General features: G+C 72.6%; 103 protein-coding genes, 1 tRNA gene and 1 pseudogene (2 of these 105 cut by a window edge). 56 read left to right on the top strand and 49 right to left on the bottom strand.

What is annotated here, in order from left to right:
* Positions 1-775, top strand: the 3' portion of a protein-coding gene (locus U5C87_RS02640; protein WP_330475092.1) for an MFS transporter. It extends 773 nt beyond the left edge of the window; the window shows 775 of its 1548 coding nt (coding positions 774-1548); its start codon lies off the left edge, out of view; its stop codon occupies positions 773-775.
* A gap of 69 nt (positions 776-844) precedes the next feature.
* Positions 845-1381, top strand: a complete 537-nt coding sequence (locus U5C87_RS02635; RefSeq protein ID WP_330475091.1) for a DUF4395 domain-containing protein — start codon at positions 845-847, stop codon at positions 1379-1381.
* Between the two features lie 13 nt (positions 1382-1394).
* Here the strand turns inward: U5C87_RS02635 and U5C87_RS02630 are convergent, their stop codons facing one another.
* The gene (locus tag U5C87_RS02630; RefSeq protein WP_330475090.1) at positions 1395-2381 is read right to left on the bottom strand and encodes an LLM class F420-dependent oxidoreductase; all 987 of its coding nucleotides are present in this window, start codon (positions 2379-2381) and stop codon (positions 1395-1397) included.
* Positions 2382-2464: 83 nt separating this feature from the next.
* Positions 2465-3193 (bottom strand): MBL fold metallo-hydrolase, encoded by a 729-nt coding sequence (locus tag U5C87_RS02625; RefSeq protein WP_330475089.1) that lies wholly within the window; start codon positions 3191-3193, stop codon positions 2465-2467.
* Between the two features lie 150 nt (positions 3194-3343).
* Here U5C87_RS02625 and U5C87_RS02620 point away from each other — a divergent pair, with 150 nt between their 5' ends.
* Positions 3344-3892: a type 1 glutamine amidotransferase domain-containing protein gene (locus tag U5C87_RS02620; RefSeq protein WP_330475088.1), complete on the top strand. Its 549-nt coding sequence runs from the start codon at positions 3344-3346 to the stop codon at positions 3890-3892.
* A 12-nt stretch (positions 3893-3904) separates the two neighbouring features.
* Here U5C87_RS02620 and U5C87_RS02615 read toward each other — a convergent pair whose 3' ends face one another.
* Complete coding sequence (locus tag U5C87_RS02615; protein ID WP_330475087.1) at positions 3905-5509, bottom strand: LLM class flavin-dependent oxidoreductase; 1605 nt, start codon at positions 5507-5509, stop codon at positions 3905-3907.
* On the opposite strand from U5C87_RS02615, the pseudogene U5C87_RS02610 reads away from it, so the two are divergent.
* Both U5C87_RS02610 and U5C87_RS02605 read left to right on the top strand, forming a co-directional pair.
* Positions 5508-6862 (top strand): annotated as a pseudogene (locus tag U5C87_RS02610) (M20/M25/M40 family metallo-hydrolase). The gene U5C87_RS02615 and the pseudogene U5C87_RS02610 overlap by 2 nt on opposite strands.
* Positions 6863-6895: 33 nt before the next feature.
* Entirely contained in the window at positions 6896-8350 is a 1455-nt protein-coding gene (locus U5C87_RS02605) for an MFS transporter (RefSeq protein ID WP_330475085.1), read from the top strand.
* A gap of 4 nt (positions 8351-8354) precedes the next feature.
* Here U5C87_RS02605 and U5C87_RS02600 read toward each other — a convergent pair whose 3' ends face one another.
* Entirely contained in the window at positions 8355-9605 is a 1251-nt protein-coding gene (locus U5C87_RS02600; RefSeq protein ID WP_330475084.1) for a DUF2786 domain-containing protein, read from the bottom strand.
* A 716-nt stretch (positions 9606-10321) separates the two neighbouring features.
* Here U5C87_RS02600 and U5C87_RS02595 point away from each other — a divergent pair.
* Positions 10322-11026 carry an SPFH domain-containing protein gene (locus U5C87_RS02595; protein ID WP_330475083.1) on the top strand — a complete coding sequence of 235 codons (705 nt, stop codon included), beginning with the start codon at positions 10322-10324 and terminating at the stop codon, positions 11024-11026.
* A 53-nt stretch (positions 11027-11079) separates the two neighbouring features.
* On the opposite strand, the gene U5C87_RS02590 is transcribed toward U5C87_RS02595, so the two are convergent.
* Together U5C87_RS02590 and U5C87_RS02585 are read right to left on the bottom strand one after the other, a co-directional pair.
* Positions 11080-11520: a nuclear transport factor 2 family protein gene (locus U5C87_RS02590; RefSeq protein ID WP_330475082.1), complete on the bottom strand. Its 441-nt coding sequence runs from the start codon at positions 11518-11520 to the stop codon at positions 11080-11082.
* A 44-nt stretch (positions 11521-11564) separates the two neighbouring features.
* The gene (locus tag U5C87_RS02585; protein ID WP_330475081.1) at positions 11565-13226 is read right to left on the bottom strand and encodes an HNH endonuclease signature motif containing protein; all 1662 of its coding nucleotides are present in this window, start codon (positions 13224-13226) and stop codon (positions 11565-11567) included.
* Between the two features lie 80 nt (positions 13227-13306).
* Here U5C87_RS02585 and U5C87_RS02580 point away from each other — a divergent pair, with 80 nt between their 5' ends.
* From U5C87_RS02580 to U5C87_RS02570, 3 genes are all read left to right on the top strand, one after another.
* Positions 13307-14266, top strand: a complete 960-nt coding sequence (locus tag U5C87_RS02580; protein ID WP_330474992.1) for an IS1595 family transposase — start codon at positions 13307-13309, stop codon at positions 14264-14266.
* 156 nt (positions 14267-14422) lie between these two features.
* Positions 14423-15157: an alpha/beta hydrolase gene (locus U5C87_RS02575; protein WP_330475080.1), complete on the top strand. Its 735-nt coding sequence runs from the start codon at positions 14423-14425 to the stop codon at positions 15155-15157.
* Positions 15154-16407: an ATP-grasp domain-containing protein gene (locus tag U5C87_RS02570; protein ID WP_330475079.1), complete on the top strand. Its 1254-nt coding sequence runs from the start codon at positions 15154-15156 to the stop codon at positions 16405-16407. Before U5C87_RS02575 ends, U5C87_RS02570 begins: the two co-directional genes overlap by 4 nt.
* On the opposite strand, the gene U5C87_RS02565 is transcribed toward U5C87_RS02570, so the two are convergent.
* A complete protein-coding gene (locus tag U5C87_RS02565) occupies positions 16400-16666 on the bottom strand; it encodes a hypothetical protein (RefSeq protein ID WP_330475078.1) in 267 nt (88 codons plus the stop codon). The genes U5C87_RS02570 and U5C87_RS02565 overlap by 8 nt on opposite strands.
* Positions 16667-16907: 241 nt before the next feature.
* Between U5C87_RS02565 and U5C87_RS02560 the strand changes: the two genes are divergently transcribed.
* Positions 16908-17393 (top strand): DUF5994 family protein, encoded by a 486-nt coding sequence (locus U5C87_RS02560; RefSeq protein WP_330475077.1) that lies wholly within the window; start codon positions 16908-16910, stop codon positions 17391-17393.
* A gap of 31 nt (positions 17394-17424) precedes the next feature.
* Here U5C87_RS02560 and U5C87_RS02555 read toward each other — a convergent pair whose 3' ends face one another.
* Positions 17425-18066, bottom strand: coding sequence for a DUF1345 domain-containing protein (locus tag U5C87_RS02555; RefSeq protein WP_330475076.1), 642 nt, complete (start codon positions 18064-18066; stop codon positions 17425-17427).
* Between the two features lie 152 nt (positions 18067-18218).
* Here U5C87_RS02555 and U5C87_RS02550 point away from each other — a divergent pair, with 152 nt between their 5' ends.
* Genes U5C87_RS02550 through U5C87_RS02540 form a run of 3 tightly spaced genes read left to right on the top strand, consistent with a single transcriptional unit; the run spans position 18219 to position 20681 of the window.
* Positions 18219-19217 (top strand): diacylglycerol/lipid kinase family protein, encoded by a 999-nt coding sequence (locus U5C87_RS02550; RefSeq protein ID WP_330475075.1) that lies wholly within the window; start codon positions 18219-18221, stop codon positions 19215-19217.
* Positions 19218-19230: 13 nt separating this feature from the next.
* Positions 19231-19953 carry a phosphatase PAP2 family protein gene (locus U5C87_RS02545; RefSeq protein WP_330475074.1) on the top strand — a complete coding sequence of 241 codons (723 nt, stop codon included), beginning with the start codon at positions 19231-19233 and terminating at the stop codon, positions 19951-19953.
* Entirely contained in the window at positions 19950-20681 is a 732-nt protein-coding gene (locus U5C87_RS02540) for a phosphatase PAP2 family protein (RefSeq protein ID WP_330475073.1), read from the top strand. Before U5C87_RS02545 ends, U5C87_RS02540 begins: the two co-directional genes overlap by 4 nt.
* Positions 20682-20768: 87 nt before the next feature.
* Here the strand turns inward: U5C87_RS02540 and U5C87_RS02535 are convergent, their stop codons facing one another.
* From U5C87_RS02535 to U5C87_RS02515, 5 genes are all read right to left on the bottom strand, one after another.
* Positions 20769-21554 (bottom strand): DUF1206 domain-containing protein, encoded by a 786-nt coding sequence (locus U5C87_RS02535; protein WP_330475072.1) that lies wholly within the window; start codon positions 21552-21554, stop codon positions 20769-20771.
* A 121-nt stretch (positions 21555-21675) separates the two neighbouring features.
* Complete coding sequence (locus tag U5C87_RS02530; RefSeq protein ID WP_330475071.1) at positions 21676-22518, bottom strand: acyl-CoA thioester hydrolase/BAAT C-terminal domain-containing protein; 843 nt, start codon at positions 22516-22518, stop codon at positions 21676-21678.
* A 2-nt stretch (positions 22519-22520) separates the two neighbouring features.
* Complete coding sequence (locus U5C87_RS02525; RefSeq protein ID WP_330475070.1) at positions 22521-25067, bottom strand: DEAD/DEAH box helicase; 2547 nt, start codon at positions 25065-25067, stop codon at positions 22521-22523.
* 44 nt (positions 25068-25111) lie between these two features.
* Positions 25112-25495, bottom strand: coding sequence for a hypothetical protein (locus tag U5C87_RS02520; protein WP_330475069.1), 384 nt, complete (start codon positions 25493-25495; stop codon positions 25112-25114).
* Positions 25492-25959 carry an MFS transporter gene (locus tag U5C87_RS02515; protein ID WP_330475068.1) on the bottom strand — a complete coding sequence of 156 codons (468 nt, stop codon included), beginning with the start codon at positions 25957-25959 and terminating at the stop codon, positions 25492-25494. Before U5C87_RS02515 ends, U5C87_RS02520 begins: the two co-directional genes overlap by 4 nt.
* 60 nt (positions 25960-26019) lie before the next feature.
* Between U5C87_RS02515 and U5C87_RS02510 the strand changes: the two genes are divergently transcribed.
* Entirely contained in the window at positions 26020-26817 is a 798-nt protein-coding gene (locus tag U5C87_RS02510; protein ID WP_330475067.1) for an IclR family transcriptional regulator, read from the top strand.
* Here U5C87_RS02510 and U5C87_RS02505 read toward each other — a convergent pair.
* A complete protein-coding gene (locus U5C87_RS02505) occupies positions 26794-27861 on the bottom strand; it encodes an FUSC family protein (RefSeq protein ID WP_330475066.1) in 1068 nt (355 codons plus the stop codon). The genes U5C87_RS02510 and U5C87_RS02505 overlap by 24 nt on opposite strands.
* 132 nt (positions 27862-27993) lie before the next feature.
* Between U5C87_RS02505 and fdh the strand changes: the two genes are divergently transcribed.
* From fdh to U5C87_RS02485, 4 genes are read left to right on the top strand one after another with little or no spacing between them, the layout of a single operon-like run.
* Positions 27994-31320 (top strand): formate dehydrogenase, encoded by a 3327-nt coding sequence (gene fdh, locus U5C87_RS02500; protein WP_330475065.1) that lies wholly within the window; start codon positions 27994-27996, stop codon positions 31318-31320.
* A gap of 2 nt (positions 31321-31322) precedes the next feature.
* Positions 31323-32462 carry a 4Fe-4S dicluster domain-containing protein gene (locus tag U5C87_RS02495; RefSeq protein ID WP_330475064.1) on the top strand — a complete coding sequence of 380 codons (1140 nt, stop codon included), beginning with the start codon at positions 31323-31325 and terminating at the stop codon, positions 32460-32462.
* Entirely contained in the window at positions 32459-33568 is a 1110-nt protein-coding gene (gene nrfD, locus U5C87_RS02490; RefSeq protein WP_330475063.1) for an NrfD/PsrC family molybdoenzyme membrane anchor subunit, read from the top strand. Before U5C87_RS02495 ends, nrfD begins: the two co-directional genes overlap by 4 nt.
* Positions 33569-33602: 34 nt before the next feature.
* Positions 33603-34913 carry an L-lactate MFS transporter gene (locus U5C87_RS02485; protein ID WP_330475062.1) on the top strand — a complete coding sequence of 437 codons (1311 nt, stop codon included), beginning with the start codon at positions 33603-33605 and terminating at the stop codon, positions 34911-34913.
* 8 nt (positions 34914-34921) lie between these two features.
* Here the strand turns inward: U5C87_RS02485 and U5C87_RS02480 are convergent, their stop codons facing one another.
* Complete coding sequence (locus U5C87_RS02480) at positions 34922-35320, bottom strand: rhodanese-like domain-containing protein (RefSeq protein ID WP_330475061.1); 399 nt, start codon at positions 35318-35320, stop codon at positions 34922-34924.
* On the bottom strand, positions 35317-36327 hold the full coding sequence (gene selD / locus U5C87_RS02475) for a selenide, water dikinase SelD (RefSeq protein WP_330475060.1): 1011 nt from the start codon (positions 36325-36327) through the stop codon (positions 35317-35319). The genes U5C87_RS02480 and selD overlap by 4 nt, the downstream gene beginning before the upstream one ends.
* Positions 36328-36412: 85 nt before the next feature.
* Between selD and U5C87_RS02470 the strand changes: the two genes are divergently transcribed.
* The 6 genes from U5C87_RS02470 to U5C87_RS02445 all read left to right on the top strand — a co-directional run bounded on the left by U5C87_RS02470 (position 36413) and on the right by U5C87_RS02445 (position 47608).
* Positions 36413-36508 (top strand) — tRNA-Sec (locus U5C87_RS02470).
* A 25-nt stretch (positions 36509-36533) separates the two neighbouring features.
* Positions 36534-37847, top strand: coding sequence for an L-seryl-tRNA(Sec) selenium transferase (selA, locus tag U5C87_RS02465; RefSeq protein ID WP_330475059.1), 1314 nt, complete (start codon positions 36534-36536; stop codon positions 37845-37847).
* A 3-nt stretch (positions 37848-37850) separates the two neighbouring features.
* Entirely contained in the window at positions 37851-39662 is a 1812-nt protein-coding gene (selB, locus tag U5C87_RS02460; RefSeq protein WP_330475058.1) for a selenocysteine-specific translation elongation factor, read from the top strand.
* A 113-nt stretch (positions 39663-39775) separates the two neighbouring features.
* Entirely contained in the window at positions 39776-40225 is a 450-nt protein-coding gene (locus U5C87_RS02455; protein ID WP_330475057.1) for a universal stress protein, read from the top strand.
* A gap of 139 nt (positions 40226-40364) precedes the next feature.
* Positions 40365-45296 (top strand): ATP-dependent helicase, encoded by a 4932-nt coding sequence (locus U5C87_RS02450; protein ID WP_330475056.1) that lies wholly within the window; start codon positions 40365-40367, stop codon positions 45294-45296.
* A gap of 209 nt (positions 45297-45505) precedes the next feature.
* On the top strand, positions 45506-47608 hold the full coding sequence (locus tag U5C87_RS02445) for a multicopper oxidase family protein (RefSeq protein WP_330475055.1): 2103 nt from the start codon (positions 45506-45508) through the stop codon (positions 47606-47608).
* Here U5C87_RS02445 and U5C87_RS02440 read toward each other — a convergent pair.
* The 4 genes from U5C87_RS02440 to U5C87_RS02425 all read right to left on the bottom strand — a co-directional run bounded on the left by U5C87_RS02440 (position 47600) and on the right by U5C87_RS02425 (position 51716).
* A complete protein-coding gene (locus tag U5C87_RS02440) occupies positions 47600-48484 on the bottom strand; it encodes a hypothetical protein (protein WP_330475054.1) in 885 nt (294 codons plus the stop codon). The two genes, U5C87_RS02445 and U5C87_RS02440, sit on opposite strands and share 9 nt — an antisense overlap.
* A 73-nt stretch (positions 48485-48557) precedes the next feature.
* Positions 48558-49826 carry an extracellular catalytic domain type 1 short-chain-length polyhydroxyalkanoate depolymerase gene (locus tag U5C87_RS02435; protein WP_330475053.1) on the bottom strand — a complete coding sequence of 423 codons (1269 nt, stop codon included), beginning with the start codon at positions 49824-49826 and terminating at the stop codon, positions 48558-48560.
* Positions 49827-50193: 367 nt separating this feature from the next.
* The gene (locus U5C87_RS02430; RefSeq protein ID WP_330475052.1) at positions 50194-50964 is read right to left on the bottom strand and encodes a hypothetical protein; all 771 of its coding nucleotides are present in this window, start codon (positions 50962-50964) and stop codon (positions 50194-50196) included.
* Positions 50961-51716 carry a glycosyltransferase family A protein gene (locus tag U5C87_RS02425; protein WP_330475051.1) on the bottom strand — a complete coding sequence of 252 codons (756 nt, stop codon included), beginning with the start codon at positions 51714-51716 and terminating at the stop codon, positions 50961-50963. The genes U5C87_RS02430 and U5C87_RS02425 overlap by 4 nt, the downstream gene beginning before the upstream one ends.
* A gap of 82 nt (positions 51717-51798) precedes the next feature.
* On the opposite strand from U5C87_RS02425, the gene U5C87_RS02420 reads away from it, so the two are divergent.
* The 4 genes from U5C87_RS02420 to U5C87_RS02405 all read left to right on the top strand — a co-directional run bounded on the left by U5C87_RS02420 (position 51799) and on the right by U5C87_RS02405 (position 54167).
* Positions 51799-52668, top strand: a complete 870-nt coding sequence (locus U5C87_RS02420; RefSeq protein ID WP_330475050.1) for an Fpg/Nei family DNA glycosylase — start codon at positions 51799-51801, stop codon at positions 52666-52668.
* A gap of 67 nt (positions 52669-52735) precedes the next feature.
* The gene (locus U5C87_RS02415) at positions 52736-53161 is read left to right on the top strand and encodes a VOC family protein (RefSeq protein ID WP_330475049.1); all 426 of its coding nucleotides are present in this window, start codon (positions 52736-52738) and stop codon (positions 53159-53161) included.
* Between the two features lie 105 nt (positions 53162-53266).
* Positions 53267-53479, top strand: a complete 213-nt coding sequence (locus tag U5C87_RS02410; RefSeq protein WP_330475048.1) for a PF20097 family protein — start codon at positions 53267-53269, stop codon at positions 53477-53479.
* A 94-nt stretch (positions 53480-53573) separates the two neighbouring features.
* Positions 53574-54167: a YdeI/OmpD-associated family protein gene (locus U5C87_RS02405; protein ID WP_330475047.1), complete on the top strand. Its 594-nt coding sequence runs from the start codon at positions 53574-53576 to the stop codon at positions 54165-54167.
* Positions 54168-54216: 49 nt separating this feature from the next.
* On the opposite strand, the gene U5C87_RS02400 is transcribed toward U5C87_RS02405, so the two are convergent.
* From U5C87_RS02400 to U5C87_RS02375, 6 genes are all read right to left on the bottom strand, one after another.
* A complete protein-coding gene (locus U5C87_RS02400; RefSeq protein WP_330475046.1) occupies positions 54217-55143 on the bottom strand; it encodes a carbohydrate kinase family protein in 927 nt (308 codons plus the stop codon).
* A 16-nt stretch (positions 55144-55159) separates the two neighbouring features.
* Complete coding sequence (locus tag U5C87_RS02395; RefSeq protein ID WP_330475045.1) at positions 55160-56413, bottom strand: hypothetical protein; 1254 nt, start codon at positions 56411-56413, stop codon at positions 55160-55162.
* 76 nt (positions 56414-56489) lie between these two features.
* Positions 56490-57680 (bottom strand): SGNH/GDSL hydrolase family protein, encoded by a 1191-nt coding sequence (locus tag U5C87_RS02390; RefSeq protein ID WP_330475044.1) that lies wholly within the window; start codon positions 57678-57680, stop codon positions 56490-56492.
* A complete protein-coding gene (locus U5C87_RS02385) occupies positions 57677-58246 on the bottom strand; it encodes a TetR/AcrR family transcriptional regulator (protein WP_330475043.1) in 570 nt (189 codons plus the stop codon). Before U5C87_RS02385 ends, U5C87_RS02390 begins: the two co-directional genes overlap by 4 nt.
* An 86-nt stretch (positions 58247-58332) precedes the next feature.
* Positions 58333-60057: a glycerol-3-phosphate dehydrogenase/oxidase gene (locus U5C87_RS02380; protein WP_330475042.1), complete on the bottom strand. Its 1725-nt coding sequence runs from the start codon at positions 60055-60057 to the stop codon at positions 58333-58335.
* 35 nt (positions 60058-60092) lie between these two features.
* On the bottom strand, positions 60093-60776 hold the full coding sequence (locus U5C87_RS02375) for a hypothetical protein (protein WP_330475041.1): 684 nt from the start codon (positions 60774-60776) through the stop codon (positions 60093-60095).
* Positions 60777-60879: 103 nt separating this feature from the next.
* On the opposite strand from U5C87_RS02375, the gene glpK reads away from it, so the two are divergent.
* Positions 60880-62406: a glycerol kinase GlpK gene (gene glpK, locus U5C87_RS02370; protein ID WP_330475040.1), complete on the top strand. Its 1527-nt coding sequence runs from the start codon at positions 60880-60882 to the stop codon at positions 62404-62406.
* Between the two features lie 13 nt (positions 62407-62419).
* Here the strand turns inward: glpK and U5C87_RS02365 are convergent, their stop codons facing one another.
* Positions 62420-62923 (bottom strand): MarR family winged helix-turn-helix transcriptional regulator, encoded by a 504-nt coding sequence (locus U5C87_RS02365; protein WP_330475039.1) that lies wholly within the window; start codon positions 62921-62923, stop codon positions 62420-62422.
* A 90-nt stretch (positions 62924-63013) separates the two neighbouring features.
* Between U5C87_RS02365 and U5C87_RS02360 the strand changes: the two genes are divergently transcribed.
* Positions 63014-64285: an MFS transporter gene (locus U5C87_RS02360; RefSeq protein ID WP_330475038.1), complete on the top strand. Its 1272-nt coding sequence runs from the start codon at positions 63014-63016 to the stop codon at positions 64283-64285.
* On the opposite strand, the gene tpx is transcribed toward U5C87_RS02360, so the two are convergent.
* On the bottom strand, positions 64255-64749 hold the full coding sequence (tpx, locus tag U5C87_RS02355) for a thiol peroxidase (protein WP_330475037.1): 495 nt from the start codon (positions 64747-64749) through the stop codon (positions 64255-64257). The two genes, U5C87_RS02360 and tpx, sit on opposite strands and share 31 nt — an antisense overlap.
* Before the next feature lie 53 nt (positions 64750-64802).
* Between tpx and U5C87_RS02350 the strand changes: the two genes are divergently transcribed.
* The 5 genes from U5C87_RS02350 to U5C87_RS02330 all read left to right on the top strand — a co-directional run bounded on the left by U5C87_RS02350 (position 64803) and on the right by U5C87_RS02330 (position 70008).
* Positions 64803-65495, top strand: coding sequence for a ceramidase domain-containing protein (locus U5C87_RS02350; protein WP_330475036.1), 693 nt, complete (start codon positions 64803-64805; stop codon positions 65493-65495).
* Positions 65492-65893 (top strand): ankyrin repeat domain-containing protein, encoded by a 402-nt coding sequence (locus U5C87_RS02345; RefSeq protein ID WP_330475035.1) that lies wholly within the window; start codon positions 65492-65494, stop codon positions 65891-65893. The genes U5C87_RS02350 and U5C87_RS02345 overlap by 4 nt, the downstream gene beginning before the upstream one ends.
* A gap of 2 nt (positions 65894-65895) precedes the next feature.
* On the top strand, positions 65896-66162 hold the full coding sequence (locus U5C87_RS02340; protein WP_330475034.1) for a hypothetical protein: 267 nt from the start codon (positions 65896-65898) through the stop codon (positions 66160-66162).
* A 73-nt stretch (positions 66163-66235) separates the two neighbouring features.
* Positions 66236-69085, top strand: coding sequence for an alpha/beta fold hydrolase (locus U5C87_RS02335; protein WP_330475033.1), 2850 nt, complete (start codon positions 66236-66238; stop codon positions 69083-69085).
* A complete protein-coding gene (locus U5C87_RS02330) occupies positions 69082-70008 on the top strand; it encodes an ABC transporter permease (protein ID WP_330475032.1) in 927 nt (308 codons plus the stop codon). Before U5C87_RS02335 ends, U5C87_RS02330 begins: the two co-directional genes overlap by 4 nt.
* A 46-nt stretch (positions 70009-70054) precedes the next feature.
* Here U5C87_RS02330 and U5C87_RS02325 read toward each other — a convergent pair whose 3' ends face one another.
* The 3 genes from U5C87_RS02325 to U5C87_RS02315 form a co-directional block, all read right to left on the bottom strand.
* Positions 70055-70927, bottom strand: coding sequence for an LLM class F420-dependent oxidoreductase (locus U5C87_RS02325; RefSeq protein ID WP_330475031.1), 873 nt, complete (start codon positions 70925-70927; stop codon positions 70055-70057).
* 29 nt (positions 70928-70956) lie between these two features.
* Entirely contained in the window at positions 70957-72024 is a 1068-nt protein-coding gene (locus tag U5C87_RS02320; RefSeq protein ID WP_330475030.1) for an alpha/beta fold hydrolase, read from the bottom strand.
* 89 nt (positions 72025-72113) lie between these two features.
* The gene (locus tag U5C87_RS02315) at positions 72114-72647 is read right to left on the bottom strand and encodes a phosphoribosyltransferase (RefSeq protein WP_330475029.1); all 534 of its coding nucleotides are present in this window, start codon (positions 72645-72647) and stop codon (positions 72114-72116) included.
* A 144-nt stretch (positions 72648-72791) separates the two neighbouring features.
* On the opposite strand from U5C87_RS02315, the gene U5C87_RS02310 reads away from it, so the two are divergent.
* Positions 72792-73937, top strand: a complete 1146-nt coding sequence (locus U5C87_RS02310; protein WP_443082121.1) for an aminotransferase class I/II-fold pyridoxal phosphate-dependent enzyme — start codon at positions 72792-72794, stop codon at positions 73935-73937.
* A gap of 78 nt (positions 73938-74015) precedes the next feature.
* On the opposite strand, the gene U5C87_RS02305 is transcribed toward U5C87_RS02310, so the two are convergent.
* Complete coding sequence (locus U5C87_RS02305) at positions 74016-74366, bottom strand: hypothetical protein (RefSeq protein WP_330475027.1); 351 nt, start codon at positions 74364-74366, stop codon at positions 74016-74018.
* 225 nt (positions 74367-74591) lie between these two features.
* On the opposite strand from U5C87_RS02305, the gene U5C87_RS02300 reads away from it, so the two are divergent.
* The gene (locus U5C87_RS02300; protein WP_330475026.1) at positions 74592-75290 is read left to right on the top strand and encodes a DUF5995 family protein; all 699 of its coding nucleotides are present in this window, start codon (positions 74592-74594) and stop codon (positions 75288-75290) included.
* A gap of 51 nt (positions 75291-75341) precedes the next feature.
* Here U5C87_RS02300 and U5C87_RS02295 read toward each other — a convergent pair whose 3' ends face one another.
* Positions 75342-76655 (bottom strand): MFS transporter, encoded by a 1314-nt coding sequence (locus U5C87_RS02295; protein WP_330475025.1) that lies wholly within the window; start codon positions 76653-76655, stop codon positions 75342-75344.
* A gap of 134 nt (positions 76656-76789) precedes the next feature.
* Here U5C87_RS02295 and U5C87_RS02290 point away from each other — a divergent pair, with 134 nt between their 5' ends.
* A complete protein-coding gene (locus U5C87_RS02290) occupies positions 76790-77302 on the top strand; it encodes a MarR family winged helix-turn-helix transcriptional regulator (RefSeq protein WP_030201563.1) in 513 nt (170 codons plus the stop codon).
* Between the two features lie 25 nt (positions 77303-77327).
* Here U5C87_RS02290 and U5C87_RS02285 read toward each other — a convergent pair whose 3' ends face one another.
* A complete protein-coding gene (locus U5C87_RS02285; protein WP_330475024.1) occupies positions 77328-78242 on the bottom strand; it encodes a hypothetical protein in 915 nt (304 codons plus the stop codon).
* Positions 78239-78796 (bottom strand): SigE family RNA polymerase sigma factor, encoded by a 558-nt coding sequence (locus tag U5C87_RS02280; protein ID WP_330475023.1) that lies wholly within the window; start codon positions 78794-78796, stop codon positions 78239-78241. Before U5C87_RS02280 ends, U5C87_RS02285 begins: the two co-directional genes overlap by 4 nt.
* A gap of 194 nt (positions 78797-78990) precedes the next feature.
* Between U5C87_RS02280 and U5C87_RS02275 the strand changes: the two genes are divergently transcribed.
* From U5C87_RS02275 to U5C87_RS02260, 4 genes are all read left to right on the top strand, one after another.
* Positions 78991-79854, top strand: coding sequence for an SDR family oxidoreductase (locus U5C87_RS02275; protein WP_330475022.1), 864 nt, complete (start codon positions 78991-78993; stop codon positions 79852-79854).
* A 10-nt stretch (positions 79855-79864) separates the two neighbouring features.
* Complete coding sequence (bluB, locus tag U5C87_RS02270; RefSeq protein ID WP_330475021.1) at positions 79865-81535, top strand: 5,6-dimethylbenzimidazole synthase; 1671 nt, start codon at positions 79865-79867, stop codon at positions 81533-81535.
* A 78-nt stretch (positions 81536-81613) separates the two neighbouring features.
* Positions 81614-83158, top strand: coding sequence for a peptide MFS transporter (locus U5C87_RS02265; protein WP_330475020.1), 1545 nt, complete (start codon positions 81614-81616; stop codon positions 83156-83158).
* Between the two features lies 1 nt (position 83159).
* Positions 83160-83675: a gamma carbonic anhydrase family protein gene (locus tag U5C87_RS02260; protein ID WP_330475019.1), complete on the top strand. Its 516-nt coding sequence runs from the start codon at positions 83160-83162 to the stop codon at positions 83673-83675.
* A 147-nt stretch (positions 83676-83822) separates the two neighbouring features.
* On the opposite strand, the gene U5C87_RS02255 is transcribed toward U5C87_RS02260, so the two are convergent.
* Positions 83823-84596: a sulfite exporter TauE/SafE family protein gene (locus U5C87_RS02255; RefSeq protein WP_330475018.1), complete on the bottom strand. Its 774-nt coding sequence runs from the start codon at positions 84594-84596 to the stop codon at positions 83823-83825.
* Positions 84593-85291: a FadR/GntR family transcriptional regulator gene (locus U5C87_RS02250; protein WP_330475017.1), complete on the bottom strand. Its 699-nt coding sequence runs from the start codon at positions 85289-85291 to the stop codon at positions 84593-84595. Before U5C87_RS02250 ends, U5C87_RS02255 begins: the two co-directional genes overlap by 4 nt.
* Positions 85292-85410: 119 nt before the next feature.
* Here U5C87_RS02250 and U5C87_RS02245 point away from each other — a divergent pair, with 119 nt between their 5' ends.
* Genes U5C87_RS02245 through U5C87_RS02235 form a run of 3 tightly spaced genes read left to right on the top strand, consistent with a single transcriptional unit; the run spans position 85411 to position 89406 of the window.
* A complete protein-coding gene (locus tag U5C87_RS02245) occupies positions 85411-86742 on the top strand; it encodes an SLC13 family permease (RefSeq protein WP_030201598.1) in 1332 nt (443 codons plus the stop codon).
* A gap of 4 nt (positions 86743-86746) precedes the next feature.
* Positions 86747-87955, top strand: coding sequence for a CaiB/BaiF CoA transferase family protein (locus tag U5C87_RS02240; RefSeq protein ID WP_330475016.1), 1209 nt, complete (start codon positions 86747-86749; stop codon positions 87953-87955).
* Positions 87955-89406 carry a carboxyl transferase domain-containing protein gene (locus U5C87_RS02235; RefSeq protein ID WP_330475015.1) on the top strand — a complete coding sequence of 484 codons (1452 nt, stop codon included), beginning with the start codon at positions 87955-87957 and terminating at the stop codon, positions 89404-89406. The genes U5C87_RS02240 and U5C87_RS02235 overlap by 1 nt, the downstream gene beginning before the upstream one ends.
* Positions 89407-89421: 15 nt before the next feature.
* Here the strand turns inward: U5C87_RS02235 and U5C87_RS02230 are convergent, their stop codons facing one another.
* Positions 89422-90264: a helix-turn-helix domain-containing protein gene (locus U5C87_RS02230; protein WP_330475014.1), complete on the bottom strand. Its 843-nt coding sequence runs from the start codon at positions 90262-90264 to the stop codon at positions 89422-89424.
* Between the two features lie 51 nt (positions 90265-90315).
* Between U5C87_RS02230 and U5C87_RS02225 the strand changes: the two genes are divergently transcribed.
* On the top strand, positions 90316-90900 hold the full coding sequence (locus tag U5C87_RS02225; protein ID WP_030201611.1) for a TIGR03086 family metal-binding protein: 585 nt from the start codon (positions 90316-90318) through the stop codon (positions 90898-90900).
* 4 nt (positions 90901-90904) lie between these two features.
* Here U5C87_RS02225 and U5C87_RS02220 read toward each other — a convergent pair whose 3' ends face one another.
* Together U5C87_RS02220 and U5C87_RS02215 are read right to left on the bottom strand one after the other, a co-directional pair.
* Positions 90905-91603 (bottom strand): response regulator, encoded by a 699-nt coding sequence (locus U5C87_RS02220; RefSeq protein WP_330475013.1) that lies wholly within the window; start codon positions 91601-91603, stop codon positions 90905-90907.
* Positions 91596-93236 carry a sensor histidine kinase gene (locus U5C87_RS02215; RefSeq protein WP_330475012.1) on the bottom strand — a complete coding sequence of 547 codons (1641 nt, stop codon included), beginning with the start codon at positions 93234-93236 and terminating at the stop codon, positions 91596-91598. The genes U5C87_RS02220 and U5C87_RS02215 overlap by 8 nt, the downstream gene beginning before the upstream one ends.
* Positions 93237-93359: 123 nt before the next feature.
* Here U5C87_RS02215 and U5C87_RS02210 point away from each other — a divergent pair, with 123 nt between their 5' ends.
* Positions 93360-94766, top strand: a complete 1407-nt coding sequence (locus tag U5C87_RS02210; RefSeq protein ID WP_330475011.1) for a cation:dicarboxylate symporter family transporter — start codon at positions 93360-93362, stop codon at positions 94764-94766.
* Positions 94767-95038: 272 nt separating this feature from the next.
* A complete protein-coding gene (locus U5C87_RS02205) occupies positions 95039-96874 on the top strand; it encodes a BCCT family transporter (RefSeq protein WP_330475010.1) in 1836 nt (611 codons plus the stop codon).
* 49 nt (positions 96875-96923) lie between these two features.
* Here U5C87_RS02205 and U5C87_RS02200 read toward each other — a convergent pair whose 3' ends face one another.
* A complete protein-coding gene (locus U5C87_RS02200; protein WP_330475009.1) occupies positions 96924-97568 on the bottom strand; it encodes a response regulator transcription factor in 645 nt (214 codons plus the stop codon).
* On the bottom strand, positions 97561-98754 hold the full coding sequence (locus tag U5C87_RS02195) for a sensor histidine kinase (protein WP_330475008.1): 1194 nt from the start codon (positions 98752-98754) through the stop codon (positions 97561-97563). Before U5C87_RS02195 ends, U5C87_RS02200 begins: the two co-directional genes overlap by 8 nt.
* Positions 98755-98891: 137 nt before the next feature.
* On the opposite strand from U5C87_RS02195, the gene U5C87_RS02190 reads away from it, so the two are divergent.
* Entirely contained in the window at positions 98892-99848 is a 957-nt protein-coding gene (locus U5C87_RS02190) for a gluconolaconase (protein WP_330475007.1), read from the top strand.
* A 179-nt stretch (positions 99849-100027) separates the two neighbouring features.
* Positions 100028-101155: an ankyrin repeat domain-containing protein gene (locus tag U5C87_RS02185; RefSeq protein WP_330475006.1), complete on the top strand. Its 1128-nt coding sequence runs from the start codon at positions 100028-100030 to the stop codon at positions 101153-101155.
* 18 nt (positions 101156-101173) lie between these two features.
* Here the strand turns inward: U5C87_RS02185 and U5C87_RS02180 are convergent, their stop codons facing one another.
* Genes U5C87_RS02180 through U5C87_RS02170 form a run of 3 tightly spaced genes read right to left on the bottom strand, consistent with a single transcriptional unit; the run spans position 101174 to position 103166 of the window.
* Positions 101174-101890, bottom strand: coding sequence for a hypothetical protein (locus U5C87_RS02180; RefSeq protein ID WP_330475005.1), 717 nt, complete (start codon positions 101888-101890; stop codon positions 101174-101176).
* Positions 101883-102470: a DinB family protein gene (locus U5C87_RS02175; protein ID WP_330475004.1), complete on the bottom strand. Its 588-nt coding sequence runs from the start codon at positions 102468-102470 to the stop codon at positions 101883-101885. Before U5C87_RS02175 ends, U5C87_RS02180 begins: the two co-directional genes overlap by 8 nt.
* 48 nt (positions 102471-102518) lie before the next feature.
* Complete coding sequence (locus U5C87_RS02170; protein ID WP_330475003.1) at positions 102519-103166, bottom strand: class I SAM-dependent methyltransferase; 648 nt, start codon at positions 103164-103166, stop codon at positions 102519-102521.
* Between the two features lie 245 nt (positions 103167-103411).
* Between U5C87_RS02170 and U5C87_RS02165 the strand changes: the two genes are divergently transcribed.
* Entirely contained in the window at positions 103412-103867 is a 456-nt protein-coding gene (locus tag U5C87_RS02165; protein WP_330475002.1) for a hypothetical protein, read from the top strand.
* A 98-nt stretch (positions 103868-103965) separates the two neighbouring features.
* Here U5C87_RS02165 and U5C87_RS02160 read toward each other — a convergent pair whose 3' ends face one another.
* The 3 genes from U5C87_RS02160 to U5C87_RS02150 all read right to left on the bottom strand — a co-directional run bounded on the left by U5C87_RS02160 (position 103966) and on the right by U5C87_RS02150 (position 107914).
* Positions 103966-105447 carry a PH domain-containing protein gene (locus U5C87_RS02160; RefSeq protein ID WP_330475001.1) on the bottom strand — a complete coding sequence of 494 codons (1482 nt, stop codon included), beginning with the start codon at positions 105445-105447 and terminating at the stop codon, positions 103966-103968.
* Positions 105444-105962: a PH domain-containing protein gene (locus tag U5C87_RS02155; RefSeq protein WP_330475000.1), complete on the bottom strand. Its 519-nt coding sequence runs from the start codon at positions 105960-105962 to the stop codon at positions 105444-105446. The genes U5C87_RS02160 and U5C87_RS02155 overlap by 4 nt, the downstream gene beginning before the upstream one ends.
* Positions 105963-106045: 83 nt before the next feature.
* Positions 106046-107914, bottom strand: coding sequence for an ABC transporter ATP-binding protein (locus U5C87_RS02150; RefSeq protein WP_330474999.1), 1869 nt, complete (start codon positions 107912-107914; stop codon positions 106046-106048).
* Positions 107915-108018: 104 nt separating this feature from the next.
* Here U5C87_RS02150 and U5C87_RS02145 point away from each other — a divergent pair, with 104 nt between their 5' ends.
* Genes U5C87_RS02145 through U5C87_RS02125 form a run of 5 tightly spaced genes read left to right on the top strand, consistent with a single transcriptional unit; the run spans position 108019 to position 112272 of the window.
* Complete coding sequence (locus tag U5C87_RS02145) at positions 108019-108465, top strand: MarR family winged helix-turn-helix transcriptional regulator (protein ID WP_330474998.1); 447 nt, start codon at positions 108019-108021, stop codon at positions 108463-108465.
* A 1-nt stretch (position 108466) separates the two neighbouring features.
* Complete coding sequence (locus U5C87_RS02140) at positions 108467-109396, top strand: hypothetical protein (protein ID WP_330474997.1); 930 nt, start codon at positions 108467-108469, stop codon at positions 109394-109396.
* A gap of 2 nt (positions 109397-109398) precedes the next feature.
* Positions 109399-109941 (top strand): 2'-5' RNA ligase family protein, encoded by a 543-nt coding sequence (locus tag U5C87_RS02135; RefSeq protein ID WP_330474996.1) that lies wholly within the window; start codon positions 109399-109401, stop codon positions 109939-109941.
* Positions 109938-110972, top strand: coding sequence for an LLM class flavin-dependent oxidoreductase (locus tag U5C87_RS02130; protein WP_030201670.1), 1035 nt, complete (start codon positions 109938-109940; stop codon positions 110970-110972). Before U5C87_RS02135 ends, U5C87_RS02130 begins: the two co-directional genes overlap by 4 nt.
* 1 nt (position 110973) lies before the next feature.
* Positions 110974-112272, top strand: a complete 1299-nt coding sequence (locus tag U5C87_RS02125) for a glycosyltransferase (protein ID WP_330474995.1) — start codon at positions 110974-110976, stop codon at positions 112270-112272.
* Here U5C87_RS02125 and U5C87_RS02120 read toward each other — a convergent pair.
* Positions 112269-112444: the final stretch of an NADPH-dependent 2,4-dienoyl-CoA reductase gene (locus U5C87_RS02120; RefSeq protein ID WP_330474994.1), read on the bottom strand. It continues 1846 nt past the right edge of the window; the window shows 176 of its 2022 coding nt (coding positions 1847-2022); the start codon falls outside the window, past its right edge — the gene reads right to left on this strand; it ends in the stop codon at positions 112269-112271. The two genes, U5C87_RS02125 and U5C87_RS02120, sit on opposite strands and share 4 nt — an antisense overlap.

Here is a 112444-nt window from a genome sequence, read left to right as displayed (position 1 = left end):
CATCGCCTTCGTCCGCCGCCAGCGCAGCATCGCCAACCCCCTCGTCGACCTGGCGCTCTTCCGCAGCCGTGCCTTCTCGACCGCGCTCGCCGTGATGCTCGTGGGAGGGGTCGTCATGGCGGGGGTGTCGTTCCTCAGTTCCCAGTGGCTCCAGCTCGTCGCGGGCCTCGACCCCCTCGGCGCCGGCCTGTGGATGCTCCCGGCCAACGTGGCCCTGCTCGTCGGGTCGGCGTCGTCGGCGCGGATCGCGCAGCGACTCGGCACCGGACGCACCATGGCGACGGGCCTGCTCGTCTGCGCGGCCGGACTCGTGCTCTACACGCAGGTCGGCCCGGCTCAGGGTCTCGGACTGCTCGTCCTCGGGATGTGCCTGACGTCCTTCGGGATCATGCTCCCGTCGACGTTGACGATGGGAGTCATGATGCAGTCCGCGCCGCCGGAGCGCGCCGGCTCGGTCGCGTCGATGTCCGAGACGTCGGGGGAGTTCGGGATCGCCGTCGGCATCGCCGGTCTCGGGTCGCTGGCGACGTTCGTCTACCGGGGGCAGCTGGGGCCGTATGCCGCCGCCCACGCCGGGGACGCCACGACCGCTGCGCTCGACTCCCTCGCCGGCGCCGTCCGCGCGGCGACGTCCCTGCCGGCAGCGGCAGGGCACGACCTCGTGACCGCCGCGCAGGCCGCGTTCACGACGAGCCTCGGCGTCGTGGCGGCCGTCGGCGCCGGACTCTTCGTGGTGTGCGCGGCCGTGGCGGTGCGGGTGCTCCGTGCCCGCTGAGGGGGCGGGACTGCGTCACATGGCGAGACGACTTGCATAACCAGACCTTATGCCGTCAATAATGTGTGGATGAGTTCCTCGCGCTTCCCCGCTGTCGTCGACGACGTGACCGTCCGGCTCATCGCGGCCGTCGTCCTCGTCGTCGGTGTCATCGCCCTCGCGACCTCGCAGTGGTGGCTCTATGCCGTCCTCGCCGTCGACTTCACCCTGCGGGCAGCGCTCGGACCCTCGGCCAGCCCGGTGGCCCGGCTCGTGCAGCGGTGGATCCGACCCTCCGTCTCCGCGGCCAAGCGACCCACGGCCGGCCCGCCCAAGCGGTTCGCGGCGACCATCGGGGCGGTCATGACGGTCGCCGCGACCGTGCTCTGGGTGCTCAGCCTCGTGACGGGGTCGACCGGCGCGATCGTCGCCGTGGTCGTCATCGGCGCCGTCATGGTGGTCTTCCCGGCGCTCGAGTCGGTCTTCGGCATCTGTGTCGGCTGCATCGCCTTCTCCGGCCTCATGCGCCTCGGCGTCATCCCCGAGGAGGTCTGCCTCGAGTGCGCGGACATCACGAAGCGCCGCGAGCGGATCCTCGCCGAGCGTGCGGAGCGCCAAGCCGCCTGAGACGCGAGCGGCCTCAGCCGGCGGCGGCGCGCAGCTTCTGCAGCAGGGGGCCGGCTGCCTCGTCGAGGAAGCGCTCCTGGGCGTCCCCGCCGACCTGCACGAGGGCGATGTCGGTGAAGCCGGCCTCCCAGTAGGCGCGCACGGCCTCGACGATCCTGTCGAGGTCGGGGCCGCACGGGATCGACTCGGCGACGTCCTCGGGACGCACGAACTGCGTCGCGCCGGAGAACCCGGCGGGCGTCGGCAGGTCGGAGTTGACCTTCCAGCCGCCGGCGAACCAGCGGAACTGCTCGTGGGCCCGCTCGACGGCGGCCTTCTCGTCGGGGTCCCAGCAGATCGGGATCTGGCCGATGGCGCGCGCCCCCGCGCCGATGCGCTCGGCGCCCTCGGTGCGGTTCCACGTGTCGACGAGCTCGGCCTCCGGCTGCACGGCGATCATGTGGTCGGCCAGCGGCGCGAGCCGCTCGATCGACAGGTCGCCGCTCACCGCGACCGCAACCGGCACGAGGATGTCGGGCAGGTCCCAGACGCGGGCGGAGTCGACGTCGAAGTACTCGCCGTGGTGCGTCACGAGCTCGCCGGAGTGGAGCTTGCGGATGATCTCGATGGCCTCGACGAGCATCTCCTGACGCGTCACGACGCCCGGCCACCCCTGGCCGACGACGTGCTCGTTGAGGCTCTCGCCGCTGCCGAGGCCGAGGGTGAAGCGCCCGTCGGCGAGCAGCTGCATCGTCGCGGCCTTCTGCGCGATGACGGCGGGGTGGTAGCGCATCGTCGGGCACGTCACGTAGGTCATGAACTCGACGCGCTCGGTGGCCTGGGCGACGGCGCCGAGCACCGACCACGCGTACGGGGCGTGGCCCTGCTCGGTGAGCCAGGGGGAGTAGTGGTCGCTCGAGACCTCGAAGTCGAAGCCTGCCGCCTCGGCTCCCACGGCCCACCGGACGAGGTCCTTGGGGCCGCTCTGCTCGGTCATCAGGGTGTATCCGAAGTTCGTCACACCTGCCCCTTACCCACTCCGCAGCACGCGGTGTCCAAGGTCTGTCCACAGTTGTGGATGAGCCTGTGGACCAGTCTCGCGCGTCAGCCGTCCGCTGTCGCGCGGTGCGCGGAGAGGAAGCGGCGGATCGCCTCACGCGGCCGGTCGCGCAACTCGGTGCCGTGGGTGAAGGCGGCGACGTCGTAGTCGAGCTCGCCGAGCTCGTGCGCCGTGCGCTGCGTCATCCGGAAGTCGGTGCAGAACGCCTTGACGGGCCAGCGCAGCCCCATGACGTTGAAGATCGCGTCTCCCGTGATGAGCGTGCGCGACTCCTCGTGGAGCAGCGACACGTGCCCGGGGGAGTGGCCCGGCGTGTGCACGACGCGCAGGCCGCCCGCGACGGGCAGCACCTCGCCGTCGACCATCTCGCGCTCCACCGTCAGCGGCTCGAAGTCGCGGCCCGGTCGGGAGAAGCGGTCGAAGAGGCGTCCCAGCAGGACGCTGCGGTCGCGCGGTGGCGAGGACCCCTCCATGGCGTATGCCGCGTCGTCGTGGTGGATCGTGAAGCCGCGGCCCGTCTCGCGAGCCACGTGCGCCGCCCCGCCGGCGTGGTCGGGGTGCGCGTGGGTGAGCACCAACCGGGTGACGTCGGACGGCCCGGCCCCGATGGCGCCCAGGGCCGCGATGACCTTGGGCCCCGAGCTCGAGAGGCCCATGTCGACGAGCGTCACCTGACCGTCGTCGTCGCGCAGGATGAAGCCGTTGACGAGGTCGCGCACGAGGGGGATGCGCCAGACGTTCGGCGCGAGCGGAACCACGAGGTCCTTGGCCATGCGCCGACAGTAGCCGCGACCGGCGTCACGTGCCCGGGCTGTCGAACCTCGGTGACACTCGCCGGTCGGGCGGGTAGGAGCCGAAGGTGGCGGTCGACGCCACAGCACCACCGAACGCCCCGCTCGTCGGGGCGAGCAAAGGAGGGCCACATGGCCAAGCGAGTCGCATTCCTCGTCGCGAGCGAGGGCATCGAGCAGGTCGAGCTGACCGAGCCGTGGAAGGCCGTCACCGACGCCGGGCACGAGGCCGTCGTCGTCAGCCCCGAGTCCGGCGAGGTGCAGATGTTCAACCACCTCGACAAGGGCGACACGAAGAAGGTCGACGTCACCGTCGCCGACGCGAAGGTCGAGGACTTCGACGCGCTCGTGCTGCCGGGCGGCGTCGCCAACCCCGACGCCCTGCGCACGGACGAGGCCGCTGTCGCCCTCGTGCGCGAGTTCGTCGCGTCGGGCCGGCCCGTGGCTGCGATCTGCCACGCACCCTGGACCCTCATCGAGGCGGACGTGCTCAAGGGTCGTCGGCTCGCCTCGTGGCCCAGCCTGCAGACCGACATCCGCAACGCGGGCGGCGAGTGGGTCGACGAGTCGCTCGTCGTCGACGGCAACCTCATCACGAGCCGCAACCCCGACGACCTGCCGGACTTCTGCGGTGCCGTCGTCGAGGCGCTCGAGCACGGGGCGGCCGCCAACCCGGCCTGAACCGCTTGTCGCTCAGCCGAACCCGTGCCTGGCCAGTGGGTGCAGCAGCTCGCGCTCCTCGTACGCCAGGTGTGACAGCAGGGTGTCGGTGAGCAGGTCGAGGGCGCGCTGGATCTCCTCCAGCGCGCCCTCGCCCGTCTGCCCGTAGCCGTCGGTGCCGACGAGCCCGACGAGGGCGTCGTCGACCTGCTCGAGCACGTCGGCGATGACGTGGTGCTCCTCCTCGAGCCGGTCGATGACGGCCCCGAGGTCGGGCTGGGCGGTGCGGAGGTGGACGAAGATGCTGCGGTCCTCGAGCGTGTGGTGCCCCGTGACGAGCCGGCAGTACGTCTCGCAGTAGGCGCCGAGCGTCCAGTTGTTCTGCCGCATCGCCATCGTGTTGATGACCGAGCGCGCCGCGCCCGTCGACAGGGCCCCGCGTCGCACCTGCCCGACGATGTCGCGCAGCTGGGCGAGCTCCCCGCGGAGGTGGTCGTGCACGTCGACGAGGTGCTGGGGCGCCGCCTGTTCGGCAGGTGAGTATGCCGCGTCGTTCGGCTTCGCGGTCACCGGACGGTCGTCCTCGCGCCAGGGCAGCGATGCGCTGAGGCGGGTGCCGTCGTCGGGCGTCGGACGGACCGTGAGCGGGGAGCTGTCGACGGGCGCGGGCGTAGCGGCGGCGGGTGGCTCGGCACCGCTGGCACCGCCGGCGCGGCCGGCGCGGCCGGCGCGGCCGGCGCGTCCGGACCGTTCGGCGTCGACGAGGTCACGCACGGCTGGGGCGACCTCCGCGGCATACCGGCGCAGCACGTCGGGGTCGTCGGTGCCGAGGACGTAGGTGCTCATGCCCTCGGTGAGGGTGAGCTCGGCGAGCTGCTCAGCCCAGTCGTCGGCCGTGCCGCGCAGGAAGCCGCGGCCCGTGCCGAACTGGCCGAAGACGTTGTACATCCGCCGGATCGACTGCGGCCCGCGACCGGCCCGGTCGGCCGCCTCGTCGATGACGGTGTTCATCCCGGCGAGGGCGTCGGGGTCGGCGTAGCCCAGGCTCGGCAGCCACCCGTCGGCGAGCCGGGCAGTGACGCGCAGCATCCGCGGCTTGTAGGCGCCGAGCCAGATCTCGACCCGGTGCACGGGGAAGGGACCGGCGTGCATGCCGGCGACCGCGTAGTGCTCGCCCCGGACGGTCACCGACCGGGCGCCGGGGTCGTCGGGGTCCTGGCCCCAGACGCCGCGGATGACGCGGATCGCCTCGACGAGCGCGTCGACCGCCTCCTTCGGCGAGCGGCGCTCGCCGCCGGCCGCGACGATGGCGTCCCAGAAGGCCCCGGTCCCCAGCCCGAGCTCGGCGCGGCCGCCGCTGATGATGTCGAGCGTCGCGACCTGCTTGGCGAGCCCGACCGGCGGCCGCAGCGGCAGGTTGGCGACGTTGGCCGCGACGCGGATCGCGCTGGTGCGGGCGGCGACCGCCGTGAGCAGCGTCGACGTGTCGAGGTGCTTGGCGTTGTAGGGATGGTCCTGGACGGTGAAGAGGTCGAGCCCCACGACGTCCGCGAGCTGTGCCAGCTCGAGCGTCTCGTGCACCCGTGACGCGTCGGGGCTCGCGAACACCCCGAACTGCAGCTCGTGCCCGTAGTCCATGCGGTCAGCGTGGCATACGCTCCGGGCCATGAACGGGGACGACGCCGCCGTCGAGGCGCTACGGGCACTGATCCGCATCCCCACGGTCTCCGACTGGGACCCCACCAAGGAGGACCGGTCGGCGTTCGAGGTGCTCCTCGCCGAGCTGCGCGAGCGCTTCCCCCGGCTGCACGCCGCGTGCGAGGTCGAGCGGATCAGCGGCGACGCCCTGCTCGTCCGGTGGCCCGGCCGCACGCGTGAGGACCCGGTCGTCCTCATGGCGCACCTCGACGTCGTGCCGGTCGACGACCCGTCGGCGTGGACGCACCCGCCGTTCGCTGCGGAGCTCGCCGACGGGCACGTCTGGGGCCGTGGGGCGCTCGACTGCAAGGGCTCGCTCGTCGCGACCTGCCAGGCGGTCGAGGACCTCGTGGCCGAGGGAGTGACGCCGGGCGGGACGTGTGGCTCTCGTTCGGCTGCAACGAGGAGGTGTCGGGGCGCGCCGCCAAGGACGCCGTCTCGATCCTGCGCGAGCGCGGCGTCGAGCCGTGGTTCGTCATCGACGAGGGCGGCGCCATCGTCCAGGGAGCCCTGCCCGGCGTCGACGCACCGATGGCCGTCATCGGTGTCTCCGAGAAGGGCACCGTCGACGTCGAGCTCACCGCGCGCGGGGACGGCGGCCACGCCTCGGCGCCCCGCCGGATGGGCGCCACGACCCGGCTCGCGAGGGCGATCCTGCGCCTGGAGCGCAAGCCCTTCCCGAGCCACCTGCCGGACGCCACCGTCGACATGCTCGAGCGTGCCGGCGCCCACGCGCGCATGCCGTATGCCGCGGTCTTCGGTCACGCACGCCGGCTGCGCCCCGTGCTCTCCCGGGTCCTCCCGCGGCTCGGCCACGAGACGGCCGCGCTGACGAGGACGACCGTCGCGGTCACCCAGCTCTCGGGGTCGCCGGGGGCGAACGTCATCGCCGCGACGGCCCGGGCCCACGTCAACATGCGCGTCATGGTGGGGGAGACGGTCGACGGGGCGATCGAGCGGATCCGCAGCACGGTCAAGGACCCCCACGTGGAGGTGTCGTTGGTCAGCGGCGACGAACCGAGCCCGGTGTCGCCGACGGACGACGCGGCATACGCCCTCCTCGAGTCGACGCTGGCGGACGTGTTCCCGGGGACGGTCGCCGTGCCCTACGTCATGCTCGCGGCCACGGACTCACGGCACTTCCACCGCGTGTGGCCGCGGGTCTACCGCTTCACGCCGTTCCGGATGACCGATGCCCAGCGCGCGTCGATCCACGGCGTCGACGAGCGCATCGGCGTCGACGACCTGCGGGACGGCGTCGCGTGGTACCGCCGTCTCATCGAACAGCTCTGACACCCAGCACCACTCCGCGAGAACAGGATCCGCATGTCAGACAGCACGGCCGTCTCCGACGCCGCCCGGGCCGTGGCCCGCAGCCCGATCACCAAGGTCGTCGGCTTCCTCATCTGCGTCGAGCTCGCGAGCGGGGTGCTGCAGGGCTACTACACGCCGATCTTCACCGACATCGCGCGGCACCTGTCGATCAAGGACGCCGACGTCAACTGGTTCGAGGCCGCGCAGCTCATCGTGTCGGCGCTCGTCGTGCCGCTGCTCGCCCGGCTCGGTGACCTCATCGGCCACCGCAAGGTGCTGCTGCTGTCGACGGTCGTCACCGCGCTCGCGTCGTGGGGCGTGGCGTTCGCGCCGAGCTTCGGGCTGTTCCTCGTCGCATGGGCGGTCCAGGGCTTCTACGTCGTGTGGCTGCCGATGGAGGTGGCGATCATCCACCGCCGGACCGGGGGAGCGGAACGGCGCGTGCGCGGTGCCGCCGGCCTGCTTGTCGCGGGACTCGAGCTGGGCGTCATCGCGGGAGCGCTGACGAGCGGTGCGCTCGCCGAGTCGCTCGGCATGACAGCGCTGCTCGCGCTGCCGGCGGTCGTCGTGACGCTCGCGCTCGTCGCGATCTGGTTCGGGATCGAGGAGTCGCCGGTGCTGGCCCACGGGTCGGTCGACTGGCGCGGCTTCTGGCTCGTCACGGCCGCGCTCGGCCTCGTCATGGGCGGCCTCGTCATGCTGCGGGTCCTCGGCCCGGGCAGCCCGTGGCCGTGGGTGCTCGTCGTGGCCGGCCTCGCGGCGTTCGTGCCGTTCGCCCGGGTCGAGCTGGCCCACCCGGAGCCGCTCGTCGACCTTCGGGTCCTCGGCGCCCGTGGCCAGTGGCCCGTGCAGGCGACGGCGTTCCTCTTCGGGGTGTCGGTGCTCGGGGCGCAGATCCCGCTGTCGACGTTCGCGCGCACCGACCCGGCCGTCACGGGCTACGGCCTCGGGGCCTCCGCCGGCAAGGTCTCGATCATCATCGGCGGCTACGTGCTCTCGCTCGCCGTCGGGGCGCTGCTGCTCCACCTGCTCGCGCACCGCACCGGCACGCGGGTGGCGATGGTCATGGCGGCGGTGCTCGTCGCCGTGGGCTACCTGCTCTTCCTGCCCTTCCACGACACGCTCGCCCAGACGATGACGAACATGGTCATCGCCGGTCTGGGCTCGGGCGCGCTCGTGGCGGGTCTGCCGACCGCGGCGGCGGCCCAGGCGCCGCCGACCCACACCGGCCTGACGACGGGCATGACCAACACGACCAAGACCATCGGTGGCGCCTTCGCCTCGAGCGTCTTCGCCATCGCGCTCGCCTCGACGGGGACGGTGGACGCCGAGGCCACGGCTCACGCGTCGCTGTCCGGCTACCTCACCGTGTGGGCGATCTGTGGCGTCACGGCCCTCGTCGCCGCGGTCTTCCTCGCCGTGGTCCGGGTCCCGACCCCGGCCGACGCGCCCGTGCCGGTGGTGTGACGGGTCAGGCCTGCACCCCTCGAGCCGTGCCGAGGTGCGCCCGGTCGGCGGCCGACCGGCCGTGGTGCCAGCCCTCGGCGTCGCGCGCCGCACTGACCCTCGCCTGACGGACCTCCGGGAACCAGGAGTCCAGCTGCTCGTCGACCTGCTCCGCGCGGGCGGCGAGCAGCGGCACCAGCTCACGACCTCCTGTGCCCTCCGCCACGGCGGTCTCCTCCTCGTGGGCCGTTGCCTCGTGCAGCCGCTCGCCGATGCGATCGGCGAACGCGGAGAGGAAGGACTGCCGGAACGACCGGGTGCGGCTGCCACCGTGCTGGTCGCTGCGCGACCCGGCAGCGGCCAGCGTGCGCGTGGCCTGGACGAGCAGCGAGGTGAAGAGCAGCTCGACCGACTCGAGGTCAGCCTCGAAGCCGACGACGGTGGCGAAGCCCAGCTCGCGCGACCACACCATCCGGCACCGGTTGGCCGAGGCGACGGCCTGCAGCAGGACGGCTTTGGGTCCCTCGTAGGGGTTGTCGACGCCGATGCGCCGGCCCTGGGGGCCGGTCCCGCCGTGGCCGTCTCGGGAGTCGCGGGACAGCAGGGCGGCATCGATGCTGTGCCGCGCCATGAGCGCCTGTGCTCCGGCCGTGAAGGTCTCGGCCTCGGCCTCGAAGGTCGTCGACTCGGCCTTGGCGAGCAGCATGCGGACGCGGCTGAGGATGCGCTCGTCGGCAGGGGGTGTCTGATCACCGCCTCCGGTCTGCGACGTGCCTGCCTCGGGCAGAGCCTGACCCGGCAGCGGTGTCAGCACCTCGAGCCGCGGCAGTCGGGCCAGCAGGTGGAGCACGGTCACCGACCGCGAGACGAGCGTGAACCAGTCCGTGCCGCCGGCGCGCAGCGCGTCCATCCAGGTGACCGAGCGAGAACGGGGTGAGCCATCGCTGAGCTCGCGCAGCTGCGCGACCCAGAGCCGGTCGATCGTCGCCGGTGCGTACTGGGCGAGCTCGTCGGTCATGACGTGCACGGCGATCTGTTGCTCCGGTGGGCCGAGACGCCGGCCGACGATGCGGTGGACGTCGGCGGGCTGCCAGCCGAGCTCCCAGGCGTGCGTCGCCGCGCGGGTCATCGCGTCGAGCAGGGACAGCACGGCGACGTGGTGCGTGCTCGGCGAGGCGCACATGGCCGCGACGCCGGCGACGACGTCGTCGAGCGAGTGCGCGTCTGCCCGGTCGAGGGCCGCGAAAGCCTCACCCAGCAGGTCACGCAGGACCACGCGCACCTGCTCGTCGGCAGGCAGGCCATGGTTCGTCGTGGCATCCGGTCGGTCGTCCGTGGACGCGGCGGAGGCATCTCCGAAGGACGGTGCGCTGCGGCCTTGGCGCGCACCGCCGTGAGCGCCGGCCGCTCCCGGGGTGCCCTGCGCACCCCGCCGCCTGCTGCGACTCGCCTTGCCCATGTGACCTCCTCGCGATGTCGTCCTCATGCTGTCACCCGGCCCACCGGTGATCCGCACCGCGGCAGGTGCCTGTGGACGACAGGGAGACCGGACGGAGGGGTGTGGACGGCTTGCGTGACGGACGGGTGCCGGAGTGTCTGACCTGCGGGCGGGCAAAACCATTGGCGCCCAGTCCCGCCGGCGCGTCATCCTTGGACCGCACGGGGCGGGCAAGCAGCCGAGGTGGCGTGCCACCGGAGGTCCTGCGCGTCGGACCCGCCCACGGATGCAGCGCTCTGTACAAGCGCCCACTCCAGGTAACGGTGCCCAGCACCAGAGGTTCGAATCCTCAGGGTGTCGTCGACCGTGTCCCGACGGGTGTCGCCCTGCGGGCCGGGACTCGAGCCCGGCCCCCGCGGCACGCGCTGCACGGCCGACGGCACCCGCTCGTGTCTGCGTCACCGCTCGTCAGTGCCCTGCCCGACGAAGCCTGTCCCACGAAGCCCGTCCCACCAAGCCCGTCCAACCGAACGACCCTGAAGGAGGTCGCCCGAATGTCCCTGATCCGCTTCACGATCCAGCCGCGCCACTGCGCGTTGCGCTACCGCCACGGCGTCCTCGAGCAGGTCCTTCCGGCTGGGCGGCACCGCCGTCGTGCCGGGCAGCGGCTCGTGGTCCTCGACCTGCGCGAGCGCCTGACCCAGGTCTCGCCCCAGGAGGTCCTGACGTCTGACGGTGTCTCGGTCCGCGTGTCCGCCGTCGTGCGGTGGGCAGTGGCCGACCCGGTGGCCTTCGTGGAGGTCTCCGAGGAGCCCGCTGCCACCGTCTACCTCGCGGCCCAGGTCGCCCTCCGTGACGCGCTCGCGACGTTGACGGCCGAGGAGCTCGTCGGTCGCGGTGCCGCCCTGCCGACTGCGCGCATCACGGCCGCCACGGCGGAGGTCGCGCGACGGGTCGGAGCCGATGTGACCGAGGTCGTCGTCAAGGACGTCATCGTGCCGGTGGAGCTGCGTTCTGCAGCGGCCGAGCTGGCCACGGCCCGGCGTCGGGGCGAGGCGCAGCTCGAGGCGGCCCGTGCCGAGACGGCCGCCCTGCGCTCGCTCGCGAACGGCGCCAAGCTGCTCGATGCGCACCCCGCGCTCGCCCGGCTGCGACTGGTGCAGGCGGCTCCGCCCGGCACGCGCATCGTCCTCGGGGTGTCGGACGCCGTGTCCGACGCGGTGGTCGTCGACGCGGTCGCGGACCGGCCGACCGACTAGCGCCCGACGAGCGCGACGAAATCTGCCCGCTTTCTGGGTCCGAACGCCCGGGCTCAGAAGGCGGGCAGCTCGCCCTCGCCCGGGGTGACGCGTCGCTCGGACTCCTCGATGGCCACGTCGTTGATGCTCGCCTCGCGGCGGCGCATGTAGCCGAGGTCGTCGAACTCCCAGAGCTCGTTGCCGTAGGACCGCCACCACTGCCCGGAGGCGTCGCGCGACTCGTACTGGAAGCGGACGGCGATGTGGTTGTCGGTGAAGGCCCACAGGTTCTTGCGCAGGCGGTAGTCCAGCTCGCGCTCCCACTTGCGGGTCAGGAACTCGACGACCGCGGCCCGCCCGACGACGTGCTCGCCCCGGTTGCGCCACTCGGTGTCCTCCGAGTACGCCCCGGCGACGCGCTCCGGGTCGCGGGTGTTCCAAGCGTCCTCGGCTGCCTGCACCTTGCGGCGCGCGGACTCCTCGGTGAACGGCGGGAGGGGAGGTCGTGGATCCATCGTCGGCTCCTCGGGGCGCTGCGGCAGTCAGCTCAGAGTACGGCTCAGAACGGAGGCGGTGGCACGTCGACCGGAGAACCGTCGGACGTCGCGGACGTCGCGGACGTCGCAGGCGTCGTGGGACGCGTGGCTGTCGCAGGCGGGTCAACTCCCTCACGCCAGTCCTTCGGGTGGGTGACGTAGGTGCGCCCGGTGAGGGTCGTCCACTCCAGACCCCCGTCGCCGACCGGTGTCGAGGTCCAGATGCCGTCGGTCTTGAGGTTGTGGTGCAGCCGGTGCTTGGAGCGGAGGTTGCCGACCGACGTCTCACCTCGGGGCCACGGTGTCTCGTGGTCGAGGTCGCAGCGGGTCGCGACCACCTCGCAGCCCGGTCCGCGACACCGGCCGTCGACGGCCTGCACGTGCTCGACCATCGCCGCGGTCGGCCGGTAGGCGCGCGTGGGTCGGCTCAGTGCCTCGCCGGTGCGCAGGTCGACCGGCAGGGTGCGCCAGACCGACCCGGGACGCGTCATGATCTCGCGGGCGTGAGCGGCGGTGACCCAGCCGTGGCCGGGGAGCTCGCACGCGGCGTCGGACGACCCTGTCGCGACCTCGAAGGGGACGATGAGCCAGACCAGGGCGGCCGGCTGACCCTTCGCCGATGGGCCCGGGACGGGCGGCTCGGAACGAGCGTGGGCGGCGCTCGCGGCCGCAGAGGTAGCGGTGCCAGACGTTGGGGGCGTACCGCTGCGCCGCTCGGGTGCGGGCGCCCCGTTCGCTGGCGCGGAGCTCCCGCCGTCCGGGCCGTCCGGGCCGTCCGGGCCGTCCGGGCCTTCCGGGCTGCTGCCCGCGCCGCTGGCTGGGCTGTTGGTCGGGCTGCTGGTCGGGCCACCCCTCGGGGTGTCGGTCGATGGGTGCGCCTCGATGCCGGCCTGCAGGACGTCGAGGTGGCTGCGCAGGAGTGCCTCGGTGGCGAGGTCGCAGCGGAGCTGGTCGAGCGTGCGGGGGTCCCCGGCGCCGCGGGCCGCCCGGGCCTCGGTGTCGAGGCGCTCCATGACCGCGGCGATCGCGTCGGCGTCGGTGAAGAGGGTGAGGCAGCCCATGCCGTCGGCGGTGAGACGGCCGAACACGCCTCGTCGCGACCGGGCGTGCGCCCGCCGCTCGTCGGACCCGCGCCCGTCGACCGAGGCGATCGCTCGACGCAGCCGCGTCACGAACGTGCGCTGCGCCACCGGCTGCCCGTCGCGGGACGGCGCGAGCACGGCCTCCTCGACGGCGGCCACGTCGGCGTCGGACAGCGCTGCCGTCTCCGAGGCGACCTGCAGCGCCCGGTGCAGCGACGTGGCGCCGGACCGCAGGGCGTCCAGCACCCTCCGGTGCCGGCGTGGGGCCGTCGCGAGCGACATACGCCGCGACACCTCGCCCAGACCGACCCCGGTCGCGAGTGCGATCTCCTCGGACGCGACCCGGTCGGCGGACGCGTGCAGCGACCCGCGGCTCAGCGCTAGCGTCTCTAGCTGCTGGGACTCGATCGTGTGGAGCCCGCCGTAGGCCGCGAGCAGCCGCGCCTCGACGCGCGCCTTCTCCCGCTCGAGCGAGGCGATGGTGCGCATCATCCGCTCGCCCATTGCCGTCAGGCTGCCCTGGACGTCGGCCATGGCCGCGCTGCGCACCTGGTCGTCCTCGACGGCGAGCAGGCCCGAGCGGGTGGATGCGACGTACGGCACGGCACCTCTCCTCTCGCCTCGGGACTCCTCAATTAGAACATGTGTTCTGCATATCTGCTTAGGTGAAGTAGCATCTGTGGATGACCACGAATCCGGTTCGGGGAGTGGACTACCCGGCGACGTACCAGCAGCTGCTGGAGTGGTTCCCGGACAACCAGTCGTGCCTGGACTACCTCGCGGGCCTGCGGTGGCCGGACGGGTTCATCTGCCCCAAGTGTGGGGCGCGGGAGTTCTGGCGCACCGGGGCCGGGTTGTGGATGTGCCGCTCGTGCGGGCGGCGCACGTCGGTGACTGCCGGCACGATCTTCGACCGGACCCGGACGCCGCTGTCGACCTGGTTCGCCGCGATCTGGTTCCTGACCTCGCAGAAGAACGGCATGTCAGCCCTCGGGCTGCAACGCGTCCTCGGGTTCGGCTCCTACGAGACCGCGTGGGCCTGGATGCACAAGCTGCGCCGGGCCATGGTCCGCCCCGAACGCGACAAGCTGTCCGGGATCGTCGAGCTCGACGAGACGATGATCGGCGGTGTCACCGCGAACAGTCATGGCGGCTACGGCGACAAGGTCGCCGTCATGATCGCCATAGAGCACAACGAAACCCGCCGCCTGGGCCGGGTCCGGCTCGCTGTCGCCGACCACCCCGGAACGTCCCAGCTCGTCGACTTCGCCACCACCGTCATCGAGCCCGGATCCACGGTCCGCACCGACGGAGCCCGCACCCTGCGCCGGCTCGCCGACCTCGGCTACACCCACGAGTTCACCCTCGGCTACTCCGCCCCCGACAAGGCCAGCGTCCTGCCTGGCGTGCACCTGGTCGCCTCACTGCTCAAGCGCTGGCTCATCGGCACCCTGCACTTCCGCGTCGAGGAGCAGCACCTGCCCTACTACCTCGACGAGTACACCTTCCGCTTCAACCGGCGGAACGCGAAGTCCCGCGGCCTGCTCTTCTACCCTCTGCTCGAGCAGGCCGTCGACACCGACCCCCACCGACTCAAGGACCTCCTCAAGCCCACAGAAACCGGCCTACCGGACTTCACCTAAGCAGATATGCAGAACATGTGTTCGAACATGGATCAAGAGATGCAGCCCATCTGTGGACAACGAATTCGCTTCGCGCACAGCCACATCCGCCACCCGACCAGCTGTCGACAGAGCGTCCGTCGTGCTCCTGTCACTGGCCGCGCATAGGGTCTGGACATGGCGCGGACGAGGATCACGGTCACCGGCACGCCGGTCGGCGACGTCGAGCTCTCCGTCGTCTCACCGGTGGGCACCCGGCGTGCTCATCCGCTGCCGCTCCTCGTCGCGCACGACGGCCCGGAGTACTCCCGCCGGGCACACCTGCTCTCGCGCCTGCGCACCGCGACGGCCGAAGGCAGGGTCCCGCCCACCCGGGTCGTCCTGCTCGAGCCCGGCCCCCGTAACGAGCGCTATGCCGCCAACCCCGACTGGGCCGACACGCTCGCCGAGCACGTGCTCCCGACGGTGCACACGGCATACGCCCTCGACGGCAGGCCGACCCTCATGGGAGCGAGCCTCGGAGCGCTCGCGTCGCTCCAGGCCGAGTGGCGACACCCGGGGACCTTCGGCGCGCTCTTCCTGCAGTCCGGATCGTTCTTCCGCAAGCGCGTCGACGACGAGGAGGACTTCGAGTTCTGGCACCGCGTCACCGGCTTCGTCAGCAGCGTCCGGCGCGTCCGGCGACCGCGCACCGACGCCCGCGTCGTGCTCACCTGCGGCCTCGACGAGGGCAACCTGACCAACAACCGGCAGATGGCGCAGACCCTCGCCGCGAGCGGTCACGACGTGTCGTTCGCCGAGCTGCCGGGCCGGCACGACTGGCGCTCCTGGGAGTCGGCCTTCGACCCGTTCCTGTTGACACTGCTGCAAGGATCGGGGTCACCCGGATCGTCGAGCAGGAGAGGCACATGACGCAGACGCGCAACCACCTGATCGGGCTGCTGCTGGGGGCCGAGGAGGACTGGCCCACCGCCTTCGAGGCGCTCCTCGCGCTCGTCGGTCCGATCACGACCGACGACGGCGTCACCCACGAGCTGACGAGCGAGCGGCTCACCATCGAGCCGTTCGACCTGCGCCAGCCGGTGCGCACCGAGCTCGTCATCGACCGCCTCGCCCACTGGTACTACCACCCGCGCGAGTGGCTCAAGAAGGCCGCGCTGATGAACGACACCTACCTGCTCAACAGCCCGTTCACCTTCCAGTCGATGGAGAAGCACAGCGCCTACGTCGCGCTGATGCGCCTGGGCCTCAAGGTCCCCGCGACGTGGCTCGTGCCCTACAAGAACCCTGTCGACAACGTGCGCTGGGCCTACACGAGCGCGAAGTACAACCGGCCCTTCGACCTCAAGGCCATCGCCAACGAGCTCGGCTACCCGATGTACATGAAGCCCTTCGACGGCGGCGGTTGGCGCGGCGTCTCGCGGATCGACGACGAGAAGGACCTCGTCAAGGCCTACGACGAGTCCGGCGAGATGCTCATGCACCTTCAGTCGACCGTCGAGTACGACCACTTCGCGCGTGCCCTGTCGATCGGTCCCGAGACGATGGTCATGGACTTCCGTCCCGAGCAGCCGATGCACAACCGGTATGCCGTGAGCTACGACTTCCTGCAGCCCTCCGCGGGCAAGCAGACCGCCGCGATCAGCCGCATCGTCAACGCGATGTTCGGCTGGGAGTTCAACTCGTGCGAGATGCTCGTCAAGGGTGACGACGTCTATCCCATCGACTACGCCAACGCCTGTCCTGACGTCGCCGTCACCTCGCTGCACTACTACTTCCCGTGGGCCATCAAGGCGCTCGTGCGCTGGTCGGCCTTCTGCCTCGTCACGGGCCGCAAGGGTCCGATGGACCTCGAGATGCGCCGCTACTTCGACGTGGCCGACCGCGACGACCTGGACGACGAGCAGAAGCTCGACGCCTATCTCGCCATCGCCGACGAGTACTTCGACACGGCCGCCTACTGGGCGTGGTGCGACCGCCACCTCTCGCACCTCGACGCGGCCGTCCTCGAGTGGGTGCAGTCCGACGCCTTCGACAGCCTGCTGCGCTCGACCGTCGTCACGACCTACCCCGCGCACGAGCGCGACAGGTTCATGGCGCACTTCGGCGGCCTCATCGGCCTGTGGGTCAAGGACGAGAAGTCGCGTCTCGCGGCTACCTGAACCGGCTCCCGGCGCGGATGCCTCGTTGGAGGCGCAGGTCGTCGCGCAGCGTCGGTGGCATGGGTAGCCTGCGCCTGACGAGCTCGGCGGCGTAGACCTCCAACGCGTCGAGCAGCACGCCGCGAGCGGACACCAGCAGGGCGGGGTCGACCTTGCCCGTCCTCAGGGACTCCACGTCATCGCGCACGGTGCGAACGGCCACCATCAGGTCCTCGAGCCGCGAGCCGGGTGGGGGCAGAGGCGTCAGGTCGCCGGGCATCTCCGACTCCGATCTGCCGGCGCACCGTGCGTCAACCTCGCTCCGAACCCTACGCCTGTCCGGAGTGGGCCGTCGGCGACGAACGGGGCGTACGGTGACGAGGAGACGTGACGGTCCGGCCAGGGCCGTCGGCGTCGGCAGACAGCAGAGGCCCGATCCTTGCGCGGTGTCGGTCCCAGCGGCGGGAAGTGACGAGGGAACCGCGGTCCACCCGTCACGCCATCGCTCCCGAGGAGCCGCTGTGAACGCCCTGCCCCGCCCCCAACCCCACGCCACGCCCTCTCCCGCCACCCCGGCAGACCCTGCAGACCCTGCAACCGGGCGCGCCCCTGTTCACCCGTCCGTCGACGCCTCGCCGACGGAGACGTCCACGCCTCCCAGTCGCCTCGCGCTGTCCCGGAGGCTCGGGGTCGAGGCGTCCGACGGGGTGTGGTGGCCGCGCACCGCTGACCTCCGGACCGAGGTGCCGCTGCTCGACGTCGCGATCCAGGAACGCGTGCACGCGCGCATCGCGCGGATCGGCTACGAGCGCGGCCCCTGGGACGACGCTCCCGGCCGGATCCAGACGTCTCTGGGCATCACGCACCTCGGCTGGTTCGAGCACAGCCGGTACCCCGACCACGTCATCCTCTCGCTCAGCAACTACCAGCGTCTGGTCCTCATGGTCCTGCCGCCGGGGGCCGATGAGGACGCCGCCCTCGCCAGGCTCGACGCGGCATCCGCGTAGGGCGCGGGGTTCGCGGACCGCGGTGGTCGCGTCAGCTGCCGCCGGAGCCGCCGATGCCGGCCACGAGGTTGATCGTCGACGCGATGACGATCGTGCCGTAGAGGTAGGCGAGCAGCGTGTGGCCGAGCACGACGCGGCGGATGTCGGACGTGCGCAGCGCCGTGTCCGACACCTGGTAGGCCATGCCGAGGTTGAAGGAGAAGTAGGCGAAGTCCGAGAACGTCGGGTCCTCGTCCTGGTTGAAGTCGATCGGCGGCTCCGGGCTCGCGTAGTAGACGCGGGCGTAGCGCAGCACGTAGACGGTGTGGACGCAGAGCCAGCCGACCGCCACCGCGCCGACCCCGACGAGGGCGTCGATGACCTGCGCAAGACCCTTGGACTGTCCGCCGACGAGGAGCACGCCCACGCCGGCCAGGCTGGCGAGGCCGACGAGGATGACGACGACGTCGTACCAGGCGGCGTCCCCGTCGCGGCCCTCGACGCGCGCGCGGGTCGAGGGGGCGTCGTGACCGAGGATGTGCACGAGCAGCGGCACGGCGAAGGCGAGCCCGCCGGCGACGAAGCCGGTGAGCAGGTGGGTCAGCAGCTCGCCCGCGGGGCCGAGCGGCACGAAGAGGCCGACGACGACCCCGACGAGAAGTGCGACGCCGAGGCGGCGGCGGATGGTGGCCACGTCCGGGAGGCTACCGCCGCAGGGGCCGCAGCGGCTGGACGCCGGCTGGGGATGCGCTGGTGGTCGGCTGGGTGCGCCGGACGGGTATGTCACCGGTCGGCCGAGCTCTGACGGCCGCCTCCCCTCCTGCCCAGAGCCCTAGGATCCCCACCATGCCTGACACCCCCAGCGCTCGTCGCAGCCTCACCGTCGTCTACAACCCGGTCAAGGTCGACGATCTCGCCGCGACCAAGGAGCTCGTCGCCAAGGCCGCGGCGCAGCACGGCTGGGAGGACCCGTCCTGGATCGAGACCACCGAGGACGAGACCGGCGAGAAGCAGGGCCGTGAGGCCGTACGTGCCGGCGCCGATGTCGTCGCCTCGCTCGGTGGTGACGGCACGGTCCGTGCCGTTGCCTCGGCCCTCGTGGGCACCGACGTCGCGCTGGGCCTGCTGCCCGGCGGCACCGGCAACCTGCTCGCCCGCAACCTCGGCCTGCCCGTCGACTCCCTCGAGAAGGCCGTCGAGGCCGTGCTCGCGGGCCAGGACCGCCGCATCGACGTCGGTCTGATGCGCGTGTCCGACAAGCCGATCCGTCCGCGCGAGAGCCACGGCACCCACGACGGCGGTTCGCAGGTCGACGACGACGAGGAGGTCTTCCTCGTCATGGCCGGTCTCGGTCTCGACGGCCAGGTGATGGCCGGCACCAACGAGAAGGTCAAGGCCGTCGTCGGTTGGGTCGCCTACGTCTTCAGCTTCTTCCGCCACCTCTTCAGCCGCGGCTTCCGGGTCGAGGTGAGCTCCAGCGGCGGCGAGGGCATCGTCGAGAAGGCGGGCAACACGGTCAACCGGCACGCCCGCACCGTCGTCGTGGGCAACTGCGGCACGCTCCAGGGCGGCATCGAGCTGATGCCCGACGCCAAGATCGACGACGGCCTCCTCGACACCGTCGTCGTCGCCCCCAAGGGCGCCCTCGGCTGGCTCTCCGTCGTCTCCGACGTCGTCACCCGGCACCGCGCAGGCCACCGTCGGCTCGATCGCCTCCGCGCCCGCGAGTTCACCGTGACGGCCGGCCGCCCGGTCGAGGCCGAGATCGACGGCGACCCCATCGGTGAGCACGTCGCGCTCGGCATCCGGGTGCTGCCCGACTCGCTGGTGGTCCGCGTTGGCTGACCGACGACGAGGCGTGATCCGGCCCGCGGGCCGGGGCCGCCGCCTGCTCAAGGCCGTCGGGTACGGGCTCCTCTTCGCCGTCCCCGTCACCGTCCTCGCGTTCGTCGTGCGCGAGAAGTTCCTGCCCGTCATCGAGCTCGACGAGCGGCTCATCATCGCCGCCACCGACATCACCCGCGACAACCCGTGGCTGAAGTCGACCCTGCTCGTGTGGCAGGAGATCACGCAGCCCAAGTGGGTCTACATCGTCGCCTCGGCGGTCTGCCTCGTGCTGTGGCGCCGCCACCGCGAGCTCGCGACGCGCTGCCTCTGGGCCTTCATCACCCTGATGGTGTCGTGGAACCTCCAGCTCGTCCTCAAGGAGATCGTGCGCCGTGCGCGCCCGGTCGTCAGTGACCCGGTCTCGCACGCGCCGGGCTACAGCTTCCCGTCGGGGCACGTCGCCTGCGCGGCCGCGATCGCGACGATCATGGCGCTGCTGCTCTGGCCGGTGCTCACCCCGGTGGCCCGCCGGTGGCTGGTCGGCGGCCTCACGGCATACGTCCTCCTCACCGCGGTCGACCGGGTCTTCCTCGGCGTGCACTACCCCTCAGACGTCCTCGCCGGGATCATCTTCGGCGCCGGACTCGGCACGGCGTCCTACGTCGGCTACCTCGGGTGGAACCCTCACAGCCCGGACGACTCCCCTCCGCCGGAGGGGGCCGCCGGGCCCGAGTCATCGAAAGGCAGCACGTGAACCACACCTTCGTCCACCGCTACGAGATCGACCCATCACGACCAACGGTCGGGTCGGCGCTGCGTGACTTCGCACTGCGTGTCCTCGCGCCCGCAGTGATCCTGTTCGGCGCGATCGTCGGTCTCGGCTTCCTCATCATGGGCCCGCTCGGCGGACTCCCCGCGGAGGAGGACATCAGCAAGTCCGTCGCCGCCGGCCGCACGTCGCTCATGAACTCGATCACGGCCGTGTGGTCCCACATCGGCAACACCGAGATCATCATCGGGGTCTGCGTCATCGCCGTGGCCCTCATCTGGTGGCGCACCAAGCAGTGGTGGTATGCCGTCATCCCCGCCATCGCGATCGCCATGCAGGCCAGCGTCTTCGTGGCCGCCACGACCATCGCCGACCGCAAGCGACCGACGGTCCCGCACCTCGACCCCGCGCCGCCGACGTCGAGCTACCCCAGCGGTCACATGGGTGCCGCGACCGCGCTCTACCTGACCTTCGCGCTCATGGCGCAGCGCATCGAGACGGTGTGGCTGCGCCGGCTCGTCACCGTGGTCTGCGCCGTCATCCCGCTGCTCGTCGGCTACGCCCGCCTCTACCGCGGCATGCACCACCTCGTCGACATCCTCGTCGGGCTCGTCAACGGCGTCGTGTGCGCGCTGCTCGCCTGGAACTACCTGCGGCGCAAGGCCGCGAGTGGTCGCGTCACGGGTGCGGCCCGCGAGGCCGTGTCGCGCTGACCGGACACACACGAACGGCCGGGAACCCTTGGGGTTCCCGGCCGTTCGTGTGAGAGTCGCGAGGTGTCGAGCGGTGACGAGCAGTTGTCAGACGTCGGCGTGACGTGCCCGACCGAAGGAGTAGACGCCGTAGGCGATGAGGCCGAGAGCGACGAGCCCGAGCAGGACCGGGCCGCCGGGGGCGCCGAGCAGGTTGTGCAGGGCTCCGTCGAGGCCGCGGGCCTCGCTCGGCTTGTGGCGCACGGCGGCGAGGACGAAGAGGCCGCCGACGATGACCAGGGCGATGCCCTTCGCGATGTAGCCGACCCGGCCGGCCTTGACGATCCACTCGCCGGGGTGGGTCTCGAGGTCCTCGAGGAACTTCTTCTTCCAGCCCTTGACGACGTGGTAGACGCCGACGCCGATGACGACGAGACCGACGAGGGCGACGAGCCACTGGCCGGCCGGCTGCTTCATGAGGCTGGCCGTGAAGTCGGTGGTCTGGCTCTTGCTCGACGAGCCCTTGCCGCTCGCGAACTTGAACGCGGTCCACGACAGGACGAGGTAGACGACCGCCTTGGCGGCGGCCTTGAGCCGGTCGCTCGTCTCCCAGCCGCCCGAGATCGCCTCCGTGACCTGCCACAGCGCGAGCCCGAGCCAGGCGACGACGGCGACCCAGAGCATGAAGAGCCCGAAGCCGTTGTCGGCCATGGAGCCCAACGCGCCGGACTGGTCGGCGCTCTTGCCCTTCGACCCGAAGGCGAGCTGGAGGGCGATGACGCCGATGACGATGTGGAGCACGCCGTTGACGGCGTAGCCGACGCGCGCGGCGGTCTCGAGGGCGGGATGGTCACCCGCGCGCCGTGATGCGTCCTTGACGTCCGTGGTGTCCATGCATGTGTCCTGTCGGTTAGAGGGGTCCCCGATGGGCCACTCGGGAACATACCCGCGCGGGGCCCTCCCGTAGCGCGTTGGCAGCCGCGACTCAGCGGGACTCAGCGGGACTCAGCGGGACTCAGCGCAGGTCGAGCACGCGCCGGATCTCGGGCCAAGCCCGCTCGCCGAGGGCGCGGTCGGCTGCCTCGGTGCCGCCACGGGCCATGGTCTGCCCACCGGACGCGGCGGGCTCCCCGGGCAGGATGACCCGGTGGCCAGCCTCCGGGTGGGTGACGAGCGTCGTCGGCAGGTCGAGGGCAGCCCTTCGCGCCTGGACGGCGCGGGCGAAGGCCAGCGACGGCCACACCCGGTCGTCGCCTCCCGCGACGAGGAGCACGTCGCCGAAGAAGCGCTCGACGGGGATCGTCGCGGAGCTCACGCGGTCGGCGTGCGTGCGCAGGCTCTGCGCATAGACGGGGGCGTATGCCGGGGGCTCCCCGGGTGCCACCGCGTCGTCGTCGTAGGGCACGAAGGGGACGGGCTCGCCGCCCCGGCTCCACGACGAGTGCTGCGGTCGCAGCTCGCCGTCCGGTCCCGCGCCGACGTTGGCCCAGGCGACGTGGCTCGGCGCGAGCGCGACGACGGCGTCGACGGCGGGGTCGCCCACGGCATACAGCAGGAAGGCCTCGGCCGTCTTCGAGGAGCCCACGAGCACGACGCGGTCGCAGCGCTCGGCGAGCGACGCCACGGCGGGCGCGAAGGCCTCGAGGGGGTACTCCCAGATGCCGGCCGGCTGGCCGGGACCGCCGAACCAGCGGTAGGTCAGGGCGGCCGAGACCCCGGCGCCGGCCAGCAGGCGCGCGCGGTCGCGCTCGACCCGGCCGCTCGAGCCGGACAGCACGAGGACGCCGGTGCCGTTGCCGCCGTCCTCGGGCTCGACGAGCACGCCGTCGTGCTCGCGTGGCGTCTCACGCAGTCCCACGCTCAGCCACCCAGCCTCTCGAAGCCGGTGACCGTGAGCACGGCGGCGCCGACGTCGTCGCTCGCCTCGAGGTCGACGACGGCCGTGATGCCCCAGTCCTTGTCCTCGTCGGGGTCCACGACGACCTGGCGCAGGCGCCACTCACCCGGCACCTTGTCGACCTGGAGCAGCGCGGGTGAGCGGGCTCCCTGGTCGGTCGCGATGGCGTCGTGGTCGTCGTAGTAGGCCCCGAGCGCGTCGTTCCACGCCTGGGCGTCCATGACGACCTTCTGCGGTGGGTCGGTCAGCTCGGCGACGCGGGCCTCGAGCTCGCCGAGCGCCTCCCACTCGTCGCGCGAGGCCAGCTCGACCCGGTGGAACATCGCGTTGCGGATCATCACGGTGAAGGCCCGCTCGTTGGCCGTGATCGGTCGTGCGGGCGGGGCGACGTCGGTCTGCGCGAGCACGGTGTCGCTCGGGTTGACGAGGTCCTCCCACTCGTCGAGCAGGCTGGAGTCGGTCTGGCGCACCAGCTCGCCCAGCCACTCGATGATGTCCTCGAGCTCCTCGGTGCGGTGGCTCTCGGGCACGGTGCGGCGGAGCGCGCGGTAAGCGTCGGTGAGGTAGCGCAGGACGAGGCCCTCCGAGCGGGACAGGCCGTAGTAGGAGACGAACTCGTTGAACGTCATGCCGCGCTCGTACATCTCGCGCACGACCGACTTCGGCGACAGGGCGTCCTGCGAGATCCACGGGTGGCTCTGGCGGTAGGCCGCGAGCGTCACCTCGAGCATGTCGGCGAGCGGCTTGGGCCAGGTGACCTCCTCGAGCCGCTCCATGCGCTCCTCGTACTCGATGCCGTCGAGCTTCATCGCGGCGACGGCCTCGCCGCGGGCCTTGAACTCCTGGGCCCAGAGCACCTGGCGCGGGTTCTCGAGGATCGCCTCGATGACCGAGACGAGGTCCTTGGCATAGGTGTCGCTCTCGGGGTCGAGCGTGTCCATGACGGCGAGCGCGAACGGCGCGAGCGGCTGGTTGAGGGCGAAGTCTCGCTGCAGGTCGATCGTCAGGGCGTGCCGGCGGCCGGACTCCTCGGCCGTGGCGAGGCGCTCGACGACACCCGAGGTGAGCAGCTCCTTGGCGAGCACGAGGGCGTGCCGCTGAAGGCGTCGCTGGTCCTTGGGCTCGTGGTGGTTGTCCGAGAGCAGCCGGTGCGCGTGGGCGATCGGGTTGCCCTCTCGGGCAAGGAGGTTGACTAGCATCGAGTGCGAGACCTTGAGGCGCGGCTGGAGCGGCTCGGGCTCGGCGGCGATGAGCCGCTCGAACGTCTCCTCCGACCAGTTGACGAAGCCGTCGGGGGCCTTCTTGCGCTGGATCTTCTTCTGCTTCTTGGGGTCGTCGCCGGCCTTTTCGACGGCGCGGAGGTTGTCGATGACGTGCTCGGGCGCCTGGGCGACGACCCAGCCGCGGGCGTCGAAGCCGGCGCGGCCGGCACGTCCGACGATCTGGTGGAACTCGCGCGCCTTGAGCGTGCGCTGCTTCGTCCCGTCGAACTTCGTCAGGCCGGTGAGCAGCACGGTGCGGATCGGCACGTTGATGCCGACGCCGAGGGTGTCGGTGCCGCAGATGACCTTGAGCAGGCCGTCCTGGGCGAGCTGCTCGACGAGACGGCGGTACTTCGGCAGCATGCCGGCGTGGTGCACGCCGATGCCGTGCCGCACGAGCCGCGACAGGGTGCGCCCGAAGCCGGCCCCGAAGCGGAAGCCGCCGATGCGCGTGGCGATGGCCTCGCGCTCCTCACGGGTCGTGATCTTGACGGCCATGAGGCTCTGCGCGCGCTCGAGCGCGGCCGCCTGCGTGAAGTGGACGACGTAGACGGGCGCGCGGTCCTTCTCGAGGAGCTCCTCGATGGTCTCGTGGAGGGGGGTGACGGCATACGAGAACTCGAGGGGGACGGGGCGCTCGGTGCCGGTGATGACGGCGGTCGAGCGGCCGGTGCGCCGGGTCAGGTCGTCCTTGAACATCGTGACGTCGCCGAGCGTGGCCGACATGAGCACGAACTGTGCCTGCGGCAGCTCGAGGATCGGCACCTGCCACGCCCAGCCGCGGTCGGGCTCGGAGTAGAAGTGGAACTCGTCCATGACGACGAGGCCGATGTCGGCCGAGCTGCCTTCTCGCAGAGCGAGGTTCGCGAGGATCTCGGCAGTGCAGCAGATGATCGGCGCGTCCGCGTTGACCGACGCGTCGCCGGTGATCATGCCGACGTTGTCGGCACCGAACTGCTCGCACAGCGCGAAGAACTTCTCGGAGACGAGGGCCTTGATCGGCGCGGTGTAGAAGCTGACGCGGTCGTCGGCGAGGGCCGTGAGGTGCGCGGCGGTGGCGACGAGGGACTTCCCCGACCCGGTCGGCGTCGACAGGATGAGGTTGCTGCCGCTCAGGATCTCGAGGAACGCCTCCTCCTGGTGGGGGTAGAGCGTCAGCCCCCGCTCGGTCGTCCACTCGGTGAAGACCTCGTAGAGGCCGTCGGGATCGGGATCCCGCGGGATGCGCTCGCTGAGGTTCTTCGTCACCTCGTGAGTATGCCGTCCGGGGGCCTGTCGCTCCCAACCGCCGGTCAGGCGGGGGCGAACATCGCGGGCTCCTTGTCGGGCGTCAGGGCGGTCGGCCCGTAGAGCCAGTCGACGAAGGAGTAGTCGTGGACGTCGCGGGAGCGCATGACCTCGTTGCGCCACAGCCGCTCGTCCCCGACGTGGTGCCAGAGCTCGCCCCAGGCGCGCGCGGTCGTCAGGACGCGGCGGCAGTGCTCGGGGCGGACGGCCTCGTAGGCCGCGAGGGCAGCGTCCCAGTCGAGGGCGTCGGCGCCCGTGCCCGCCACGAGTTGCGCGGCTACGTGCTCCGACAGGACGTAGGCGTCCTCGATCGCCATGACGGCCCCCTGCGCGAGGTACTGCAGCGGCGCGTGCGCCGAGTCGCCGGAGAGCGCGATGCGGCCCGTCACCCACGTCGGGATGGGCTCGCGGTCGAACATCCGCCACCAGCGGTCGCGCCACATGAGCGGCAGCCCGGCCCGGACCTCCTCGCACGTGTCGGCGAAGGCGTGGTCGAGCTCGTCCGGCGTGCCCCAGTCCTCCTCGCCCGCGCCGTGAAGGCCGAGAACCACAGGGTGGCCCAGAGGATCGTGCGGCGGCGGCCGAGCCGGTCCGAGAGCAGGCCCGCACCGAGCGCGCCGACGAGCATGCCGGCGAAGGCGAGGCTGCCGATGAAGCCGGCGGTGGTGGGGGTGAGGTCCCAGCCCTTCTCCTTGAGGAGGCGGGGGAGGGTCGTCCCGTAGACGATGAGGTCGTAGCCGTCGAAGACGACGATGAGCCAGCAGAGGAGCGTCACGAGCCACGCGGGCCGGTTCGCGCTGCCGGTGGCGCGGTCGGCCAGGGGCCGGTTCTGGGTGGGGGGCGTCGTTGCCATGGGGACGACTGTGAACTAGGTTCGCCATGACGGAATAGAAGATTCTGCTATGAGGAACCAATGGCCCAGGATCGCGCCCTGAAGAACCGCCCGCAGTACGCCCTGACGAGCGTCGACCACGCCCTGCGGCTCGCCGTGATGCTGCAGGTAGAGGGCCCGCTCAGCGTCTCCGACGCCGCCGAGCGTCTCGGTGTGGCCCGCTCGACCGCGCACCGGCTGCTGACGATGCTCGTCTACCGCGACTTCGCGCGGCAGGGCGACGACCGCCGGTACCACGCCGGCCCGGTCATCTCGCTGACCGCGGACGCCCAGTCCCGCACCGCCCTGCTGCGCACCATCGCCATGCCGCACCTCCACGCTCTCGTCGGGCGGCTCGGTGAATCGGCCAACCTGCTCGTCCTCGCCGGCGACTACGCCCGCTTCATCGGCTCGGTCGAGAGCACGCAGGCGCTGCGCGTCGGCAACCGCGAGGGCATGGTCTTCCCCGCGCACCTGACCTCAGGGGGCAAGCTCATGCTCGCCGACCTCACCGTCGACGAGCGGGCCGAGCTGTATGCCGTGGAGCGCTGGCGAGGTCGGTCGGACGAGCGTCCCGACGTGGGCGCGCTCGAGCGCGAGCTCGACGTCGTCCGCGAGCGCGGCTTCGCGATCAACAAGGACCGCACCGAGAGCGGCGTGACGGCGGTCGGGCGCGGCGTGCGCGTCGGTGACCGCGTCGGGGCGGCGGTCACCGTCTCGATGCCGACGGTGCGCGTCGACGAGTCACGCCTCGTCGACGTCGTCACCGCGCTCGCCCTGACGGCCCGCGACATCGAGCACGACCTGCACGCGGCCCTACGCGTCGAGCTCGGGGTCTAGCTCGGGCTCCAACCGGTCGGGGACCGCGAGCAGCACGACCGCGCCCACGACGGCGCCGAGGACCGTCTCGAGCAAGCGGTCGCGCAGCAGCGGGCCGATGGGGGCCTCGTGGGCGAGCTGACCCATGAGCAGGGCCAGCGGCGTGATGAAGAGCAGGGCCACGGCGTAGTTGCGGCCGACGAACAGCTCGGTGAGCACCTGGAGCGCGACGATGACCAGGACCGCGGCGACGCCCTGCGGGTGCCACGGCAGGACGAGCGCCGCGACGCCGAGGCCGAGCAGCGTGCCGACGACGCGCTGCACGCCCCGGGTGAGCCGGGAGAGCAGGTCGGGACCCGACAGCACGACCACCGCGGCGACCATGGCCCAGTACGGGTGCTGCCAGTCCAGGGCGGTGGCGATCCCGCCCGCGACCGTGAGCGCCAGGACGTGGCGCACGAGGTGGGTCACGGCGCCGCGGGGCGCGAGCGCGTCACGGAAGCGCGGCGCCGGGAGCAGTGGGGGAGACCACGACGCCGGCTCGCGGAGCACGCCGAGCTGCGCGACGAGCATCGAGAAGAGCGCGCTGGCGGCCGCGATCGCCGCCGCCACGGGCACGGTGGCCGCGGTGGCCGGCACGACGGCCGACACGGCGAAGCCGAAGACGAGGAAGAGTGGTCCCGGCGGGTGCCAGCCGTACGCATCCGACGTCAGCGACCCGCCGGCGGCGAGGAGCGCCCCCACGGGGACGACGATCCAGCGCGAGTCGGGCAGCAGAGAGACCACAACGCCGAGCGTCACTGCGAGAGTGAGGAACCCACCGGCGACGGCCTGCATGCCGGTCCGCTCGGCTCGCGCGTGGTTGCGGCCGTAGAGCGAGGTGAAGGCGCCGAAGGCCGCGTAGGCGGTCCACTCCTCGCGACCCAGCAGGACGAGGACGAGGAGCGGCACGAGCACCGAGACACCCGCGCGCATCGCGACCCGGTGCGATCCACGGTGGGGACCGAGGGCGACGAGACGCCGCACGAAGGGCGTGGCGGGACTGCGCGGTTCGGGGTCGCTCATCGGACCGCCGAGTCTATCGACGGCTAGGGTGCCGGCCGTCTCGCGATCCGCCGAAGTGGGTAATGCTTCTGTGGCGGCTCCCAGACAGACGTGTTGTCATGGTGCGGTCGCCCAGTCCAGAGAGGTGCAGCGGTGGATCCCAAGAAGACGTTCTTGTCCTGGCCGGTCGTCCGGCAGGTGCGCTCGGGTGACTTCCTCGGTCGCGGACCGGCGGTCACGTCCGCCCACACACGCGAGCTGACGCCGCGCACCGCGACGGCCGACAAGGTCGTCCAGAGCGTGTGCCCCTACTGCGCCGTCGGCTGTGGCCAGCGCGTCTTCGTCAAGGACGGCCGCGTCGTCCAGATCGAGGGCGACCCGGACTCGCCGGTGTCGCGAGGGCGTCTGTGCCCCAAGGGGTCCGCGAGCGAGCAGCTCGTCAACAACCCGGGCCGGCAGCGCAAGGCGCTCTACCGCCGACCCGGAGGCACGGACTGGGAGTCCATCGAGCTCTCGACGGCTGTCGAGATGGTGGCGCAGCGCTTCGTCGAGTCGCGCCGCCGCACGTGGCAGGACCACGACGAGCACGGGCGCCCGCTGCGGCGCACCATGGGGATCGCCTCGTTGGGCGGAGCGACGCTCGACAACGAGGAGAACTACCTCATCAAGAAGCTCTTCACCGCCGCCGGCGCCATCCAGATCGAGAACCAAGCCCGTATTTGACACAGCTCCACGGTCCCCAGTCTGGGGTCCTCGTTCGGGCGCGGCGGCGCCACGCAGTACGTGCAGGACCTGTCCAACGCCGACTGCATCGTCATCCAGGGATCGAACATGGCCGAGTGCCATCCGGTCGCCTACCAGTGGGTGACGGAGGCTCGGCTCAAGGGTGCCCGGGTCATCCACGTCGACCCGCGCTTCACGCGTACGTCGGCCACGGCCGACAAGCACATCCCGATCCGGGCCGGCAGCGACGTCGTGCTGCTCGGCGCGCTCATCAAGTACATCCTCGACAACGAGCTGTACTTCAAGGAGTACGTCGTCGCGTACACCAACGCGGCCACCATCGTCAGCGACAAGTTCCAGGACACCGAGGACCTCGACGGCCTCTTCTCCGGCTACGACGACGAGAAGGGGAGCTACGCCCAGGACACGTGGGCCTACGCGAGCAGCGACGGTGAGGACGACGAGACGCCGGGCACCATCGGGGGCCCTGCGGCCGGACACGAGCACGGTGAGACGAAGTCGGACCGTGCCGCGGGCGACGAGCACGGGTCCGGTGGTCCCGCCCTCGAGCACGCCCGGGTCCTTCGTGACGAGACGCTCCAGGACCCCAACACCGTCTTCCAGATCCTCAAGAAGCACTACGCCCGCTACACCCCGGAGATGGTGGCCGACACGTGCGGCATCGCCGTCGACGACTTCGAGTACCTCGCGCGGTCGGTCACCGAGAACAGTGGGCGCGAGCGCACCACGGCGTTCGTGTATGCCGTCGGCTGGACCCAGCACACGCTGGGCGCCCAGTTCATCCGCACCGCCGCCATCGTGCAGCTGCTCCTCGGCAACATGGGCCGACCGGGTGGCGGCATCATGGCGCTGCGCGGTCACGCGAGCATCCAGGGCTCCACCGACATCCCGACGCTCTACAACATCCTGCCGGGCTACCTCGCGATGCCCGTCGCGGGCCTGCACGACACGTGGGACGAGTACCTCGGGGCGATCGGCAACAAGGAGCAGAAGGGCTTCTGGGCCAACGCCGACACGTATGCCGTGAGCCTGCTCAAGGCGTGGTGGGGCAAGGCGGCGACGGCCGAGAACGACTGGTGCTTCGACTACCTCCCGCGGTTGAGCGGTGCGCACGGCACCTACCAGACGACGATGGCGATGCTCGACGACCAGGTGGAGGGCTACTTCCTGCTCGGGCAGAACCCGGCCGTCGGCTCGGCACACGGCCGCATGCAGCGCCAGGCCATGTCGCACCTGAAGTGGCTCGTCGTGCGCGACTTCAACATGATCGAGTCCGCGACGTTCTGGAAGGACGGGCCCGAGATCGCCTCCGGCGAGCTGAAGACGGAGGACATCGAGACCGAGGTCTTCTTCCTCCCCGCGGCCGCGCACACCGAGAAGAGCGGGTCGTTCACCCAGACGCAGCGGATGCTCCAGTGGCACCACCAGGCGGTCGAGCCTGAGGGCGACTGCCAGAGCGAGCTGCAGTTCTTCCACGAGCTTGGCCGCCGGGTGCGCGAGCTGCTCGCCGACTCGACCGATGAGCGGGACCGTCCGCTGCTCGACCTGACGTGGGACTACCCCACCGACGAGCACGGTGAGCCCGACGCCGAGGCGGTGCTCGCCGAGGTCAACGGCCGTCACCTGACGGGCGACAAGGCGGGACAGCCGCTCTCGTCCTACACCGAGATGAAGGCGGACGGGTCCACCGACGGCGGTTGCTGGATCTACACCGGTGTCTACGCCGACGGTGTCAACCACGCGGCCGCGCGCAAGCCCGGCCGCGAGCAGGACCTGACCGCCCTCGACTGGGGCTGGGCCTGGCCGGCCAACCGCCGCATCCTCTACAACCGCGCCTCGGCAGACCCCGAGGGCAACCCGTGGAGCGAGCGCAAGCGCTACGTGTGGTGGGACGCCGAGTCCGGCAGGTGGACCGGGCACGACGTGCCGGACTTCGTGGCCGACAAGGCGCCGAGCTACCGGCCCGAGCCGGGCACGGGCGGACCCGCAGGTCTCGCCGGGGACGACCCGTTCGTCATGCAGGCCGACGGCAAGGGCTGGCTCTTCGCGCCCAAGGGCATGCTCGACGGGCCCCTGCCGACGCACTACGAGCCGCAGGAGTCCCCGGTCAGCAACCCGCTCTACGCCCAGCAGTCCAACCCTGCCCGCAAGGTGTTCCCGCGCAAGGACAACCTGTGGAGCCCCTCGGGCGACGCGCCGGGCGCCGACGTCTACCCGTACGTCTTCACGACCTACCGCCTGACCGAGCACCACACGGCCGGTGGCATGAGCCGGTGGCTGCCCTACCTCTCGGAGCTCCAGCCGGAGTTCTTCTGCGAGGTGTCGCCGGAGCTCGCGGCCGAGCGTGGCCTCGAGAACGGCGGGTGGGCGACCATCGTGTCGGCCCGAGCCGCGATCGAGGCCCGCGTCATGGTGACCGAGCGCATGACGCCCCTGACCATCAGGGGCCGCACGATCCACCAGATCGGGCTGCCCTACCACTGGGGCGTCGGCGGCGACGCGATCGTCAGCGGTGACGCCGCCAACGACCTGCTCGGTGTCGCGCTCGACCCCAACGTCCAGATCCAGGAGAGCAAGGCGGGCTCGTGCGACATCGTGCCCGGCCGCCGACCCGCGGGTGACGAGCTGCTGCGGCTCGTCGCCGAGTACCAGTCGCGGTCCGGCAGCACGGTCATGACGAGCAACGAGCTGCGCACCGGTCACCCGGAGTCCACCCCCGACACGAGAGGAGGCTGACGATGGGCTTCTGGCGCAACCAGCTCTCCGGCCCCACCGACCCGGCGGCCGACGCCGCGTGGGAGACGAGCGAACCCCGCAAGGGCTTCTTCACCGACACCTCGATCTGCATCGGGTGCAAGGCGTGCGAGGTGGCCTGCAAGGAGTGGAACGGTGTCCCCGAGGACGGCCTCGACCTGCTGAGCCAGTCCTACGACAACACGGGCGCCCTCGGGGCCAGCACGTGGCGGCACGTCGCCTTCGTCGAGCAGACGAGCGACCGCATCGAGCAGGCCCGCGAGTCGGGACGCAAGCTCGTCTCCCTCGGTATGCCCTCGGTGCGCTCGGGCGAGGAGCCCGCCCTCGCCGGTGGCGGGGGCACGGCGACCGCGACGCTCACGGCTCCCGGTGAGCTGCGCCAGGGCGCGGCAGCCGGCCCCGGCCCCACGGACACCGCGGTGCCCGACGTGCGTTGGCTCATGGCCTCCGACGTGTGCAAGCACTGCACCCACGCCGCGTGCCTCGACGTGTGCCCCACCGGGGCCCTCTTCCGCACCGAGTTCGGCACCGTCGTCGTGCAGGACGACGTGTGCAACGGCTGCGGCTATTGCGTGGCCGCCTGCCCGTTCGGCGTCATCGAGCGCCGGAGCGGCAACGAGGGCCACGAGAAGGGCCCGCAGTCCCACGGCATCAGCATCAAGGGCGCCGGCGGCGCCGGAGACACGGCCAAGGGCTCGCACCAGAACCAGCCGGCGCACGCCTCGAGCAACGGCGAGGTCAAGAACGTCGGCATCGCCCAGAAGTGCACGCTCTGCTACGACCGCCTCGGCGCAGGGCAGACGCCCGCCTGCGCCCAGGCCTGCCCGACGACCTCCATCAAGTTCGGCGACCTCGACGAGATGCGGGCCACGGCCCGCGCCCGCGTCGCCCAGCTGCACGAGCTCGGCTACCCGGAGGCCCGCCTCTACGGCGTCGACGAGCACGACGGCGTCGGGGGCACCGGCTCGACGTTCCTGCTGCTCGACGAGCCCGAGGTCTACGGCCTGCCGCCGGACCCCCGGGTGACGACCGCCGACCTGCCCGACATGTTCCGCAAGGCCGGCTACGCGGGGCTGACGATGCTCGCCATGGCCGCGGCCGCCTTCGTGGGGAGACGCAAGTGACGACCAACCCCTTCGACGCCGACCGCCCGCCGGAGCGGACGCGCCGTCGCGGCAACGGTGGCGGGGGTGGCGGCGGTCGCAACGGCGGCAAGCGTCGTGACGAGTCGATCATGGTCCCCGACGTCAGCTTCGACAGCTACTACGGGCGCCACATCGTCAAGCCCGCGCCGTGGGAGAAGGAGGTGGCGGCATACCTCTTCCTCGGTGGCATCGCCGCGGGCTCCGCGCTGCTCGGCGCTGGTGGTGCGGCCCGTGGCTACCCGGCCCTGCAGCGCGCCGGGCGCATCGGTGCCGTCGCGGGCGCGGCCCTCGGTGGTGCCGCGCTGGCCAAGGACCTCGGCAAGCCCAGCCGCGCCCTCAACATGATGCGTACCGTCAAGCTGACGTCGCCGATGTCGGTCGGCTCGTGGATCCTCACAGCCTTCGGCAGCTTCGCCGGTGCGGCCCTCGTCTCCGAGGTCGCGCGCCCGGTCATCGAGCGCCGTTCTCGCGGGGCGCGATCCGGCGGCGCGGTCGCCCTGGTCGCCAAGGCGCTCAAGCTCGCCGACGGGCCCGCCACGGTGGGGTCCGCGTTCTTCGCCCCGCCGCTGGCCGCCTACACCGCGGTGCTCCTCGCCGACACGGCCACCCCGACGTGGCACGAGTCCTACCGCGAGCTGCCGTTCGTCTTCGTCAGCTCGGCCAACCTCGCGGCCTCGGGGCTCGCCTTGGTCACCGTCCCGACGCGCGAGAACGGCCCGGCCCGCAAGCTCGCCGCCGTCAGCGCGCTGGCCGAGCTCGTCGCCTTCGAGCGCATGCAGGACAAGCTCGGGCCCACGCTCTCGGAGCCGCTGCGCACCGGCAAGGCCGGTCGACTGCTCAAGGCCAGCCGGGCCCTCACGGTCGGGGGAGCCCTCGGTGCCGTCGCGCTCGGTGGCAACCGGGTCACGGCCGCGCTCAGCGGGGCGGCCCTCATGGCCGCCTCGGTGTGCACCCGCTTCGGCGTCTTCGAGGCCGGGATGGTCTCGGCGATCGACCCGAAGTACACCGTCGAGCCCCAGCGCGAGCGGCTCGAGAAGCGCCGTGCGGCCGGCGTCGTCGACGACTCGATCACCACGGCGCGATGACGCGCCGCGCCACCAGGACGAGAAGGGGAGCCTCATGAGCACCAGTGCGGTTCGGAACGACAGCACCGCCGCACCCGGCGGCAACCGCTGGGTCATCCTCGTGTGCGCGGTACTCGTGCAGCTCGCCATCGGCTCCGTCTACGCGTGGAGCGTCTTCGCCAAGGCGCTGCAGAGCGACGCCGCCTTCGGATGGTCGAAGTCGAAGGCCGCGGTGCCCTTCAGCGTCGTCATCGGGATGATCTTCGTCGGCAGCTACGTCGGTGGCCGGCTCCAGGACGCCCGAGGCCCCCGGGTCGTCGCCATGACGGGCGGCGTCATCTACGCCGTCGGTGTCATCCTCGCGTCCTTCGCCCAGTCGGCCGACTCCTTCTGGCTGCTCGTCCTCGGGTACGGCGTCATCGGCGGCTTCGGCCTCGGCATGGTCTACATCGTCCCGATCGCCATGCTGCAGAAGTGGTTTCCCGACAAGCCGGGCCTCATCACCGGCCTCGCCGTGGCAGGCTTCGGGTTCGGCGCGGTGGTCACGGCACCGGTGGGGCAAGCCCTCATCGACCAGTCACCGAGCGTGCCCACCAAGGCGTTCCTGTGGCTGGGGATCGGCTACCTCGTCATCCTGCTCGTCTGCACCTCGGTCTTCCGCAACCCCGCGGTCCTGCCCGACGTGACGGGGGCGACCAGCAAGGACGCAGCGAGGGTCGAGAACGGCTCGGGCCCGCGCGACTTCACCCCGAGCGAGGCGATGCACACCAAGCAGTGGTACCTCCTCACCGCCATCCTGACGATGAGTGTCACGGCCGGCATCTCGCTCATCGCCGTCGCCGCTGGCACGGCCACCGACGTAGCCGGCTACTCGACCGCCGCAGCCGCCGCGCTCGTGGGCGTGCTCGGCCTCTTCAACGGTGCCGGCCGCATCTTCTGGGGCTGGATCTCCGACATGATCGGCAAGATGCCGGCGTTCCTCGGCATCCTCGGCATCCAGGGCATCTGTCTCCTGCTCATCCCGCACGCGAGCAGCACGGCCCTCTTCGCGGTGCTCGCGGCGCTCGTCTACCTCTGCTACGGCGGGGCGTTCGGCACGATGCCGTCCACCGCAGGCACGTTCTTCGGGGTGAAGAACGTCGGCGCCATCTACGGGCTGATGCTCATCGGCTGGAGCATCGGCGGTGTCGTGGGTCCGCTGCTCATCGCGTCGCTCATCGGGAGCGAGAAGGCCTACAACCTCGGCTTCACCGTCATCGGCGTCATCACGCTCGTCGCGCTCGTCCTGCCGCTCGTGACCAAGAAGCCGCGACACGAGCCGGCGCCGGTCGAGGACCGCCACGGGACTGGCACGAGCCGCCGGTAGAACGGCCGTCACTCACGCACATCGGCAGGCCCGGGTGCCAGGGGTAGCCCTGCGGCTGCCCAGGCCTCGACCCCGCCGATGACGTCGGTGGCCCGAGCGAGTCCGACCTCGTGCAGCGAGGCGGCGGCGAGCGAGCTGCTGTAGCCCTGCCGGCAGATCACGATGACGCGCAGGTCGTCGCGGTCCGCCTCCGGGATCCGGGCCGGGCTCGTGGGGTCGAGCCGCCACTCGAGGACCGTGCGGTCGATGACGAGCGCGCCGGGCAGCTCACCCTGTCGGGCCCGCTGCGGCGGCGTGCGGGTGTCGACGAGCAGGGCCCCTGACTCGACCTCGCGCCACGCCTGCTCGGGCGACAGCCGCTGCAGGCCCGAGCGGGCCCGCGCCAGCACGTCGTCGACTCGGCTCATCGCACCTGCAGGACGTGCTCGCCGCGGGGGAGGAGCTCGCCGATGACCGTGCCGCCGGGCACCTCGCCGACGACGAGCAGGCCGCCGCTCGTCTGCGCGTCGGCGAGCAGCAGCAGCTCGTCGTGGTCGACGGTGGCCTCGAGGTGCGGGCTCACCCAGTCGAGGTTGCGCTGGCTGCCGCCGGGCACGAAACCGGCTGCGAGCGAGGCCCGCGCCCCGTCGAGGTAGGGGACCGCTGCGGAGTCGACGACGGCGGTCACGCCCGACGCCCGCGCCAGCTTGTAGAGGTGGCCGAGCAGCCCGAAGCCGGTGACGTCGGTGGCGGCCCGGATGCCGCGCTCGAGGGCGTCCCGGCACGCGACGTCGTTGAGCGCAGCCATCGAGGCGACGGCCTCGGGGAAGACCTCGCCGGTCGCCTTGTGCCGGTTGTTGAGCACCCCGACGCCCAGCGGCTTGGTCAGGCTGAGTGGCAGACCCGCCCGGCCGGCGTCGTTGCGCAGCAGGCGGTCCGGGTCCGCGACGCCGGTGACGGCCATGCCGTACTTCGGTTCGGGGTCGTCGATGCTGTGGCCACCGGCGACGGGGCACGCGGCGAGCCGAGCGACGTCGAGACCGCCGCGCAGCACCTCGGCCGCGAGCTCGCGGGGGAGCACGTCACGGGGCCACCCGAGCAGGTTGACGGCGAGCACGGGACGCCCGCCCATGGCATAGATGTCGGAGAGGGCGTTCGCCGCGGCGATGCGTCCCCAGTCGTAGGCGTCGTCGACGACGGGCGTGAAGAAGTCGGCCGTCGCGAGCACCGCCAGGCCGTCGGTGATGCGCACGGCTGCCGCGTCGTCGCCGTCGTCGAGCCCGACGAGCAGACTCGCGTCGGCGATCCCGGTCAGCCCGCTCACCATCTCCTCGAGCTCGCCCGGGGGGATCTTGCACGCGCAGCCGCCGCCGTGGGCGAACTGCGTCAGTCTCACCCGGGTCCCGTCGTGCACCTTGTCCACGCTCGCCGTCATACCCACACCGTAGGTCGCCGTATGCCGTGTGCCCCGTCGAGGGGCCGCCCCTCGGGATGCGGGCGGGATGGGTACGGTGGCCCGTGGAGGTGTCTGGGCACCTGGTGGTCCCCCCGGTCTTCAACACCGGTGAGACCGAGCATCTCGGTCTGGCGGGTTCGATTCCCGTCCACCTCCGCCAACGTCCTGCAGGAGAGGAGCCGCGTGTGGCGCAGTCGGACCCGCGTCGTGCGGTCCCACGCACCGACGTGCTGATGGGCCACCCCGACCTCGTCGCCGCCGTGGCCCGGCACGGTGCAGCCACGGTCAAGGAGGCGGTGCGCTCGGCACAGTCCCTGGCCCGCTCCGGAGAGATCGCGCCGGACGACGTGCTCGCGGCGGCGCGCGCAGCGCTCCCGTCCCGCAGCACGACCCTCCGGCCGCTCCTCAACGCCACCGGCGTCGTCGTGCACACCAACATCGGCCGGGCACCGTTGTCGGACGCCGCGGTCGACGCGGTCGTGGCGGCAGCGGCCTACGTCGACGTCGAGTACGACACGGCCACCGGAGCGCGCGCCCGGCGCGGACGCGGGACCCTCGAGGCCCTGCGGGCGGCGGTCCCCGCGGCCGGTGACGCCCTCGTCGTCAACAACGGTGCGGCCGCGCTCGTCCTCGCCACCACCGCCCTCGCCGCCGGCCGGGAAATCCTCGTCAGCCGGGGCGAGATGGTCGAGATCGGCGACGGCTTCCGCCTGCCCGACCTCATCGCCTCGACGGGCGCGCGGCTCCGCGAGGTCGGCACGACCAACCGCACCCGGCTCGCCGACTACGCCGACGCGCTCGGACCCGAGACCGGCTGCATCCTCAAGGTGCACCCGAGCAACTTCCGCGTCGAGGGCTTCACGAGCGCCGCGTCGGTGCGCGAGCTCGGGACACTGGGCGCGCCGCTCGTCGTCGACATCGGCAGCGGGCTGCTCCACCGCGACGACCTCCTGCCCGACGAGCCCGACGCGACGACGGCGCTCACCGACGGCGCCACGATCGTCACGGCGAGCGGCGACAAGCTGCTCGGCGGCCCACAGGCCGGAATCGTCCTCGGCGAGGCCGCCATGGTCGAGCGGCTGCGGCGCCACCCGCTCGCGCGGGCGCTGCGCGTCGACAAGCTGACCCTGGCCGCCCTCGAGGCGACCCTGCGCGGACCGGTGCCGCCGGTCACCGACTACCTCCACGTCGACCGCGACCGGCTGCGGGCCCGCACCGAGCGGCTGGCCGTCGCCGTGTCGCGCGAGGTCGTCGCCGTCGAGGGACGCGTCGGTGGCGGAGGGGCGCCGGGGCTGCCGCTGCCCGGCTGGGCCGTCGCGCTTCCGGAGGACTGCGCCAAGCACCTCCGGCGGGGTGAGCCCGGCGTGGTGGCCCGCGTCGAGCGGGGCCGCTGCCTCGTCGACCTGCGCTGCGTGCCGCCGGAGCGGGACGCCGACGTCGAGCGCGCGATCCTCGCGGTTCTCGCCGGTCTCACCGTCGACCGGCCGAGCGGCGACTGACCCGTGCACGTCATCGCGACCGCCGGCCACGTCGACCACGGCAAGTCCACACTGGTGCGGGCCCTGACCGGGATCGAGCCCGACCGCTGGGCCGAGGAGCGCCGTCGTGGCATGACGATCGACCTCGGCTACGCGTGGACGACCCTCGCGTCCGGCGCTGACGTCGCCTTCGTCGACGTGCCCGGGCACCAGCGCTTCATCGGCAACATGCTCGCCGGGCTGGGCCCCGCGCCCGCCGTCATGCTCGTCGTCGCTGCCGACGAGGGCTGGCGCCCCCAGTCGTCTGAGCACCTCGCGGCCGTGCACGCGCTCGGCATCTCGCGCGGGCTCGTCGTCGTGACGCGCAGCGACCTCGCCGACCCCGGTCCCGCGATGGCGGAGGCGCTCGACCACGTCGGCCGCACCAGCCTCGCCGGCAGTGCGGCGCTCGCGGTTTCGGCGCGCACCGGCGAGGGGCTCGACGCCCTCCGCGGCGCCCTCGACGACCTCGTCGGTGCGCTCCCCGCCCCCGACCGGGACGGCCGCACGCGCCTCTGGGTCGACCGGTCGTTCTCGGTCCGCGGCAGCGGCACCGTCGCCACCGGCACCCTCGGGGCCGGGACCGTCCGGGTCGGCGACGAGCTCCTCGTGCACCGCGCGAACGGCGCCTCCCACACCGTCACGGTGCGCGGGCTGCAGAGCCTCGGCCGGACCCACGACGAGGTGCCCGCCGTGGCCCGCGTCGCGGTCAACCTGCGCGGCATCGGGGTCGACGACGTCGCGCGCGGCGACGTGCTGCTGACGCCACGGGTCTGGCACGTCACGACGTCGCTCGACGTGCGGCTCGTCGGGGCGGAGGCGTCGGAGCCCGGTGGCGTCGCCGCCGAGCGGCTCCCGAACCGCCTCATGGTCCACGTCGGCACGCTCGCCCTCGAGGCGCGGGTGCGCCCCCTCGGACCGGGCGCGGTGAGGCTGCTCCTGCCGTCGGGGCTGCCCCTCGTCGGCGGCGACCGGGTCGTCCTGCGCGACCCGGGCTCGCGACACGTCGTCGGCGCGGTCGTCGTCGACGCCGACCCCCCGAGGCTCGACCGGCGGGGCGCCGCAGCGCGACGGGCAGAGGTCGTCCGGGGCCTGGACGGCGCGCCGGACCTCGCCCGTGAGGTCGCCCGCCGCGGCTGGATGAGGCAGGCCGATGCCGGCTCGCTCGGCATCACCGTGCCGGCCGGCGAGCGGCCGGCCGAGACCGTCGCGCGCCGGGGTGCCTGGCTCGTCGACGACGCCGCCTGGCAGGACGCAGCCGAGCGGCTGCGCGCCGCGGTCCAGCGCCGGGCCGACACCACGCCGATCGACCCCGTGCTCGCCCTCGAGGCCGCGCGCGCGGCTGCGGGAGCACCCGACCGTACCCTCGTCGCCGACCTCGCCGTGGCCGCGGGTCTCGAGGTGCGCGACGGCCGCGTCGGGCTGCCCGGGCGCACCGCAGCCCTCTCGGCCCCCGCCGACGCCGCTCTCGGCCGGATCGAGGAACGCCTGCGGCAGCGCCCCTTCACGGCCCCGGAGCAGCACGAGCTCGACGCTGCCGGGCTCGGGCCGCGCGAGCTGGCCGCCGCCGAGGGCACTGGCCGCATCCTGCGCCTGCCCGGCGACGTGGTGCTGCTCCCCAACGCCCCGGCACTCGCGATGCGCGAGCTCGCGGCGCTCCCGCAGCCGTTCACGACGAGCGACGCCCGCCAGGCGCTCGACAGCACGCGCCGCATCGTCATCCCGCTGCTCGAGCACCTCGACCGCCGCGGATGGACGCGACGTCTCGACGGCTCGCACCGCGAGGTCGCCCGCTGAGCCACACGGCATACGCCCTCGTATGCCGTGTCGCGGACATGCGGGACCAAAGGCCCTGCCCGTGACGCCCGCCCCACGACAGGCTGGGGTGACAGAGGGAGAGGTGGAAGGCCATGGGTGGGGTCGCGGGCGAGGAGCGCGCGGCACCGGGACGCATCGTCGTGGGGGTCGACGGCTCCGGGTCGTCGAAGCAGGCGTTGCGCTGGGCCGCGCGGCTCGCCGCGGCCGACGGGAGCCACATCGAGGCGGTCACGGCGTGGGACTACCCGCAGTCCTTCAACGCGCCGGTGGACGTCAGCTGGCGTCCTGACGTGGACGCCGACACCGTGCTGAGGGAGACGCTGGACGAGGTGTTCGGCGACGACCGGCCGGAGGGGCTCCAGCCGGAGGTGGTGCACGGCTCCGCCCGGACCGTGCTCATCGAGGCCAGCCGGGGCGCCTCGCTCCTCGTGGTGGGCAGTCGCGGGCACGGCGGTTTCGCCGGGCTGCTGCTCGGGTCGGTGAGCTCGGCGTGCTCGGAGCACGCGCACTGCCCCGTGCTCGTCTTCCACGACCGCGACTGACGCCGTCCCGGGCAGGGCGGGGAGGGCCTGCCCGGGACGACGCCGGCGGACGCTGCTGGGGACGTCGCTAGTGACCTCGCCGGGGACGTCGCTGTGGCCTCACTGGGGGATGTCGGTGCGGGATGGCAGGCTGACCTCGATGGCGAAGGGCAAGCGGGCCGACGTGCTCGACCGATTCTCTCCGGCGACCGCCGAGTGGTTCCGGAGCAGCTTCAGCGCGCCCACCACCGCCCAGGCAGGCGCCTGGGACGCGATCAGCTCCGGCCACCACACCGTCGTCGTCGCGCCCACCGGCTCGGGCAAGACGCTCTCGGCCTTCCTCTGGGCCATCGACCGGATGGCGAGCGAGCCGGTGCCCGAGGAGCGGCTCGAGCGGTGCCGCGTGCTCTACATCTCGCCGATGAAGGCGCTCGCGGTCGACGTCGAGCGCAACCTGCGCGCCCCGCTCGTCGGCATCGGCCACGCCGCCACCCGGCTCGAGCTGCCGCCCCCCGACATCAGCGTCAGCGTCCGCTCGGGCGACACCCCGGCCAACGAGCGCCGCGCCTTCGCCCGCACGCCCACCGACATCCTCATCACGACGCCCGAGTCGCTCTTCCTCATGCTCACCTCGTCGGTGCGCGAGGCGCTCAAGGGCGTCGAGACCGTCATCCTCGACGAGGTCCACGCCGTCGCCGGCACCAAGCGCGGCGCACACCTCGCGCTCAGCCTCGAGCGGCTCGACGCCCTGCTGCCCAAGCCCGCCCAGCGCGTCGGACTGTCGGCGACCGTGCGCCCGGTCGAGGAGGTCGCGCGCTACCTCGCCGGCGGCCGTCCGGTCGAGATCGTGCAGCCCGAGTCGACCAAGCAGTGGGACCTCGACGTCGTCGTGCCCGTCCCCGACATGGGCGAGCTCGGCAGCGCGCCGGCCGAGATCTCGCCGGGGGTGCCCGACCTGTCGGGCCCCGCAGCGGGGCAGGCGCCGCAGGCGAGCATCTGGCCGCACGTCGAGGAGCGCATCGTCGACCTCATCGCCGACCACCGCTCGACCCTCGTCTTCGCCAACTCGCGCCGTCTCGCCGAGCGGCTGACCTCGCGGCTCAACGAGATCTGGGAGGAGCGGCTCGCCGAGGAGGAGGGGCTGCCCGTCCCCAGTCTCGCTGCCCTCTCGACCCAGCCACCCGCGCAGGTCATGGCGCAGGCCGGGTCCTCGCGCGGCGCGCCGGCCGTGCTCGCCCGTGCCCACCACGGCTCGGTCAGCAAGGAGCACCGCGCCACCATCGAGGAGGACCTCAAGGCCGGGCGACTGCCCGCCGTCGTCGCGACGAGCAGCCTCGAGCTCGGCATCGACATGGGCGCCGTCGACCTCGTCATCCAGGTCGAGAGCCCGCCGTCGGTCGCGAGCGGTCTCCAGCGCGTCGGCCGCGCCGGCCACCAGGTCGGGGCCGTCAGCCAGGGCGTGCTCTTCCCCAAGTTCCGCGGCGACCTCGTGCAGACCGCCGTCGTCGTCGAGCGCATGCGCGCCGGGGCCATCGAGTCCCTCCGCATCCCCGCCAACCCCGTCGACGTGCTGGCCCAGCAGGTCGTCGCCATGTGCGCGATGGACGACTGGTCCGTCGCCGACGTCGAGGCTCTCGTGCACCGGTCGGCGAGCTTCGCCTCGCTGCCGCGCTCGGTCCTCGAGGCCACCCTCGACATGCTCGCGGGCCGCTACCCGTCCGACGAGTTCGCCGAGCTGCGCCCCCGCATCGTCTGGGACCGCGTCACCGACACGCTCTCCGGCCGCCGTGGCGCCCAGCGCCTCGCCGTGACGAGCGGCGGCACCATCCCCGACCGGGGGCTGTATGCCGTGTTCCTCGCCTCCGGTGAGGGGCCCGGTCGCCGGGTCGGTGAGCTCGACGAGGAGATGGTGTACGAGTCACGCGTCGGCGACGTCTTCACCCTCGGCACGTCGACGTGGCGCATCGAGGACATCACCCACGACCGCGTGCTCGTCACCCCGGCGCCGGGGCAGGCGGGCAAGCTGCCGTTCTGGAAGGGCGACCAGCAGGGGCGCCCCGCCGAGCTCGGTCGTGCCCTCGGCGGGTTCGTCCGCGAGATCGTCGGCCTGACCCCCGAACGGGCCCGGGCCCGGGTCACCGCGGCCGGCCTCGACGAGTGGGCCGCCGACAACCTCATCAGCTACCTCACCGAGCAGAAGGAGGCGACCCGGCACGTCCCCGACGACCGCACCATCGTCGTCGAGCGCTTCCGCGACGAGATCGGTGACTGGCGCGTGGCCGTCCTCTCGCCCTTCGGTGGCCAGGTGCACGCGCCGTGGGCGCTCTGCGTCGCGGCCCGCATGCGCGAGCGGTTCGGCATCGACGTCCAGGCCATGCACGGCGACGACGGCATCGTCTTCCGCCTGCCCGACCTCGAGTTCGAGGACGGTGCGGCCATCGGCCAGCAGCTCGTCGAGCTCGTCACCCTCGAGCCCGAGGAGGTCAGCGAGCTCGTCACCCAGGAGATCGGCGGATCCGCCCTGTTCGCAGCGCGGTTCAGGGAGTGCGCGGCCCGGGCCCTGCTGCTGCCGCGCCGCCGGCCCGACAAGCGCCAGCCGCTCTGGCAGCAGCGCCAGCGCGCCGCGCAGCTGCTCGAGGTCGCCAGCCAGTACCCGTCGTTCCCGATCGTCCTCGAGGCCGTGCGCGAGTGCGTCCAGGACGTCTTCGACGTGCCGGGCCTCGTCGAGCTCATGGGCGACATCCGCTCACGTGCCGTCAAGGTCGTCGACGTCGAGTCGAGCCAGCCGAGCCCCTTCGCCAAGTCCCTCGTCTTCGGCTACGTCGCGCAGTACCTCTACGAGGGCGACTCGCCGCTCGCCGAGCGTCGGGCCGCCGCCCTCGCGCTCGACCCGTCGCTGCTGTCCGAGCTGCTCGGCCAGGGTGAGGCGCTCGCGCTGCGCGACCTGCTCGACCCCGAGGCCGTGGCCCGCACCGAGGCCGAGCTGCAGCGGCTGACGCCCGAGCGCGGGGCGCGTGACGCCGAGGACGTCGCCGACCTGCTGCGCGTGCTCGGCCCGCTCTCGGTGCGTGACGTCGTGGCCCGCGCGGCCGAGGGCTTCGAGCCGGCGGCCGTCGAGACCGCTTTGAAGGAGCTCGAGGCCGCACGCCGGGTCATCGCCGTGCGCGTCGGGGGCGAGGACCGCTGGGCCGCCATCGAGGACGCCGCCCGCCTGCGCGACGCGCTCGGCACGTCGCTGCCCGTCGGGGTGCCGCAGGCCTTCCTCGAGCCGGTGCCCGACCCGCTCGCCGACCTCGTCGCGCGCTTCGCCCGCACGCACGGGCCGTTCGCGGTGCAGACCGTCGCCGCGTGGTGGGGCCTCGGTCCCGCCGTCGTCCACGACGCCCTGCGCCGGCTCGTGTCGTCCGGGCGGGTCGTCGAGGGCGAGCTGCTGCCCACCGAGAACGGCGGCGGCCACGGTCCCGAGTTCTGCGACGCGGAGGTGCTGCGCCTGCTGCGACGCCGCTCGCTCGCCGCGCTGCGCCACGAGGTCGAGCCCGTCGACCAGGCCGACCTCGCGCGCTTCCTGCCGCAGTGGCAGGGCGTCGGTGGCGGCCTGCGCGGACGCGAGGGCCTGCTCCGCGCGGTCGAGCAGCTGACCGGAGCCGAGGTTCCGGCGAGCGCGCTCGAGTCGCTCGTCCTGCCCGCGCGCGTCGCCGACTACCGCCCCGCGCTGCTCGACGAGGTGATGAGCTCGGGCGAGGTGGTCTGGCGCGGCCACGGCTCGCTGCCCGGTGACGACGGCTGGGTCAGCCTGCACCTCGCCGACGCCGCGCACCTGACGCTCACCCCGCCCGAGGTCGTGGAGCTGACCGACGACGAGCAGGCCGTGCTCGACGCGCTCGAGGGTGGGGGCGCCTACTTCTTCCGCGCCCTCTCGACCCGGGTGGGCCTCGGCGACAGCGAGCTCAACGACGCCCTGTGGTCGCTGCTGTGGTCGGGCCGCATCACCAACGACACCATCGCGCCGCTGCGGGCGCTGCTCGCCGGCGGCCGCACCGCGCACAAGCGCACGACGAGCGGTCCTCGCTCGACGAGGTATGCCGGCCGGCGCGGTTCGCTCGGCCGCTTCGGCTCCCTGCGTGGCCCCCTCGCCGGCACGAGCCCCACCCAGGTCGAGGCGGCCGAGGAGGCCGCCACCGGCAAGGCGCTCGCCGCCGGACGGGCCGTCGGGTCCGGACCCTCGACCGGGGTCGGACGATGGACCGCGCTCCCGCCCGCCGAGACCGACCCGACGGTGCGCGCCGTCACCAATGCCGAGCTGCTCCTCGATCGCTACGGCGTGCTGACCCGCGGGTCGGTCGTCACCGAGGACGTGCCCGGTGGCTTCGCCGCCGTCTACCGCGTGCTCGCCGCCGCCGAGGAGGCCGGCAAGGTGCGCCGCGGTTACTTCGTCGAGGGGCTGGGCGCCTCGCAGTTCGCCTCGACCGGCGCCGTCGACCGGCTGCGGTCGATGTCACGCCTCCCGGGTGGCGACGACGCCGGAGCCGGCGGGCGGCGCGTCGATGCCGCCGACGGCGACGAGTGGCTGGCGCCCTCGCCCTCCGGCGGTCCGGGGCAAGGCGGTCCCGGGCGAGGCGGCCAGCGAGGCCGCGAACGCACAGGACCTCCCGCGCTGGTGCTCGCCGCCAGCGACCCCGCCAACCCCTATGGCGCCTCCATCGGCTGGCCCGAGCGGGGACTCACCGACGCGGCCGCCGACGAGCCGGCTGCGGCCAAGGACGGCGACGACGATGCAGCCCCCAGGGCCGCGCGCCGCAAGGGCCACCAGCCGGGCCGCAAGGCCGGAGCGCTCGTCGTCCTCGTCGACGGAGAGCTCGTGCTCTACGTCGAGCGGGGTGGCAAGACGATGCTCTGCTGGTCCGACGACCCCGAGCGCCTGCAGGCCGCGGCCGATGCCCTGGCTCTCGCCGTCCGCGAGGGCGCCCTCGGCCGGCTCACCGTCGAGAAGGCGGACGGCGCCTCGGTGCTCGGCTCGGACCACCCGCTCGTGCAGGCGCTGTCTCAGGCGGGCTTCCACATGACCCCACGCGGGCTGCGACTGCGCCGCTGACCCGCCGCCCGCGGCCGCCCCAAAAAGCACGAATCATGTTGACAATGTGGCGAATTAGGGGCAACGCAAGCATCGGCTGAGCTCGCAGCAGTCGCCCATTCTTCGCTCAGGAACTCGCTCGCGGTGTCACTCTGGCAGGAGGAGCAAGAGGCAGAAGGCGTGAGCGGGGGTGCGCCGACAGCCAGTGGTGACGAGGCTGGGTGGTGGCCATGAGCAGGGATCGTGGTGGCGTTGAGGGCCGGCCGCTGAGCCGGCGGACCTTCATCAGGGCAGCGGGTGTGGCCGGCGCAGGTTTCGTGCTCTACGCCTACGCGCCGGGTGGCGCGACGCGGGCGGTGGCCGCCATCCCGGGTGGCACCCTCGATCCTCTGGCGGTGCCGAAGTTCGTGACGCCGATGCTCGTGCCGCCGGTGATGCCGCGCGCCGGCACCATCAGGCGCAAGGGCGGCAAGCCGGTCGACTACTACGAGATCTCGGTCCGGCAGCTGTCTCAACAGATCCTGCCCGTGGGGCTGCCTGCCACGACGGTGTGGGGCTACGGCGCCGTACAGTCAGCGAGCAGGCGTGGGCTGCGGGTGCACCACGCGCCCTCGCTCACGATCGAGGCGAGATGGAAGCGCCCGGTGCGGGTGAAGTGGGTCAACGACCTGGTGGACCGCTCCGGGAACTACCTGCCTCACCTGCTGCCCGTCGACCCGACGCTGCACTGGGCCAACCCCCCGGGCGGTGATGACGGGCGGGACAGCCGGCCCACCTTCGCAGCCACTCCGGACGCCTACACCGGGCCCGTGCCTCTGGTGACACACGTGCACGGCGCCGTCGGCGTCGGTGACGAGAGCGACGGCTACGCCGAGGCGTGGTTCCTCCCGGCGGCGAGGAACGTTCCGCCGGGCTACGCGACCGAGGGCACGTGGCACTCGTTCTTCAGGGGGAAGGCCTCCAGCGCCCTCGGCCTCGAGTGGGGTCCTGGTTTCGTCACCTTCGAGTATCCGAACGACCAGCGGGCGTCGACGCTCTGGTACCACGACCACACCCTCGGGATGACCCGTCTCAACGTGTATGCGGGGCCTGCTGGCTTCTTCCTCGTCAGAGGAGGTCCCCAGGGGGACCGGGCGATTCGTGACAGCCGTTCGGGAGAGATGGCCGTGCTGCCCGGACCGGCACCGAAGGAGGGGGACACGTTCCCGTCCCGCAAGACCTACTTCGAGCTCCCGATCGTGATCCAGGACCGTGCCTTCAACGAGGACGGCTCGCTCTTCTACCCCAACAGCCGTGAGTTCTTCGACGGCGCCACGGCGCAGAACCCGGGCTTCGTACCGGCCACGGACCTCTCGCCGATCTGGAACCCCGAGTTCTTCGGCAACGCGATCATGGTGAACGGCAACACGTGGCCCTTCCAGGTGGTCCAGCAGCGTCGGTACCGGCTGCGCCTGCTCAACGGCTGCCAAGCCCGCTTCCTCGTCCTCGACTTCAGCCGGATCCCGGGAGCGCAGGTCTGGGCGATCGGCAACGAGGGCGGCTTCCTGGCCGCGCCGGTGGACCTCACGGCGACCAACGGCAGCCGGCTCCTCATGGCTCCTGCCGAGCGCGCAGACCTGGTCGTCGACTTCACGAACGTCCCCGAGGGCAGCTACGTCCTCGGCAACGAGGGACCCGACGAGCCCTTCGGTGGTGGCGAGCCCGGTTCGGACTTCGAGGGCGCCGACCCGCGCACCACGGGGCAGGTGCTGCAGTTCCGCGTCGTCGCTCCGGTCTCCCCGGACCCCTCGACGCCGCCGCAGTTCCTCGTCCTCCCGCCGCCGCCGAGTCTGCCCGCTCGGACGCGGACCAGACGGCTGGCGCTCATCGAGATGATGTCGTCGGCCTGGGACGGCCCGGCCGAGGCGATGCTCGGCGAGCTCGATGCGGACGGCCACCCCGTGCACCGGATGTGGATGGACGAGGTCACCGAGAACCCCTCGGTCGGCGACACGGAGGTGTGGGAGGTCTACAACTTCACTGCTGACGCCCACCCGATCCACATCCATGAGACGACGTTCCAAGTCGCCGACCGTCAGGCCCTGGTCACCAACGAGGACGGCGAGGCGGAGGCCCCGGCGCGTCTCGCCGGGGAGCCGCGGCCTCCGGAGGGGTGGGAGACCGGCTACAAGGACACCGTGATCGCCTATCCCGGCGAAGTCACCAGGGTGCGTGCCCGCTTCACGAGGGCCGGCCAGTACACGTGGCACTGCCACATCGTCGAGCACGAGGACAACGAGATGATGCGGCCCTACCGGATCGGCCCCGCACAAGCCGGGCAGCCGTCAGGCTGACCCGAACGCGTCGCCGTCGGTCATCGTCACGGCGCTGGGCGTCGACGGTCCCCACTCGAGGGACGCGCGCGTGCCGAGGTGCTCCCGCAGGGCCGGCTGCACGGCATACCACCCGATGAGGTCCGCGAGCGCGTCCGGGCGCAGCCAGAGGTAGGCGACGGGCACCGGCACCCGCCCCGGGAGCGGCTGGTCGGTCACGTCGAGCGGCACGTCCACGGGGAAGCTGCGCTCCTCGGAAGCGCCGGCCAGGCCGTGCGCGAGGTCGTCGGGCCGGCCTCGCAGGGCCTGCCACGGCACGCGCGCAGTCCGGACGCCCCACCGCAGCTCGACGGCCGCCGGGGTGAGGTAGACGCCTCCGGCCGCGACCCGACTGAGCACGAAGGGCGCAAGCCTCGAGCACGACACGAGCGCGAGCAGTCCGAAGAGGCTGGCGACCCACGGCACCGACGCCGTGACCACGACCATGAGGACGCACCAGGCCGGGGCGACGAGGGCGAGCGCGAACGGCGTCACGAGCGACGCGCGGGATCGCAGCACCGCGGTGGCCGCGACCCCGGACGGCGCATCGGCGACGACGAGTCGCCCGGGGCGACGCGTGCTCCACCACCACCGCGACACCGCCTCGAGCACCCACGCGACCGCCCCGGCCACGGTCATCCCGAACGCGCCGACGACGAGCGCGCGCAGCCAGAGTGGCTCGCCCTCGGACACCAGGAGCACGACGACGAGGACCCCGGTGAACGCCGCGAGCAGGACGAGCTCGACGAGCAGGAGGACGAGGTAGGTGCCCGCCCGCTCCCGGTCGAGCATCCGGCGGATGATGACCGGGCCGTTGCGGGCGCCCCACGCACCGGCCGAGGCGTAGCCGCCGATCATGGCGCCAGGGCGTGGGCGGTGCGCATCCCGCGATGCTAGCCGCGCGCACGCCCCGGACGGATCGGTCGGTGGGTCAGCACTTCTCCCAGTAGCCGGGCGAGGACTGCTTGAGCGTCGCGGTGTAGAAGGTGTTGTAGAGCCCGAGGTTCTGGTTGGAGCCGAGGGCGTACGCGTAGCCGCCCGACTGGTAGGCGCGGCCGGCCACGACGTGGGCGTAGTTGCTCGACGTGATGCAGGTCGGTGCCGTCGTCGTGGTGGTCGTCGTCGGCGAGGAGGTGGTCGAGGTCGTCGACGTGGTGGGCGGGGGCGTCGACGTCGTCGTGGTGGGAGGCGGCGTGTCGCCCCCGTCCAGGCCGAAGAACTGGACGTCGTAGTAGGCCGCGCACACGGTGTCGATGAAGTAGGCGCCGGCCGTGCCGCACTGGTTCGAGGCCGTGCCCGGGTCGACGGCGGTGCCGTGCCCCATCCCGGCGATCTTCGTCAGCCGCACCTGGCCGCCGTAGTCCTCCCAGGTGACGCCGGATGCGATGGTGCCCGTCGAGGTCGGGGTCTGCGACACGCCGTCGACGTTCGTGAACTGATCGCGCAGCTCGACGCCGTTCATCGGCGCGACCGTCGTGTCGGACTGGCCCTGCCAGATGGCCACCTTCGGTCGGGGACCCGAGTAGCCGGCATACGCCCCCCGCACGAGGTCACCCCACGCCGAGGGGGTCTTGTCGACGCCAGGGTTCATGCACGAGAAGGCGGCGGTGCTCGACGTGGCACAGCGGTAGGGCAGGCCCGCGTTGATCGAGCCACCGGCGAACGTGTCGGGGTAGGTGGCGAGCATGACGCCCGTCATGGCCGCGCCGGCGGACAGGCCGCTGACGTAGACGCGGCGGGCGTCGCTGCCGTAGTTCGTCGTCGCGTAGTCGACCATCTGGGCGATGCTCGCGGCCTCGCCCTGGCCGCGGGCGGTGTCGCCGGGCTCGAACCAGTTGAAGCACTTGCTCGAGTTGTTGCCGCTGCTCTGCTGGGCGAGGACGAGCGCGAAGCCGTGCCGGTCGGCGAACGTGCGCCAGCCCGAGTTCGTGAAGTACGTCGTCGCGTCCTGCGTGCAGCCGTGCAGCAGGACGACGACCGGTGCGCCAGAAGGCAGCCCGTCGGGACGGTAGCCGTACATCGCCAGCGCGCCGGGGTTGCTGCCGAAGCTCGTGACCTGCTGGAGGGTCGCGGCCTGCGCGGGTGGCGGCGCGGTCACGAGGAACGCGGTCGCCGCGGCGAGCGCCAGGGCCAGCACCATGCCGACCGCGCGGGCCGCCCTCGCGGGCACGGCCAGGGTGAGTGTGCGGGTGGACGTCATCGTCGCCTCCGGTCCTGGGCAACGCCGTCCGTGCCCGTTTCGTCACGATTGCACCGGTCGGCCGCCCGGGGCGTGGGTGCTCCCGCCAGCGCCTCGACGCGACGGTGGTGCGCGGGGCCATTGCGCCGGCGCGCGATCGGGTCAGAGGCGCTCGGCGTTGGCGCTCGGCGTCACGGCGCCGCGCGTGTCGAGGAAGCGTCGGGAGCGGGCGGCGAGCGCGTCGACGTCGTAGCCCCGGTGGCGCTGCAGCAGCACGACGATGTCGGCGCCGGCGACGGCGGCCTCGAGGTCCGGGACGGCGGTGGCGGACGAGCTGGGTCGCGGCCTCCAGCCGCTGGGACCGCAGGAGCCGGTAGGGGACCATCGTTCAGAGGTCCGGGTCGACCTCGGCGCGGGTGCGGGCGGCCTCGGCGCGAAGCACCCGGGACGCGCGGCGCACCGCGTGGGCGTCGGTGAGCGACCCGCGCAGCTGGCTCGCCGCGGTGCGCATGACGAGCGCGGCGACCTCGTGAGCGCCGACGGTGGGGGAGTCGTCGCCCCACGTGCGCAGCAGGGTGGTGCCGGCGCGGTCGAGGACGACCCGCGTGCCCGGCTCGGCCAGTAGCGCGTGCGCCTTGGTGTCGACGCGGGCGAAGGCCGGGGCGCCGAGTCGGGCCGGGAGCAGCTCCGGGAGTGCACGGCGTCCGACGCGCAGGCCCTCCTGCGACACGCGCAGCGCGACCCGGCGGTGCCGGGGGGCGCCGGCGGCGACGCGCGACTCGATCCACCCGATCGACGTCGGCAGCAGCTCGACGCGGTGCGTCTCCGTGAGCTTGCGCAGCTGGTGCTGGAGCCGTCCGCGATAGTGCAGGACGCGTATGCCGTGTCCGTTGCGGGCGAGGAAGGCGAGCATGCGTGCGTGCTCGTTCACCGACCCGGCACTGCCCGCCACGACGACGAGGGCCCGGGGCCCCGACGGCGGGCCGTGGAAGAGCGCGAACCCCTCCGCGGCCCCGCTGAGCCCCGTCGTGGTCAGGGAGGTGACGCCCGCCACGTGGGCCGCGCGCAGCACGGACTCGACGTGGTCGCGTCCGCGCGGGTGGTGGTCGGCGAGGCGCCGCAGGTCCTCGACCTCCGCGGCGACGAGGGCGTTCGTCACGGCGCTGCGGTCGGCGGGTCGGCCTGCGTCCCGACGGTGAGGGCGGTGAGGACGGCGAGGCGGGATTGGACGGCGTGGTCGCCGTCGGCGTCAGGGTGTCCGGGCTGCGGGAGGTCGTGGCCGGTCGCGAGCGGGCCGGGCGTCAGGTCCAGCCCGGCGAACTGGAGGTCGAAGCGGCTGAAGAGATGGCCGTGCAGGACGGTGTCCTCTGCGCCGCAGACCCCCTCGACGAACGGGGTGTCCACGAGCCACCGGGTCGGGTAGAGCCGGCTGCCCCGACCCCGCAGGGCCGCGGCGGCCAGGTGGGGGCGCACGTGCGCGGTCGCGGGCGTGGGGACGGGCGGGTGGACAGGCGCTGGGACGGCCACGGCGCGGGTGTCGGCGGCGGGCGCGGTGGCCACGGCGACGCGCTCGGGGTGGCGGACGGCATACAACGCCTCGAGGTGCTGGGGAGCAAGGGTCTGCGCCGCGTCGACTAACGTCGTCCACGCGGCCCGGGCGAGTGAGACGCCGACGTTGCGGGCGGCGGCGGACGACGCGGCGACGGCGTCCACGAGCTCGACCTCGTGGCCGGCCAGGGGGCCGCGGCAGGCCCGCTCGACGGCGTCCCGGGCGGCATCACCCGGCCCGTGGACCACGACGACGACCTCGAAGCGATCGGCCGGGAGGGTCTGGGCAGCCAGCGACCCGAGGCACGCGGCCACGCGGTCGCTGGAGCCGGGAACGGACACCACGACAGTCAGGTCACGCACCCGGCGAAGGTAGCCGGGGCATGTGAATAGGCTGGACGGACGCGCACCCGCGCAGGTGAACGACCGGTGATCAGGAGGTGGCGTGCCCGAGGGAGACACCGTGTGGCGCACCGCCACCCGGCTCAACGAGGCGCTCGCCGGACGCGAGATCGTCGAGTCCGACCTGCGCTGGCCCGACATCTCCACCGTCGACCTCACGGGGCGCACGACGCTCGAGGTCGTGAGCCGGGGCAAGCACGTGCTGCACCGGGTCGAGGGCGGCCTGACGCTGCACTCGCACCTGCGCATGGAGGGCCAGTGGCGTGTTGAGGCGACGGAGGGCCTGGCGCCGCGCTGGCGTCGCAACCCGCAGCTGCGGGCGCTCGTGGGTGCTGCCGACTGGACGGCGCTCGGGCTGCGGCTCGGCATGCTCGACCTCGTGCCCACCGCCCGCGAGAGCGACGTCGTGGGACACCTCGGGCCCGACGTGCTCGGCCCCGACTGGGACCTCGACCGCGCCGTCGACAACGTCGCGGGCAGCCACGTCCCGATCGGGCAGGCCCTGCTCGACCAGCGCAACCTCGCCGGCGTCGGCACGATGTGGTGCGCCGAGACCCTCTTTCTCGAGCGGGTGCCGCCGTGGACGCCGGCGGACGAGCTGGGGCGCGAGCGGGTCGAGCGGGTCGTCGCCCGGGCCCACCGCCTCATCGACAACGGACGGCGCAATGCGGTCCAGTCGAGCACCGGCAGCTACCGCCTCGACGAGGCGCACTACGTCCACGCCCGCAGTGGCCGGCCGTGCCGACGCTGCGGCACCACGGTGCGGGTGGCGATGATCGGCGAGCCGACGCGTGAGCGCACGATGTTCTACTGCCCGGGCTGCCAGGGCGGGCTCGGACCCACCGACGACGGGCGGCCGCAGGCGCCGCTGGGGTCCAACCGCGGAGCCGCCCGCTCCAGACGCTCGTACTGAAAGGGCTGTGCCTGTCGGTGGAGCGTCCTACCGTGAAGGATCCGTTTCATCCGAGAGGAGCACCGCGATGACAACCCGGCTCAACCCCTACATCAGCTTCAAGGACGACGCCCGTGCGGCGATGGAGTTCTACCAGTCGGTCTTCGGCGGGGAGCTCAACGTCTCGACCTTCGGTGAGTACGGCCAGTCCGGCCCGGGCTCCGACGGCGTCATGCACGCGCAGCTCGAGACCCCGAGCGGCTACACGATCATGGCCTCCGACACCCCGCCCGGGATGACGCACCAGGAGGGCTCGAGCATCACCGTGAGCCTCAGCGGCGACGACAGCGACGAGCTGCGCCGCTACTGGGACGGTCTCGCCGACGGCGGCACGGTCTCGGTGCCCCTCGAGAAGCAGATGTGGGGCGACGAGTTCGGCCAGCTGACCGACCGTTTCGGCATCGGCTGGCTCGTCAACATCGCCGGCGACCACTCCGCGGACGCCGCCGGCTGACATCGGCGAGGCGCCTGCGCCGTCGGTGGCACGAGGGTTACGGTCGTGCCCCGATGGCACGGCGCTGACGCCGAGGTCACCTCCGGGTCCGAAAGGATGTGCCACATGACAGCGCCCACGGCCTGTCCCTGCTGCGGTCACGGCGAGCTCACCTCCGGTGTCATCGTCGGGCGGTCACCAGGCGTGAAGTTCAAGGCCAGCCAGGGTTTTGCCGGCGACCTCACGGGAATCCTGCTGACGGACGGGTTCTTCAACCACCAGGCCTCGGCGCTTCGTTGCGAAGCTTGTGGCGCTGTCGTGGTGCTGCCCCGCTCCTGACGCCGAGACGAGTCGGGCTCGCATCCGGTCCGGAGCGATCGGGGCATGGGGCAGAACGGGCGGTCCTGACGGTGGGCGGTGGCACGATGGCCGCATGTCGGACGAGCAGGCACCTGAGGAGCTGGCCGGTCAGCCGGTCATCTCGTTCGCCAGCGTGCCCGACTGCGAGGCGTGGTTCGCCGAGCACCACGCCGACCACCGCGGCATCTGGCTCAAGATCGGGAGGAAGGGCGTGGCGCAGACCGTCACCTACCCCGAGGCTCTCGACGTCGCGCTCTGCCACGGCTGGATCGACGGGCAGAAGCGGGGCTACGACGAGACCCACTGGCTGCAGCGCTTCACCCCGCGCGGACCGCGGAGCACGTGGTCCCAGACCAACCGGGACAAGGTCGAGGCGCTGACCGAGGCCGGTCGCATGCGCCCGGCGGGGCAGGCCCAGGTCGATGCTGCCAAGGCCGACGGCCGCTGGGCGGCGGCCTATGCCGGCCAGAAGGCCGCGACCGTCCCCGACGACCTGGCTGCGGCGCTCGCGGCCGATCCGGAGGCCCAGGCGTTCTTCGAGACGCTCAGCGGCGCCAACCGCTTCGCCATCCTCTACCGCGTCCAGGAGGCGAAGAAGCCCGAGACCCGGGCCGCGCGCATCGCGAAGTTCGTGGACATGTGCCACGACCACGAGACCCTCCACTGACGGGGTGAGCCGCCGCGGCGACCTCGCGGTGGGGTCGCGACGGAGAAGGTCAGGACGTGGCTGAGCCGGAGAGCCTGTCCAGCTGACGGGCCAGCTCGTCCGCGTCGATCGGGCTCGTGTGCGTGCCGGCCACCCCGCATGCCCAGGCGCCGGCCACCGCACCGCTCCGTGCGGCTGCGTGGGCGTCGCCGCCGGCCAGCCAGGAGTGCAGGAAGCCCGACACGTAGGCGTCGCCCGCGCCGTTCGAGTCGACGACCGGTCGGCCCGGGATGTCGATGGCCGGCACCGCGAACGACCCGCCGTTGCGCACCGTGACCCGGCTGCCCTGCGCGCCGTCCATGACGATGACGAGCCGGGCCCGGCCCTGGTCGAGCACGTCGGCGACGACGTCGCCCTCGATCCCCGTCAGGCGCGAGCCCGACACGAAGACCAGGTCGGCGGCATACGCGAACGGCCGGTGGTGCGGGTTGCGCCCGTCCCAGTCGTGCAGGTCGGTCGAGGTCGTGACCCCGGCCGCGGCGGCGTCCTCGAGCGCGGCCACGGTCCACGGCATGATCGAGGCGTGCACGTGCCGCGTGTGCGCGAGCGGTCCGCGCCAGAGTGCCGGGTCGGGTGCCAGGTCGTAGGGGTGGCGCGCGTCGTAGAACGACAGCCGTCGCCCGGTGGCGTCCACGAGGTTCACCGCCCGGCGCGTGCCGCTCTCGTGGACGACGTGGTCGAAGGCGAGGCCCTCGTCCGCGAAGCGGTCGAGAAGCATCCGGCCCTCGTGGTCGTCGCCGATGACGTCGACGAGACGCGTGGCGAGGCCGAGGCGGTGGCAGCCGAGCGCGACCCCGCTGCCGGTGTGCCCGACGACCGTGTCGATCGGCGGGACGCCGTACGAGTCCGCCGGGGGAACGGGCAGCGTCTCGACGCGCACGATGGTGTCGACGCCGGCGCCGCCGACGACGAGGACGTCAGTGGTCTGCGGTGTCACCGGGCCATTCTGCACGTCAGGGACGGGTGACGCTGAGCAGCCCGAGGCACATCTCGTCGGTCGTCCCCTCACCCCACACGACGTAGCGCTCGGGCAGCCCCTTGAGGTCCGGCAGCTTGTCGCGCCAGGCCTGGTCGTGGGTGCAGCTGACCTTGATCGAGTCCCCCGGGCGGATGGCTGTGGCCGGGATCGGGACCGAACCCTGGTTGTCGAAGTCCCAGACCTTGATGTCGAGCAGCGTCCTGGCCTTGGGTGTGCCGGGGTCGAGCTCGATGCGCAGCGACGATCCGAGCAGGTGCATGTGCCCCGCGACGGCGCGGATCGTGGCCGGCGCGTCGACCTTGCGGGTGCACGACTGGGTCGGTCCCGGCGTCGGGATGACCGTGCCGTTGCAGACGAGGAGCAGCCCGTTGACGATGGGCCGTGACATCGGGCCGAAGCGCTCGGTGACGTCGGCGACGGCTGCGGAGCGGTCACACAACGGCCCGGACTTGCGTGCGCGACAAGGCAGCTCGACCGGAGCCGGGTAGAGCATGGTCTCGAGCGGCTTGAGCTTCGTCGACGACGAAAGGCGGAGCTTGACCGACGTGCGGTCGGGCGTCGTGCCGTGTCGGAGGTTGTAGTGCACCTGCATGACGAGCAGGGAGCCGCGCTGCAGGGGGATGCCGACGTCGGAGGGCAGCACGTTCTCCCGGCCGCCGGGCGCCCAGGCCCCGACCCACGGTGCATCGTCGAGGCTGGCCCCTCGCGAGCCCAGCCCGGTGCCGCCGAAGCAGGTCCAGCCGTTGCCGCCGCTCTCGGCGTCCTTCGCCCGGGCCGCCGCCGCGGCCGACGGAGGCACCCGGAAGAGGATGACGTGGTGCACCTCCTGCGGCTGCCCCGGAGCGATGTCGAAGCCGGTGACGAAGGCGTCGCGCGCGAGCTTCGGGTCGAGGACGAAGCAGCGGTAGTCGTCGGTGCCGGTCGTCGGCGCCTTGGGGGTGTAGGCGACCGGAGAGGTCACCGTGCGGATCGTCTCGCCGCCGCGCAGCGCCGCCGGCTGGGCCGGGACGACGGGCTTCGCGCCGTGGCCGGACGCGGTGGCGTCCGTGTGCCCGGCGGACCCGGTGGATGCGGTGGGCTCGGTGGCTCCCGTCGTCGCAGCGTGGCCGGCCGCGTGGCCCTCGAGCCGCGCCTGTGCCGTCGGGTTGGGCGTGCCGCAGCCGGCCGCCAGCAGCGCGAACGCTGCCAGCGCGGCGGCGACCGCGGGCACACCGCGTCGGGTCCTCATCCCGTCAGTGTAGGAACGTCGGTGCGAAGAGGAGCCGTTGTCGAGCCTTGGCCTGTAGCGCAGTGGACCTGCGGCGTCAGGACCGGTCGGCGAACGGTCCTGCGGGTGCGAAGGCATGGGCGGCGAAGCGATCGCCCACGAGCCGGTGCGTGGCGTCGTCGGGGTGCAGCCCGTCGGGCAGGGGCAGCCGGATGGCGTCGTCGGCGCCGTACAACGACAGCCCGTCGAGCAGGTGCAGGTGGGGATCAGTGGCGGACCGCTGCGCCACGACCCTGGCCATCTCCTCGCGGACCACGCCCAGCGTGAGCCGGCCGGCCGCGACGTCTGCCGGGTCTCCGGTGGCCCGGAAGCCCAGACGACCCTCGGCCAGGGCCTCGAGGTCGAAGGCCCCGGGGCCCGGAGTGTCCTCGTGGATCGCGCAGTGCAGGGGAGTGACGACGAGCAGGGGGATGTCGGGGTGTCCGTCGCGCACCGTGTCGAGCAGCCCGTGGAGTGCCGGGCCGAACGCCCGGCGACGCATGAGGTCGGCGTTGACGACGTTGATGCCCATCTTGATGCTGAGCAGGTCGGCCGACGTATCGCGGAGCACCCGACCCACCGCAGGGTCGAGCAGCGCGCTCCCGGCCAGGCCGAGGTTGACGAGGTCCACGCCGCCGAGGCGCGCCGCGAGGGCGGGCCACGTCGAGGTCGGGCGATCGGCACCGGAGCCCTGGCTGATCGAGCTGCCGTGGTGGACCCACGTGCGGCGGCCCCGGTCGCCGAGGGCCTCGACGGGAGCGTCGGTCCGCAGGTCGACGAGCTCGGTCGTCTCGAGGTGGGGGAGCCACAGCTCCACGTTCTTGTCGCGGGGGTCCAGCCCCTCGAAGCGCACCGTCGCGACCGGCCCGCGAGTGGTCTCGCTCGTGCCGGTCGCGAGGTCGATGGTGATCGTGTCGCCCTCGGTGACGCGGGCCTGGTCGACGAGGCGGCCGTCGACGATGAGGTCGAGCACGCCGTCGGGCCGCGGCGGCAGGCCGGGATAGAGGCGCTTGGTGGCCAGGACGTCGAGCTCGATCACCGTCGCGGTGCTGCGGAACGCGATCCTCGCCCCGGACGGCTGTCCCTCGGCCATGAGGAGCTGGGGGTCGGGGACCTGGGCACGCGCCCACGCGGGCAGTCGGTGCGGGACCAGACCGCGGGCGCTGGGCTCGAGCTCGGCGACGCCGCGGACGATCTCGGGCGACAGGGGGACCGACTGCAGTGGCGGCTGTGGCATGGCCTGGGTCATGGGGTGCTCCAGTGGTCGAGGAGGTGGTGCAGGCCGTCCAGGATGCGAGTCCAGGACGCCTGCGAGTCGGGGGTGCTGTGGGCGAAGCCACCGCTGAGCTCGAGGGTGGTGAAGCCGTGGAAGACGGTGCCGAGCAGGCGCACGGCGTGCGTCTCGTCGTCCGCCGAGAGCCGGTAGCCGCGCAGGACGGCGCGGGCGAGCTGGGCGTGACGCGGCCCGGCGCTCGCGGCAGCCGTCTGCGCGTCGAGGCGCAGCCGCGTCGCGTCGTAGCGCCCTGGATGCTCCGCGGCATACCCCCGGTAGGTGTCGCCGAGGGCGACGAGGGCCTCGTGCCCGCTGCGTCCCGCCACCGCGTCCGAGCCCCGGTCCGCGAGCTCGGCGAGGGCCAGCAGGGCCACTCGCTTCCGCAGGTCGTCGGTGCCGTCGACGTGCGAGTAGAGGCTGGCCGTGCGGACGCCAAGCCGACGTGCCAGCTCCGAGGCGGTCAGCCCGGCGAAGCCGATCTCGTCGGCCAGGTCCGCACCGGCGAGCACGACCTTCTCGGTCGTCAGGCCGGCGCGGGGCACGTCTGCTGCTCGCGATGGTTCGTCATGCCCCGAACCATCGCATCCCTAAATCCTTTAGGCAAATCCCATATGCATGTAGCCAGCGATTACGAGCCCTCGGGCGCCCGGCTCACCGGGATGCGGCGCGCGTCCGGCGCGCTGAGGCGCTCGGCGTTGGCCTCGGAGTCGGCGAGCTCCTTCTGCGACTCGAGCTCCGCCTCGACCCGCGCGAGGTAGCCCGACACCTCGGCCTCGATGCGCTCCGCGTCCCAGCCGAGCACGGGCGCGACGATCTCGGCGACCGCGCGGGCGCTCTCGACCCCGCGGCTCGGGGTCTCGATGGAGATGCGGGTGCGGCGGGCGAGCACGTCGTCGAGGTGCAGCGCTCCCTCGTGCGTCGCGGCATACAACGCCTCGACCCGGAGGTACTCCTCGGCGCCCGGGAGCGGCTCGAAGAGGGAGCGGTCGTCGGCGGCGAGCGCGAACAGCTCGTGGACGAGGGAGCCGTAGCGCTCGAGCAGGTGCGTGATGCGCCAGACGGGCAGCTCCTGGTGCCGGGCGAGCCGGTCGATCTGGTTGACGAGCGCGACGTAGCCCTCGGCGCCCGAGAGCGGGATGAACTCGGTGACGCTGTCGGAGACGTCGCCGCCGATGTCCTCGCGGGCGGCGTCGACGGCGTCGGCCGCCATGACGCGGTAGGTCGTGTACTTGCCGCCGGCGATGGAGATGAGCCCCGGCTGCGGGCGCGCGACGGCGTGCTCGCGCGAGAGCTGGCTCGTGTCCTCGCTCTCGCCGGAGAGAAGGGGGCGCAGGCCGGCGTAGACGCCCTGGATGTCGTCATGGGTCAGCGCCACCTTGAGCACGGTGTTGATGTGCTCGAGGATGTAGTCGATGTCGGCGCGGGTCGCCGCCGGGTGCGCGAGGTCGAGCTCCCAGTCGGTGTCGGTCGTGCCGATGATCCAGTGCGTGCCCCACGGGATGACGAAGAGCACGGACTTCTCGGTGCGCAGGATGAGGCCGGTTTCGGAGTTGATCCGGTCGCGGGCCACGACGATGTGCACGCCCTTGCTCGCGCGCACGTGGAAGCGGCCGCGGCCGCCGGCCATCGTCTGGATGTCGTCGGTCCACACGCCGGTGCAGTTGATGACGACCGAGGCGCGCACCTCGGTGCGCTCGCCGGTCTCGACGTCCTCGACGAGCGCACCCACGACGCGCTCGCCCGCGCGGAGCAGCTCGACGACGCGGGCCGAGTTCACGACCGTGGCGCCGTATGCCGCCGCGGTGCGGACCGTGGTCAGCGTGTGCCGGGCGTCGTCCGCCTGGGCGTCGTAGTAGAGCAGCCCACCGGTCAGTGCCTCGCGCTTGAGCGCGGGGGCGAGCTTGAGCGCGCCGGTGCGGGTCAGCTGCTTGTGCCGAGGGACCGAGCGCGCCCCGCCCATCGAGTCGTAGAGCGTCAGGCCGGCCGTGACGTAGGGGCGCTCCCAGCCGCGGCTGGTCAGCGGGTAGAGGAACGAGACGGGCTTGACCAGGTGCGGGGCGATGCGGCTCAGCATGAGCTCGCGCTCCTTGAGCGCCTCGCGCACGAGGTCGAAGTTCATCTGCTCGAGGTAGCGCAGGCCGCCGTGGAAGAGCTTCGACGAGCGCGACGACGTGCCGGACGCGAAGTCCCGCTGCTCGACGAGGGCCGTCGACAGGCCGCGCGTCGCCGCGTCGAGGGCGACGCCGCCGCCGGTCACCCCGCCGCCGATGACGAGCACGTCGAAGTGCTTGGTGCCGAGGCGCTTCCACGCCTGCTCGCGGTAGTCCGTGTCCACGCGCACTGGGCTCGTCATCGGTGTCCCTTCACGTCGCTGCAGAGAGGGCCACTCTATCGAGCCGCACCCGAAGGCCGTATGCCGTAGTACCGGGTGCGGCGGCGCCGGGATCCTTCCCGGGGCGCGACCGCCACGACGAAGTCCGAGCCCCCCGTCTGCATGGTCAGCCGGATGTCCCGCGGGACCGGGAGGAGTCGCGCGGCGTCCTCGTCGCGGTAGAGCACGGTCGTCTGGAGCCGGTGGCCCAGCTCCCTCTCGTCGTCCTTCGACAGGGGCGCGAGCCGCTCCCGGACCGTCGCGGCGGCGCTCCGAAGGCTCTCGGGCGTCACCTGGGGACCTCCGACGAGCACGACGGTGTCGACGTGCTCGTGCGCCTCGCCCGAGGTGATCGCGGTGTCGCGCCGCAGCCAGGTCGTGGAGTCGCCGGACTCGCGGACGAGGCCGCTGGGCACCTGCGCGGTGACCCAGCCCCGCTCGAGGTAGGCGGCATGGATCCATCGCAGGCGCACCCGCTCGTGGAGCAGCCCCACCGCGATGACGGCCAGACCGACCATCCCCCAGGCGACGAGGCTCGGCCACATCGTGGGCAGCTCCCGCTGGAACAGCACGATCACGGCGACGAGCACGAGGACGAAGAGGATGCCGCCGCCGAAGTGGCGCAGCCCTCTCGGCGGCACGACCCGGGCGGCGAACCCACGCCTCGAGGCCAGCTCTGCCTGCAGCTCTTCGATGGTCACGGCGCAACGCTAGTCAGCGGGAGCGGCGACCCGCGGACGGCCCCCGGGCCGGGCCAGTGCCGGGACCCGTGACGACCACGCACCCCGACGGTACGGTCTGGTCATGCCGACGGAGCAGCGCAGCCATGTCGTGTCGATCGACCAGGGGACCACGAGCACTCGGGCCATGGTGTTCGACCGCCGGGGGCGCGTCGTCGCCGTCGACCAGCAGGAGCACCGGCAGATCTTCCCGCGGGCCGGCTGGGTCGAGCACGACCCGATGGAGATCTGGGAGAACACCCGCCTCGTCGTCGGTGGCGCCCTCGGCAAGGCCAACCTCAACGCCACCCACATCGCCGCGGTCGGCATCACCAACCAGCGCGAGACGACCGTCGTGTGGGACCGCGCGACCGGCCGACCCGTCCACAACGCCATCGTCTGGCAGGACACCCGCACGCAGGCGATCTGCGACGAGCTGGCCCGCGACGGTGGCACCGACCGCTTCAAGGCCGTGACGGGCCTGCCGCTCGCGACGTACTTCGCCGGCCCCAAGGCGCGCTGGATCCTCGACCACGTCGACGGTGCCCGCGCGCGGGCCGAGGCGGGGGAGCTGCTCTTCGGCACCATGGACACGTGGCTGCTGTGGAACCTCACCGGCGGCGCGGACGACGGCGGCATCCACGTCACCGACGTCACCAACGCCTCACGCACCCTGCTCATGGACCTGCGCACGCTCGACTGGGATGCCTCGTGCGCCGAGGCGGTCGGCGTTCCGCTCGCGATGCTCCCTGAGATCCGGTCGTCCTCCGAGGTCTATGGCACGTGCAAGCCGGGCATCCTCATCGACGTCCCGGTCGCCGGCATCCTCGGCGACCAGCAGGCGGCGACCTTCGGCCAGGCCTGCCTCGACGTCGGCACCGCCAAGAACACCTACGGCACCGGCAACTTCATGCTCCTCAACACCGGCGAGGAGATCGTCGCCTCGACGCACGGGCTGCTGACGACGGTCTGCTACCAGCTCGGTGACGCCAAGCCGGTCTACGCCCTCGAGGGCTCGATCGCCGTCACCGGCTCGCTCGTCCAGTGGCTGCGCGACAACCTCGGTCTCATCCAGGACGCCAAGGAGGTCGAGACCCTCGCCGCCGGCGTCGAGGACAACGGCGGCGCCTACTTCGTGCCGGCCTTCTCCGGCCTCTTCGCACCGCACTGGCGCCCGGATGCGCGCGGCGCCCTCGTCGGTCTGACGCGCTTCGTCAACAAGGGCCACATCGCACGAGCGGCCTTGGAGGCCACGGCCTTCCAGACGCGCGAGGTGCTCGAGGCGATGAACGCCGACTCGGGTGTCCCTCTTACCGAGCTGCGGGTCGACGGCGGCATGGTCGTCAACGAGACCCTCATGCAGTTCCAGGCCGACCTGCTCGGGGTCGACGTCGTGCGGCCGGTCGTGGCCGAGACCACCGCCCTCGGGGCCGCGTATGCCGCGGGGCTGGCTGTGGGCTACTGGCGCAGCACCGACGAGATCCGGGAGAACTGGGGCGAGGACCGGCGCTGGTCGCCGCAGCTCGACGTGGCGGAGCGCGAGCGGCTCTTCCGCACGTGGAAGAAGGCCGTCCAGCGCACCCTCGACTGGGTCGACGAGGACACCCCCTGAGGCGCGGAGCCGCTCAGTCGCCCTCGAGGTGCAGCACGACCTTGCGCAGGAGCCCGTTGAGGGTCGCCAGCTCCTTGGCGCTGAGACCGGAGAGGGCGGCCTTCTCGCGCGCCATGCCCGCCTCGATCCCCTTCTCCCACAGAGCCCTTCCGGACTGCGTGGGTCGGATGAGGATGCGGCGGCGGTCGATGGGGTCGACCTCGCGCGTCGCGTGACCGCGCTGGACGAGGCGGTCGAGGCGTGAGGTCATCGCAGCCCGGGTGACGCCGCACGCGTCGGCGAGCTGCGCCGGCGTCGCCTCCTCGGGGTACGGCTGGATCATCAGCGCGTGGAGCGTGCGGTAGTCCTCGATCGTGTCGTCGGTGCCGGCATAGCTGGCGTGGTCGTCGGCCTTGAGCCGCTTCGTGATCGCCTGCATGCGCGTGACGGCGCCCTCGACCTCGGGGTCCATGTCCTCGAGCAGGCCGCTCCAGCGAGCGACGTGCCGGTCGACCGAGTCCTGCCGCGCTCTCGCCATGCCCCCAGTCTCGCAGAGGCCCTGACGTCCTGCGCCATCTCTCTGACTATTCGTTGACAGATAGTCAGATGTCTAATTAATCTCGAGGGCATGACCTTCCGCGACCTCCTCGGCATCCGCGACGTCCGGCTCCTGCTCGTCGGTCAGGGGCTGTCGTGGGTCGGCGACGCCTTCAACCCCATCGCCCTGTCGGTGGCGGTCGTCCTGTGCGGCGGGGGCGCGGCAGAGCTCGGCGTCATCCTGGCCAGCGGCGTCGTCGCGCGGCTGCTCTGCAGCCTCGTCGGCGGCGTGTGGGCCGACCGGGTCACGCCGCACCGCATCATGGTCGCCGCCGACCTCGCCCGGGCGGCCTCGGTCGGCGGCACGGCGGTCGCCTTCGCCGCCCTCGGCGAGCCGCCGGTCGCGCTGCTCGCAGCCCTCGCGGCGGTCACCGCCGGGGCGGGTGCCTTCTTCTTCCCCGCCTTCGTCTCGCTCCGGCCGCTCATCGTGCCGACCGCGGGACTGCAGACCGCGAACGCCGCCATCAGCTTCCTGCAGTCGGGCGCCCAGCTCGCGGGCCCGGTCCTCGCGGGGCTCGTCGTCGCAGCCTTCGGTCCGGTGCCGGGCTTCACCGTCAATGCGCTGACCTTCGCGTGGTCAGCCGTCTGCGTCGCGCGGCTGCGGGCCCGCGCCGGCCACGTCCCGGCGCGCACGAGCCTGCTCTCCGAGGTGCGCGAGGGCCTGGTCGAGATCCGCAGCCGGGACTGGCTCTGGACGAGTCTCGTGTCGGCGGCGATGTTCCACGTCGCGAGCGGCGTCTTCATCGTGCTCGTCGAGGTGACGACGGTGCGCGACCTCGGCGGCGCCCACGCGCTCGGGCTCGTCACCGCGGCGCTGGGACTCGGCGGCCTCGTCGGCGGCCTCGTCGCGATGCGACTGCAGCCGCGCCGGATGCTGCTCTGGGCGTTCGTCGCCCTCGGCCTCTTCCCGCTCTTCCCGCTCGGGTTCGCCTGGCCCGGTGGACTCCTCGCGATCCTGGCGCTCGCCCTCGTCGCCCAGGCGGGGCTGCTCTACTTCGACGTCGGCTGGCAGACCGCGATCCAGCAGGGCGTCCCGCACGACCGGCTGGCCCGCGTCGCCTCGTGGGACGTGCTCATCTCGTTCGTCGCCCTGCCCGTCGGCAACGTGCTCGCCGGACCGCTGAGCGAGCACGTCACGACGGACGTCCTCATGGCGGGGATCGCCGTCTGGATGCTGGTCGCGGGGTGCTGCCCGCTCCTCGTGCGGAGCGTTCGCGGTTTCGTCCGTGACGGCGGCGCTCCGGCCGTCACGGACGAGACCGCAGGGACCGGTCAGCCCAGCGCGGCGATCGCGGCGTCGTAGTCCGGCTCCTGGCCGATGGCCGGGACGAGCTCGGTGTGCACGACGGTGCCGTCGGCCTCCACGACGACGACCGCGCGGGCGAGCAGCCCGGCGAAGCCGCCGTCCTCCATCCGCACGCCGTAGTCGTAGCCGAAGCCGGACCGGAACGAGGACGCCGCGACGACGTTCTCGATGCCCTCGGCACCGCAGAAGCGGTTCAGGGCGAAGGGCAGGTCGGCCGAGACGCAGACGACGGTCGCGTTGTCGAGGCCGGCGGCGATCTCGTTGAAGCGGCGCACGCTCGTCGCGCAGACGCCGGTGTCGACGCTGGGGAAGATGTTGAGGACCACGCGCTTGCCCGAGGGCAGCGTGACGTCGTCGCGCAGGTTCGTGCCGGTCAGCGTGTATGCCGGGGCGGGCGTGCCCACGGCCGGCAGCTCGCCGACGGTGTGGACGGGGGTGTCTCCGAGAGAGGTGGTGGCCATGGAGGTATCTAACACGGGTGCCCTGCACGGCACCGAGGGCCTACCGTCGCGGCATGCCCGCTGACGGCGCGACCTGCCTGACGACCCGCTGCTTCTGCGAGCTCGTGCGCCCCGAGGGGATCGCGCAGCCCGCGAACGCGTGGTCGTCGCTCGCCTTCGTCGTGGCCGGTCTGGCGGCGCTCGTGCTCCTGCGCCCGGCCACGCGACCCGAGCGCGTGCTCGTGCCGCTCCTCGCCGTCGCCCTGGCCGCGGTCGGCGTCGGCAGCTTCGCCTTCCACGCGACCCTGACGCTGTGGGGCCAGTTCGTCGACGTCCTGCCCATGTATGCCGTGGGCTGCGTCCTGCTCGCGGGCGCGCTCGTGCGCCTCGGCCGGGTGACACCCCGCCGCGCCGCCGCTGGTGGGGTCGCCCTGCTCGTCGTGCTCACCGTGCTGCTCTGGGTCTGGCCCGAGTCGCGCCGCGTCCTCTTCGCCGCCGTCCTGCTGCCCGGCATCGTCCTCGAGCTCGTCCATGCGGGGCGCGCGGGTCGTGCGGGTCGTGCGCGTGGTGCGGGAGGAGGCGCACGCTGGCTGCACGTCGGGCTGGGACTGCTCGTCACGGCATACCTGCTGTGGGTGCTCGACCAGACGGGACTGTGGTGCGACCCGGGGAGCCCGCTCCAGGGGCACGCGGCGTGGCACGTGCTCGGCGCCCTCGCCGGGTGGTGCCTGGCCCGGCACTGGGCGGGCCGTAGGTTGGTGCCATGACCGAGCCGCCGCCCACGCCGGAGCAGCTGGAGCAGCACGCGCGGATCGTCTCGGTCGCGATGGACCTGGCGCGCGACGGCAGCACGGCCGAGCTCGCCGAGTTCCTCGACCACGGCTACCCCGTCGACCTGCCCGACCCGGCGGGCAACACGCTGCTCATGCTCGCGGCCTACCACGGGCACCTCGACACGGTCAGGTCGCTCGTCGGGCGCGGCGCCGACGTCGACCGGCGCAACGACCGCGACCAGTCTCCCGTCGCGGGCGCCATGTTCAAGGGCGAGGACGAGGTGGTGCGGGCGCTCGTCGCGGCCGGCGCCGACCTCGACGCCGGCTCGCCCACGGCCCGGGAGACGGCCCGCATCTTCGGGCAGCAGCACCTCATCGACGGACAGGAGTGACCATGGCCGACTCGCGCCAGCCCCAGCGCCCGCAGGACACCGGAGCGGGATCACGCTTCGTCATCAACCTCGTCGGCGTCATCGGCCTCCTCTTCGGCGTGCTGCCGATCGTGCGCTACCTGCTCGACCTGTCGCTGTTCGAGTTCACCGTGGCGCCCTACGAGTGGCTGCGGCTCGAGGGGGCGGCGCGCTTCCTCCCGCCCGCCATGGTGCTCGTCGTGTGCATCGTCGTCGCCTACCTCCTCGAGAAGCGCCTCGCCCGCGACTGACCCCGTCCCGCGGCCGGGCCAAGGCTGGACGGACGATGACCGTCCGGGGACCAGCCCGTGATGTGATGTGGGCATGTCGGTCCGGGCCTCCCTCCTCGCCGCGCTCGTCGTCGGTTCGAGCCTGACGATGGCGGCCGCCCCGGCGGCCCACGCAGCCGCGTCCGCGGAACCCGTGACGCCGCAGGCGATCTCGGTGCCGGTCGGCGCCGAGCCCGACGGCACTGCGGTGCGCCTCGACGTCTCGGTGTGGCCGCAGGCGAGCGGCAAGCACCCGGTCGTCCTGCTGGCCCACGGCTTCGGGGGCACCAAGGACTCGGTCACGAGCCAGGCCAACGACCTGCACGACCGTGGCTACGTCGTCATCGCCTGGAGCGCCCGCGGTCACGGCCAGTCCGGCGGTCGCATCCACCTCAACGACCCGGCCTACGAGATCGCCGACGCCAGAACGCTGCTCGACCTCGCGGCCAAGCGGTCCGACGTCGAGCTCGACGCCCCGGGAGACCCTCGGGCCGGTGTCATGGGCGCCTCCTACGGCGGCGCGCTCGGCCTCATGCTGGCCGGGGCCGACCGCAGGGTGGACGGCGTCGTCTCGGCCATCACGTGGAACGACCTCGCCGACGCCTTCTTCCCGCAGGCCGCCGTCACGAGGCCGGCGACGACCGCGGCCGGCCGGTCCCCGATCGACGTCGCCGGGCCGTTCAAGCAGGTCTGGGCCACGAACTTCTTCCTCTCCGCCCTGCGCGGCGGCGGTCAGGGCGTCCAGGGCGCACAGGGTGCCCAGTCCGGCGGCGCCGCAGCCGGCGCCGCCCGCTGCGGCCGCTTCGACCCGACGATCTGCCGCCTCTTCGTGCAGGCCTCCGAGACCGGCACCGCCTCGCCTCAGCTGACCGCCCTGCTGCGGGCGCACAGCCCCAAGCCGACGATGAACGCCGTCACCGCGCCGACCTTCATCGTCCAGGGCGTCGGCGACTCCCTCTTCGGTCTCGACCAGGCCGACGCCAACGTGTCGGCGCTCGCTGCCAGCAGGACGCCGTATGCCGTCCGGTGGAGCGACGGCGGCCACGATGCAGCGAGCACGCACGAGACGGAGGAGCTCGACGCCTCCTACACGTGGCTCGACCACTACGTCCGCGACAAGCCGTCGGCGAGCCGGAGCCAGTCCGCCCTGCCCACGGCGGCCTTCACCTACAGCACCCCAGCCGGTCGCGCAGGTCAGCCGACGACGCTCCACACGCTCACGGCATACCCCGGCCTCTCGGGAGCGCCGCTCCAGACGCGTCAGCTGCCGCTGTCGACGACCTCGGGGACGCTGCTGCACCCGCCCGGTGGGCAGCCCGCGTCGCTCATCGCGGTGCCCGGTCTCGCGGCACTCGGCGTCAGCCTCTCGACCTACCAGATCGCGGCGCTGCCGGGGCAGTCGACGGCGCTGGACACCCAGCCCGTCGCCGAGGCCACGACGGTCGTCGGGTCGCCGACGCTGCGCCTGACCGTCACCTCAGACACCCCCGACGTCACGCTCTTCGCCTCGGTGTGGCGGGTGACCGGTGGGTCGGTGACGCTGACCAACCCGCTCGTCGCGCCAGTGCGCCTCGCCGTGACGCCGGGTCGCCCGACGCCCGTGACGATCTCGCTGCCCGCGGCGACCTACGACCTGCCCGCCGGCACCCGGTGGCGCGTGCTGCTGACGAGCACCGAGTCGACCTACTCCAACTCGCGCAGCCCCGCCGCCATCCGCATCTCCGACGCCTCCGCCCTGACGCTGCCCGTCGCGACCGGTGCCGCGGTCGGTGGTGCCGTCGCCGGTGGCGTCGACACCGAGACGCTCCTCGCGTCGGGTGCCCTCGTGCTGCTCCTGCTCCTCGCGCTCGGCGGCTGGCTCGTCCGCCGGCGTCGGCGCCGGCACCTCCCGGCCCGGCCCGACCTCGCCGACATCCCGCTCGTCGTCGAGGGCCTCGTCAAGACGTATGCCGACGGGCACCGCGCCGTCGACGACGTGACCTGGCGCGCCGAGAAGGGCCAGGTCGTCGGGCTGCTCGGGCCCAACGGCGCCGGCAAGACGACGACGATGCGCATGGTCATGGGCCTCATCTCCTCCGACGCCGGCAGCGTCCACGTGCTCGGCGAGGCCGTCTCCGCGGGCTCCCGCGTGCTCGGCCGCGTCGGCGCGCTCATCGAGGGGCCGGGCTTCCTGCCGCACCTCACAGGGCGCCAGAACCTCGAGGCCTACTGGTCCGCGACGGGCCGCGCGCCCGAGGACGCCCACTTCGACGAGGCGCTCGACGTCGCCGCCCTCGGCGGGGCCGTCGACCGGCCGGTCAAGTCCTACAGCCAGGGCATGCGCCAGCGCCTCGGCATCGCGCAGGCCATGCTCGGACTGCCCGAGCTGCTCATCCTCGACGAGCCGACCAACGGCCTCGACCCGCCCCAGATCGCCGCGATGCGCCCGATCCTGCGGCGCTACGCCGAGACCGGCCGCACCGTCGTCGTCTCGAGCCACCTGCTGGCCGAGGTCGAGATGACGTGCACGCACGTCGTCGTCATGCACGCCGGACGGGTCATCACCCAGGGCCCCGTCGCCGAGCTCGTCGACAGCGACGACACGACGATCCTCGACCTGCCCGAGCACGTCGACCACGACGTCGTCAGTGCCGGAGTGCACGCGCTCGAGGCCGCCGACGGCGTCACCGAGGTGCGCGTCGACACCCCGACCCGGATCGTCGTCGTCGCCGACCGCGGCCGGGCCGAGGTCGTCGCGGCCGCCGTGACGGCGGGGCTGCCCGTCGTCGGCGTCAGCAGCCGCCGCCACCTCGAGGAGGTCTTCCTCGGGGTCATCTCGTCGGCCTCCGCCCCTGCGGCGGGCGCCGAGCCCGGCGACGATGGCGAGTCCCTCGTCGAACGACTCAGGCAGGTGAGGGCCCGATGAGCCAGACCCCCGACAAGCCCGAGCACGTGGCGGGCGAGGCGCTGCTCGAGGTCATCGAGCCGACGTCGGCCGCCGCGAGCAGCGAGATCCACCAGGTGCGCGGCCCGCTCTCGTGGCGGTCCGAGCTGCGGCGCCAGTGGGGCAGGCGGCGCACCATCTGGGCCTTCGGCCTGCTCCTCGTGCTCCCGCTCGTCCTCGTGGGGTCGTTCGCCTTCGGGCAGCGGTCGGGCAACAGCGGCCGGGGCAGCGCCTCGAGCCGGATCTTCGACCTCGCCCAGAGCGGCGCCGCCAACTTCAGCCTCGTGCTCGTCTTCCTCGCCTCCGAGCTGCTCCTCGTGCTGCTCGCGGCCCTCTTCTGCGGCGACGCGGTGCCCTCGGAGGCGTCGTGGTCGTCGCTGCGCTACCTCCTCGTCGCCCCGGTCCAGCGGGCCCGGCTGCTCACGAGCAAGCTCGTGATCGGCATCGCCTCGACCCTGCTCGCCACGGTGCTGCTGCCGGCGTGGGGCCTGCTCGTCGGCGGCATCGCCTACGGCTGGGACCCACTGACCAACCCGCTCGGCGAGAACCTCACGTGGGGGCAGTTCCTGCCGCGCCTCGCGCTCGCGATGTCCTACATCTTCGTGACGCTGCTGCCCATCGCGGCCATCGCCTTCTGGATCGGGACGCGCTCCGACGCGCCGCTCGCCGCCGTCGGCGGAGCGGTGCTCGTCAGCATCCTGCTCAACATCCTCGACCAGCTCGACGCGCTCGACCCCTACCGCAACGCCTTCCCGGGGCACTACTCCCGGGCCTGGCAGGACGCCCTCGCCGTGTCGCCGGACTGGACCGACATGCTGCACGGCGCGCTGTGGGCGCTCGTCTGGGCGGTCGGCTTCACGATGCTCGCCTACCGCCGCTTCCGCCGCAGCGACATCCTCAGCTGACCGCCCACCCGGCCGGGACGCACCCGGCCGGGCCACGCGGCATACGTCAGAGCTTGGCGGCCTCGGGGATGATCCGCTCGCCGATGAGCTCGAGCACGTCGGTGCTCGAGCCGTCGCCGATGCCGAGCTGCACGTGCGTGACGCCGAGCGCGGCGAGGTCGCGCAGGTGCTCGAGCGTCGCGTCGACCTTCTCGCCGTTGGGGCCCGGGTCGACGGGTCCCATGACGGTCTTCTCGATCTCGTCGTAGTCGCGGCCGAGGGCCTCGCAGTGCCCACGCAGCACGTCGAGCTTGTGCGCGAGGTCGGGGCTGTCGAAGAGGTTGCAGGCCTGGGCGTACTGCGCCACGAGCCGCAGCGTCTTCTTCTCGCCGCCGCCGCCGATGAGGATCGGCGGGTGCGGGCGCTGGACGGACTGCGGCGAGTTGAGGGTGCGGCCGAGCTGGTAGTGCTTGCCGGCATACGGCCCGTCGTCGTCGCTCCACATCTGCAGGCAGATCTGCAGGGTCTCCTCGAGGCGCTCGAAGCGCTCGGCGGTGCCGGGGAAGGGCAGGCCGAGCCCGACGGACTCCTCCTCGTTCCAGGCGGCGCCGATGCCGAGCATCGCCCGGCCCTTGGAGAGCACGTCGAGCGTCGTGACCTCCTTGGCGAGCAGGCCCGGCTCGCGGTAGACGGCGGCCGTGACCCACGCGAGCAGCTGGACGCGCTCGGTGACCGCGGCGAGGTAGCCGAGCGCGGTGTAGGCCTCGAGCATCTCGTGCTCGGGCGGGCCGATCATCCCGATCTGCCACACGTGGTCCATGACCGAGATCTTCGTGAAGCCGACGTCCTCGGCCGTCTTGGCAGTGCGACGGAGGTCGTCGACGAAGGTGGCGGAGCCGCCGCTCCACGTGAAGTTGGCGATGTGCAGTCCGAGGTCCATGCTCTGCACACTACGACTGCCCGCTGGGATCAGTCCGTGATGAGCGCCTCGATCTCGCGGGCGAGGACCTCGGGCACCTCCAGGGGTATGCCGTGTCCGATCCCTTCGAGGGCCACCTCCCGGGTGGCGCCCCCGGCCGCGGCGTAGCGCGTGAGCACGGCCCGCATCTGGGCCACCATCGGCTGCGGGGGCAGCACCTCGGCGCCCGGCCAGCCCGGCACGGCGCCGAGCGAGCCCAGCGTCGCGAGGTCGAAGAGCGAGGTGTCGCTGACGATCTGGTCGGCGGTGCCGTGCACCCACGTGACCGGTGGCTTGCGCTCCAGGTCCACGATCGCCGTGGCATCGAAGTGGGTGGGCGCCATGGTGTTGAGCACGCCCCGGCTGCCGGGGGCGAGACCCGGCCAGTTCTCCGACGGCGTCGAGTCGCCCGGATAGAAGTCGTCACCGGTCCGCGTCAGGAGCAGCTCGCCGACGAGGAAGTCCTCGTCGACGTTCTCGGCGTTGGCGCCCGGGCCGTAGTAGGTGCGCATGACGACGCGCGGGCTGCTCTGCGGATCCTGGTCGCCGGCGTCCTTCTCGCCGAGACGCCGCACGAAGTCGGCGTTGGCCGCGCCACCACCGGTGCTCGCGCCGTCGGCGAACGCGGGCGTGCCTGCAGCGTCGACGGTTCCGCCGAAACCGTGCGGAGACAGCGGTGCCACGAGGGCGACGCTCGCGAGGTCGTCGGGGTGCTCGATCATCAGCTGCTCGAGCACACCTGCGCCCATCGACCAGCCGGCCGCGATGACGCGGCACTCGTCGGCCAGGCCCAGTGCCTCGAGGAGGGCGTGGACGTCCTCGACCATGTCGCCGAGTCCGCGGGTCGCGTCGATGGGCAGGGCGTCGGTGCGGCCGAAACCGCGGAGGTCGGGCGCGATGACCCGGACGTCGTCGGCGAGCTCGCAGAGGGCTTCGGCGACGTAGCGCCAGTAGCCGCCGGTGGACAGGTTGCCGTGCAGGAGCAGGATCGGGACACCGTCCTCGGGGCCGCTCGACCACACGTGGGTGCTCAGCCGCGAGGTCTCGACGAGGCTGCAGGTGAACGACGACGTTGTCATGGCGATCCTCTCGACGGGGGCGACCTGCCCTGTCTAGCACCGCGGGAGCGCTCGGTCAGTGTGGTCGGACCACGCCTTCCGGCGCCGGCTCAGGCGTCGTCGGCCGTGGCCCTGACCTGCGAGCCGGACACGGGCGGCTCGGCGGACCACGGGAAGACGATCCAGCGGTCGGTCTGGCGCCACACGTAGTCCGGGGCCACGATCGAGCGCGGCTTGCCGTAGAGCACCGCGCTGCGAGCCTCGGCGCCGTGCTTCTGGAGCAGCTCGAGCACGAGGGCGAGCGTGCGGCCGGAGTCGGCCACGTCGTCGACCACGAGGATCCGGCGGCCCCTGAGGCTGTCGGTGTCGAGGTGCGGGGCGAGCAGCACGGGGTCGGGCAGCGTCTCCTCGACGTCGGTGTAGAACTCGGCGTTGATGGCGTCGGTGAGCTTGACGCCGAGGGCGTAGGACAGGCCGCCGCCGGGGATCAGGCCGCCGCGGGCCACGGCCACGAGGATCTCCGGGCGGAAGCTCGAGTCGGCCACGAGCTGGGCCAGCTCACGCACGGCGGTGCCGAAGCCGTCCCACGTCAGCACCTCCTTGTCGACGAGGGTCGAGGCGTCTGCGTGGTGGGCGGTCGTCATGCGGACGAGGCTAGCGACGTCGGGGGAGCGCCGTGTCTCGGGTGTCGAGGGTTCGGGCAGACTGAACGGGTGACCCCCGAGACCACCCGTTCGGCCAGACCGCTCCAGCCCTCGCGGCGCTCGCAGGTGGCGCCCTTCCAGGTCATGGACGTGCTCGACCGGGTCGCCGTCCTGCGGGCCGAGGGCCGCGACGTCGTGTCGCTCTGCGCCGGTGAGCCGTCGGGCGGCGCGCCGAGCCTCGTGTCCGAGGCGGCCGCGCGGATCCACGGGTCCGGGCGCGTCCTGACCTACACCTCGGCCCTCGGCATCCGCGAGCTGCGCTCCGAGATCGCCGCCCACTACGGCCGCTGGTACGGCCTCGACGTCGACCCGGCACGCGTCGCCGTGACGACCGGGTCCTCCGGCGGCTTCGTGCTCGCCTTCCTCGCCGCCTTCGAGGCGGGCGACCGGGTCGCCCTCGCCCGCCCGGGCTACCCCGCCTACCGCAACATCCTCACCTCGCTCGGCTGCGAGGTCGTCGAGATCGACTGCGGCCCCGAGACGCGCTACCAGCCGACCCCGGCGCTGCTCGACGCCGCGCAGGCCGACGGCGGGCTCGCCGGACTCATCGTGGCCTCGCCCGCCAACCCGACCGGCACGATGGTCGACCGCGCCGAGCTCGCCGCGATCACCGGATGGTGCGCCGCCAACGGGGTGCGCCTCGTCAGCGACGAGATCTACCACGGCGTCACCTATCCCGAGCCGGGTGCGCCCGACCCGCGCGGGGTCTGCGCGTGGGAGACCGACGACACCTCGATCGTCATCTCCTCGTTCAGCAAGTACTGGGGCATGACCGGCTGGCGCCTCGGCTGGATGCTGCTGCCCGAGGACCTCGTGCGCCCCGTCGACGCGCTCGCCGGCAACGTCGCCCTGTGCCCGCCCGCGCCGGCGCAGTATGCCGCGGTGTCGGCCTTCGCGGAGGAGTCCTACCGTGAGTGCGACGAGGCTGTCGCCGAGTTCGCCCGGACCCGGAAGCTGTTGCTGGACAACGCTCCCCGTCTCGGCTGGGGAGAGTCCGCGCCGCCCGACGGCGCGTTCTACTACTGGGCCGACCTCGGGCCCCAGCTCGGTCGCTGGGGCGGCTCGGCGGCATACGCCGGGGCCCTCCTCGAGGAGGTGGGCGTGGCGATCACGCCCGGCGGCGACTTCGACGACCGTGCCGGTGCGCACTCGGTGCGGCTCAGCTTCGCGGCCGGCGTGACGGCGGTCGGTGAGGCGATCGAGCGGATCGAGGCGTTCAACGCGCGTTGACGTCGGCGTCCGGCCCGACGCGCGTCGGGGCCCCCGGCTGGCGGGGGCCCCGACTTCTCGTCACCTCTGCACCGATGACTAGATGATGAGCAGTACCGCAGCGGTTACCGCTCCAGCGAGGCTCAGCGTGCCGAGCGCGAAGCCCAGTACGGCACCGGCCGTCCAGTGGCCGGACCGGTCGCGCACGCTTGCGCCCAGCAGGCCGAAGCCCGCGGTGAGCAGCACGCCGCCGGCGATCCAGCTGCCGAGGTACCAGGCCTCACTCAGGCCCGCCAGGATCCACGTGGCCGGCACGAAGTACGTGTACGCGCCGAACGCCGCGACGAGGGCACCGATGATGATGAGCGTGTAGTCCAGCGTGCGGTTGCGGAACAACCGGGGCAGGCCCTGCTCAGTCCTCGTGGTCTGACTCTGTAGGAGCTGCGACATCGTCGTCACCTCCTTTCCATCTCTGACTCCAGCATGTCGCGCCGTACGCGGGGGCGTCAGAGGCCTTGGTCCCGAACTTCGCAACCGGCTGCCCGTGCAGCGGGGACCCGCTAGCGTCGGTGCATGGGGTGGTTCACCGACGCGGTGGCATGGGTCCGGGCCCGCACCGGGGTGGCGCCGCGCCCTCAGCCGCCGGCACCGATCCCTCCGGCGCCGGGTCAGCCCGTGTCCGTCGATGCCGTCATCGCGCGGATGAGGCAGATCGACGGCTCGCTGCCTCCTGACGACGGGGTCGGCGACTTCAACCGGATGTATCTCCGCGTCACCGAGCTGGTGCGCGACCGCCTCGTGGCGGGCTACTTCACCGACCCGGCCTTCGTCACGCGCCTCGATCTCGTCTTCGCCGGGCTCTACCTCGACGCCGTCGACGCGGCGGCCCCAGACCCGTCGTGGGCGCCGCTCTTCGTGAGCCGGCGCGAGCCCGGACGCGTGCCGATCCAGTTCGCCCTCGCCGGCATGAACGCCCACATCAACCACGACCTGCCGGTCGCCGTCGTCACGACGTGCCGCCAGCTCGGGCTGACACCGGACAGCCCGGGCGTCGAGGACGACTACCGCCGCGTCAACGAGCTGCTCGCTGCCGTCCAGGAGGAGGTGCGGCGCTCCTTCCTCGACGGGGTGGCGCTCGCGGTCGACGAGCAGCTCGCCGGGCCGGTCGCCGACCTCGTCAGCGGGTGGAGCATCACCCGGGCGCGCGACGCGGCGTGGACGAACGCCCGGGTGCTGTGGTCGCTCGACGGCGCTGAGCCGCTGCGCACCGAGTTCCTCGCCACGCTCTCGCGCACGGTCGGGATGGCGGGCCGCTACCTGCTGACACCGGTCGCGGACCTCGCGCCCGAGACGCCGGGCGGCGGGCCGAGGTGAGACCGCGCGCCGGAGCGCGATGGGCCACCTGGACCCGCGGGCCGGACCCGATCAGGCGTTGACGGGGACCGGCGTCAGCGTGCCGGTGCTGTCAGCGGTGCTGGTGCTGGTGCTGGTGGTGGAGCCGGCGAGGTCCGGGGCCGGGCGGCGCTCCTCTGCACGGCGGGTGCGCAGCGCGGCCCGCAGCCGCCACGCGCCGTAGACGGCGACGAGGCTGATCACGAGGTGCAGGGCGAGGAAGCCGTTTGCCAGGCCCATGCCGAGCAGGGCGCCCGCGACGAGCGGACCGACGGCCGAGAAGGTCGTCTGGATCGCCGTGAAGGTGCCGAGCGTCGTGCCGACGAGCCCACGCGGCGCCAGGCTCGCGGTGAGCGGGTTGAGGACGGGCGCGTACATCGTCTCGCCGACGGCGAAGATGCCGAACGTCGTGACGAAGAGGGCCGACGCCACCTCGGGCGTCAGCTGCGCGACCGACAGCACGATCCACGACAGCGTCCAGATCGCGCCGACGACCATGAGCAGGCTGGCGGCGTTGCGCCGTGCCGTGAGCCGGACGACGACGACCTGCAGGACGACGATGACGACGCAGTTGACGGCGGCGGCGAGGCCGATGGCGGACTCGTCGACGTCGAGCACGGTCAGGGCGTAGGCCGGCAGGCCCGACTCGAACTGCGCGTAGAAGCCGAGGGCGAGGGCCACGGCGACGACCGCGGTCCAGCGCAGGGCCGGCACGGCGAAGATGCGGCGGAGGGCGTCCATCGTGCTCAGGCGGGTCTCCGCCTCGCCGGCGGCGAGGTCGGGGGCGACCTCGCTCGGGGCGCCGATGCCGGCGACGTGGATGAGCACGGCCGAGATCGCGAAGCCGGCTCCGGCGGCGATGAAGGCGAAGGTCATGCCGTCGGTGCGGGAGAGGTCGACGAACTGCCCGGCGACGAAGGCGCCGACCGCCATGCCGATGGCCTCGGCCGTGAACTTGTAGGCGAAGACCTTGCGGCGGTCGTCGCTACCGGCCCAGCGCAGCACGAGCACCGACGCGGCCGGACCGGCCGCGGTCAGGCCGAAGCCGAAGACGAACATGCCGACGAGGAAGGCGGGGGCTGACTGCGCCCAGACGAGCCCGCCGACGCCGACGGCCGCGAGCAGCTTGGCCACGACGGCGACGGCGACCGGGTTGAAGCGGTCGCTCAGCCGGCCGGCGAAGGGCGCGGCGACGAGGGCGCCGACCGAGAAGAGGGTGCTGGCCAGAGCGGCAGCGAGCGCGCCCCACCCGCGGGTGTTGGCGGCATACGCGTACTGGTAGGGCAGCACGGTGCCCCATCCGAGCATGCCGATGGACGACGCGAGGATGAGCAGCTTGGTGCGCATGGGTTTCACACCCTTTCTGGGATGGGGGAAGGCGGACCGGGATGTCAACGCAGCTTCGGTATCGAATATTTCGTCATCGAAGTTCGACTTCGAAAGAGTAGCACCAGCCCCGGTCGGTGCGACAATGCGTTCCCATGGCAGCCAAGCGACGACGGACCGCCCAGCAGGAGCACGCCGCGGACGTCGCGACCTATGTCGCGGCCGGCGGTGAGGAGTCGGTCCAGCGCGTCATCACCGCGCTGTTCTCGGTGACCAAGAAGCTCGACCAGTGGTACGTCCGGCAGTTCGCCGACCTCGACCTCACCCAGGGTGAGTGGTCGGTGCTCGCCGCGCTGGCCCGTGCCGGGGACACCTGCCTCACGCCGAGCCAGCTCGCCGACCTGTCCAACGTCGCGCCGTCGTCGATGACGCACCGGCTCGACAAGATGGCCGGGCGCGGGCTGCTCCAGCGGCGGCCCGACGAGTCCAACCGCACGCGCACCCTCGTCTCGCTGACCACGGACGGCTGGGCCCTCTTCAGCGCCGCGGTGCGCGAGTCCAACGTCGTCGAGAGCGACACGCTGCGCGACCTGTCCGACACCGAGCGCCACGAGCTCGCCCGGCTGCTCGAGATCGTCATCGCCGGACTCGACGACATCGAGGCCTGAACCGTCTGGCGGAGTCCCTGCTGGCCTACCGGGTCGAGCCGGTTGAGCCGGCCGGTGGCGTGGACCACGGGATGCGCCCGTCCGGGTCGCCCGACGAGGAGTCCAGCAGCGGCGCGTCCCACAGCAGACGCGGGTCGGCGACGATCGCGAGCAGCTCCGCCTTCGACGGCAGGGGCGCCGTCGTCGCAGTCAGCGAGTTGCCCCCCTCGCGCGCCGTGACGGACACGTAGGCCGTGCGCCCGTCGGCGTAGGTGCGGCTCGCGGCGCGGCTCGTGCCGGTGCTGCCGTAGTGGAGGCGAGAGCCGTCGGGCTCGCGGCGCACCAGCCGGCACACGGAGGGCCAGTCGGTGAACTCGCCGCCGCAGTCCAGGGTGGCCGTCGGGCCCTCGTCCCGCAGGAAGCGCGCGCTGGCCGAGCCGACGTGCACCCCGCCCAGCGACGTGGAGCCCTTCCGGCCCCAGGAGATGGTGATCTCGAACCGCGCGATCTTCGAGTCCTTCATGCTGGTGCGGGTGCCGGAGCCGGACGAGCCGTCACCCCAGCCCCCGAGGTAGCGGCCGGCGCCGGAGGTGTGTGCCTGCACGACGGCGGCCATCCGGGCACCCAGCAGATCGGTCGTCAGCGCCGCGGGCGTGGTCGAGGGGGTGCCCAGCGGCGTGCTCGTCGCGGGGAGAGGCGTGCTCCGGGTGACCGCGGCGGTCGCAGCGGCCGAGCGGGCCGGGCTGGGCGTCGGAGTCCCACCGCCCTGCACCCAGAGTCCGCCGGCGACCGCGACGGCGGTGACGGACGCCGCGGCGCCGGCCAGCACCCGCGACCGGGCGTTGCGGCGCGCGGCCCGACCCCGCGCGAGGTCGTCGGCGGGGTCGAAGTGCTCCGCGGGGGCGGCGTCACGCAAGCGTGCGAGCCCGTCTCGCACCTGCTTCTCGATCGTGTCGGTCATCGCGGCACCTCCTGCCGGTCGAGCGCATGCTCTGTGTCTGTGTGCTGGTCGGCGGATGACGGGTCGGCCGGCGACAAGGCCCTGGCCAGGTGGGCCAGCCCCTTGGACGTCTGGCTCTTGACGGTCCCGCTCGAGATCCCGAGCAGGTCGGCGGTCTCGGCGACGCCGAGGTCCCACAGGTAGCGCAGCACGACGACCCGCCGCATCGCCGGCGGCAGTGCGGCCAGGGCGTCGGCCAGCTGGTCGCGGTCCTCGACGGCAACCCCGTCGGCGCGCGCGGCCAGGTCGGGCAGGTCGTCGCCGGCCGACCGCTCCCGCCTCCACCACGGTCGACGGGTCAGGTCGACGTGCGCGTTGACGAGCACCCGTCGCGCGTAGGCGTCCTGCGCGGACATGGCCGCAACGCGCGGCCATGCGACGTAAAGCTTGGTGAGCGTCGTCTGGACGAGGTCCTCGGCGGTGGCGGGGTCGCCGCAGAGGACCAGAGCGGAACGCCGTAGGTGCTCACGGCGGCCCTGGACGTACCGCGTGAACTGCTCGTCCCGTTCAGACATGTCTCCCCTGTGCGTGCGGTGCGGCGCCGGCCACGGTTGCTGCCGTGGCCGGCCCGACGTCCGACGGGTCCCCCTGCGGGCCCGTCATCCCTTGAACGTAGCGACGCCACCCGCGGTTGCCTCGCCGCCTCGGCCGATGCCGGCCGCGAGTCCGCCCCGCCGCCCCGCCGCCCCGCCGGCGTAGCGTCCCCTCCATGAACAGCAACGGGAAGCCGGTCGCCCTCGTCACCGGAACCTCCTCGGGCATGGGCCTGCACACCGCCGTCGAGCTCGCCCGCCGCGGTCTGACGGTCGTCGCGACGATGCGGGACACGTCGCGCGCCGCCGGCCTCACCGACGCCGCCGCCGAGGCCGGCGTCGAGCTCGACGTGCGGGCCCTCGACGTCACCGACCACGAAGCCGCGCGGTCCTGTGTCGACGGCGTCCTCGCCGACCACGGCCGCCTCGATGTCCTCGTCAACAACGCCGGCCGGGGCACCGTCGCGACGGCAGAGCAGCTGAGCCTCGACGAGATCCGCGACCAGCTCGAGGTCAACTACCTCGGCCCGGTCGCCCTGACCAAGCTCGTCCTGCCTCACATGCGCGAGGCCGGCTCCGGCACGGTCCTCACCGTCACGAGCGTCGGCGGCGCCGTCGGCCAGCCGTTCGCCGACGCCTACTGCGGCGCGAAGTTCGCCGTCGAGGGCTTCATGCAGTCGCTCGCCGTCGTCATGCTCCCGCACGGTGTGCGCGTCTCGGTCATCGAGCCCGCCGCCGTCGCGAGCGACTTCGTCGGCAACGTGGCCCGTCCCGAGGCCCCCGCGTCCACCGACTCCACGGACCCGTATGCCGCCCAGCTCGACGCCTACCTCGCGCGGTCCGCGGGGGCCTTCGCCAATGCGCAGTCCTCGCGCGACGCCGCCGTGGCCATCGCCGACGCCGCGACCTCGACGGACTACCGCTTCCGCTGGCAGACCTCCGAGGGCGCCACCGCCTTCGTCGGGATGTCGCTCGCCGACACGGACGGCAGCCGCGTGCTCGGCGCGACCCGCTCCTGGATCGAGCCCGCCCCGAACTAGGCTCTGGCGGGTGAGCTACCGCAGGCCCGTCCCGACGATCGGCGACCCGTCGTCGGCCGCCGAGCGGGCTGCGGCGCCCGACGCCTGGGCCCTGCGCGACGACCTCGCCTCGCTCGAGCGGGTCGTCGGCGCCCGCCGCGACATCCGCCGCTTCCGGCCCGACCCGGTGCCCGACGACGTCCTGACGGCTGTGCTCACCGCGGGCCACCGCGGCCCGTCGGTCGGGCACAGCCAGCCGTGGCGCTTCGTCGTCGTCACCGAGGCGGCCACCCGCGACGCGGCCGCGCTGATGGCCGACCGCTGCCGCCTGCGCCAGGCCGCCGGCATGGCCGAGGAGTCGGCCCGCGGCCTGCTCGACCTGCGTCTCGAGGGCATCCGCGAGGCGCCCCTCGGCATCGTCGTGGCCTGTGACCGGCGCACCCCGGCCGCCGGGGTGCTCGGCCGCGCCACCTTCCCCGACGCCGACCTCTGGTCGTGCGCCGCCGCGATCGAGAACATCTGGCTCACCGCCCGCGCCCACGGCCTCGGCCTCGGCTGGGTGACGCTCTTCGAGCCGGCCGAGCTCGCCGAGCTGCTCGGTCTGCCCGACGGCGTCGAGACCCTCGGTTGGCTCTGCCTCGGCTGGCCCGACGAGCGACCGCCCGAGCCGGGGCTCGAGCGCGCTGGGTGGAGCCGGCGCCTGCCGCTCGACCAGGTCGTCATGCGCGAGCGCTGGACCGAGCGCGACGCCCCCACCTCGCACCTGCGCGCGCCCGAGCCCGCCGAGGTCGTCGCCGCCCGCGACCGGTCCGACGACCTGCTCACCGTCCCCGGCTCGCTCGGGGTCCTCGACACCGTCCTCGACCGCGTCACGGCGCTGACCGCCGTGGACGGTCGGGGCACCCTCGTCGTGGCGGCCGCGGACCACGGCGTCACGGCATACGCCATCAGCGCCTTCGACCCGACGGTCACCGCCGACGTCGCCCGCGCCACCCGCGAGGGCACGTCGATGGGCGCCGTCGCCGCCCGCGCCGCCGACCTCGACGTCGAGCTCATCGACGCCGGGATCGGTTGTCGCAGAGGCGATCTCGTGACCACCGACGCGCTCGACGAGATGGCGTATGCCGGCCTGCTGGCCCTCGGACGAGAGCGCGGCCGCGCGCTCGCCGGGTCGGGACCGGTGGCGCTCGGCGAGGTCGGCGTCGGCAACACGACCGTGGCGGCCGCCCTGGCCGCGGCCCTGCTCGAGGTCCCGGCCGGCGAGGTCGTCGGTCGTGGGTCGTCCGCCGACGCCGCGATGATCGAGCGCAAGCACGACGTCGTGGAGCGGGCGCTCGCCCGGGTGGGTCGGGTGTCGGCCGCCGATGCCGTCCGGCGGCTGGGCGGCGGCGAGCTCGCCGTCCTCACCGGGGTGGTGCTCGGCGTCGCGGAGGCCGGCGGTGTCGCCGTCCTTGACGGGCTCGCCACGTCGGTGTGCGCGCTCGCCGCGGTGCGCCTCGAGCCGGCCGTCGCCGCACACCTCGTCGCCGGGCAGCGGTCGCGTGAGAAGGCCCACGCCCTCGTGCTGCGCGAGCTGGGCCTCGAGCCCCTCCTCGACCTGCGGATCCGTGCGGGCGAGGGCGTCGGCGCGGTGCTCGCGACGGGCCTGCTCAAGGACGCCCTCGAGCTGCGCCGAGGCGTCGCGCGCACGTCCCGGGTTTGAGTCAGGCGGGACCTCCCACCTAGTTTGGGGTGGTTGTCCAACTGCCGAACTGCCCTCACGAGGGGCTGGGAGAAACGCATGTCAACACAGACCCAGGGCCGACCGCCGACACCGAACGTGGGCGGAGGCGCCGAGGACCGCGCCTTCCTCGGACACCCCAAGGGCCTCTCGACCCTCTTCTTCGTCGAGCTGTGGGAGCGCTTCTCCTACTACGGGATGCGCGCCATCCTGCTCTACTTCCTCATCGACACCGCGGCCAACGGCGGCCTCGGCATCGACGAGACGACGGGCACCGCGGTCGTCGCCATCTACGGTGCGTCCGTCTACCTGCTCTCGATCATCGGTGGCTTCACCGCCGACCGGCTCTTCGGTGCCCGGCGCTCGACGCTCTACGGCGCCGTCGTCATCATGGCGGGCCACGTCTGCCTCGCCCTGCCGACGGCGGCCACGGCCTGGCTCGGCATCGCCCTCGTCGCGCTCGGCACCGGTCTGCTCAAGCCCAACGTCTCCGCGATGGTCGGCACGCTCTACAAGCCCGAGGACGCCCGCCGCGACGGCGGCTTCTCGATCTTCTACATGTCGATCAACATCGGCTCGTTCTTCTCGCCGCTCGTCGTCGGCTGGCTGCGCGAGCACTACGGCTACCACGCCGGGTTCTCCGCCGCCGCGGTCGGCATGGCCATCGCGATCGTGTGGTTCGTCGTCGGCCGCAAGGCGCTCGGCCGGGCCGTCGACGACGTGCCGAACCCGCTCGCCCCGGAGGAGCGCGGCCGCGTCACCGCACTCACCGTCGGTGCCGTCGTCGCCTTCGCGCTCGTCGTCGTGCTCGCCGGCCTGTGGCGCGACACCGTGCTCGACCAGGTCATCGACGCCATCTCGATCGTGGCCGTGCTGACCCCGATCGCCTACTTCACGATGATGTTCCGCAGCCCCAAGGTCGAGCGCGAGGAGCGGTCGCACCTCGCCGCCTACCTGCCGCTGTGGATCGGCGCGATGCTCTTCTGGATGATCTTCGAGCAGGCCGCCGGCAAGATGGCGCTCTTCGCCGCGAACAACACGGTCAAGGAGACGGCCGGCATCACCGTCAACCCCGAGTGGTTCCAGTCGATCAACCCGCTCGCCATCGTGCTGCTCGCCCCGATCTTCGGCTGGATCTGGACCAAGCGCGCCGGCCGTTCGCCGTCGACCCCGATGAAGTTCGTCCTCGGTGTCGCGATCATCGGCCTGTCGGCGCTCGCCATGTCGTGGGCCTTCGCGACGTTCCAGGGCAACACCGCGCCGGTCTACATCCTCGGTGGCGTCTTCGTCATGCAGACGATCGCCGAGCTGTGCCTCTCGCCGGTCGGCCTCTCGGCCACGACGCGCCTCGCCCCCCGCGCCTTCGCGAGCCAGGCCATGGCGCTGTGGTTCCTCGGCAGTGCGGCCGGCCAGGCCATCGCCGCCCAGCTCATCCAGGCGATGGGCGGTCTCAGCGACGCGACGTACTACCTCGTCAACGGCGTCATCACGCTCGTCGTGGCGGGGGTGCTCCTCGGCCTCGTGCCGTGGATCCGTCGCAAGATGTCGACCGCCGAGGTGCACGCCACTTCCGGCGCGACCTCCGACACGGTCTCGGCGCACTGACGTGATCATCACCCTCGCCGGCGTCACCCCGGTGGTCCACGAGACCGCCTGGGTGGCGCCGAGCGCCGACCTCGTCGGCGCCGTCGACCTGCGCGCCGGCTCGAGCGTCTGGTACACCGCGGTCCTGCGCGCCGACTTCGACCCGATCGTCCTCGGCGAGCGCAGCAATCTGCAGGACGGCGTCGTCGTGCACACCGACGCCGGGCACCCGACGACCATCGGTGCCGGCGTCTCCGTCGGCCACCGCGCCGTGCTCCACGGCTGCACCATCGAGGACGACTGCCTCATCGGCATGGGCTCGATCGTGCTCAACGGCGCGCACATCGGCGCCGGCAGCCTCGTCGCCGCCGGGGCCGTCGTGCCCGAGGGCGCCGTCATCCCGCCCCGGTCGCTCGTCGCCGGTGTGCCTGGGACGGTCCGCCGCGACATCGACGACCCCGGCCTCGCCCGCATCCAGGCCAACGCCGAGGTCTACCTCGAGCTGGCCCGCCGCCACCGCGAGGCCACGGGCGCCTGAGAGCCGGCCACCCGGCATACGCCCTCGGTTCGAGGTGATCCCGGCAGCGACGCAGCTGCCGCGATCACCTCGACCGCGCAGCATGACCCTCTGGTTCGAGGTGATCCCGCGAGCGACACGGGTGCCGCGATCACCTCGAACGGGCGGTCAGCGGAGCAGCAGGACCGCGGCCAGGACGCCGGCGACGACGACGAGCACCCGGAAGAGCGTCGGCGGCAGGCGCCGGCCGACGCGCGCCCCCACGTAGCCACCGACGACCGACCCGGCCGCGAGCAGCGCGATCGCCCGCCAGTCGAGGTCGGCGACGGTGACGAAGACGAGGCCCGCGACGACGTTGCCTGCGAAGATCGCGAGCGTCTTCAGTGCATTGACGACGCGCAGGTCGATGTCGAGGCCCAGCCCGAGCACGGCGACCATCATGACGCCCGACCCAGCGCCGAAGTAGCCGCCGTAGACGCCCGTCAGCAGCGCGAAGAACGTTGTCACCGGACCCATCCGCGTGCGCGGTCCGACGTCGTCGCCCACGCGCGAGCGCAGCCAGCGGGCGACCCGCGGCTGCACGCCGACGAGCAGGCAGGTGAAGAGGATGAGCCACGGCACGACGGCCTCGAAGACGCTCGAGGGCAGCGCCAGCAGCAGCGCCGCGCCGCCCACCGCGCCGACCGCGCACGTGACGACGACGGTCCACGCGACCCGCGGGTGCTCGCGCAGCTCGGCCCGGTAGCCGTAGGACCCGCTGACCCCCGCCGGCACCAGCCCGACGGTGTTGGACGCGTTGGCCACGACCGGCGGCAGTCCGACGGCGAGCAGGATCGGGAAGCTGACGAGCGAGGCGACCCCCACCGTCGAGGTGAGGACCCCGGCCGCGAGGCCCGCGCCGAGGACGGCGAGCACCTCGGGCAGCGTGCCGACCGGCGTCACGTCCCGTCTCTCAGCACCGCCACGTCGCTGACCATGGCGACGTGGGCGTGCATCGCGTCGGCGGCGGCCTCGGGGTCGCCCGAGCGGATCGCGTCGGCGATGGCCCGGTGGCCGGCGAGGGAGTCGGCGGGACGGCCGGGCTGCGAGAGCGACTCGATGCGCGTCTCGCGGATGAGGTCGCGGATCTCGTCCATGAGGCGGGCGAGCAGGAGGGAGTGGGCGGCGGCCGTGACGGCCCCGTGGAAGCGCTCGTCGCCCTCGACCCCGCGCCCGCCGCCCTTGACGTCGCGGGCCATCTCGGCGATCGCCTCGTCGATGCGGGCGAGGTCGTCGGCGGTGCGGCGCTCGGCGGCGAGGGCGGCGATCTTCGTCTCGAGGGCGTCGCGGGTGTCGATGATCTCGGGGAGCCGGTGCGCGTGGGCGCGGATCGCCTCGACGATGCGGCGCGGCCCGGGTGACTCGGCGAGCACGGTGCCGTCCCCGTGGCGGACGGTGACGACGCCGATGACCTCGAGGGCGACGAGGGCCTGGCTCAGGGTGGCGCGGCTGACGCCGAGGCGCTGCGCGAGCTCGCGCTCCGGGGGCAGCCGGTCGCCCGGCGCGAGCCCGTCGGCCCGGATCCAGGCGGTGATCTGCTCGGCCACCTGCTCGTAGAGCCGGGTCCTCGTGAGGCGCGGCAGCCCCGATGCTGACATGGGGACATAGTATTGACAGTCGGACCATTGACCTATTGGCTAGGCCACTGAGCCAGCCATGAGCCTCGTCACAAGGGCGTGGAACCAGGCGAGCTGGCCGTGACCGACGGAGGACACCAATGGGACCGGAATGGGTCTCCATCATCGCGCTCGTCGCACTCTTCGTGATCGGGACGCTCCTGCCGATCAACATGGGAGCCCTCGCCTACGTGGCGGCCTGGCTCGTCGGCGTCTACTCGCTCGGCCTGAGCGAGAAGGAGATCCTCGCCGGCGTCAGCGGCGACCTCGTCCTCACGCTCATCGGCGTCACCTACCTCTTCGCCATCGCCAAGAACAACGGCACCGTCGACCTCATCGTCAGGTCGGCGGTCAAGGCCGTGGGTGGCCGGGTCGCGCTCATCCCCTGGGTGATGTTCTTCGTGACGGCGCTGCTCACGGCCATCGGCGCCGCCAGCCCGGCCGCATGCGCCATCATCGGGCCGATCGCGCTCGGCTTCGCGGCGCGCTACAAGATCAACCCGCTCCTCATGGGCATGTTCGTCGTGCACGGAGCGCAGGGCGGCGGCTTCTCGCCGATCAGCATCTACGGCACGATCACCAACTCCGTCATGAAGGACAACGGCCTCCCGTCGAGCGAGATGACGGTCTTCCTCGCGAGCCTCGCCGTCAACCTGCTCATGGCCGTCATCCTCTTCGTCGTCCTCGGCGGCCGCCGCCTGATGAGCCTGCGCGCCGACGACATCGACGGGGAGCTCGCCGACGAGGAGCTCACCGAGGAGCTGCACCACGGCGGCGTCGGCGTCATGACGCGCGGCACCGGCACCGTCACGGCGACCCGCACGCAGGCCCTCGGCGTCAAGCGCGACCAGGTGCTGACGCTCGTCGCCTTCACCCTCGTCGCCGTCGTCGCGCTCGCCTTCGACAAGAACATCGGCTTCGTCTCGATCACGGCCGCCGTCATCCTCGCGATCCTCTCGCCGATCCAGCACAAGGACGCCGTCAAGCAGGTCGCGTGGCCGACCGTCCTCCTCGTCGCCGGTGTGAGCACGTATGCCGCCGTGCTAACCGAGGCGAAGGCGCCCGAGTTCGTGGGCAACTGGGCCGCAGGCCTGGGCGCCGTCGTCATCGGCGCGCTCGTGCTCTGCTACGTCGGTGGTGTCGTGTCCGCCTTCGCCTCCTCGACGGCGCTGCTGCCGGTCATCATCCCCATCGCCGTGCCGCTCATCAGCAGCGGCGGCATCGGGGCGGCGACCTTCGTCGCGGCGCTTGCGATCAGCTCGACGATCGTCGACGTCAGCCCGTTCTCGACCAACGGCGCCCTCATGCTGGCGAACCGGCCCGACACGATCACCGAGCCGGTGTACTACAAGCAGATCCTCACCTACAGCGTCATCGTGGTCCTCGCCGGCCCGTTGCTCGTGTGGGCCGCCCTGATCCTCCCCGGATGGTGACCGAATGACCCCTCAGTCGTCTCAGCCCGAACAGCCGACCCGCTCGGCCGGACCGCTCTCGGACGTCCTCGTCGTCGACCTCTCCCGCGCTCTCGCGGGGCCGCACGCGACGATGATGCTCGCCGACCAGGGGGCACGCGTCATCAAGGTCGAGGCACCGGGACGGGGGGACGACACCCGCGGCTGGGGCCCGCCCTTCGTCGGCGAGGAGGGGCGGCGCGAGTCGACCTACTTCCTGTCGGCCAACCGCAACAAGGAGTCGATCACCCTCGACCTCAAGGACGAGGCCGACCGCGACGTGCTGCTCGCGCTCGTCGACCGTGCGGACGTGCTCGTCGAGAACTTCCGCACCGGAGTGCTCGAGCGCCTCGGCCTCGGCATCGAGTCGCTCATGGAGCGCAACCCGCGCCTCGTCGTGCTGTCGATCACCGGCTTCGGCCACGACGGTCCGGAGGGTGGGCGCGCCGGCTACGACCAGATAGCCCAGGGTGAGGCCGGCCTCATGTCGCTCACCGGGTCCGGCCCGGACGACCCGCAGCGCGTCGGTGTCCCGATCGCCGACCTGCTGTCGGGGATGTACGGCGCCTACGGCGTGGTCGCCGCCCTCAACGAGCGCCACCGCACCGGGGTCGGCACGGTCGTGCGCACGTCGCTGCTCGCGGCCGTCGTCGGCGTGCACGCCTTCCAGGGCACGCGCTGGACGGTGGCGGGCGAGGTCGGACGCTCGGCCGGCAACCACCACCCGTCGATCAGCCCCTACGGTCTCTTCCACTGCCGCGACGGGTCGGTGCAGATCGCCGTCGGCAGCGAGGGCCTGTGGCAGCGGCTGTGCGCGGCCTTCGGTCTCGACCCCGCCGCCGAGGGGCTCGCGACCAACGCCGAGCGCGTCGCCGCTCGTGACCGGGTCATCGAGGTCGTCGAGGCGGCCTTCGCCGACTGGGACGCCGAGCCGCTGCTGGGCCGCCTCGCCGAGGTCGGCGTGCCCGCGGGCAAGGTGCGCACGCTCGACGAGGTGTATGCGTGGGACCAGACCGCGAGCCAGGGCCTGCTCGTCGACGTCGAGCACCCGACCCTCGGCGCGCTGACGCTGCCGGGTCCGCCGCTGCGCTTCTTCGACGGCGACGGCACCGAGGTGACGCATCGCCACCACGACGCCCCGCCGACGCTCGACGAGGACGGCGCGGCCATCCGCGCCTGGCTGAAGGAGGAGTGATGGGGCGCCGACCGTGGACCGCCCACGAGCTGCTCGACCTCGTGCTCGACGCCGGGTCGTTCGAGTCGTGGGACGAGCCGATCGACATCAGCGGCCAGCCCGAGGCCTACCGGCTCCAGCTCGAGGCCGCAGCGGCCAGGGCCGGCACCGACGAGTCGGTGCTCACCGGTCGCGGGCTCGTGCGCGGTCGCCCGGTGGCCGTGGTCGTCAACGAGTTCCGCTTCCTCGCCGGCTCCATCGGGCGTGCCGCGGCCGAGCGCATCACAACCGCGGTGAGGCGTGCGACCGCCGAGGGACTGCCCGTGCTCGCCTCGACCGCGTCGGGCGGCACGCGCATGCAGGAGGGGACGCCCGCCTTCATCCACATGGTCGAGATCTCGCGGGCGCTCATGGCGCACCGCGCCGCCCGGCTGCCCTACCTCGTGCACCTGCGTCACCCGACGACAGGCGGGGTGTATGCGTCGTGGGGGTCGCTGGGGCACGTGACCGTCGCGGAGCCCGGAGCCCTCGTCGGCTTCCTCGGGCCCAAGGTCTACGAGGCGCTCAACGGCGAGCCGTTCCCGACCGGCGTGCAGACCGCCGAGAACCTCGCCGCCAAGGGCGTGCTCGACGCGGTCGTGGCGGCCGAGGACCTGCCGATGCTCGTCGACCGCGCGCTCGGCGTGCTCGTCGACGCCCCGACCCTGCCGCGGCTCGACCGCCGAGAGGGCGAGCCGAGCGGGCACCTGTCCGCCTGGGGGTCGATCGAGGTGACCCGCCGGGCCGACCGTGCCGGCGTGCGCGAGCTGCTGCGCCACGGCGCCTCCGGCACGCTCCGGCTCAACGGCACCGACGAGGGGGAGCGGGACGCCACGATGCTCGTCGCCCTGACACGCCTCGACGGGCAGCCCTGCGTGCTCGTCGGCCAGGACCGCTCGCGGCAGTCGCCGAGCACGCCGATGGGGCCGGGGGCGCTGCGCGAGGCACGCCGCGCCATGCGCCTGGCGGAGGAGCTCGGCATGCCGCTCGTCACCGTCATCGACACCCCCGGGGCCGAGCTGTCGGTCCACGCCGAGGAGGGCGCCATCGCCGGCGAGATCGCGCGGTGCATCGCGACGCTGACCACGATGACCGTGCCGACGGTGTCGGTCGTGCTCGGGCAGGGTTGTGGCGGTGGGGCGCTCGCGCTCCTGCCGGCGCGTGAGGTCATCGCCGCGGAGCACGCGTGGCTGTCGCCGCTGCCACCCGAGGGCGCGAGCGTCATCGTCCACGGCGACGTCTCGCACGCCGCGGAGATGGCCGAGCTGCAGCAGGTCGGGGTGTCCGACCTGGCCGCGCAGGGGATCGTCAGCCGCATCGTGCCCGAGCCGGCCGACGACACCGCTGCGGCTCTCGCCGTCGCCGTCGCCGCCGAGTGCGCGGCGGCGCTACGCCGCCAGACCCACGGCCGGGCCCACGTCCTGGCGAGCTAGGCCGGCCGGCACCGCTCAGCGGAAGCGGGCGGCGAACTCGCCGGGGGTCAGGCCGGTCGCCCGGCGGAAGTCGCGCGTGAAGTGGGCCTGGTCGGCATAGCCGAGGTCGACGGCGATGCCCGCCAGCTCGGCGTCGGAGTCACGCAGCCGGTCGGCCGCCTCCTGCAGGCGCCGGCGCCGGATGAGCCACTTCGGGCCGAGCCCGATCCGCTTGTGCAGCAGGCGCTGCAGGGTGCGCTCGCTGATGTCGAAGCGCGCGCAGAGGTCGTCGACCCGGAGCAGCTCGGGCGAGGTCTCGACGTCCTCGACGATCGCGTTGACGAGCAGGCCCTCGTCGTCGACCGGCAGCAGCGGCCGCAGCGCGTCCTCGACGACCTCGCGTGCCTGCGCCTGGGCGTCGGCCGACGTCGGGTCGGGGCGCATGTGGGAGCGGACGCCCCGGGTCAGCGCGGAGCCGTCGAGGGCGGGCACCGTCCTGAGGTCGACGAACCGGTCGGTCATCCGGCGCACCGGCTCGCGCGTCAGCAGGTGACCTGCCGCGGGCTGGAGCATGACGCCCACGGCCCAGCCGCGGCCGGTCAGCATCGTGTGCGACAGGCCGGAGACGACGCCGTAGAAGCGCGTGTAGCCGTCGGAGACGACGATGAGGCAGACGGGGTACTGCAGCACCCGCTGCACCGAGTCGCGTCCCTCGGGCACGTCCCAGACGGGGATCCAGAAGCGTCGCGCGAGGTCGCCGAGGTCCGGCGAGACCGAGGCCCGGGCGATGGACCACGTGTGGTCGGTGGGGTCGACCAGGTGGGCCCGCTCGATGTCGTCGCGGGCCGCCGTGCGCCCGGCCCCGGGAGACGTCGTCACGTGTCGGAAAGTATCAAGACCCACCGACGGGCGGCTCCCTACCGTGAGGGCATGACCTCATCGACCGCCGACACCCTCGGCTCCTACCTCCGCCTCGCCGAACCCTTCGGCTCCGTCGTCGCCCGCGTCCCCACCGCCGGCTGGGACGCCCCGAGCCCGTGCGAGGGCTGGAGCGCCCGCGACGTGCTGGCCCACGTCATCCACAGCCAGCGCACCTTCCTCGCCGACCGCGGCGTCGACGCCACGACCTCGGTGGACCTCGACGCCGACCCGGGCGCCGACCCCGTCGAGGCCTGGCGCGCCCACCTGGACCGGATGCGTGAGCTGCTCGCCGACCCGGCTGTCGCCGGGATGGAGTACGACGGCGTCTTCGGCCCCACCACGGTCGGCGCCTCGATCGTCGCCTTCCACGGCTTCGACCTCGTCGTCCACCGCTGGGACATCGCCGCTGCAGCCGGGCTCGACGAGCCCTTCACCGACGACGAGCTCGACATGATCGAACGCTCGGCCGACGGCTTCGGCGACCACCTCTACGACGACGGCGTCTGCGCGCCCGCGCTGCCCGTCACCGACGGCGCCGACCGCCACGAGCGCGTGCTCGCACGCCTCGGCCGTCGGGTGCCCGCGCGGGCCTGAGAGGTCAGCGCGCCCAGAGGTACTCGACCTCGGGACGGCCCGCTCCGGCATACCTCGACCGGCGCACGGCCACCCTCGTCTCGCAGAGGTGCTCGGCGTAGCGGCGCGCAGTCACGCGACTGACGCCGAGCGCCTCGGCGAGCTCGCTGGCCGAGCGCCCGCCGTCGGACTCGCGCAGCAGCCGGGCGACCTTGGCGAGCAGTTCCTCGCCCATCCCCTTGGGCAGTCGCACCTCGCCCGCCACGCGGGCGCCGGCGAAGACCTCGTCGACCTCGGCCTGCGTGCCGACCTCGGCGCCGCTCGTCACCTGCTCGCGGTACGCGCGGTAGGCGAGCAGCCGCTCGCGCAGGGTGGCGAAGACGAAGGGCTTGAGGACGTACTGCACCACCCCGAGCGACACGGCCGCGCGCACGACGTCGAGGTCCCGGGCCGACGTCACTGCGATGACGTCGGCACGGTGACCGGCGGCGCGCATGGCCCGCACGACGTCCAGCCCGTGCCGGTCGGGGAGGTTCATGTCGAGCAGGACGACGTCGATCTCCTTGTCCTGCAGCACCTTCAGCGCACCCTGCGACGTGCCGACGGTCGCGACGACCTCGAAGCCGTCGACCCTGCCGACGTAGGCCGTGTGCGCCTCGGCCGCGATCGGCTCGTCCTCGACGACGAGGACGCGCAGCGCCCGGTTCGACTGTGCCTCAGTCATGCTCGCCCCCGACCGGGAGTCGCACGGTGAACGTCGCGCCCGGAGGCCCGGACACCTCGAGGGTGCCGCCCAGACGCTCGACGGTCTGGGCGACGAGAGCCAGACCGATGCCGCGCCGTCCGGCGCTGCCCTGCTCCTTGGTCGACCAGCCACGCCGGAAGGCGTCCTCGACCGCGCCCGGTGGCAGCCCCGGCCCGTCGTCGGAGACCTGGAGGACGGCATACGCCCCCTCGACCCTGGAGGCGAAGCGCACGTCCCGCTCGCCTCGCGGCACGCCCGTTGGCCCGGCCTCGCCGGTCACGGCGTCGAGGGCGTTGTCGATGAGGTTGCCGACGATGGTCACGACGTCGCGCGTCGGCGCGACGCCCTGGGGCCAGTGCGACCCCGGCTCGATCGCAAACGAGATCCCACGCTCGTGGGCCTCCGCTGCCTTGCCGAGCAGCACTGCGGTCAGGGCCGGCTCGTCGACCGATCCGACGACGCGGTCGGTGAGCAGCTGGGAGACCTGGAGCTCGTCGGTCGCGAAGTCGAGCGCCCGGTCGGTGTGGCCGAGCTCGATGAGGCTGACGATGGTGTGCAACCGGTTCGCCGACTCGTGCGCCTGCGAGCGGAGCGCCTCGGTGAGGCCGCGGGCCGAGTCGAGCTCACCGGTCAGTGCCTCGAGGTCGGTGCGGTCGCGCAGCGTCGCGACGTGGCCGAGCAGGCGCCCCTGCCAGCGGGCCGGACCCCGGTTGAGCACGAGCACCCGGGCGGACGTCACGTGCAGCTCGTCCTCGTGGGGGTCCTCGTCGGTGAGCGCGGCCGTGAGCGACGGCGTGAGCCCCAGCTCGGAGACGGGTCGGCCGACGGCATCGGCGGGCAGGGCCAGCAGCCGGGTCGCCTCGTCGTTGGCGAGCCGCAGGCGGCCGTCGAGGTCGGTGATGATGAGGCCCTCGGTGACGGCGTGCAGGACGGCGTCGTAGTACTCGTACATCTCGCGCAGCTGCTGCTCGCCGAGGCCGTGCGTCTGGCGGCGGATGCGCCGCGAGACGAGCGCCGTCCCCAGCCCGGAGAGCAGGGCGGCCACGAGGCCGGCGAGGAGCAGCCCCGGCAGCTGGGCACGCACCCGCTCACCGACGGCAGACTTGCGGATGCCGACGGAGACGAGGGCGACGACCTTCCCGGCGTCGGTTACGGGCACGACGACGCGCGAGGACGGGCCGAGGGTGCCGGTGTAGTCCTCCTGGACGACGCCGCCCGCCAGCGCCTCCTCGGTGTGGCCGATGAACCTCTTGCCGATCTGCGACGGGTCGGGGTGGGTGTAGCGGATCGCGTCGCGGCTCATGACGACGACGAAGTCGGTGCGCGTCTCGACGCGGACGCGCTCGGCGTAGGGCTGGAGCGCAGGCGAGGGGTCAGGCCCCTGCACCGCGCTGATGACCGCCGGCGTGGCCGCGATCGTCTCGGCCACCGCCAGGGCGCGGGCGATCGCCTGCTCGTCCCCGGCGCGCTGCGCCTGCCCGTACGCGCCGACGAGCCCGGCGGCCACGACGAGGACGGCGATGAGCACCTGCAGCGCGAAGGTCTGCGCCGCCACGCTCCACCGCCCCGGCGCGCCGAGCACGCGGGTCACGGTCGTCGGGAGCGAGCTCAACGGCATACCTCCGGCCGCGAGAACTCAATGAACACAAAGGTGACCCTAGCCACTGGCCACGGCAGCCTCGTCACATTCACCGGTCCCGTGCCCAGCGCGAGGACCCAGCCAACGGAGGTCACCGTGAGTTCCACCGCCGACAGCGCCGTCGACGCCCAGCCAGGCTCGGCTCCGAAGCGCGACCGCACCCATTTCCTCTACATCGCCGTCATCGTGGCGATGGTGGCCGGCATCCTCGTCGGCTGGGCCTTCCCGGAGGTGGGCAAGAGCCTCAAGCCCCTCGGGACCGGCTTCGTCAACCTCATCAAGATGATGATCACGCCGATCATCTTCTGCACGATCGTGCTCGGCATCGGCTCGGTCCGAAAGGCCGCGCAGGTCGGCAAGGTCGGCGGGCTCGCCCTCGGCTACTTCATCACCATGTCGACCGTCGCGCTCGGCATCGGCCTCGTCGTCGGCAACATCGTCAAGCCGGGCGCCGGCCTCGACCTGACCGACGCCGTCGCCAAGTCGGGCCAGGCGCAGATCGCCGAGAAGAGCGAGGGCGCCGTCGACTTCGTGCTCGGCCTCATTCCCGACACGCTCGTCTCGGCCCTGACGTCGGGCTCCGTGCTCCAGGCGCTGCTCATCGCCCTGCTCGTCGGCTTCGCGCTCCAGAGCATGGGCCGCGCGGGCGAGCCGATCCTCGTCGGCATCAAGCACCTCGAGCGGCTCGTCTTCCGCCTCATGGCGATGGTCATGTGGGTCGCCCCGATCGGTGCGTTCGGCGCCATGGCCGCCCTCGTCGGCGCGACCGGCATCGGCTCGCTCAAGAGCCTGGGCCTGCTCATGCTCGCCTTCTACGCGACCTGCGCGATCTTCGTCTTCGGCTTCCTCGGCAGCATCCTCAAGGTCGTCACCGGGATGAACGTCTTCTCGCTCTTCCGCTACCTCGGTCGCGAGTTCCTCCTCATCCTGTCGACGTCCTCCTCGGAGTCGGCCCTGCCGCGCCTCATCGCCAAGATGGAGCACCTCGGTGTCTCCCGCCCGGTCGTCGGCATCACGGTGCCGACCGGCTACTCGTTCAACCTCGACGGCACCGCGATCTACCTGACGATGGCGAGCCTTTTCATCGCCGAGGCCATGGACAAGCCGTTCAGCATCGGCCAGCAGATCGGCCTGCTCGTCTTCATGATCATCGCCAGCAAGGGCGCCGCGGGCGTCAGCGGCGCCGGCCTCGCCACCCTCGCCGGTGGCCTGCAGTCGCACCGCCCCGACCTCGTGCCCGGTGTCGGCTTCATCGTCGGCATCGACCGCCTCATGAGCGAGGCCCGCGCCCTGACGAACTTCGCCGGCAATGCCATCGCGACGGTGCTCATCGGCACGTGGGTCGGCGAGATCGACCGCGACAAGGCCGGCCGCGTCCTCTCCGGCCAGGACCGCTTCGACGAGGCGAGCATGCTCGACCACGACGAGGTCGTCCCTGACGACGCACCGCGCGTCGAGGGTGCCGACGGCCGCGAGCCCGAGCTCGTCGGGTCCTCGCGCTGACGCGGACACACCCCCGCGAAGGGCCACGGACCGTCACGGTCCGTGGCCCTTCGGCGTGAGGTGGCCCATCTCACGCTGAATAGTCCTGCGTGACGGGAACCTTTGCTGTTCAACGAGATCGACGAGGTCGTATGCCGTGAGCCGCCTCCGTCCGACGGCCTCGTTTTGCGCTCGTCCCTCCGAGTTCGACACAGTGGACGCTTCATCGAGACATCTATGACACGTAACCGTGAGGAGACAGACGGCACCTACGTCGGGTGCCGTCATGACGTATGAGTGAACTGACCAAGAGTCCCGACGACGCGCTGCACCCCGCGCTCGAGCCACCACCCGTGAACCACGAGGACGCTCCGCGCTCCAAGGTCGACAAGGTCGTCTTCGGCGTCGCCGCCGCAGTCGCCATCGGCTTCGTGCTCTGGGGAGCGCTCAGCACCGAGAGCCTCAGCACGAGTGCCTCCGCCGGCCTCGACTTCGTCGTGCACAACACCGGCTGGCTCTTCTCGCTCGTCGCGTCCGGCTTCGTCGTCTTCGTCATCTGGCTGGCGGCGAGCAAGTACGGCAACATCCCGCTCGGCGGTGACGGCGAGGCTCCCGAGTTCCGCACGTCGTCGTGGGTGGCGATGATGTTCTCCGCCGGCATGGGCATCGGCCTGATGTTCTACGGCGTCACCGAGCCGCTGACGCACCTCGTCACGCCGCCGCCCGGCACGGGCGCCGCAGGCAACCCCGCGGCCGTGCAGACCGCGATGGCGACGACGATGTTCCACTGGTCGCTGCACCCGTGGGCCATCTACGCCGTCGTCGGCCTCGCCGTCGCGTACGGCGTCTTCCGCAAGGGCCGCTCGCTGCTCATCAGCTCCGCCTTCGCGCCGCTCTTCGGCGAGAAGCGCGCCAACGGCCCGGCCGGCAAGGTCATCGACATCTTCGCGATCTTCGCGACGCTCTTCGGCTCGGCCACCTCGCTCGGCCTCGGCGCCCTGCAGATCGGCTCCGGCCTCGAGATCGTCGGCGGCATCGGCAAGGTCGGCAACGGCGTGCTCATCGGCATCATCACGGTGCTGACGGTCTGCTTCATCCTCTCGGCCGTGTCCGGCATCGAGAAGGGCATCCAGTGGCTGTCGAACATCAACATGGTGCTCGCGCTCGCCCTGGCGCTCTTCGTCTTCGTCGTGGGCCCGACGGTCTTCATCCTCAACCTCGTCCCGACGACCATCGGGTCCTACTTCAAGGACCTCGCGATGATGTCGGCCCGCACCGACGCCGCAGGCGGCAACGGCATGAAGGACTGGCTCGCCGGCTGGACGATCTTCTACTGGGCCTGGTGGGTCAGCTGGACCCCGTTCGTGGGCATGTTCATCGCCCGCATCTCGCGCGGCCGCACGATCCGCCAGTTCGTCTCGGGCGTGCTGCTCGTGCCGTCGGTCGTCTCGCTCATCTGGTTCGCCATCTTCGGTGGCGCCGGCATCTCGCAGCAGCAGGGCGGCCAGGACATCGCCGGCCAGTCGACGCCCGAGGGCTCGCTCTTCGCGATGCTCGGCAACCTCCCCTGGCCGACCGTGACCGCCGTCATCGTCATGCTCCTCGTCGCGATCTTCTTCGTGTCGGGTGCCGACGCGGCCTCGATCGTCATGGGCACGCTGTCGGAGAAGGGCACGCTCGAGCCGTCGAAGAAGACCGTGATCTTCTGGGGCGCGGCCACCGGCGCCGTCGCCGCGGTCATGCTGCTCATCGGCGGTGAGGACGCCTTGTCGGGCCTGCAGAACGTCACGATCGTCGCGGCGCTGCCCTTCCTCGTCATCATGGTCGGGCTCGCGGTCGCGCTCGTGAAGGACCTGTCGCGCGACCCGCAGGTCGTGAGGAGGCAGTATGCCGTCGCGGCCGTCGAGCACGCCGTCGTCGCGGGCGTCAGCGAGCACGGCGACGACTTCGCCCTGACGTTCGAGGAGACCGCGCCGGGCGAGGGCGTCGGCGAGATGGTCCAGACCGACCCGTTCGGCGACTCCGCCGTGACCGACGACGTCACGGCCGAGGACGTCACGGCCGACGACGGCCGCGGTCACGAGGTCGGCGAGCACACCGAGAAGGTCGGCGCCTCCATGCGCCTCTGACCGCGCTTCTGGCCCTCGGGCTCCTCACGCAGTCACGTCGAGCGCCGCATCATCCTGACCGGGTGATGCGGCGCTCGATCGCTGCCGCCACCGCGCCGGCACGCGTGTCGACGCCGAGCTTGGTGTAGACGTGGCTGAGGTGGGACTTGACGGTCGCCTCCGACACGAGCAGCTCACGGGCCATCTCCCGGTTGCCGAGCCCCCGCGCCAGCAGCTCGAGCACCTCGACCTCGCGCTCGGTGACGACCGGCCCGGGTGAGGCGGTGCGGCGCACGAGCCGTGCGGCCACGGACGGGGCGAGCACGGTCTCGCCGCGCGCGGTGGAGCGGATCCCGGCGAAGAGCTGCTCGGCCGGGGCGTCCTTGAGCAGGTAGCCGAGCGCGCCCGCGTCGAGGGCGCGCAGGATGTCGGCCTCGGTGTCGTAGGTCGTGAGGACGAGGACGTTCGGGGGGTGCGGCATCGCCCGCAGGCGGGCGGTCACCTCGGCGCCGCCCGGCCCGTCGCCGAGGCTGAGGTCCATGAGCACGACGTCGGGTCGCTCGGCGGCGACGACGCGCTCGGCGGAGGGGAGGTCCTCCGCCTCGCCGACGACCTCGATGCCGTCCTGGCCGCCGACGAGGGCACGCAGGCCGGCGCGCACCACGGGGTGGTCGTCGACCAGGACGACGCGCACCGGGGCGCCGGGGTCAGCCATGACGGTCTCCTGTGCCGAGGGGGAAGCGGACCGAGACGGTCGTGCCCTCACGGGGTGCGCTCTCGACCTCGGCGCGTCCGCCGAGGTCGGCCGCCCGACGACGTATGCCGTCCACCCCGTGCCCGCGGTCCCCGCCGGGCCCGGACGGGGTCGGCTCGGCGGGGTCGAAGCCCTGCCCGTCGTCGCGCACGTCGAGCAGGACCTCGTCGGGCAGGTAGGTCAGGCTGACCACCGCCCGTGTCGCGTGCGCGTGCTCGACGACGTTGGCCAGCGCGCCACGGGCTGACCGCACGAGCGCGCCGGCGACGGTCGAGGGGACGGGGACCGCGTCGCCGTGAACGCGGACCTGGACGTCGAGGCCGTGGGAGCCGGTCGCGGCGACGCGGGCGAGCGCGGCCGGGAGGGCGTCGCCCGTCGTGTCGTCCTCGAGGTCGGCAGGCGCGAGGTCGCGGACGACACGACGCACCTCGTCGAGCGCGTCACGGGCGGCGGCGCCGGCGGCCGTGACGTGGTCCCGAGCAGCGAGCGGCCTCTTGTCCCAGTCCTGCTCGGCCGCCCCGAGGAGCAGGGTGATGCTCGACAGTCCCTGACCGACCGAGTCGTGGATCTCGCGCGAGAGGCGGGTGCGCTCCGTGAGGGCACCCGAACGGCGTTGGGCCGCAGCCAGATCGGCCTGTGCCTCGGTCAGCTCGTCGAGCAGCGCCTGCCGGGTGCGCGCCTCGCGGTCGAGGGCGCGGTAGGAGAGCACGGTGACCAGGGCGATGCCGACCGGACCGACGAGGACCGTGGGGTCGAGGTCCGTGGCGATGCGGCTCCACGCCACGCTGACGACGGCGGTCATGACGACGACGACGGTGACGGCATACGCGAAGGGGAGGACCTGGAGCACGGCGAAGGCCACGGGCACCGCGGTCCAGGCGAAGGACGGTGCCACGAGCGTCAACGTCACCCAGAGGGCGACGACGACGGCGATCCAGACGGTGGGCCACGCTCCGCGGTCGGCGACGCGGCGCCGCGTCAGGTGGGCGGCGCCGAGCACGGCCGCCCCGGCGAGCACGAGGACGGCGGTCCCGTCGAGGTCGTGCCGCAGCAGGTAGCGCACCGAACACGTCACGAGGAGCGCGACGAGGACGGCGTCGAGCCACCGGTCGAGTCGCGCCACGGGCGCGAGGATGCCCTCCTCCATGACCCGCAGCCTAGGGACGGCAGGGGTGCCGCGGCATCATCCGATCGGCTACTCCGGTCTGGCCGGTCGCCCGACGCGCGCGCACCGACCGCCCGGTGAAAGTGGTGGGACCACCACCACCGAACCCGGAGACCACCATGAACCGCACCAGCGCCGTGCTCGCCGCCCTCGCCGTCGCCGCCACCCTGCCCCTCGCCGTTCCGCCGTCGGCCACGGCCGGCGGGCGCCCTGGCACGTACGAGCTGCAGGGCGACCCCGGCGGCTCGAAGTTCGAGGGCATCGGCACCGACGAGCGACTCGGCACCTTCTACGTCAGCGAGGTGACCGGCGGCGAGATCCACCGCGGATGGGCCGGGACGGCGCGCACCGAGGAGTGGCTGGCCGGCGACGGCACCGACGGGCGCTTCACGGCGCGCGGCATCACGACCGACGCCGCCGGCCGCGTCTACGTCGCGGGGGGTCCGAACGGCATCGGCACCGGTCGGCCCGACCTCTGGGTCTACTCGCCCCGCGGTGAGCTGCTGGCCGCGTTGCGCGCGCCCGGCGACGACGTCTTCCTCAACGACGTCGCCATCGGGCCGGACGGCGCCGCCTACTTCACGAACTCCAACGCGCCGCAGGTCTATCGGGTCGCGCCCGAGGGCGGCAGCTGGGGTGTCACACGCTGGGCCGACGCGACCGGCGTGGTCGAGCAGCGGGCCGGCTTCAACCTCGGTGGCATCGTCGTCAGCGCCGACCGCTCGGCCCTCGTCGTGGCCCAGGGCAACGCCGGAGCGCTGTGGCGCTTCGACCTGCGGACGAGACTGGTGTCGCGGGTCGACACCGGCAACGCCGTGCTCACCGACGCGGACGGCCTCGTCCGCCAGGGCTCGTGCCTCGCCGTCGTGCGCAACTTCGCCCGGATGCTGGCCACGCTCGAGCTGCAGGCCGATGGCCGTACGGCGCGGCTCGTGTCGCAGCAGGCGACCGACCCCGCCCGAGTGCTGACGACGGCCAAGGTGCTGCGGGGCCGCACGCTCTACGTCGACAGCAAGTTCGACGAGGCGGTGGCGGCTGGGCCGTACGAGGTGGTCACCGACCCGCTGGCACGATGAGTCGCATGCGACGAGGCGGGCACGGGGGAGCGGTGGCGGCAGCCGTGGCAGCCGGTGTCGCAGCGGCCACCCTGGCGGGCTGCACGCCGAGTGGCCGCTCGAGCTCGCCGACCCCTCCGGTCCCAACCGTCACCACGACGACTGTCGCGACGAGCGCAGCCTCGAGTGCGAGGCCGCGTGTGCCGGCGAGTGGGACGACGAGTGGGACGACGAGGCAGCTCGACGCGGAGCTGCGGGACGCGGCGTGGGACGACGACCTGCCGCGCGCCACGGCCCTGGTCGCCAGGGGCGCGGACGTCAACGCCAAGGACGAGACCCAGCAGTCGGCATACCTCATCGCGGCGAGCGAGGGCCGGCTCGGGCTACTGAGGCTGGCGCTCAGCCACCGCGCCCGCGTCGACGACAGGGACAGCTGGAACGGCACCGCCCTGATCCGGGCGGCTGAGCGCGGGCACGCGCTCGTCGTAGGTGCCCTGCTGCAGGCCGGCATCGACCGGGACCACGTCAACCGCATCGGCTACCAGGCGATCCACGAGGCCGTCTGGCTCGGGCGCGACTCGACGACGTACGTCGACACCGTGCGTGCGCTCGTGGCCGGTGGCGTCCAGCTGACCACGCCCTCCCGCGGCGAACGACTCACCCCGCTCCAGATGGCCCGCGAGCGCGGGTTCGACCGACTGACAGGAGTTCTCATGACGGCCACGACTTCCGACCGTGTGAAGGAACCGGACGCCGCACTCCTGGCGGCCGCTGCTCGTGGCGACGCCGACGCCGTGGCGCTCGCGCTGCGTGCCGGTGCCGACATCGAGGCCCGTGACGGCAACGAGCGCACGGCGCTGCTGCTCGCCGCGACCGGCGACCACGTCGACGCCGCAAGGCTGCTCGTCGCCATGGGCGCCGACCCGGACGCGCTCGACGACCGGCGCGACACCCCGTGGCTCGTCACCGGCGTCACCGGGAGCGTTGCGATGCTCGAGGCGCTGCTGCCCGCGGGGCCCGACCTGACGATCCGCAACCGCTACGGCGGGGTCTCGGTCATCCCGGCGAGCGAGCGCGGCCACGTCGACTACGTGCGTCGGGTGGTGCAGACCGACATCGACGTCAACCACGTCAACGACCTCGGGTGGACCGCGCTGCTCGAGGCGGTCATCCTCGGCGACGGCGGCGATCGTCACCAGCAGATCGTCCGCATCCTCCTCGGTGCGGGAGCCGACCGCACCATCCCCGACCGGGACGGTGTCACGCCCCTCGAGCACGCGCGCCGGAAGGGGTATGCCGCCATCGCCCGGATCCTGGAGCAGCCCTGAGGCGAGCCGGCCCGCCGTTCAGTAGAGGGCGTCGGTCACGGTGAAGTGGTGGCTGCACCGGGGGCAGTCGGCCTGCCCGAGGAGGCGCTGCACCTGGGCGGCCACGGCGTCGCGGCCGTGAGCGGTGGCCAGCGCGAGCAGCCGCTCCTCGACGGTGCCCGGGGTGGCCCGGCCAGGCCCGAGGGACGTCGGTGGGACGGAGCCGTCGTGCAGGTCCGCGAGCGTGCACGCGTCGCTCGAGAGATCGAGCACGAGCGTCGTGTGGCAGGCGGGACAGCCCATGGGCATCTCGCCGTCGGCGACGTGGTCGAGGCATCGCTGCCAGACACCGCCGTCCTCGAAGGCCATCAGCGCCTGCAGGCCGTAGACGAACTCGGTGTCGTCGTCCACCAGGGCAAGTCCGGACTCCGCCAGAGCGCGTAGGTCGGCGACGTGCTCGGCGTAGTCGCGACGGACGTCGGCCGCGGGCCGCGGGCCGTCCTGCGAGGCGATGACCGAGGCGGCCAGTTGCAGCGCGGCCACGTATCCGGCCGGCGCGTGGCGAGTGGCCATGGCGGCCAGCGCGGGGATGGCGGCATAGCTGGCCGTGTAGACGGTGCCCTGATGGCAGAGCCGGATCCACAGGTTGTCCCACTCGGGCCCGGTCTCCTCGGATGCGTGCTCGGCGGCGGCGAGCAGGTCGGGGACGTCCCGCGCACTCCCGTAGGCGTGCTCGAGCGTGGCCCAGTCAGCCATGGTCAGCAATGGCGAACCGGTCGGCGAGGTCCGTCAGCCTGGCTGTGTGCGCCGACCAGTCCGCCACGTCGGGAAGGTTGCTGTGCTGCGGCAGCAGGCCCACCGTCCCGTCGATCTGCTCACGCAGGATGTCGGCGTGGCCGGCGTGGCGCTGGAGGTCCGCGGTCGTGTGGACCATGACCTCGTGGAGCGTGACTGCCGTGCCACCCCAGTGCGCGACGTGTCCGACCGCGTCCAACGGCAGTGCTTCGATCGTCTCGTCGGCAAAGGCCTGGGCGCGGCGGTAGAGGTCGACGAGCCTGTCGGTGGTCTCGGCCTCCGTGGCGTACCAGCCCGCGAGCGGATCCTGCTCGTCGGGGGATACGAGCTCGTCCGGGGTGGGCCACTCCCGGCCGAAGGTCGGGCCGAAGTAGATCACCTCGGTGTTGAGCGCGTGCTTGACGAGTCCCAGCAGGTTGGTCCCCGTCGGTGTGCGAGGCAACCGCACGTCGCGCTCGGAGAGGCCCTCGAGCTTCCAGAGCAGCACGTCCCGCGCGCCCTGCAGATAGTCCTTCAACACGTCCTTGGGTGCATCGACCATGCGCGTCAGGCTGTCACGCCATCCGACGTCGGATCGAGCGTCTGCGCCTCACCGCTGGAGGGGCTTGTGGGCCAGCAGTATCGCGGCGGCTGCCGGTCTGTCCGGGCCCAGCGCGATGGTCGCATCGACGGTGAGCCCGGCGGCGGCCGCGAGCCCGGCGTAGGAGTCGATGCTGCGCCGCGCGAACAGCACGTGCATCGGCAGACCCTCGTAGCCCTCCGTCTTGAGTTGGGTGCTGGCTCCGACGTGACCTCCGAGCATTAGCGGGCCACCGGGCCGAAGCGCCCGGGCGATCTGCGTGAACACCTGGCCCAGAGCGTCGTCGGGGATGTGGTGCGCGACGTACCAGCAGAAGACGCCCCCCGCGGAACCCGCCTCCACCGGCAGCTCGGTCACAGAGGCCTCGATGAACTCCAGGCCGGGGTTGAGACTCGCTGCGATGCGCAGCATCTCCGGTGACACATCGACCCCGACCGTCGTGAGACCGAGGGCAGCCAGATGGCGCGTCAGCAGTCCGGGTCCGCAGCCCAGGTCGATCACCCGTCCTCCGCCCGTGGTCTGGACCTGCGCCGCGAAGTGGCTGACCAGGGATGACTCCAGGGGGAGGTGCGCGATCCCCTCCCTGACGAGGGCCAGGTACGGCTCTGCGACTCGGTCGTATGAGCGAGCCGTCTGCGCGATCCACGAGCTGTCCATCGGGACGAGACCCTACAAGTCGGTTGCGACGTCCTCGTCCAGGCGAGCCGACCGGGCAGGTGAGTGCGCTGTTGCTTGCCACTCCTTCGTCGTCCTGCCTCGTTCGCCGTCCATCCAGAACGCCTGGGCGGCGTGGACGTCACGAGACGTCGGCGGTCTGGCCACCCATTCGGAATCCGCCGGCGCCGACTGCCGTGGATGTTTCTCCACGACTGGTCGGCCTGCGAGTCCGTCACAATGCCGAGGTGAGCGAGCACTTGACCGAGTACTGCGTCGATCGAGATCTCGTCGACCGGGGAGAGTCCGCGTTTGCCTGTCAGGCCGTGCTTGACGTCGTCCTTGCCCGCGTCGACACCGCGTGGATCGACGCGTACTCAGATGAGGGTGACCTGCCCGAGGCAGCTCGTGAGGCTCAGGACGCTCTCCTACGGATGGGACACGCTCGTGGCAGCGGAGATGCCGGCATGGGTATCGACGTGGATGTTCGTCGGGGCGACCACGTTCGCCTGCTTCGAGCCTTTGCGTCGTGGTCCATCGGCGTCGAGCTCTACGACGATGCGACGCAGTGGGTGGCGTACTTCTCCGACACGGGGGCCTCGGTGTGTTTCAACGTGACCGACGAGGAGGCCGGCATGATTCAGACCTCGTTCCTCGACGTTCGCATCCCGGTCACCGATCTGAAGACCCGGAGGAAGCGGTGATTCGATGAGGGGCACCCGTCGGCGGCTGCTCAGGTGAGGTCCACGTCGCGTGTGACGACGGGGCCACTCGAATGAAGGGCGGCGAGCGTGCTTGTGGCTCAGGCGAAGTCGGAGTGCAGGTCCGGACTGACCTGCGCCAGGACGGCATACGCCTGCTCGAGCGGCACGTCGACGACGTCGTAGTGCTGTGCCCCCGCGGCCGTGGTGGCGACGAGCGTCGCGACGCCGACGCGTCGCTGGAAGAAGGACTGCTCGACCTTCCAGCCGATGATGCCGTCGCGGTCGAGCACGACGCGCTGCCGGTCGAGCGAGCCGTGACGCGACACGAGGTGGTCGCGGGTCACGGTGTGGCCGAGCGCGCGGTATCGGTCATGTCCGAGCGCGAACGCGCCGACGAGGAGCAGCGGCACGAGGACGAGCAACGAGCCGTGCCAGTCCCAGAGCAGACGCGCCGCGACGAGCGCCGCGGCCACGGCGCCTGCAGGGACGAGGGCGCGAGTCAGCCGGCGACGCCGGGCTGCCGGGCCGTGCGAGCGGAGCGGGCCCGAGACGGCAGCCTCGTCGGGACGGATCCGCAGGGTGAGCGGCGTGACGACGCCGGCCGGCGCCGGCGGGCACAGCCAGTCGGATCCGCCCTGCTCGCGCAGCAGCCCGGACGTGACGACCTTGAGCCGGCGCGCCCCGGCGAGCCGCAGCCCGAGCGGCTCGTCGAGCCGGATGCCGCGCACGCGCGCCGCGTCGATGCTCGTCTCGCGATTGGTGAGCAGACCCCGGCGGGTGTGCAGGGTGCCGAGCCGGTTGCGGGTCAGGCGGAAGCCCCAGAAGGTCAGGACGTAGGCCCCGACCGCGAGGAGCGAGACGACGCCGAGCAGGAGCAGCACGTCGACCCACCACGAGAGCCGCGCGACCCACGACGCGCCGTCGCGGAAGACCGACCGCTCCTGCGAGAAGCGCGAGAGCCCTTGCGACGCAAAGCCGACGATGGCGGCCGCGCTCGCCAGACCGGTCACGGTGAGCGGCGCGTAGCGGATCCACGACGGGTCGAGCCGGACGAGCAGCTCGTCGCCGACCGGCGGTGGCGCGTCGACCGGCACGTCATCGACCGCCACGGGCGTGCCTGTGGGAGAGGGCAGCCCGGTCACGGCGGGGTCGACGCGGTGCAGCAGCTCGGCGCGCAGCCGGCGACCGGCGTCGACGCTCAACGAGTCGAGCACGAGCCGGTCGTGCTGCCCCCCTGCCGTGGAGATCTCGACCTTGGCCAACCCGAGCGCACGGTGGTGGAGCTGGGCCGTGAGGTCGATGGTGCGCACCTTGTCGAGCCTGGCGGTCGTCGTCTGCTTGGTGAAGAGGCCGCGCCGGAGCTCGATCTGCCCGTCGGCGATGCGGTAGCGCGTGGTCACCCAGCGCAGCACCCCGAAGGCGACGAGGACGGGGACGGCATACAGCTCCCACCGGTCGCTGTCGTCGGAGCCTGCCCGGAAGACGACGATCGCCAGCAGCGCCGGGAGGAAGCGGACCAGCGTCTCGAGCGGGTGGACGAGCAGCATCCGCGCGTCGAGCCGGCGCCAGCCGTCGGTCACGTCGCGTCGCCCGCCTCGGTCACGGCGGCCGCGGTCAGGGCGTCGACGAGCTCTCCGGCGACCGGCAGGTCGAGCCCGTGGATGGTGACGGGTCCGGCCGCCGACGCGGTCGTGATCGTCACCGACGCGAGCCCGAGCAGCTGCGCGACCGGGCCGCGCTCGAGGTCGACCGTCTGGACCCGGCTGAGCGGCGCGATGCGGCGCTCCTGCCAGAGCCACCCGCTCTGGGTGTAGATCGCCCGCGGCGTCGCCTCCCAGCGGTGCACACGGTAGCGCCACTGCGGCATCGCCACGGCATACGCCCCGCCGGCGACGAGCCAGACGGCACCGACCACCCAGTGGGGGGTGCGCGACGGCGCGTCGTCGACGAACCACCAGACGACCTGGCCCGCCAGCAGCACGGCCAGCACGACGACGGCCTGCAGCGTCCACATGAGCACGGCCCGGCGCGAGACCCGGTGGGCCGGCTCGCGGAGCACGGGCGACGGGTCGACGGGCACGTCGGCGGGTTCCACGGCCCCACCGTGCCACACGGACGCCGGGGCACGGCAACCGACCAAGGTATGCCGCCCTTCCGCCCTTGGTCTGCTCCGCGCGGTCAGGCGGCGGCGACCGCGCGAGCCGACGTCTCGCGGGCCGCGACCAGCCGGGCGTAGCGTCCGCCACGGGCCATGAGACCGGGGTGGTCGCCGAGCTCGACGACGCGGCCGTGGTCGAGCACCGCGATCTGCTCCGCGTCACGGATCGTCGACAGGCGGTGCGCGATCGTCAGGGTGGTGCGGCCGGCCATGAGCCGGTCGATGGCGACCTGCAGGTCGCGCTCGGTCTCGTTGTCGAGCGCGCTCGTCGCCTCGTCGAGGATGAGGACGCGCGGGTTGCGCAGGAGCGTGCGGGCGATCGCGATCCGCTGCTTCTCGCCGCCCGAGAACCGGTGGCCGCGAGCACCGACGACGGTGTCGAGGCCGTCAGGGAGGCTCGCGACGAGCGGCGCGACCTGGGCGGCCGCGAGGGCCTCCCACAGCTGGTCCTCGGTGGCGGCCGGGTCGGCGAGGAGGAGGTTCGTGCGGATCGAGGCGTGCACGAGGTAGGCGTCCTGGGACACGACACCGACGATGCGCGCCAGATCGGCCGGGTCGAGGTCGCGCAGGTCGAGGCCGTCGATGGTGACGCGTCCGGACTGCGGGTCGTGCAGCCGCGCGAGCAGGCCGGCCAGGCTCGACTTGCCCGACCCCGTCTCGCCGACGAGCGCCAGCGTGGTGCCCGCGGGGACGACGAGCGACACGTCGTCCACGGCATACGTCCTCTCGGGTGCGCCCGGCTCGTGGCTGAAAGTGACGTTCTCGAAGCGCACCTCCCCGCGGAGCCGGTCGTGCTGCACCGGGACGGGGTCGGCAGGGGGCGCCACCTCGACGGGCAGGTCGAGGTAGCCGAAGATCCGGCTGAACAGCGCCATCGAGGTGACCCACTGGGCGCCGATGTCGAGCAGCCCCATGAGTGGCCGGAAGATGCTGGTCTGCAGGGTCGTGAAGGCGATGAGCGTGCCGATGGTCATGGCGCCAGTCGTCGCCGGGAGCCCCGCGGCGAGGTAGATGAGGGCAGGGATCGCGGCGAACATGATCTGCATCGTCGCCATGCGCCAGCGGCCGGCGAGCTGCGAGCGCAGCTCGAGGTCGATGAGGTCGGTGGACGTCGCGGCGAAGCGGTCGGCCGCGGCCTGGGCCGCTCCGAGCGTCTTGATGAGCGTCGCCCCACTGACCGTGAGGCCCTCCTCGACCTGGCTGTGCAGGTCGGCGAGCCGGCGCTGGCGCAGCGTCGTGATGTCGCGGCGCACCAGGGCGACCTTGCGCGTCATCAGCACGGCCGGCGGGATGACGAGCAGCGAGAGCAGCGACAGCCGGGCGCTCAGGGCGACCATGGCGATCGCCGTGGCGACCACGGTGGTGAGGTTGCTCGCCACACCGGTCGCAGAGGAGGTGATGACCGTCTGCATGCCGGCGATGTCGTGGGTGAGCCGGGACTGCACCTCGCCGCTGCGCGTGCGCGTGAAGAAGGCGATGGACTGGCGCTGCACGTGGCGGAAGACGTCGGTGCGCAGGGAGTGCATGACGCGCTGCCCGACGGTGGTCGTCAGCCACGTCTGCACGACGCCGAGGAGCTGGCTGACGACGGTGACCGCGAGCATGCCGCCGACGGCCAGCAGCAGGAGGCGGACGTCGTGGTGGGGGAGCGCGTCGTCGATGACGGCGCGCAGCAGGAACGGCTGGCCCATCGAGATGACGGACGTCGCGACGATGAGCGCGACGACCACCGTGACCGTGCGGGCGTGGGGTCGGAACAGGCGTGCGACGCGTCGCATCGACACGGGTGACTCGGCCAGCTGGGCGCGGTCCAGCGGGTCGATCTTCTTCGCCTTGCCGCCCCCGCCCCCTCCGACCCCCGCGACCAACGGGTTGCTGAAATCGCTCATGTGTCTCCCCCTGAATGTGCTCCCCTGGTGTGCTCCCCCAAGCGACCATGATGAGGTTACCTCACTATGAGGGGATACATGGGCAAAAGACGTATGCTGCAACCATGCGCGACGCCGACGAGCCCTCACTCGACGAGCTGCTGATGGGCGCTGCTCGCGCCCTGCGGCGTCGCTGGGCGGCCGGCCTCGGGCCGGACCTCGCCCCTCACGACGCCCGCGCGCTGCGCGTCATCGGGCACCACGGCCCGACGCGCCTGGGCGTCGTCGCCGACCGCCTGCGCATCGCGCCCCGCTCGGCGACCGACGTCGTCGACCGGCTGGAGTCCCGCGGCCTCGTCAGCCGGGCGCCTGACCCCGATGACCGGCGGGCCATGACCGTGGCCCTCACCGAGATGGGCGAGTCGGTGCTCGCCGAGGTCGACGCCGCGCGGCGCGCCGGAGCCGACGACTTCTTCGGCGCCCTCAGCGAGCACGAAGGCGCCTCTCTCGCAAGCATTCTCACGCGTCTCGACCCGCGCGAGGCCTCGACCTCCGGCCGAGCGGGCAGGTGACGTGAGGGGGACCGTCCTCGTCGAGGGACTGCCCGGGTCGGGCAAGAGCGCGACCGCCCACGACATCGCTGCCTGGCTCGCTGACGAAGGTGTCGAGGTGGAGCACTGGCCCGAGGGTGCGACCGACCATCCGGTGGACTTCGAGCAGGTCGCAGTCCTGCGCGCCCACGACCTGGCCGACATCGCGTCGCAGTGGCCCGACGCGGCGCCTGTGCTGCACCAGGTCGCCGAGCCCTCCGGTGACGTCTGGCTCGTGCGATCCCAGCACCACCCTGCGCTCCCGCCGGAGCTCGTCGAGCGACTCCGTCGTCACGACGCCTACGACGGTGACGTACCGCCCGAGCTGCACTCGGCCGTTCTCGTCGACAGCTGGCGCCGCCATGGCTCGTCGGTGACGGGGACCGCGGCCGGCGCCGGGACGCGGCCCGAGGCGGTGCAGGTCTGGGAGTGCGTGCTGCTCCAGAACCCCGTCTGCGCCCTCGTCGCGCGCGCCGACCAGCCGCTCGAGGTGCTTATGCGGCATGTCGCCGAGCTCGTCGGAGCCGTCCGGTCGCAGGCCCCCGCCCTCGTCTACCTCGACACCGGTGACCCGAGTCCCTTCCTCGAGCGCGCCGCCGCGGAGCGCCCCGCCGAGTGGCTCGACTTCGTCGTGGGCTACCACACGCAGCAGGGGCTGGGGCTGCGCCGCGGGTTGGTCGGCTTCGACGGCTACGTCGAGTTCATGCGCCTGCGCCGGGAGATGGAGCTCGCGCTGGTCCAGGCGCTCAGCGACGCCGGACTTCCGGTCCTCACGGTGGCGGTCGACCCGAGCCGGCGTGAGGCGAGCGGTCGTGCAGAGCAGGCCGCCGTGCGCGACTTCCTCGCCGACCACCTCGGCCTCGTCCGGGGAAGGCCCCGAGCGGGCCGGCCCGACACATTGCCGGTCGCCTGAGCATGCCGCTGCATGCGGTCGAAGGGCTGCTCGATGCCGCCACCGACGCGGAGATCCGGCGCGAGTGGGTGGTCCTCGCCGACGCCGGCCTGCCGAGCCAGGCCAAGCACCAAGGCTCCACCAACGCCCCCCACGTGACGCTGGCGCTCGCGGGCGCCGTCCCCGACTACGTCGAGGCGCGCATCTCCCGCGCGGTCGAGGGCCTCGCGACCCTGCCGGTCCGGCTGGGCTCGCTGCTCGTCATGGGCTCGCGCCGCTTCGTCCTCGCCCGCCTCGTCGTCCCGAGCCCGCAGCTGCTCGGCCTCCAGCAGTCCCTGGCCGCAGCGATGGTGGGTGCGCCCGACGTCCCGGAGCAGGTGCGCCCCGGCCGGTGGACGCCGCACGTCACCATCGCGCGCGGCCTTGGCTCGCGGCAGGTCGGCGAGGCGCTCGCCGTCCTCGGTCGCGCTCGCCCGCTCGACGGGGCCATCGAGTCCGTCCGCCGCTGGGATCCCGATGCCGGCCGCACGTGGCGTGTCGGCGGCAAACCTACGATGGGGTCATGAGCCTCGAACTCGGCCTCGACACCTTCGGCGACATCGCCAACGGTCCCGACGGCGCCCCGCTCCATCCCGCGACGGTGATCCGGGAGGTCCTCGCCGAGGGCGAGCTCGCCGACCGGCTGGGCCTCGACTTCTTCGGCGTCGGTGAGCACCACCGCGACGACTACGCCGTGAGCGCTCCCGACGTGCTGCTCGCCGGGCTGGCCGCGCGCACCGAGCACATCCGCCTCGGCACGTCGGTCACGGTGCTCTCGAGCGACGACCCGATCCGCGTCTTCCAGCGCTTCTCCACCGTCGACGCGATCAGCCACGGACGCGCCGAAATCACTGTCGGCAGAGGCTCGTTCATCGAGTCCTTCCCGCTCTTCGGGCTCGACCTCGGCGACTACGAGACCCTCTTCGAGGAGAAGCTCGACCTGCTCGCGGCCATCGTCGCCGAGCAGCCCGTGCGCTGGGAGGGCTCGATCCGCCCGCCGGTCCAGGTCGAGAAGGTGATGCCCGCGACGGAGTCCGGGCACCTGCCCGTGTGGGTCGGCGTCGGTGGCACGCCCCAGTCCGTCGTGCGCGCCGCGCACTACGGCTTCCCCGTCGTCATCGCCATCATCGGCGGATCGGCCCGCCAGTTCGCGCCGCTCGCCGACCTCTACCGCCGCGCGCTGTCCGAGATGGGCAAGCCGGAGCTGCCCCTCGGTGTGCACTCGCCCGGCTACGTCGCCGCCACCGACGAGCAGGCGCGCGAGGAGTTCATGCCGCACTTCCTGCCCTACATGAACAAGCTCGGCCGCGAGCGGCGCTGGGCTCCCATGGGCAAGGAGCAGGCGCTCCAGCAGCTCGGCCCGGGAGGCGCCGTCTACTGCGGGTCGCCCGACACCGTCGCGGCCAAGATCGTCGACACCGTGCAGGTGCTCGGGCTCTCTCGCTTCCAGTTGAAGTACTCCTTCGGCACCCTCCCGCACGACCAGCGGATGGAGTGCATCCGGCTCTATGCCGAGGAGGTCGTGCCGCGCGTCCGCGCGCAGCTCGGCGAGGACTGACGTGCGGATCCTGCTGCTGGGCATGGGATCCCGCGGTGACGTGCAACCGCTCGTGGCGCTCGGCCAGCGCCTGCAGCGGATGGGGTATGCCGTGTCGCTCGCCGCGCCCGCCGACCTCGGTCACGTCGTGGCGGGCAGCGGAGTCGACTTCGAGCCCCTGTCGTTCGACCTCGAGGCGCCACTGCGTGAGGGACTCGGACGCGACTCGCTCCGGGGGTCTGCCCGCACCCAGGTGCGGGAAGCCAGGCTCATGCGGCACGTCATGGCGCAGACCGCCAATGCCCTCGCCGCGGACGTCGCGCGTCTCGTCGACCGGGCCGACGCGGTCGTGTCCGGAGCGCTGACCCTCGACCTCGTCGACGCGCTACTCACGTCGGAGGGCCGCCGGGCTCGACCTGCCAAGCCGCACCTCTACGCCGTCTTCGCCCCGGTGTGGCCCAGCGCGCACGGGGACTCGGTCGCGCTGGCGCTGCGGCCGCGCGCCACGTCGTGGCTGAACCGTGCCTGGAGCGGGACCGCCGGGCGGGTCGCCTTCGACCTCTTCCGTCCCGCGGGAGATCTCGTCCGCAAGGGGAAGGGACTGCCCCGCAAGCATTTCCGTGACTACGTCGCCGCGGCGGAGCGCACTCCGACGATCCTCGCGGCAAGCCCGCACGTCGTGCCGCCGGCCCCCGACTGGCCGCCGGCGCTGCGGCAGACGGGCTATTGGGTGCGCTACGACGCCGACGGGTCGCCGGACCGGTCACGGGGGCGGTCACTGGAGCCGGGTCTCGAGGCCTTCCTCGCGGCCGGTGACGCCCCCGTCTTCGTCGGCTTCGGCTCCATGCCGACGCCCGACCCGGCCGGCGTCTCGCGCGACGTCGTCAGCGTGCTCGGACGCCTGAGCGTGCGCGGCGTCGTGAGCGAGGGCCTCGCCGGTCTGAGGGTCGAGCGCTCAGCAGAGGTGCTGGGCATCGGACCGACCCCGCACGACGCGCTGTTCCCCAGGTGTGCGGTCGTCGTCCACCACGGGGGAGCGGGCACCACCGCTGCTGCCGTCCGGGCCGGCGTGCCACAGGTCGTCGTGCCGCACGCCGCCGACCAGCCCTACTGGGGGCGGCGGATGGCCGACCTCGGGGTGGCGCCGCCGCCGATCGCCCGCAAGGACCTGACGCCGGCGCGGCTCGAGCGGGCGCTCGAGGTGGCCCTGTCCCCGGGAGCCCGCGAGACGGCATACGCCCTCGGTGAGCGGGTGCGCGCCGAGGACGGCGCCGGTGACGCAGCCCGCCTCGTGGACGCCTACCTGACGCGCCGGGCCTAGATCGTCGCGGCGAGCTCGGTGCCCTGGCGGATGGCGCGCTTGGCGTCGAGCTCGGCCGCGACGTCGGCCCCGCCGATGACGTGCACCCTGACCCCGGCCGCGACGAGCTCGGGCCCGAGCGTGTTGACCGACTCCTGACCCGTGCAGACGATGACCGTGTCGACGTCGAGCA

The organism is Terrabacter sp. C0L_2 (assembly GCF_036352015.1).
GTDB lineage: Bacteria > Actinomycetota > Actinomycetes > Actinomycetales > Dermatophilaceae > Terrabacter > Terrabacter tumescens.
This window is presented reverse-complemented; position numbering and strand designations above follow the sequence as displayed.

Coding starts and splice junctions, on each gene's coding strand:
- U5C87_RS02205 (WP_330475010.1), top strand. CDS start 95,039: ATGAGTGAACTGACCAAGAGTCCCGACGACGCGCTGCACCCCGCGCTC.
- U5C87_RS02390 (WP_330475044.1), bottom strand. CDS start 57,680: ATGACCCAGGCCATGCCACAGCCGCCACTGCAGTCGGTCCCCCTGTCG.
- glpK (WP_330475040.1), top strand. CDS start 60,880: ATGCCGACGGAGCAGCGCAGCCATGTCGTGTCGATCGACCAGGGGACC.
- U5C87_RS02180 (WP_330475005.1), bottom strand. CDS start 101,890: ATGGCTGACTGGGCCACGCTCGAGCACGCCTACGGGAGTGCGCGGGAC.
- U5C87_RS02405 (WP_330475047.1), top strand. CDS start 53,574: ATGTCGGACGAGCAGGCACCTGAGGAGCTGGCCGGTCAGCCGGTCATC.
- U5C87_RS02315 (WP_330475029.1), bottom strand. CDS start 72,647: ATGACGACCGCCCACCACGCAGACGCCTCGACCCTCGTCGACAAGGAG.
- U5C87_RS02575 (WP_330475080.1), top strand. CDS start 14,423: ATGGCGCGGACGAGGATCACGGTCACCGGCACGCCGGTCGGCGACGTC.
- U5C87_RS02535 (WP_330475072.1), bottom strand. CDS start 21,554: ATGGACACCACGGACGTCAAGGACGCATCACGGCGCGCGGGTGACCAT.
- U5C87_RS02620 (WP_330475088.1), top strand. CDS start 3,344: ATGGCCAAGCGAGTCGCATTCCTCGTCGCGAGCGAGGGCATCGAGCAG.
- U5C87_RS02410 (WP_330475048.1), top strand. CDS start 53,267: ATGACAGCGCCCACGGCCTGTCCCTGCTGCGGTCACGGCGAGCTCACC.
- U5C87_RS02345 (WP_330475035.1), top strand. CDS start 65,492: ATGACCGAGCCGCCGCCCACGCCGGAGCAGCTGGAGCAGCACGCGCGG.
- U5C87_RS02325 (WP_330475031.1), bottom strand. CDS start 70,927: ATGGACCTCGGACTGCACATCGCCAACTTCACGTGGAGCGGCGGCTCC.
- U5C87_RS02150 (WP_330474999.1), bottom strand. CDS start 107,914: ATGAGCGATTTCAGCAACCCGTTGGTCGCGGGGGTCGGAGGGGGCGGG.
- U5C87_RS02625 (WP_330475089.1), bottom strand. CDS start 3,193: ATGGCCAAGGACCTCGTGGTTCCGCTCGCGCCGAACGTCTGGCGCATC.
- U5C87_RS02480 (WP_330475061.1), bottom strand. CDS start 35,320: ATGAGCCGAGTCGACGACGTGCTGGCGCGGGCCCGCTCGGGCCTGCAG.
- U5C87_RS02190 (WP_330475007.1), top strand. CDS start 98,892: ATGAACCGCACCAGCGCCGTGCTCGCCGCCCTCGCCGTCGCCGCCACC.
- U5C87_RS02225 (WP_030201611.1), top strand. CDS start 90,316: ATGACCTCATCGACCGCCGACACCCTCGGCTCCTACCTCCGCCTCGCC.
- U5C87_RS02415 (WP_330475049.1), top strand. CDS start 52,736: ATGACAACCCGGCTCAACCCCTACATCAGCTTCAAGGACGACGCCCGT.
- U5C87_RS02550 (WP_330475075.1), top strand. CDS start 18,219: ATGCCTGACACCCCCAGCGCTCGTCGCAGCCTCACCGTCGTCTACAAC.
- U5C87_RS02265 (WP_330475020.1), top strand. CDS start 81,614: ATGTCAACACAGACCCAGGGCCGACCGCCGACACCGAACGTGGGCGGA.
- U5C87_RS02250 (WP_330475017.1), bottom strand. CDS start 85,291: ATGTCAGCATCGGGGCTGCCGCGCCTCACGAGGACCCGGCTCTACGAG.
- U5C87_RS02445 (WP_330475055.1), top strand. CDS start 45,506: ATGAGCAGGGATCGTGGTGGCGTTGAGGGCCGGCCGCTGAGCCGGCGG.
- U5C87_RS02200 (WP_330475009.1), bottom strand. CDS start 97,568: ATGGCTGACCCCGGCGCCCCGGTGCGCGTCGTCCTGGTCGACGACCAC.
- U5C87_RS02280 (WP_330475023.1), bottom strand. CDS start 78,796: ATGTCTGAACGGGACGAGCAGTTCACGCGGTACGTCCAGGGCCGCCGT.
- U5C87_RS02395 (WP_330475045.1), bottom strand. CDS start 56,413: ATGAGGACCCGACGCGGTGTGCCCGCGGTCGCCGCCGCGCTGGCAGCG.
- U5C87_RS02515 (WP_330475068.1), bottom strand. CDS start 25,959: ATGGCAACGACGCCCCCCACCCAGAACCGGCCCCTGGCCGACCGCGCC.
- U5C87_RS02580 (WP_330474992.1), top strand. CDS start 13,307: ATGACCACGAATCCGGTTCGGGGAGTGGACTACCCGGCGACGTACCAG.
- U5C87_RS02615 (WP_330475087.1), bottom strand. CDS start 5,509: ATGGACTACGGGCACGAGCTGCAGTTCGGGGTGTTCGCGAGCCCCGAC.
- U5C87_RS02290 (WP_030201563.1), top strand. CDS start 76,790: ATGGCAGCCAAGCGACGACGGACCGCCCAGCAGGAGCACGCCGCGGAC.
- U5C87_RS02380 (WP_330475042.1), bottom strand. CDS start 60,057: ATGACGAGCCCAGTGCGCGTGGACACGGACTACCGCGAGCAGGCGTGG.
- U5C87_RS02365 (WP_330475039.1), bottom strand. CDS start 62,923: ATGGCGAGAGCGCGGCAGGACTCGGTCGACCGGCACGTCGCTCGCTGG.
- U5C87_RS02305 (WP_330475027.1), bottom strand. CDS start 74,366: ATGTCGCAGCTCCTACAGAGTCAGACCACGAGGACTGAGCAGGGCCTG.
- U5C87_RS02495 (WP_330475064.1), top strand. CDS start 31,323: ATGGGCTTCTGGCGCAACCAGCTCTCCGGCCCCACCGACCCGGCGGCC.
- U5C87_RS02175 (WP_330475004.1), bottom strand. CDS start 102,470: ATGGTCGATGCACCCAAGGACGTGTTGAAGGACTATCTGCAGGGCGCG.
- U5C87_RS02135 (WP_330474996.1), top strand. CDS start 109,399: ATGCCGCTGCATGCGGTCGAAGGGCTGCTCGATGCCGCCACCGACGCG.
- U5C87_RS02570 (WP_330475079.1), top strand. CDS start 15,154: ATGACGCAGACGCGCAACCACCTGATCGGGCTGCTGCTGGGGGCCGAG.
- U5C87_RS02595 (WP_330475083.1), top strand. CDS start 10,322: ATGTCCCTGATCCGCTTCACGATCCAGCCGCGCCACTGCGCGTTGCGC.
- U5C87_RS02245 (WP_030201598.1), top strand. CDS start 85,411: ATGGGACCGGAATGGGTCTCCATCATCGCGCTCGTCGCACTCTTCGTG.
- U5C87_RS02565 (WP_330475078.1), bottom strand. CDS start 16,666: ATGCCCGGCGACCTGACGCCTCTGCCCCCACCCGGCTCGCGGCTCGAG.
- U5C87_RS02320 (WP_330475030.1), bottom strand. CDS start 72,024: ATGACAACGTCGTCGTTCACCTGCAGCCTCGTCGAGACCTCGCGGCTG.
- U5C87_RS02360 (WP_330475038.1), top strand. CDS start 63,014: ATGACCTTCCGCGACCTCCTCGGCATCCGCGACGTCCGGCTCCTGCTC.
- U5C87_RS02635 (WP_330475091.1), top strand. CDS start 845: ATGAGTTCCTCGCGCTTCCCCGCTGTCGTCGACGACGTGACCGTCCGG.
- U5C87_RS02330 (WP_330475032.1), top strand. CDS start 69,082: ATGAGCCAGACCCCCGACAAGCCCGAGCACGTGGCGGGCGAGGCGCTG.
- U5C87_RS02455 (WP_330475057.1), top strand. CDS start 39,776: ATGGGTGGGGTCGCGGGCGAGGAGCGCGCGGCACCGGGACGCATCGTC.
- U5C87_RS02450 (WP_330475056.1), top strand. CDS start 40,365: ATGGCGAAGGGCAAGCGGGCCGACGTGCTCGACCGATTCTCTCCGGCG.
- U5C87_RS02435 (WP_330475053.1), bottom strand. CDS start 49,826: ATGACGTCCACCCGCACACTCACCCTGGCCGTGCCCGCGAGGGCGGCC.
- tpx (WP_330475037.1), bottom strand. CDS start 64,749: ATGGCCACCACCTCTCTCGGAGACACCCCCGTCCACACCGTCGGCGAG.
- U5C87_RS02310 (WP_443082121.1), top strand. CDS start 72,792: ATGGACGTGCTCGACCGGGTCGCCGTCCTGCGGGCCGAGGGCCGCGAC.
- U5C87_RS02235 (WP_330475015.1), top strand. CDS start 87,955: ATGGGGCGCCGACCGTGGACCGCCCACGAGCTGCTCGACCTCGTGCTC.
- U5C87_RS02130 (WP_030201670.1), top strand. CDS start 109,938: ATGAGCCTCGAACTCGGCCTCGACACCTTCGGCGACATCGCCAACGGT.
- selD (WP_330475060.1), bottom strand. CDS start 36,327: ATGACGGCGAGCGTGGACAAGGTGCACGACGGGACCCGGGTGAGACTG.
- U5C87_RS02295 (WP_330475025.1), bottom strand. CDS start 76,655: ATGCGCACCAAGCTGCTCATCCTCGCGTCGTCCATCGGCATGCTCGGA.
- U5C87_RS02340 (WP_330475034.1), top strand. CDS start 65,896: ATGGCCGACTCGCGCCAGCCCCAGCGCCCGCAGGACACCGGAGCGGGA.
- U5C87_RS02145 (WP_330474998.1), top strand. CDS start 108,019: ATGCGCGACGCCGACGAGCCCTCACTCGACGAGCTGCTGATGGGCGCT.
- U5C87_RS02220 (WP_330475013.1), bottom strand. CDS start 91,603: ATGACTGAGGCACAGTCGAACCGGGCGCTGCGCGTCCTCGTCGTCGAG.
- U5C87_RS02510 (WP_330475067.1), top strand. CDS start 26,020: ATGGCCCAGGATCGCGCCCTGAAGAACCGCCCGCAGTACGCCCTGACG.
- U5C87_RS02170 (WP_330475003.1), bottom strand. CDS start 103,166: ATGGACAGCTCGTGGATCGCGCAGACGGCTCGCTCATACGACCGAGTC.
- U5C87_RS02335 (WP_330475033.1), top strand. CDS start 66,236: ATGTCGGTCCGGGCCTCCCTCCTCGCCGCGCTCGTCGTCGGTTCGAGC.
- U5C87_RS02605 (WP_330475085.1), top strand. CDS start 6,896: ATGTCAGACAGCACGGCCGTCTCCGACGCCGCCCGGGCCGTGGCCCGC.
- U5C87_RS02350 (WP_330475036.1), top strand. CDS start 64,803: ATGCCCGCTGACGGCGCGACCTGCCTGACGACCCGCTGCTTCTGCGAG.
- U5C87_RS02440 (WP_330475054.1), bottom strand. CDS start 48,484: ATGATCGGCGGCTACGCCTCGGCCGGTGCGTGGGGCGCCCGCAACGGC.
- U5C87_RS02505 (WP_330475066.1), bottom strand. CDS start 27,861: ATGAGCGACCCCGAACCGCGCAGTCCCGCCACGCCCTTCGTGCGGCGT.
- U5C87_RS02195 (WP_330475008.1), bottom strand. CDS start 98,754: ATGGAGGAGGGCATCCTCGCGCCCGTGGCGCGACTCGACCGGTGGCTC.
- U5C87_RS02285 (WP_330475024.1), bottom strand. CDS start 78,242: ATGACCGACACGATCGAGAAGCAGGTGCGAGACGGGCTCGCACGCTTG.
- U5C87_RS02485 (WP_330475062.1), top strand. CDS start 33,603: ATGAGCACCAGTGCGGTTCGGAACGACAGCACCGCCGCACCCGGCGGC.
- U5C87_RS02590 (WP_330475082.1), bottom strand. CDS start 11,520: ATGGATCCACGACCTCCCCTCCCGCCGTTCACCGAGGAGTCCGCGCGC.
- U5C87_RS02240 (WP_330475016.1), top strand. CDS start 86,747: ATGACCCCTCAGTCGTCTCAGCCCGAACAGCCGACCCGCTCGGCCGGA.
- U5C87_RS02275 (WP_330475022.1), top strand. CDS start 78,991: ATGAACAGCAACGGGAAGCCGGTCGCCCTCGTCACCGGAACCTCCTCG.